The sequence below is a fragment of the Gemmatimonadota bacterium genome, assembly GCA_030747075.1.
Taxonomy (GTDB): Bacteria; ARS69; ARS69; order ARS69; family ARS69; genus ARS69.
Map to the genome: position 1 here is coordinate 57,672 of JASLLL010000001.1, position 115,343 is coordinate 173,014.

100 protein-coding genes (2 of these 100 cut by a window edge) are annotated in these 115,343 nt (G+C 65.7%); 26 read left to right on the plus strand and 74 right to left on the minus strand.

The window, feature by feature from the left end; translation table 11 throughout:
- A protein-coding gene (locus tag QF819_00175; protein ID MDP6801579.1) for a FlgD immunoglobulin-like domain containing protein crosses the window boundary here: on the plus strand, nt 1-1,350 show its 3' end. The gene continues 2,532 nt to the left of window position 1, outside the view; 1,350 of the gene's 3,882 nt are visible here — the last part of the coding sequence; its start codon lies beyond the left edge, outside the window; it ends in the stop codon at nt 1,348-1,350.
- A 57-nt stretch (nt 1,351-1,407) separates the two neighbouring features.
- Here QF819_00175 and QF819_00180 read toward each other — a convergent pair whose 3' ends face one another.
- A complete protein-coding gene (locus tag QF819_00180; GenBank protein MDP6801580.1) occupies nt 1,408-2,337 on the minus strand; it encodes a T9SS type A sorting domain-containing protein in 930 nt (309 codons plus the stop codon).
- Between the two features lie 11 nt (nt 2,338-2,348).
- Nucleotides 2,349-4,352 carry an Ig-like domain-containing protein gene (locus QF819_00185; GenBank protein MDP6801581.1) on the minus strand — a complete coding sequence of 668 codons (2,004 nt, stop codon included), beginning with the start codon at nt 4,350-4,352 and terminating at the stop codon, nt 2,349-2,351.
- Nucleotides 4,353-4,604: 252 nt separating this feature from the next.
- On the opposite strand from QF819_00185, the gene QF819_00190 reads away from it, so the two are divergent.
- From QF819_00190 to QF819_00200, 3 genes are read left to right on the plus strand one after another with little or no spacing between them, the layout of a single operon-like run.
- Nucleotides 4,605-5,858: an extracellular solute-binding protein gene (locus QF819_00190; protein ID MDP6801582.1), complete on the plus strand. Its 1,254-nt coding sequence runs from the start codon at nt 4,605-4,607 to the stop codon at nt 5,856-5,858.
- A gap of 22 nt (nt 5,859-5,880) precedes the next feature.
- Nucleotides 5,881-6,774 (plus strand): sugar ABC transporter permease, encoded by an 894-nt coding sequence (locus tag QF819_00195; protein ID MDP6801583.1) that lies wholly within the window; start codon nt 5,881-5,883, stop codon nt 6,772-6,774.
- Entirely contained in the window at nt 6,771-7,610 is an 840-nt protein-coding gene (locus tag QF819_00200) for an ABC transporter permease subunit (protein ID MDP6801584.1), read from the plus strand. Before QF819_00195 ends, QF819_00200 begins: the two co-directional genes overlap by 4 nt.
- A gap of 64 nt (nt 7,611-7,674) precedes the next feature.
- Here QF819_00200 and QF819_00205 read toward each other — a convergent pair whose 3' ends face one another.
- The 25 genes from QF819_00205 to rpsU form a co-directional block, all read right to left on the minus strand.
- Complete coding sequence (locus tag QF819_00205) at nt 7,675-8,415, minus strand: hypothetical protein (protein ID MDP6801585.1); 741 nt, start codon at nt 8,413-8,415, stop codon at nt 7,675-7,677.
- Between the two features lie 256 nt (nt 8,416-8,671).
- Entirely contained in the window at nt 8,672-9,433 is a 762-nt protein-coding gene (locus QF819_00210) for a ceramidase domain-containing protein (GenBank protein ID MDP6801586.1), read from the minus strand.
- Nucleotides 9,434-9,435: 2 nt separating this feature from the next.
- Nucleotides 9,436-11,748, minus strand: coding sequence for a hypothetical protein (locus tag QF819_00215; GenBank protein MDP6801587.1), 2,313 nt, complete (start codon nt 11,746-11,748; stop codon nt 9,436-9,438).
- A gap of 18 nt (nt 11,749-11,766) precedes the next feature.
- Nucleotides 11,767-12,177, minus strand: coding sequence for a glycogen-binding domain-containing protein (locus QF819_00220; GenBank protein ID MDP6801588.1), 411 nt, complete (start codon nt 12,175-12,177; stop codon nt 11,767-11,769).
- Nucleotide 12,178: 1 nt separating this feature from the next.
- Nucleotides 12,179-14,383 (minus strand): glycogen-binding domain-containing protein, encoded by a 2,205-nt coding sequence (locus QF819_00225; GenBank protein MDP6801589.1) that lies wholly within the window; start codon nt 14,381-14,383, stop codon nt 12,179-12,181.
- The gene (locus tag QF819_00230) at nt 14,383-15,945 is read right to left on the minus strand and encodes a hypothetical protein (protein MDP6801590.1); all 1,563 of its coding nucleotides are present in this window, start codon (nt 15,943-15,945) and stop codon (nt 14,383-14,385) included. The genes QF819_00225 and QF819_00230 overlap by 1 nt, the downstream gene beginning before the upstream one ends.
- Nucleotides 15,942-16,841, minus strand: a complete 900-nt coding sequence (locus tag QF819_00235; protein MDP6801591.1) for a hypothetical protein — start codon at nt 16,839-16,841, stop codon at nt 15,942-15,944. Before QF819_00235 ends, QF819_00230 begins: the two co-directional genes overlap by 4 nt.
- A complete protein-coding gene (locus QF819_00240; GenBank protein MDP6801592.1) occupies nt 16,838-18,040 on the minus strand; it encodes a hypothetical protein in 1,203 nt (400 codons plus the stop codon). Before QF819_00240 ends, QF819_00235 begins: the two co-directional genes overlap by 4 nt.
- Nucleotides 18,040-18,405 carry an FHA domain-containing protein gene (locus QF819_00245; GenBank protein ID MDP6801593.1) on the minus strand — a complete coding sequence of 122 codons (366 nt, stop codon included), beginning with the start codon at nt 18,403-18,405 and terminating at the stop codon, nt 18,040-18,042. Before QF819_00245 ends, QF819_00240 begins: the two co-directional genes overlap by 1 nt.
- The gene (gene mtnP, locus QF819_00250) at nt 18,402-19,262 is read right to left on the minus strand and encodes an S-methyl-5'-thioadenosine phosphorylase (GenBank protein MDP6801594.1); all 861 of its coding nucleotides are present in this window, start codon (nt 19,260-19,262) and stop codon (nt 18,402-18,404) included. The genes QF819_00245 and mtnP overlap by 4 nt, the downstream gene beginning before the upstream one ends.
- A 71-nt stretch (nt 19,263-19,333) precedes the next feature.
- On the minus strand, nt 19,334-19,774 hold the full coding sequence (locus QF819_00255) for a DUF2914 domain-containing protein (GenBank protein MDP6801595.1): 441 nt from the start codon (nt 19,772-19,774) through the stop codon (nt 19,334-19,336).
- A 44-nt stretch (nt 19,775-19,818) separates the two neighbouring features.
- Nucleotides 19,819-20,586, minus strand: a complete 768-nt coding sequence (locus tag QF819_00260; GenBank protein ID MDP6801596.1) for a tetratricopeptide repeat protein — start codon at nt 20,584-20,586, stop codon at nt 19,819-19,821.
- Nucleotides 20,583-22,340, minus strand: coding sequence for a BatD family protein (locus QF819_00265; protein ID MDP6801597.1), 1,758 nt, complete (start codon nt 22,338-22,340; stop codon nt 20,583-20,585). Before QF819_00265 ends, QF819_00260 begins: the two co-directional genes overlap by 4 nt.
- A gap of 28 nt (nt 22,341-22,368) precedes the next feature.
- On the minus strand, nt 22,369-23,163 hold the full coding sequence (locus QF819_00270; GenBank protein MDP6801598.1) for a tetratricopeptide repeat protein: 795 nt from the start codon (nt 23,161-23,163) through the stop codon (nt 22,369-22,371).
- A complete protein-coding gene (locus tag QF819_00275) occupies nt 23,156-24,190 on the minus strand; it encodes a VWA domain-containing protein (protein ID MDP6801599.1) in 1,035 nt (344 codons plus the stop codon). Before QF819_00275 ends, QF819_00270 begins: the two co-directional genes overlap by 8 nt.
- Nucleotides 24,187-25,194 (minus strand): VWA domain-containing protein, encoded by a 1,008-nt coding sequence (locus QF819_00280; protein ID MDP6801600.1) that lies wholly within the window; start codon nt 25,192-25,194, stop codon nt 24,187-24,189. The genes QF819_00275 and QF819_00280 overlap by 4 nt, the downstream gene beginning before the upstream one ends.
- Nucleotides 25,191-26,138 carry a hypothetical protein gene (locus QF819_00285; protein ID MDP6801601.1) on the minus strand — a complete coding sequence of 316 codons (948 nt, stop codon included), beginning with the start codon at nt 26,136-26,138 and terminating at the stop codon, nt 25,191-25,193. Before QF819_00285 ends, QF819_00280 begins: the two co-directional genes overlap by 4 nt.
- Nucleotides 26,135-27,016 carry a DUF58 domain-containing protein gene (locus QF819_00290; GenBank protein ID MDP6801602.1) on the minus strand — a complete coding sequence of 294 codons (882 nt, stop codon included), beginning with the start codon at nt 27,014-27,016 and terminating at the stop codon, nt 26,135-26,137. Before QF819_00290 ends, QF819_00285 begins: the two co-directional genes overlap by 4 nt.
- An 18-nt stretch (nt 27,017-27,034) precedes the next feature.
- Nucleotides 27,035-28,027, minus strand: coding sequence for an AAA family ATPase (locus tag QF819_00295; GenBank protein ID MDP6801603.1), 993 nt, complete (start codon nt 28,025-28,027; stop codon nt 27,035-27,037).
- A gap of 57 nt (nt 28,028-28,084) precedes the next feature.
- Nucleotides 28,085-29,785 carry a S41 family peptidase gene (locus QF819_00300; GenBank protein ID MDP6801604.1) on the minus strand — a complete coding sequence of 567 codons (1,701 nt, stop codon included), beginning with the start codon at nt 29,783-29,785 and terminating at the stop codon, nt 28,085-28,087.
- Nucleotides 29,786-29,935: 150 nt separating this feature from the next.
- Nucleotides 29,936-30,577 (minus strand): HEAT repeat domain-containing protein, encoded by a 642-nt coding sequence (locus tag QF819_00305; protein ID MDP6801605.1) that lies wholly within the window; start codon nt 30,575-30,577, stop codon nt 29,936-29,938.
- A gap of 52 nt (nt 30,578-30,629) precedes the next feature.
- Nucleotides 30,630-31,400 carry a HEAT repeat domain-containing protein gene (locus QF819_00310; GenBank protein MDP6801606.1) on the minus strand — a complete coding sequence of 257 codons (771 nt, stop codon included), beginning with the start codon at nt 31,398-31,400 and terminating at the stop codon, nt 30,630-30,632.
- A 310-nt stretch (nt 31,401-31,710) separates the two neighbouring features.
- On the minus strand, nt 31,711-31,908 hold the full coding sequence (gene rpmI, locus QF819_00315) for a 50S ribosomal protein L35 (protein MDP6801607.1): 198 nt from the start codon (nt 31,906-31,908) through the stop codon (nt 31,711-31,713).
- Nucleotides 31,909-31,929: 21 nt separating this feature from the next.
- Entirely contained in the window at nt 31,930-32,127 is a 198-nt protein-coding gene (locus QF819_00320) for a hypothetical protein (protein ID MDP6801608.1), read from the minus strand.
- A gap of 107 nt (nt 32,128-32,234) precedes the next feature.
- Nucleotides 32,235-32,429, minus strand: a complete 195-nt coding sequence (gene rpsU / locus QF819_00325; protein MDP6801609.1) for a 30S ribosomal protein S21 — start codon at nt 32,427-32,429, stop codon at nt 32,235-32,237.
- 397 nt (nt 32,430-32,826) lie between these two features.
- Between rpsU and QF819_00330 the strand changes: the two genes are divergently transcribed.
- Entirely contained in the window at nt 32,827-34,350 is a 1,524-nt protein-coding gene (locus QF819_00330) for a sigma-54 dependent transcriptional regulator (GenBank protein ID MDP6801610.1), read from the plus strand.
- Here QF819_00330 and ppdK read toward each other — a convergent pair.
- The gene (gene ppdK / locus QF819_00335) at nt 34,331-37,117 is read right to left on the minus strand and encodes a pyruvate, phosphate dikinase (GenBank protein MDP6801611.1); all 2,787 of its coding nucleotides are present in this window, start codon (nt 37,115-37,117) and stop codon (nt 34,331-34,333) included. The genes QF819_00330 and ppdK overlap by 20 nt on opposite strands.
- Nucleotides 37,118-37,310: 193 nt before the next feature.
- Here ppdK and QF819_00340 point away from each other — a divergent pair, with 193 nt between their 5' ends.
- Nucleotides 37,311-39,074 carry a tetratricopeptide repeat protein gene (locus QF819_00340; GenBank protein MDP6801612.1) on the plus strand — a complete coding sequence of 588 codons (1,764 nt, stop codon included), beginning with the start codon at nt 37,311-37,313 and terminating at the stop codon, nt 39,072-39,074.
- A gap of 43 nt (nt 39,075-39,117) precedes the next feature.
- Complete coding sequence (locus tag QF819_00345; GenBank protein MDP6801613.1) at nt 39,118-42,084, plus strand: tetratricopeptide repeat protein; 2,967 nt, start codon at nt 39,118-39,120, stop codon at nt 42,082-42,084.
- Here the strand turns inward: QF819_00345 and QF819_00350 are convergent.
- From QF819_00350 to QF819_00415, 14 genes are all read right to left on the minus strand, one after another.
- Nucleotides 42,081-43,202, minus strand: a complete 1,122-nt coding sequence (locus QF819_00350) for an isocitrate/isopropylmalate dehydrogenase family protein (protein MDP6801614.1) — start codon at nt 43,200-43,202, stop codon at nt 42,081-42,083. The genes QF819_00345 and QF819_00350 overlap by 4 nt on opposite strands.
- Nucleotides 43,203-43,314: 112 nt before the next feature.
- Nucleotides 43,315-44,739: a hypothetical protein gene (locus tag QF819_00355; protein ID MDP6801615.1), complete on the minus strand. Its 1,425-nt coding sequence runs from the start codon at nt 44,737-44,739 to the stop codon at nt 43,315-43,317.
- Nucleotides 44,736-46,784 (minus strand): hypothetical protein, encoded by a 2,049-nt coding sequence (locus QF819_00360; protein MDP6801616.1) that lies wholly within the window; start codon nt 46,782-46,784, stop codon nt 44,736-44,738. Before QF819_00360 ends, QF819_00355 begins: the two co-directional genes overlap by 4 nt.
- Nucleotides 46,781-48,277, minus strand: a complete 1,497-nt coding sequence (locus QF819_00365; protein ID MDP6801617.1) for a hypothetical protein — start codon at nt 48,275-48,277, stop codon at nt 46,781-46,783. The genes QF819_00360 and QF819_00365 overlap by 4 nt, the downstream gene beginning before the upstream one ends.
- 91 nt (nt 48,278-48,368) lie before the next feature.
- On the minus strand, nt 48,369-50,216 hold the full coding sequence (locus tag QF819_00370; protein ID MDP6801618.1) for a hypothetical protein: 1,848 nt from the start codon (nt 50,214-50,216) through the stop codon (nt 48,369-48,371).
- A gap of 205 nt (nt 50,217-50,421) precedes the next feature.
- Nucleotides 50,422-52,857 carry a tetratricopeptide repeat protein gene (locus QF819_00375; protein ID MDP6801619.1) on the minus strand — a complete coding sequence of 812 codons (2,436 nt, stop codon included), beginning with the start codon at nt 52,855-52,857 and terminating at the stop codon, nt 50,422-50,424.
- A gap of 12 nt (nt 52,858-52,869) precedes the next feature.
- Nucleotides 52,870-56,802, minus strand: coding sequence for an alkaline phosphatase family protein (locus tag QF819_00380; GenBank protein ID MDP6801620.1), 3,933 nt, complete (start codon nt 56,800-56,802; stop codon nt 52,870-52,872).
- Nucleotides 56,799-58,358: a glycosyltransferase family 39 protein gene (locus QF819_00385; protein MDP6801621.1), complete on the minus strand. Its 1,560-nt coding sequence runs from the start codon at nt 58,356-58,358 to the stop codon at nt 56,799-56,801. The genes QF819_00380 and QF819_00385 overlap by 4 nt, the downstream gene beginning before the upstream one ends.
- Nucleotides 58,355-59,083 carry a glycosyltransferase family 2 protein gene (locus tag QF819_00390; GenBank protein ID MDP6801622.1) on the minus strand — a complete coding sequence of 243 codons (729 nt, stop codon included), beginning with the start codon at nt 59,081-59,083 and terminating at the stop codon, nt 58,355-58,357. Before QF819_00390 ends, QF819_00385 begins: the two co-directional genes overlap by 4 nt.
- Nucleotides 59,076-60,746, minus strand: a complete 1,671-nt coding sequence (locus tag QF819_00395; GenBank protein ID MDP6801623.1) for an alkaline phosphatase family protein — start codon at nt 60,744-60,746, stop codon at nt 59,076-59,078. The genes QF819_00390 and QF819_00395 overlap by 8 nt, the downstream gene beginning before the upstream one ends.
- 2 nt (nt 60,747-60,748) lie before the next feature.
- On the minus strand, nt 60,749-62,251 hold the full coding sequence (locus tag QF819_00400) for a DUF3604 domain-containing protein (GenBank protein MDP6801624.1): 1,503 nt from the start codon (nt 62,249-62,251) through the stop codon (nt 60,749-60,751).
- A gap of 35 nt (nt 62,252-62,286) precedes the next feature.
- A complete protein-coding gene (locus QF819_00405) occupies nt 62,287-63,618 on the minus strand; it encodes an alkaline phosphatase family protein (protein ID MDP6801625.1) in 1,332 nt (443 codons plus the stop codon).
- Nucleotides 63,615-65,714 carry a glycine--tRNA ligase subunit beta gene (glyS, locus tag QF819_00410; protein ID MDP6801626.1) on the minus strand — a complete coding sequence of 700 codons (2,100 nt, stop codon included), beginning with the start codon at nt 65,712-65,714 and terminating at the stop codon, nt 63,615-63,617. Before glyS ends, QF819_00405 begins: the two co-directional genes overlap by 4 nt.
- Nucleotides 65,711-66,589 carry a glycine--tRNA ligase subunit alpha gene (locus tag QF819_00415; GenBank protein ID MDP6801627.1) on the minus strand — a complete coding sequence of 293 codons (879 nt, stop codon included), beginning with the start codon at nt 66,587-66,589 and terminating at the stop codon, nt 65,711-65,713. The genes glyS and QF819_00415 overlap by 4 nt, the downstream gene beginning before the upstream one ends.
- 192 nt (nt 66,590-66,781) lie before the next feature.
- Here QF819_00415 and QF819_00420 point away from each other — a divergent pair, with 192 nt between their 5' ends.
- The 4 genes from QF819_00420 to QF819_00435 all read left to right on the plus strand — a co-directional run bounded on the left by QF819_00420 (nt 66,782) and on the right by QF819_00435 (nt 70,044).
- The gene (locus QF819_00420; GenBank protein MDP6801628.1) at nt 66,782-67,102 is read left to right on the plus strand and encodes a hypothetical protein; all 321 of its coding nucleotides are present in this window, start codon (nt 66,782-66,784) and stop codon (nt 67,100-67,102) included.
- 81 nt (nt 67,103-67,183) lie between these two features.
- Nucleotides 67,184-68,284, plus strand: a complete 1,101-nt coding sequence (locus tag QF819_00425) for a hypothetical protein (protein MDP6801629.1) — start codon at nt 67,184-67,186, stop codon at nt 68,282-68,284.
- 9 nt (nt 68,285-68,293) lie between these two features.
- Nucleotides 68,294-69,229, plus strand: a complete 936-nt coding sequence (locus QF819_00430; protein MDP6801630.1) for a metal ABC transporter substrate-binding protein — start codon at nt 68,294-68,296, stop codon at nt 69,227-69,229.
- Entirely contained in the window at nt 69,226-70,044 is an 819-nt protein-coding gene (locus QF819_00435) for a metal ABC transporter permease (GenBank protein MDP6801631.1), read from the plus strand. Before QF819_00430 ends, QF819_00435 begins: the two co-directional genes overlap by 4 nt.
- 95 nt (nt 70,045-70,139) lie before the next feature.
- On the opposite strand, the gene QF819_00440 is transcribed toward QF819_00435, so the two are convergent.
- From QF819_00440 to QF819_00465, 6 genes are all read right to left on the minus strand, one after another.
- Nucleotides 70,140-71,174, minus strand: a complete 1,035-nt coding sequence (locus QF819_00440; GenBank protein ID MDP6801632.1) for an FAD:protein FMN transferase — start codon at nt 71,172-71,174, stop codon at nt 70,140-70,142.
- Nucleotide 71,175: 1 nt separating this feature from the next.
- Nucleotides 71,176-72,348, minus strand: a complete 1,173-nt coding sequence (locus QF819_00445; protein ID MDP6801633.1) for a DUF3570 domain-containing protein — start codon at nt 72,346-72,348, stop codon at nt 71,176-71,178.
- On the minus strand, nt 72,339-72,566 hold the full coding sequence (locus QF819_00450) for a DUF4266 domain-containing protein (protein ID MDP6801634.1): 228 nt from the start codon (nt 72,564-72,566) through the stop codon (nt 72,339-72,341). Before QF819_00450 ends, QF819_00445 begins: the two co-directional genes overlap by 10 nt.
- A complete protein-coding gene (locus QF819_00455) occupies nt 72,559-73,101 on the minus strand; it encodes a TlpA disulfide reductase family protein (protein MDP6801635.1) in 543 nt (180 codons plus the stop codon). Before QF819_00455 ends, QF819_00450 begins: the two co-directional genes overlap by 8 nt.
- A complete protein-coding gene (locus QF819_00460; protein MDP6801636.1) occupies nt 73,098-73,769 on the minus strand; it encodes a hypothetical protein in 672 nt (223 codons plus the stop codon). The genes QF819_00455 and QF819_00460 overlap by 4 nt, the downstream gene beginning before the upstream one ends.
- 73 nt (nt 73,770-73,842) lie before the next feature.
- Nucleotides 73,843-74,532 (minus strand): CHAT domain-containing protein, encoded by a 690-nt coding sequence (locus QF819_00465; GenBank protein MDP6801637.1) that lies wholly within the window; start codon nt 74,530-74,532, stop codon nt 73,843-73,845.
- Between the two features lie 446 nt (nt 74,533-74,978).
- Between QF819_00465 and QF819_00470 the strand changes: the two genes are divergently transcribed.
- The 3 genes from QF819_00470 (at nt 74,979) to QF819_00480 (ending at nt 77,602) form a co-directional block, all read left to right on the plus strand.
- Nucleotides 74,979-75,425, plus strand: coding sequence for a hypothetical protein (locus QF819_00470; protein MDP6801638.1), 447 nt, complete (start codon nt 74,979-74,981; stop codon nt 75,423-75,425).
- A 403-nt stretch (nt 75,426-75,828) separates the two neighbouring features.
- A complete protein-coding gene (locus QF819_00475; GenBank protein MDP6801639.1) occupies nt 75,829-76,647 on the plus strand; it encodes a hypothetical protein in 819 nt (272 codons plus the stop codon).
- Nucleotides 76,637-77,602: a nucleotidyl transferase AbiEii/AbiGii toxin family protein gene (locus QF819_00480; GenBank protein MDP6801640.1), complete on the plus strand. Its 966-nt coding sequence runs from the start codon at nt 76,637-76,639 to the stop codon at nt 77,600-77,602. Before QF819_00475 ends, QF819_00480 begins: the two co-directional genes overlap by 11 nt.
- Before the next feature lie 284 nt (nt 77,603-77,886).
- On the opposite strand, the gene malQ is transcribed toward QF819_00480, so the two are convergent.
- Nucleotides 77,887-79,422 carry a 4-alpha-glucanotransferase gene (gene malQ, locus QF819_00485; protein MDP6801641.1) on the minus strand — a complete coding sequence of 512 codons (1,536 nt, stop codon included), beginning with the start codon at nt 79,420-79,422 and terminating at the stop codon, nt 77,887-77,889.
- 188 nt (nt 79,423-79,610) lie between these two features.
- Between malQ and QF819_00490 the strand changes: the two genes are divergently transcribed.
- Nucleotides 79,611-80,081, plus strand: a complete 471-nt coding sequence (locus QF819_00490; protein MDP6801642.1) for a PTS sugar transporter subunit IIA — start codon at nt 79,611-79,613, stop codon at nt 80,079-80,081.
- Entirely contained in the window at nt 80,074-80,412 is a 339-nt protein-coding gene (locus QF819_00495) for a hypothetical protein (GenBank protein ID MDP6801643.1), read from the plus strand. Before QF819_00490 ends, QF819_00495 begins: the two co-directional genes overlap by 8 nt.
- 25 nt (nt 80,413-80,437) lie before the next feature.
- Here the strand turns inward: QF819_00495 and QF819_00500 are convergent, their stop codons facing one another.
- On the minus strand, nt 80,438-80,938 hold the full coding sequence (locus QF819_00500) for an isoprenylcysteine carboxylmethyltransferase family protein (protein ID MDP6801644.1): 501 nt from the start codon (nt 80,936-80,938) through the stop codon (nt 80,438-80,440).
- On the opposite strand from QF819_00500, the gene QF819_00505 reads away from it, so the two are divergent.
- The gene (locus QF819_00505; protein ID MDP6801645.1) at nt 80,937-82,328 is read left to right on the plus strand and encodes a UTP--glucose-1-phosphate uridylyltransferase; all 1,392 of its coding nucleotides are present in this window, start codon (nt 80,937-80,939) and stop codon (nt 82,326-82,328) included. The two genes, QF819_00500 and QF819_00505, sit on opposite strands and share 2 nt — an antisense overlap.
- Nucleotides 82,329-82,399: 71 nt before the next feature.
- Nucleotides 82,400-83,521 (plus strand): DUF3810 domain-containing protein, encoded by a 1,122-nt coding sequence (locus tag QF819_00510; GenBank protein MDP6801646.1) that lies wholly within the window; start codon nt 82,400-82,402, stop codon nt 83,519-83,521.
- Here QF819_00510 and QF819_00515 read toward each other — a convergent pair.
- A complete protein-coding gene (locus tag QF819_00515) occupies nt 83,485-84,060 on the minus strand; it encodes a sulfotransferase family protein (GenBank protein ID MDP6801647.1) in 576 nt (191 codons plus the stop codon). The genes QF819_00510 and QF819_00515 overlap by 37 nt on opposite strands.
- A 301-nt stretch (nt 84,061-84,361) precedes the next feature.
- Between QF819_00515 and QF819_00520 the strand changes: the two genes are divergently transcribed.
- The 4 genes from QF819_00520 to QF819_00535 are packed head-to-tail and all read left to right on the plus strand — an operon-like array spanning nt 84,362 to nt 89,636.
- Nucleotides 84,362-86,527: an alkaline phosphatase family protein gene (locus tag QF819_00520; protein MDP6801648.1), complete on the plus strand. Its 2,166-nt coding sequence runs from the start codon at nt 84,362-84,364 to the stop codon at nt 86,525-86,527.
- The gene (locus QF819_00525) at nt 86,524-88,527 is read left to right on the plus strand and encodes an alkaline phosphatase family protein (GenBank protein ID MDP6801649.1); all 2,004 of its coding nucleotides are present in this window, start codon (nt 86,524-86,526) and stop codon (nt 88,525-88,527) included. Before QF819_00520 ends, QF819_00525 begins: the two co-directional genes overlap by 4 nt.
- 49 nt (nt 88,528-88,576) lie before the next feature.
- Complete coding sequence (locus tag QF819_00530; GenBank protein ID MDP6801650.1) at nt 88,577-88,771, plus strand: ribbon-helix-helix domain-containing protein; 195 nt, start codon at nt 88,577-88,579, stop codon at nt 88,769-88,771.
- A 25-nt stretch (nt 88,772-88,796) separates the two neighbouring features.
- Nucleotides 88,797-89,636, plus strand: coding sequence for a hypothetical protein (locus QF819_00535; protein ID MDP6801651.1), 840 nt, complete (start codon nt 88,797-88,799; stop codon nt 89,634-89,636).
- 101 nt (nt 89,637-89,737) lie between these two features.
- On the opposite strand, the gene QF819_00540 is transcribed toward QF819_00535, so the two are convergent.
- The 12 genes from QF819_00540 to QF819_00595 all read right to left on the minus strand — a co-directional run bounded on the left by QF819_00540 (nt 89,738) and on the right by QF819_00595 (nt 100,855).
- Nucleotides 89,738-90,082, minus strand: coding sequence for a T9SS type A sorting domain-containing protein (locus QF819_00540; protein ID MDP6801652.1), 345 nt, complete (start codon nt 90,080-90,082; stop codon nt 89,738-89,740).
- A gap of 139 nt (nt 90,083-90,221) precedes the next feature.
- Nucleotides 90,222-91,037, minus strand: a complete 816-nt coding sequence (gene recO, locus QF819_00545) for a DNA repair protein RecO (GenBank protein MDP6801653.1) — start codon at nt 91,035-91,037, stop codon at nt 90,222-90,224.
- A gap of 39 nt (nt 91,038-91,076) precedes the next feature.
- Nucleotides 91,077-92,417 carry a magnesium transporter gene (gene mgtE / locus QF819_00550; GenBank protein ID MDP6801654.1) on the minus strand — a complete coding sequence of 447 codons (1,341 nt, stop codon included), beginning with the start codon at nt 92,415-92,417 and terminating at the stop codon, nt 91,077-91,079.
- A 33-nt stretch (nt 92,418-92,450) separates the two neighbouring features.
- The gene (locus QF819_00555; protein ID MDP6801655.1) at nt 92,451-93,074 is read right to left on the minus strand and encodes a DUF502 domain-containing protein; all 624 of its coding nucleotides are present in this window, start codon (nt 93,072-93,074) and stop codon (nt 92,451-92,453) included.
- Nucleotides 93,075-93,101: 27 nt separating this feature from the next.
- Nucleotides 93,102-94,349, minus strand: coding sequence for a hemolysin family protein (locus QF819_00560; GenBank protein MDP6801656.1), 1,248 nt, complete (start codon nt 94,347-94,349; stop codon nt 93,102-93,104).
- Nucleotides 94,343-94,819, minus strand: coding sequence for an rRNA maturation RNase YbeY (ybeY, locus tag QF819_00565; protein MDP6801657.1), 477 nt, complete (start codon nt 94,817-94,819; stop codon nt 94,343-94,345). The genes QF819_00560 and ybeY overlap by 7 nt, the downstream gene beginning before the upstream one ends.
- 8 nt (nt 94,820-94,827) lie before the next feature.
- Nucleotides 94,828-95,877 carry a PhoH family protein gene (locus QF819_00570; GenBank protein MDP6801658.1) on the minus strand — a complete coding sequence of 350 codons (1,050 nt, stop codon included), beginning with the start codon at nt 95,875-95,877 and terminating at the stop codon, nt 94,828-94,830.
- A 377-nt stretch (nt 95,878-96,254) separates the two neighbouring features.
- A complete protein-coding gene (locus QF819_00575) occupies nt 96,255-96,947 on the minus strand; it encodes a LysM peptidoglycan-binding domain-containing protein (GenBank protein MDP6801659.1) in 693 nt (230 codons plus the stop codon).
- A 28-nt stretch (nt 96,948-96,975) separates the two neighbouring features.
- On the minus strand, nt 96,976-97,254 hold the full coding sequence (locus QF819_00580) for a hypothetical protein (GenBank protein ID MDP6801660.1): 279 nt from the start codon (nt 97,252-97,254) through the stop codon (nt 96,976-96,978).
- A gap of 121 nt (nt 97,255-97,375) precedes the next feature.
- Complete coding sequence (aspS, locus tag QF819_00585; protein ID MDP6801661.1) at nt 97,376-99,181, minus strand: aspartate--tRNA ligase; 1,806 nt, start codon at nt 99,179-99,181, stop codon at nt 97,376-97,378.
- Nucleotides 99,178-100,449 (minus strand): histidine--tRNA ligase, encoded by a 1,272-nt coding sequence (gene hisS / locus QF819_00590; protein MDP6801662.1) that lies wholly within the window; start codon nt 100,447-100,449, stop codon nt 99,178-99,180. The genes aspS and hisS overlap by 4 nt, the downstream gene beginning before the upstream one ends.
- On the minus strand, nt 100,415-100,855 hold the full coding sequence (locus QF819_00595; GenBank protein MDP6801663.1) for a VanZ family protein: 441 nt from the start codon (nt 100,853-100,855) through the stop codon (nt 100,415-100,417). The genes hisS and QF819_00595 overlap by 35 nt, the downstream gene beginning before the upstream one ends.
- Nucleotides 100,856-101,000: 145 nt before the next feature.
- Here QF819_00595 and QF819_00600 point away from each other — a divergent pair, with 145 nt between their 5' ends.
- The gene (locus QF819_00600; protein MDP6801664.1) at nt 101,001-101,654 is read left to right on the plus strand and encodes a TetR/AcrR family transcriptional regulator; all 654 of its coding nucleotides are present in this window, start codon (nt 101,001-101,003) and stop codon (nt 101,652-101,654) included.
- Here the strand turns inward: QF819_00600 and QF819_00605 are convergent, their stop codons facing one another.
- The 4 genes from QF819_00605 to QF819_00620 form a co-directional block, all read right to left on the minus strand.
- The gene (locus tag QF819_00605) at nt 101,655-102,407 is read right to left on the minus strand and encodes a sulfite exporter TauE/SafE family protein (protein ID MDP6801665.1); all 753 of its coding nucleotides are present in this window, start codon (nt 102,405-102,407) and stop codon (nt 101,655-101,657) included. It abuts the gene before it with no gap.
- Between the two features lie 48 nt (nt 102,408-102,455).
- Nucleotides 102,456-103,208, minus strand: a complete 753-nt coding sequence (locus QF819_00610; GenBank protein ID MDP6801666.1) for a tetratricopeptide repeat protein — start codon at nt 103,206-103,208, stop codon at nt 102,456-102,458.
- Between the two features lie 301 nt (nt 103,209-103,509).
- A complete protein-coding gene (locus QF819_00615) occupies nt 103,510-103,695 on the minus strand; it encodes a helix-turn-helix domain-containing protein (protein MDP6801667.1) in 186 nt (61 codons plus the stop codon).
- Nucleotides 103,696-103,950: 255 nt separating this feature from the next.
- Nucleotides 103,951-104,850 (minus strand): NAD(P)H-binding protein, encoded by a 900-nt coding sequence (locus QF819_00620; protein MDP6801668.1) that lies wholly within the window; start codon nt 104,848-104,850, stop codon nt 103,951-103,953.
- 154 nt (nt 104,851-105,004) lie between these two features.
- Here QF819_00620 and QF819_00625 point away from each other — a divergent pair, with 154 nt between their 5' ends.
- On the plus strand, nt 105,005-105,538 hold the full coding sequence (locus QF819_00625; protein MDP6801669.1) for a DUF523 domain-containing protein: 534 nt from the start codon (nt 105,005-105,007) through the stop codon (nt 105,536-105,538).
- Here QF819_00625 and QF819_00630 read toward each other — a convergent pair.
- The 7 genes from QF819_00630 to QF819_00660 all read right to left on the minus strand — a co-directional run bounded on the left by QF819_00630 (nt 105,528) and on the right by QF819_00660 (nt 114,035).
- Nucleotides 105,528-108,035 (minus strand): T9SS type A sorting domain-containing protein, encoded by a 2,508-nt coding sequence (locus QF819_00630; GenBank protein ID MDP6801670.1) that lies wholly within the window; start codon nt 108,033-108,035, stop codon nt 105,528-105,530. The genes QF819_00625 and QF819_00630 overlap by 11 nt on opposite strands.
- Before the next feature lie 197 nt (nt 108,036-108,232).
- Complete coding sequence (locus QF819_00635) at nt 108,233-109,237, minus strand: hypothetical protein (protein MDP6801671.1); 1,005 nt, start codon at nt 109,235-109,237, stop codon at nt 108,233-108,235.
- 27 nt (nt 109,238-109,264) lie between these two features.
- Nucleotides 109,265-109,429, minus strand: a complete 165-nt coding sequence (locus tag QF819_00640; protein ID MDP6801672.1) for a hypothetical protein — start codon at nt 109,427-109,429, stop codon at nt 109,265-109,267.
- Between the two features lie 118 nt (nt 109,430-109,547).
- Nucleotides 109,548-109,784, minus strand: coding sequence for a hypothetical protein (locus QF819_00645; GenBank protein ID MDP6801673.1), 237 nt, complete (start codon nt 109,782-109,784; stop codon nt 109,548-109,550).
- A gap of 12 nt (nt 109,785-109,796) precedes the next feature.
- Complete coding sequence (locus QF819_00650; protein MDP6801674.1) at nt 109,797-111,140, minus strand: replication-associated recombination protein A; 1,344 nt, start codon at nt 111,138-111,140, stop codon at nt 109,797-109,799.
- 108 nt (nt 111,141-111,248) lie between these two features.
- Nucleotides 111,249-111,479 (minus strand): helix-turn-helix domain-containing protein, encoded by a 231-nt coding sequence (locus tag QF819_00655; GenBank protein ID MDP6801675.1) that lies wholly within the window; start codon nt 111,477-111,479, stop codon nt 111,249-111,251.
- Between the two features lie 903 nt (nt 111,480-112,382).
- Complete coding sequence (locus QF819_00660; GenBank protein ID MDP6801676.1) at nt 112,383-114,035, minus strand: FlgD immunoglobulin-like domain containing protein; 1,653 nt, start codon at nt 114,033-114,035, stop codon at nt 112,383-112,385.
- 126 nt (nt 114,036-114,161) lie between these two features.
- Here QF819_00660 and QF819_00665 point away from each other — a divergent pair, with 126 nt between their 5' ends.
- Both QF819_00665 and QF819_00670 read left to right on the plus strand, forming a co-directional pair.
- Nucleotides 114,162-114,884 carry a gamma-glutamyl-gamma-aminobutyrate hydrolase family protein gene (locus tag QF819_00665; protein ID MDP6801677.1) on the plus strand — a complete coding sequence of 241 codons (723 nt, stop codon included), beginning with the start codon at nt 114,162-114,164 and terminating at the stop codon, nt 114,882-114,884.
- Nucleotides 114,885-115,113: 229 nt separating this feature from the next.
- Nucleotides 115,114-115,343, plus strand: the 5' end (the start) of a protein-coding gene (locus QF819_00670; GenBank protein ID MDP6801678.1) for a Re/Si-specific NAD(P)(+) transhydrogenase subunit alpha. It continues 952 nt past the right edge of the window; the window shows 230 of its 1,182 coding nt (coding positions 1-230); it begins with the start codon at nt 115,114-115,116; the stop codon falls past the right edge of the window.

Consider the following 115,343-nt stretch of genomic DNA (forward strand, 5'->3'; position numbering starts at 1 on the left):
TTCCCGCCCGCCGCCATCTCTGCGTCCTACTACCCGAACCCGGACAAGTTGACGATCTCATTTGATGAGACAGTCGCCCATGCCACGGTCTCTGTGACCGGATTCGGCATCGACGCAGACAACGACGGCGTCGCGGAGGTGGCACTCTCACCCGGGTGCGTCGTCCTGAATACTGCGGACTCCGACCGGATCGACATCACGCTTGACACCACCACCGCCGCCGCGCTGGAAGCACTGGGCGGTTCCGCGGAACTCCTGATGGCCGCCGCCACGGTCTTTGACGGTTCCGGAATCGGAAACGACCCGCTCGACCATACGGGCGATGTCCCCGTCGCGATCCAACCCCCCACCCTCATCACCATCGACGGGGAGTTCGATGCGGCGGAGTGGACGCCCTCCACCTTGGTCGTCGACGACTTCTGGGATTCCGGCTGGACAACGCCCGCCCCCGGAGACACGAACGACATCAACGCACTCCATGTCACCTGGGATTCGGCCTTCGTGTATCTCGGCGTGCTCGGGAAGGTGTCCGGCAACTCGTGGCTTCTGTACCTGGACGCGGACCCCGGTGGACCCAACGGTTCCGCCGACCTGTCCGCCATCAACACCTGGGAACGCGGCACCGTTTTCACGGGCGGCTTCCGGGCCGACTTCCAGTACGGATGCTATCAGCATCAGAGTGCGTACGACGGCGACAACTTCTGGCGAATCGACACCGACACCACGACCACGGATCTGTCGTCCTCCGTCATGACCGCGTTCGACTCCATGCACTCCCACGGCGATCAGGGAGGAAGCGAGCTCGCGATCCCGTGGGATGTGCTCTACGGAATGGGAGTCGGTGCCGTACCGCCCGGGGCCGGACTTGCAATGGTCGCGTCCATCTGCTGGGACCCGGATCCCTCCGGCGAGCTTGGCGGCGACTCCGCCCCCGACAACGCCACGGCGACGCTTCCGACGATCGACCGGTGGATCTCGTTCACCGTGGATGCCGATGGAGACGGCGTCCCCGATGCGACACCGCCCGCCGTCGGCGTTGCCGCACTTCCGACCGCGGTCACACAACCGATCATCTCTTCCGTGGTCCCCAACCCGTTCTCGCCCACAACGCGTGTCACCTTCGCGCTGCCCGGAGACACCCGTCCCGGGGAGGTGGCCCGCCTGGAGGTCTTCGATGTCGGCGGTCGGTCCGTCCGCGTATTGCACAACGGCCCGGCGAATGCGGGTGCCCATACAGTAGTGTGGGACGGCACGGACGCTTCCGGGTCCCACCTGGCCGCGGGAGTCTTCTTCGCAAAACTCTCCGCACCCGGCGGACACTCCACGAAGAAGTTGGTGCTTCTCAGGTAACGGAAGGGGCCGGCCGGGTCTCCCCTGCCGGCCCTCAACACTCAGACTGCTTCGGCGTTATCGAAGCATGACCACGCGGCGTGCGACGATGCCCTGCGCATCACGCACACGCACGAAGTACACACCGGACAGGACGCGCTCTCCGGTGAGGCCGATGCCATTCCATTGGATCGTATGCGAATCGTCCGCCGACGAACCCGTTCCCAGAAGCGCCACGCGCCGTCCGCGAACATCCACGACATCGATCGCCTCGACATCCGTGCGGTTCATGCCGAAGCGAATCGACACATCTCCGCCCGCCGGGTTGGGCCAGACCGACAGCGAACGGGTGGCTGCCCCGTCGGTCGGCATGGTGGAAGACACATTCGGCGTTCCATGTCCCAAGACATCCATTGTGAGCGTAATCTCAGTTCCGGTGGGACTGTCCGCGGCCGGAATCGTTTCGCTGGAGTGAAGCGTGAAGTCGAAGGTGTTCGTATTCAAGCTGGACGCGCTGGTGCCGGCCGAATCCGTACACACCGGCCCCACGCCCACGCAGGTGAGCATGGTATCCGTGTACGCGACGGACGCTCCGAAGAGTGGGTCGTACACATAGTCCACAATGATCGGCAGGTACTGGTTCAGTTCCACAAATCCGTCGTTGGGCACCGCGTCTTCAACCAGCCCATTGGCCGGGTCACCGAGAAGGCTCACAATCGTGACATTCTTGAGCGAGGCCAGTCCCATGTTGATATCGTCCACGGCGGAGTTCAGCGCGCGAATCGTGTCCACTGCACCGGCCACCAGCGACGGGTCGACGCTGAACTCGAAGGTCCCCTGCATGTTCGCCTCGAAGCTTGATCCAAGAGCCGTGATCGTCACCGTGCTCTGGCTGTAGTCGATCACATAGTCGTAGTTCATGGACGCGTCTGCGGCGGGCGCCACAAGGACGCAGATCGACGCCGTCAGGAGTCCAAAGAGGCGGGATGTGTTTCGTCTTGGGGTCATCGTGGGTCTCCTCAGGGGATGAGGACGATCTTCCGCGTTTCGCAGAAGCCGTCCATCTCAATCCGGTAGAAGTAGAGTCCGGCGGGAAGCCTGCGTCCGAACCCGTCCGTACCGTTCCAGATCACCCGGGACGCGCCCCGGGGCCTCTGTCCATCCACGAGCACGCTCACGCGACGCCCGCGTACATCAAACACGGACAGACGAACATCGCCTTCCCGTGCCACACCATAATCGATCTGCACCGATCCACGCGAGGGATTCGGACATCCCTTCGACAGGAAGTTACCCCGCGCTGATGCGGGAATGTCGGCGCCTGTCACGCCCGTACAGTCTCCAAAGTAGTGAACGGGCAGGATGATCGGGTTCTCGGTTGAGAATATGGAGTCATCGAGAAACACATTTCTGTTCGGTCCCGGATCGCATTCGTAGACGCCACCCAGCAGATACTTGAACTCGACACTCTTCAATGTCCCGGCGGGAAATGTGAGTCGCCGCGAGAACACCCCGTCCCCGGCGACACTGTCGGGAAGGACACCGTCATCCGCAAAGAGCGTCGTGGACGGCACAGTCCATGTCAGCGGCAGAGCGCTTCCGTTGATCGCCAGCGTGTCTGCCGCCCCGAACGGCGGATCTCCATTGGGCGACTGGACGAAGAACAGCACATCGATGTCGACTCCGGTAAAGTCCACCGGGGCTTCGTCGTTCCACCAGATGTCCAGTGTGTCGGTCCCCGTGGCCGGATCGATCGTGTAGAAGTGGTTTCCGATCGACTCCCAGGTAGCGCAGTTGTGCGTGAACTTGTATTCCAAATCCACCGGAGTCACGCAGTCCATCGAAAAGTCCACATCCGCTGTATAGACACTGTCCCCGTCCGCATCCAGAAGAAGGTGGTCGCAGGTGGGACTCCACGACAGAGGCGCCACTCCCCCTTCGATCGCGAAGGTGTCCGGCGGGCTCGAGAACGACACCAGGTACTGGCTCATATGGCCGCGCACATGCAGCCGGAATCTCATGAACGACGCGACATTACCAGAGCCATCTTCCACAACCGTGTTGTTCGCCAGATCCTTCACGCCCGAAACGGTCACGCTCTCGCAACTCCCGAAGCCAAACGCCGCGTCCAGTGCCAGCGTGACCCCGGTGGAGTCTCCGGTGAGCGCCGCACCGGATACCGTGACGCCACCACTCAGTGCGTAGTTCGCCGCATCTTCCGCCGTCACGGCATCCAGCGCTTCGCTGAAGGAGACCACGAGCGAAGTCGGCGCGCCGTCCGGAACACGGGCGGAAAGTACCGTCGGCGGGATCGTATCCGAGCCGGTCTGCAGCGGAACATGAGTCGAACACATCACGAAGGAAGTGTCCGCCCAGTTGACGGCGTTCCAGTCATCCGGCGGGTCATTTGCCGTATCCTGCGCGGGATCGGTCATGCCGCCACCGGTAGACGCCACCTCCACCCAGATCTCCGCGGGATCCCCCAGCCTTGATCGGGAGATCTTCCATTCGATCCCCGAAGGCGACCCGGCGGACAGCGCCGCACCGTCCACCGCGCCGACCCCACTCCACGCCGCGCCGGTCCACTCCCAGAATTGCGTGTCGCTTGCGCCGTAAGGCGGGTTGTCCAGCCATGTGCGGGCCGAATACTCGACAAGGTGCGCATCGTCCACCACAACGCTACGGCCCCACGGGTCTGATGTGGCACCCGTGGAGTCGTTCGTGGTGTCGATCAGGAGAAGGTACTTGCCCCAGTTCGCGGACGCGATGTCCTCGTGCACGGTGAAGAGAAAGTACCAATACGCGTTGTCGTTGCACACGAAGAGGTCGCCCAGATCCATCGGGGCATTCCCCTGCGGTGCGTCCACGGGGTCGGTCGCCTCGGGCCCACCATAGACCGCGTCCACCATACCATCGACGGCCGGGGTGCCGAAACCGGCAGCCCGGACATCCAGAGTCAGGGCGGTCGAGACAAACAAGACGGAAATCCAGAGGGCCAACCGCGCATGGCGGTACGCATTCATGGGTCTCGACTCCTTGGAATCATCGGGTCGAAGAGTGGGTCCCCAGGGAGTGGCTGGAGATCCGCGAAGATGTCGACACTCATCGTACCAGAAGAGCGCTGTGCTTCACAAACCGGAGCCCACTCGTGGATCCTCGAAAAGCGGACGACATTGACCGTGCGGGGCGATCCGCCCATAATCCGCGTCTCAGACGGTTTTTCGTCAGTTCGTTGCGCACGCCTTTGTCCATTTTATGTGAACTGTGGAGTCTTCTTGCGAATTCTTCCCGACCCTCTTGTTTTGTGTGTCTTGTTCGCACTCTCGCTGCTTTCCGTCACCTCCTGCGGTCGCGGAGATCGTCCCGATGACTCCGCGACGCTCACGCTCTGGGAGATGATGGACCCTCCGGAGCGAGAACTCCTCGCCACGCAGATCACCACCTTCGAGGCGGAACACCCGGGCATTGCGGTGGAAGTCACGCACTTCGGCGTGGAGGATGTCCGAAGCCAGTTCCTGACTGCGGTCATCGGCGGGGGCGGTCCAGACATCGTGTACGGCCCTTCCGACCAGGTGGGCCCCTTTTCCGCCGCACGCTCCATCCTGCCCATGGACGACCTGTTCGGCGAGGACTTCCTGGCGCGGTTCGCCCCGATGGCACTCGACACGCTCGCCGGTCATGTCTGGGACATCCCCGACCAGTTCGGCAACCACCTCACGCTTGTATGCAATACGGATCTCGTCCCGACACCGCCGAAGAACACGGACGAGCTCATCCGCATGGCGAAGCAACACACGACAGACTTCGACGGAGACGGCACGCTGGACCGATACGGTCTGGTCTTTGAGTCGAAGGAGCCGTTCTGGCTGGTGCCGTGGCTCGCCGGATTCGGCGGGTGGGTCATGGACGACAACGCTCACCCCACGCTGGACTCCCCCGCCATGGCCGACGCGCTGGCATTCCTTCGCGATCTGCGTCACACGCATCAGGTGTTGCCGGCCGACTGCGACTACGAACTCGCCGACATGCTCTTCAAGGAAGGCCGGGCCGCCATGATCATCAACGGACCCTGGGCATGGTCCGGCTATCGTGACGCGGGGGTGAGCATCCGGCTTGCGTTGCTTCCTCGCGTCTCCGAAACCGGATTGCTTCCCGCACCGATGATTTCGCATCGCGGGTATTCCATTGCACGATCCTGTCCGGAAGCCAGGCGTGGCGCGGCACTGGACCTCATTCGCTTCCTCGTTTCCGACAAGGCACAGCGCGACCGCACGCAGCGGCTGGGAATCCTCCCGAGCCTCGCATCCGCGCTTCAGGATCCGACGCTGCGCGACGACCCCATTCTGTCCGCATCGCTGGAGCAGGCGCTTGCCGGAAGACGCATGCCCGTCGTCCCCGGGATGCGCGCCGTCTGGGACGCCATGCGCCCCGGCTTCCAGAATGTCATGAATCGCGAGTTGGAACCCGCAGAGGCCGCGCAGGCCATGCAGGAGGACGCGCTGAAGAAGATCGCGGAGATGGATCGGTGACCGCTGCCCCTTGGGTTACTCCGTGAGACTGCCCAACTCTCTTCGTCGCCACGGCCTTCCGTTTCTCTTCCTCGCGCCGTCCTTCGCTGTGATGTTCGCTGTTGTGGTCTATCCGTTCCTGTACAACTTTGCGCTCTCCACCACGAACATGAACCTGTACCACCTCTTCGATCCTGAGTTTATCGGCCTCGAACATTACCGGTCCATCCTCGCCGAGTCGGACATGTACCGCGTCTTCGCAAAGACCCTGGCGTGGACCGTGGTGAACCTCTTCTTCCATGTGACCATCGGTGTCGGTCTCGCGCTTCTTCTGAACCGGGAGATGCGCGGACGGGGGATCTTCCGCGCGCTCCTCATCCTTCCATGGGCAATGCCGCAGTTCATCACGGCACTGACATGGCGCGGAATGTTCAACTACGACTATGGCCTCGTGAACCTCCTCCTGACGCGGGTGCTGCATCTCTCCGCCGTTCCGTGGTTCGCATCGGAGCAGTCCGCCTTCCTGGCCGCGGTCGCCACAAATGTCTGGCTCGGCTTTCCCTTCATGATGGTCGTCGCGCTGGGCGGGCTTCAGTCGATTTCGAAGGATGTCTACGAAGCCGCTCACATCGACGGGGCGGGGCGATTCGCTCGACTCCGCCGAATCACACTTCCACTCCTGCGGCCCGTTTTGATTCCGGCGGTGCTTCTTGGCACGATCTGGACCTTCAACAACCTCAATGTCATCTGGCTCGTGACCAACCACGGCGAACCCGCCGACAAGACACACATTCTCGTGTCCCATGTTTACAAGGCCGCGTTCACCTACTATCGCTACGGCTATGCGGCGGCCTTCAGCGTGGTGATCTTCTTCATACTGCTCGGCATCGTGCTCATCTACGCGAAGCAGACGAAGGCCACGGAGAGCGCATCGTGAGATCCCGCACGGGAACGGTCTTTCGGAGGGTTGTCCTGTACACGCTCATGACGATGATTACGATCGTCACGATCTATCCTGTGGTGCAGGTGGTGGGCACCTCGCTCCGGCCCGGAGATCGACTCTACTCCACCTCACTCCGGCCTTTCCCGGAAGACGCCACATTCGACGCGTACCGTGCCATCCTCTTCGAGAAACCGTTTCCGCTCTGGTTCCGGAATTCCTTTGTCGTCGCATTCTTCGTGACCGTGCTGGGGGTGTCGCTGGCCTCCAGCGCGGGCTACGCATTCAGCCGGTTCCGGTTTCCCGGGCGAGGCATCGGCATGTCGGCCTTCCTGGTGACGCAGATGTTCCCGGCCACCATGCTCCTCCTGCCGCTCTACATGCTGATGCGTCGAATCGGCCTCACCGATTCGCTCCCGGGGCTCGCGGTCGCGTACACCGCCACGGCGCTCCCCTTCTGCGTCTGGACCATGAAGGGCTACTTCGACTCGATCCCGATCGACCTGGAGGAGGCCGCGTTCGTGGACGGGGCTTCCCGCGTCGGCGCGTTTCTGCGCGTGCTTCTTCCGCTAGCCGCCCCCGCGCTCGCAATCACCGCACTCTTCTCATTCATGGCCGCCTGGAGCGAGTTCATGGTCGCACGCGTCATCCTCTCCTCGAAGGAGTGGTACACGCTGCCACTGGGACTTGAGGGCCTGGCCGGGACTTTTCAGACGGAGTGGGCGAACTACTCGGCCGGTGCTGTGCTGGTTTCGATTCCGGCCGTCGCGGTGTTCCTGGCACTGAACCGGTTTCTTGTGGGGGGACTCACGCTCGGCGGGGTCAAAGACTGAGTGGCGAGCTACCGGGCGGAGACCGTCGCGAACGCGGCCCCCACCCGACAGCAAGTTCCGTAATCTACTTGTAGGTTCCCTTCACGCTGCCCCAGGAGGCATCGTCAACGGAGACCGGAGGATCCACTGTGACGCGGCTCCGCCCTGTCGCCTGATTGAACTCGAAGAGCACAGGCGTTCCGGCTGTCGTGACCTCGAAGGTCAGGTTGCCTCCCGCGGACGCGCCGCCGTCCCCCCCAATGTTCTGCACATCCCAGCTTCCGACCGCACGCCACTTGCTCTCATGCGTCCCGGTCGCCGCAATCGGTACCGTCACGGACCAGATGTCTCCGTTCAGCACACCGGCCAGCCCGGATCCCCAAGCGCCGATCTCGGGCGGACCACCCACGACCTCGAACGCAGTTCCCGCGGGGGCGAAGTGGGAGTTCCACACGATGTTCTGATCCGGAATCCATCCGTCGCCATGGGAATTGGTGTCCAGCGAGAAGTGGATGATGTCTGCCGCCCCGGAGACATGGACCCACTGGTTGCTTCCCGGGAAGGACGACGACCAGTCGCCCAGCGCGATCTTGAAATCATAGCGGCCGGGATTCTGGTCGGGAGATGTGTCGCACCCGTAGACGCCGTCCCCCGCGGCGCCGTCCCCGTGAAGGCCGTCGTCGAAGAGTTCGTTGCCGCCATCCGCACCCCAGCACCCGGGCGCGCAATAATAATCTCCACGCGCATACCATGGACCTGCCGAGGCGGACGCGACGAACACGGAGGCGAGGGCGCAGACGGTCAACACGGTCAGGGTCTTTTTCATGATGCGGAACTCCGAGGCTTGGCGAGTCAAAGAACGCGCAACGACGAGGCCGGATTGACGCTCCTGTCTCGTCACGGTCGATACTGCATACCAGCATCGGCAATGGCGCGGTCCAGTTCAACCACAATAGGTGTGCGTCTACGAGAGTGCCTGTACACGCTCGCGAGATCCGCATGAATCCGCAAGGATCGGCAAAGCGCTGACCTCGCTCTCCCGGCAGCCACAAAGAGCGACAGGAGTCCGGTGCCGCCGCGGTTCAGTCGCGCACTCTACCCGGGTCGGGGGTGCCTTGCTTTCGCAACATGGACAGGACGCTGTAGCAGGCGGCCGCCGCCAGCAGGTGCTTCGCCGTGTGCCCGCTGATGAAGTTCTGCGAGATGCGGAACACCTCTTCGTCGTACACCTCCATCGCCTTTGCGGATGCATAGAACCCCAGCGCCAGGAGAAGAAGCCACTGGTGCGGCGCATCTTTCCGGAAGAGCAGCATGACGGCCGGAATCGTCATGAGCGGTGCCAGTTGCACCCAGCAATAGGGACGAAGGTCGTCGGTCATGTGCCAGTACCCCACCGACGCCACGCCCAGCACGACGGCGGGAACCAGAAGGGCCGCCGCCCGCCAGCCTGCATACTCCGTCAAGAGTGCGACAAACAACCCCATGAACGCGACAGTCATCGGCAGGCGGTCCCAGACCAGTGTTTCGCTCGTGGGGTTCCAGTGGTAAAAGGCTGAACCGACGCTGACCGTCGCCACTCCCGCAAAGAGAACGATCCATGCCGGGCGCGAAGCCCTCGGGTTCATCCGACGACAGAAGCGAGACCCCAAAAGCCCGACAAGGAGAAACGGCAGATTTGAGACGACATCGCAGAAGTTCGGAATGCCGCACCACGACCGCGCGTCGGCAAAAGCATGATAGCCGGGATCCTGCGGGATGGGATCCACGCTCAGCACGCCCGCCAGTGTCCCGAAGCACAGGAGCACCAGCACGCCGTGCCGCCATGTGAATGCCGCCACCGACACGCTTACGGCAGTTTCGTAATCGTGTAGGTCATCGTTCGCTCATCCAGAAGGAACTCATAGCTGCCGGTCCCCGAGGTGGTGAAGTCCACCTGTCCGATGGCCGGCGGGTCCGCTTCCAGACAGACACTCCCGACAAGCCCGACCCCGCACCCGTCATCCTGCGGGACGCAACCGCCGTAGTCATTTCCCCATGCATCGGCTGTCCGGAACTTCATGTAGTGGCACCCGGCGGAGACAGAGAGCGTGTCCGCCCAGACGCATGGGGAGGTCATCGTCATGGAGGGAGTTCCCTCGCTCCACCCGTTGAAGTCGCCCATGACCTGAATGGCTGTGAACGCGGAAACGCACCCTTCGCTCAACGCCACGCTCCCGGCATCCACCGTCTCGCCCGCACCCACCACCACGCCCTCCACGGTGGCCTCCAGGAATCCCGTGGCGGCGATGCGCACATCGTAGATTCCCTCATCCAGGCCATCGATGGAGAAGACCCCGTTCTGAGCTCCCGTCTCTCCGGACGCCAGCGTAAAGGAGGTGGCCGCGGCGGCGACCTCCACCGTGGCCGGCGGGTAAGGCGGAGTCGGAATCCCTTCAAATGTGACCGCTCCGATGATGCCCGATGCGAACGCTTCCACCAGCACGCTGCGGAATGCGAGCGAATCCTCGTCCAGCGTGACTTCGTAAAGTCCGGGGCTGTATGCGCCATACATCGGGAGGTTCCCTCCTGCCGAATCCAGACACACCGGGCCCGTGGTTTCGGTGTTCGTGAAGTGGTAGTTGCTCCCCGAACAGAACCCGTAATCCGGCGTCTCGCCCCAGTCTCCGTCCGTCGAAAACTTGAACTCCGGCCACGAAACCGGGAGGTCCGAAATGTGCGCAGGGAAGACCGCCACAGTATCCACCCAGCCACAGTTGTCCGTCTGGATCATGCCGTCGTCGGAGAGCCAGAGCGATTCGTCCCAGTTGTTGAATGTCCCGAGGATGTGGATCGTCTCCGCGACACTCCGACACCCGGGACTCAATGTGACGGTTCCGATGTCCATCAGCTCCGGCGCAGTGACGGACACCGCGAAGGTAGTGTCCAGATAGCCCGTGGCACGGAACGACAGATCCAGCGTCTCCGTCGGGAGTCCTGCCACAAGGAACGAGTCGTTTGTCGTGTCCGAAACGGCGTTCGACCAGCGCACCGGGTCTGCACCCTGCCCCCACGCTTCAATCGAAACGGGAGGCGCATCCGGAGGACCGTCCCCAAATGCCATCGTCCCGGAAACCGACGCCCCCGCCTGGAGCACCAGCGTTCCAAGATCCGTTTCCTCTCCGTCTACAAACTCCACCGTGAGAAGCGTGTCAATGTACGCCACGGCATGGACGCGCAGGTCAAAACTGCCGCTGTTGAGTCCGGTGAAGTCAAAGCCGGATTCCGCGCTTCCGGCCGCCAGCGTAACCACCGCCACCTCCGCCCCGGCGGCCGAGAGCGTCAACACCACCTCCGGGCGTGGGTCAGGGGCATCCGCAAACTCCACGCTGCCGGTGATCCCCCCGCTCAGCACAACCGGTACGATGCCCAGATCCGTCCCTGCGTCTCCCGAGACGCTCACATCCCGAACGACCCGCACCGGAAGCCCCGACGATTCCTCCACGACGATCGCAAGCGCATACTTCCCGTCTTCCAGACCTTCGAACGAGAACTCTCCGGTGGTTTCATCCACAGCCGCCAGGTGCGCGTTCGCCTCGCCAACCGCCGCGGGAACCGCCCAACTCACTGGCGTCGTGTTCTCATTGAGCAAGACAAAGTACCGACCGCTCTCGGAAATCTCCACGCCGAGATTGTCCCCGTTCGTGTCGTCCGCCTCTCCGGAGCGAAGCACGGCATCAAGCGCACAACCGTCGCACGCCGCGTACGAGTTCTCCCAACTGCCGTCGGTGGTAAACTTCCACTCCACAAGACCATTGCCATCCGCGTCGTCCTGGGGAGCCAACTCCACATCCCATAACCAGAAGCAACTCGCGGCACGAGTCATTCCCGGTCCGGTCCCCCAGAGTTCCGTGTCCCAGGCGTTCATCTCTCCGAGCACCATCATGGAACTGTAGGCCGACGCACAGCCTGCTGAATACGAGGGGATCGTGAAGAGGAAAGTCTCCGGATAGGGCGCGGTGAATCCTTCGCCGTAGTCCAGGACACCGGAGATGATCCCCTGCGCAAGGCCCCCGGTGGGCTCGAGTATCATGTCGTCCGGGTTCCCGTCGCAGGAGAGAGTCGCCGCAATCGTCAGGCTCGCGCCCAGGCAGAGCGCCCCTCGTGTTCCGAATCTCCGCACCTGCGCCATATCTCTCTCCTAGTCCACGATCACCAGGGAGTTGAACCCCCCGAATCCGTCGTCCACTTTCTGCGGGTTGTTCGGATCTTCCTTCCAGTTCGTCTCATCAATCCGGAACTTGTACTGATAGCGACCGGGAGACAGGTCCACGACGACCTCCCAGACTCCGTCCCCATCCGGATCCTGCATCATCCCGATGTCCCAGGTGGCCGTCTCTCCCTGTCCGCTCAGCCAGTTGTTCTCCGGCCAGCTCCCGGCAAGTTGCACGACTCTCGCGGACGGCGCCTCAAAGTGAAACAGCACTCCGCTTGCCACCGGAGCCGGGGGCGGCAGGCGTCGCTTGATAAACGAGAGCGAACCGCACCCCGCTCCCGCAATCAGTGTTGCGAGGAGAAGGGCCGTGACCCCGCACTTGCCGCGAGCATCCATCCTAGAACTCCACCACCGCTTCAAGCTGAATGACCCGGGCGCGTTCCAGTGCGCTCTCCGCCGCCGGGATCACTTCCCCGAGCGACAGATACGCGTCCCGCGCTGTGGATCCGGTCGCACCGCGCTCGAAGAGATACCGGTCGCGACCGATGGAATCGTACTCGTTTGTCACCGGATCGATCACCTGTGGATCCACCCCGAACGAAAGCGCCAGTTCCGCTCGCGGCGACACCTGGTACGCGACTTCCCAGAAGCCGGAGCCCCACGAGCCGTCCAGTCCCAGGTCCGGCGCCAGATATCGAACGAACCGCGCGTCCGTCAGGAACCTCCATCGATCCGCGAACGGCCACTCCAGCCTGAGCAGAGTCTCCACGAACTTTGGTTCGCGGTTCAGGCCGTGACTGGCGATCGTTCCTTCGTACTCAAACCGCACGCGGTGCGACGGCACCACATCAAACGCGAGTTTCGGCCGATAGAATACGGCGTCGTTTCCGCCCAGAAGCACGAGGCGCGACGGCGTGACTTCATGCTCCCCGTGCTCCAGCCAGAAGTTCCTCTCCGAAAACCAGAACTGGTGGGTCCAGGGACTCCGCGCGCTGTAGGAGAAGTCGTGGTACTCGAACTCGAGCGAAGCGGCGGTTCGCCACCCGGCCTTTGCGGACTCCCTGTCCAGATCCAGCCGCCACACACGAGACCGATTCGTCACGGTCCCCGGAACGCCCGTGGTCAGATGAGTGAACGAGTGGTCCTCGCCGCGCACCGAAGCCTCCCACCCGAAACCGGCCGCCGAAGACGGATTGCCCAGTCCGAGGAACCACCGACGGCTTCGGTCAATATCGTGAACCACTTCCTCCGCCGGGTCTTCGTTGACGGAGACGGTCGTGATGACTGCCAGGGAGTCTTCGTCTTCCACCCGTGTCGTCAGCGTGATGGCCGACTCCTCGCCCATGCCCAGTGATCGCACCCGCGCCACACCCCATTGCGCTTCGGCCCTCACTGACAATGCGCCCCATGCCCGCTCCCGGAAGAGGTCCAGCCCGCCCGCGCGCCAGTCCTCCAGCGCGGTACCCCATGTCCGGAGGCGCGCGTTCCATACGGGAGGTCCGAAGCCCACGGGATCCCGCTCCACGCGGTCCACCAGCGACAGTGCACCTGGGTTGTATCCGCGATCCATCCGCCCGGAGAGGCCCACCACCATGCCTCTCCACCGGGTGTCGGCACGCAACGCCAGGACATCTTCATCGCCGCTGGTGATCGCGGTGCCGTAAGACGCCACCTCCGGGGCCGGGAATCGCCACCCGCCTGCCGAAAGCACCGCGTAGTTCTCCGGGTTTTCGAAGAGATCTCCCGGTGCCGGGCCCGAGTATCCGCCATCTGAGAAGTTGTCCGCGTACAGGATTCGGACTCGCGCATCTCCCCGACGAAGCCCAAGGAGCGCACCCTGCATTCCATATCCGAAATCGTGGTCGTAGATCCCGACGCGCCCCACCATCGGGAGCGCACTCTCCCACGCCGCCACGCGGTCGTTGTCCCACGCGACTCCCGAGAGCCGTCCCGTATCGAAGGTCAGGCTTCCGCGATCGAAGTGCATCCGCGTCCGCCATGCCTCCACATTCTCCGCTTCATTGTGGATGTTGGTGAGGATCCGCGCCTCCATCACATCGTTCATGGCGATCGTGAAGAGAAGATCGGCGTCCATCCCCGGCCGACGCAGTTCGTACCGTCCGCCGTTGTCGGGATTGGAGCGGGACTCGTAGAGGGACGCAATCCGCCCGCCCAGCGCAACCTTCGGCGAAAGCATCGCGCGCGGAGCCGCGCCCCCCCCGCCGACAGCAGCCGCGCCGGTCCCGACTCGCCCGTCGGTCCCCACCTGCACGACCGAGTTCCCGTATTCGCCCGCAGTCCCGGGATGTTCGGGATCCGCGAACCACTCTCCATCCACCACGAACTTGTACTCGTGCGTGCCCGCCTCGAGGTGAACCACCACCGACCAGACTCCGCCTTCATCCGACATCGCGGTAGCGGTGGTGCTCCAGTCGTTGAACGAACCCGCAAGAAACACCCCACCCGCCCCGGGAGCTGCGTGCGTAAACCGGACCCCACCGGGAGTCCCCACCACACCCGCGCGGACGGAAGAAGATGCGCCCACAAGCACCAGGGCGCAGAGAAGCGCGGGAACGGACCCCTGCCGGATGATTCGCGCCATTAGAAGTACCCCTTCAGCGTGAACTTCACGATATCCTTGTTCTGCGCGCCCCCGGCGAGATCCCCATCATCCACCGGATTCGGATTGTCCCCGATCCACCAGGGTCCATACGACAAGAACACTTCCATCCCCGGACGCGGCCGGTACTGCAGTTCGGCGAAGAACGAATCGCGAAGTCTGGCGGGATCGTTCCCGAAGGTGAAACGGTTGTACAGCTTTACCGTGCCGGTCAGGTTCACGCTGGTCTCCAGAGATGCCAGGTCCTTTCGCCTCTCCGTTCCGTAGTCCTTGATCTTTCCCTGAATCCTCATCCACGCCAGGCGGCTCTCCACCTGCACTTCCGCAAACAGGTCATCGTTTCGCGTCGTTTCCGTCGCGACAGGGTCCGCATGGTCGTGCGTTCGCTTTCGTCGCCACGCCAGTTTGCTTGCGAACCCGTTCACATACTCCGTATACATCTCCGCGTAGAGTTCGGTCATGTTCTTGTTCTCAAAAACGCTGCGCTTCCATCTCCCGTGATTCACGGTCAGCGTGACCGCCCGCTCCGGCAGCAGGTACCACGAGTTCAGCCAGAGACCCTGTTCGTCGCTGAGGGAATCGCCTAGAGGATTCGTGTACGCTCGGCCCGCATACCAGTAGTAGGGCGCGAAGCTCCAGTATCCCAGGCGGGGCGTCCCCACCGTGACCGACCGGAGCTCCGCCTTGAGAACCGCGTCCGTCGGCGCCCACTCGTGTGGGCGGTACCAGGTACTTCCGTTCAGCCGGTTCCAGCGAAATTCCCCGCGCTCCAGCTCAGAACCCGCATCCCGATTCTGACTTCGCGCAAACTCCACAAGAAGGTCCGTCGTCCCCCAGGTGTAGCGCAGGTCCCCGGCAAAGACTTCGAAGTGCCCGGCCTCCCCCAATCGATCTTCCGCCTCGACCTTCCGGTTCCATGTCACTCCCGTCCGAAGCGCGCCCCCCAGGAACTCCCGACGCGCCCGGAACACATGCGCGTCATCCGTGCCGACCGGGTCGGCCGGGTCCTCGGGGTTCGTGGAGGGATTGGACTGGCTGGAAAAGTCCGAGTGAATGTACGCGAGGTTCCATCCGCCATACCCAAAGAGGTCCGCGCGGAAGCCCTGCGCGTTGCCGCCGTCGTTGGCCGCCCAGGGTCGCACCACTTCAATCAGATGATTCTCCACCCAGAAGCGATCCTGCCGGGAGAAGAGAATCAGGTCTACACCGCGTCCGTTCTTTTCCTTGCGAAACCGTACATGGGATTCACGGTATTGAAACTCCGGGCGGGGCGCGGAGTTTCCCCCGCGATTCCAGTCTTCCTCAAACTTGAGAAACGCCTCCACACCCGGTGCGGGTTCCGAATGAATGCGGAACTGCACGAGTCCCCAGGAGTCGTCGTTGTTGGAGTCGAAGTCCCACTCGTACAGACGGTCCTGTTTTCGGATGTCCAGTTGCAGTTGATACTCACCCTCGATTCGCGTCGCGCCCTGCCCGGGAGCGGCCACGGCCACTGAGAGGACGGCTCCCGCGAGCGCGGGTCGAAGTCGGCGCAGGCGACTCACTCCCGTGCCCTCCCGAACGGAATGACCACCGACGCCATGCTGGATATGCCGAGCGTGTTGTGTGTGGAGAACGCCAGATCCACAACCCAACGGTCGGACATGATGCCGACGCCGCCAAAGTACTTGAGGTCTCCCATCCCGACGCGCAGCGCAAACACGCGGTGAAAGACCACCTCCGCGCCAACGACCGGGGTCGGCCGCCCGTCCTCATCTCCGATCACGGCGGCCGCAACAGCAGATTCCGGATGCCAGCGCCAGGACACACCCGCCTCCCGTTCCACGCGAAGACCCGTGGCTCCCCCCCCCGGAACAAACTCAAACGACGGGCGGCCGATACTTCGCACGACCGCTCCCACACGCAGGCGGGGGTTCAAGATCGCCAGCACGCCGGCGTCAAAGGCTGCGCGGGTTTCGCTCCCGAGCCCGGATAGCTCACCGGACGCCGTCGCCGCGGGTGAGTGGTAGGCCACTCGCGCCAGTTTCACATTCGCGCCCACCCCAATGCGCACCTGCCGCCAGCGCAACACGGTCCCCGCACCGGCATAGAGCATGTCCTCCGAAACGGCATCCGGAACGCCGGTGTGCGACCATGCGGACCACATGGACATGCGTCCGACAGGAAGGGAAACCGCAGCAAAGTGCGTGGCCAGATCCATCGCCTGATGCGGGCGGTATTGCGCAAGGATCACCTGCCCCCGGTCGAGAAACGGGAGACCACCAGGATTCCAGTGAACCGCTGACGCGTCGTCCGCCAAAGCGACATGGGTCTTCCCGAGCGCCACTCCGCGTGCACCCACCTCCATGGTCTCGAAGTAGGCCGACGACGGAGACGCGCCGACCACCGCGCCCGCGAGCGCAATACCCGCCACCCATGCGATTCGCCGCAGACGCGTCATCGGACCACCGAGAACGCGCGCGTAAAGCGATGTGTCTCCGGTTCAATCACAACGCGCAGCACATAGATCCCGCCCGGCACGATCCCCCCGTCCCAGTCCCGCCCGTCCCAGCGATCCATCGCCAGGGAGACAGGGTCCGCCGCGGATCGTTCGTGGTTGCGATAGAGTTCCTTGACCCGCTTCCCGCGCCGGTCAAACACCTCCGCCGACAACACCACCGTCCGGAAGGACTCTCCCGACGGGACCTCCGGAGACAGCCGGACGCGAAACGCCAGTTCGCCCCCGTTTTCCGGGGAGATCACGCTTCTCGCAAAGGCGACATCCGCAATCTCCATTCGCACACCACGCACCGGAGGCTGCACGAGAAAACTCACGCGCTCCTTCACCGATTGCCCGAAGTCACAGAACCCGTCGCCGTCCAGGTCGAGGGGAATCTCCGCATAGTTGTCAATGGTCACCTGGTCCGAGGATTCCGCGCTGTGCCCGGAGAGATTGTCCGGCGCGGAGTCCGGCCCGCCCGTGCCGTCGCCGCCCGCGGTCACGATGGCCACGACGCGCAGCACACTTCGCTCTGCCGGAACGACCCAGAGCGATTCGCCGACAGCAGCCGAGAAGTCTCGAACCGCATCATCACCCAGCAGGAAGGGCCACGGCAGCGCGGCCTCCATGGCGCGGCCGGGTGTCCCCTGATCGAATGTCGCGACGGTCGCGAACGAGGTGGCATCTCGTTGCGTCACCTGATTCGTCCCGACACTCGTCCACGCCTGAGGCAGCGTGTTCCGGTCCCAGGTTGCCAGAAAGAGGTCCGGCTGGAGATTCCGGAAGACGAAGTTCCGGCGCCACGAGTTCAGGTTCGTCATCTCCGTCATCCCGCCCGGGGCATGGTCGATCAGGAGGATCACATTGTTGTCCCAGATGGTTGCGTCCACCGCGACATACAGAAACTCAGCATCCCAGCTGATGCGGATCTGGCGCACATCGTTCTGTGTCCCCCATTCGGAATCGCTGGTGCCTTCCTCCGGCGCCCCGGACACCGGGTTGGTTCCGAAGGCACTCTCGTCCGAGTCCCAGTCCGCCGTGAGCCCGTCTACCGCGATACGGGCCGAGAGGTCCGTCTCCGGAACCGCCTTCGCAACGCCGCAAAGATACAGCGGGGACACCGCCAGGAGAGAGACCGCAAGGCGGACACACCCGGGCATCACGCGGGCCCCGAGAAGAGAAGTACCACCTGATCGGCGAGTTCAATCCGGTCACCCGGAACGAGCATCGCTTCCGGAACAGAGTGTCCGTTCACTCGAATCCCGCGGCGCGAACAGTCGCGCAGCAGGATTCCTTTCTTGTCGCAGGTGAGGATGGCATGATGTCGCGCAATCTTCGGATGGCTGACCACGATGTCCTGGCTTTCTTCTGACCCGATGGTCGTGCGCCGCGCGGAGACAAGAAAATCCAACCCCTCTCCGTGCTCCTCCAGAAGCGTGAGCTTGCAGAGCGGTCGGCGGCGCACAAGAAACCAGAGCGCAATCCCGACCACCGAAGCCACGGGAAGGACGAGAAGCCACTTCATGTGGATTCGCCGAGGAAGAGCGCCAGTCGGGTTCGGGCGGCCTCGGGAATCCGGCTCGGATCGGTCAGGATTGCTGACGCGATGTTCCCCCGATGCGGGTTCGCAAAGTCCTCCGGGAAATCCGCGCAGAGATGTCGCACCGTCGTCTTCGCGTTCTCGACATTCTTCTGAAGTGTGCGAATGACCTGTTCCACCGTCACATCGTCGTGCCCTTCACGCCAGCAGTCGTAGTCCGTCGCCAGGGCGAGCGTCGCGAACGCCAGATCCGCTTCGCGGGCGAGTTTCGCCTCGGTGAGGTTCGTCATCCCGATCACATCCGCGCCCCAGCTTCGATAGAGCGCGCTCTCGGCACGCGTGGAAAAGGCCGGACCCTCCATGCAGACATAGGTCCCGCCGCGATGCACGGTCGTCCCTGTCTTCTCCGCGGCGTCCGCCAGAAGGGTCACCAGCGCGGGTGTTACCGGATCCGCAAACATGACATGCGCAACCACGCCGTCTTCAAAGAAGGTCGCGGCCCGGTTCTTCGTTCGGTCGATATGCTGGTCCACCAGAACGAAGTCCCCGGGGCGAATGTTCTCGCGCAGGCTCCCGCACGCGGAGATCGCCACCAGAAAGTCCACGCCCAGCTTTCGCATGCCCCAGATGTTTGCGCGGTAGTTGATCTCCGACGGGCTGACGAGGTGCCCGCGACCGTGCCGCGCCAGAAAGACCACCTCTCGGCCCTCGATCGTTCCGAGCATGAAGGCGTCGGAGGGCGTACCAAACGGTGTCTCCAGCGTCTCTTCCGTGAGGCCGGAAAGCCCGTCCATTTCGTAGAGTCCGCTTCCGCCCAGGATTCCAATCCGACCGCTGCTCATGCGACTGCCTTCCGTTCGTGAGAACCCGGCGACGCATGGGCGGCTCCGGAACTGCGTGCGGACATCGACCGTTACTCCAGCGTGAAGCCCGCGCGAGCAAGAATCTCTCCGCCCTCGGTCACCACCTCCACGCGGCACGGGCCAAGCCATTTTGCCAGAATGGTCTTTGTCGTCCAGCATCTCCAGTGCGCGGCGCCGATTTCAATGGGAACTTCCGTCACGAGTCGCTCCCCCACATACCAGCGGTGGAAGATTCGTGTGGGTGCCTCCGCCCGGTCCACTTCCGAAAAGGCGAAGAGCTTCCCGACATCTCGCGGAAAAGAGCGGGCGGCCTCCACGGGAACCCGATCCACCACATCCAGACAGATCACCAGTTTCAGCACGGCGATTCCGTCCGTGTCGAGAGAGTCCGCGGGCGCGGAAGACGGAGCGGCCGGTTTGGCAAGAGCCCCGGCCGGGATCAGAAGAAGGAGCGGCAGGGCAAACGCAAACCAGCGGGGCCCGATGTTCACGAGGCGCCTCCTGTTCTTTGGGGTTGGCCCTTCCTCGACCACCCCTACAGCCGGGACAGTTCCGCGGAGGGAATCCACCCCCTCAAATCGCCCGGCAGGGAGATTTCCGTCCACATCCCGCGCTCTCCCTCCACGACCACTTCCGCACCCTCGTGAAGGACGAAGGCTGTGGCGAATGTCTCGGCGGGACCGGCGCGAACCTCCGCCTCCCGGGCAAGCAGCACCGCCTCCCGGGAACCCGCGGCGCGTTGCGCCAGAAGTCCCGACGCCGCGGAGCATACCCCCCAGAGCACCAGGAAGGCCACGGTCCAGCGATGGCCTCCCCGCGCCCTTCGGCCGCCGAGTTGCCAGATGGTCCCCGCGATCCCGCCCAGTATCCACAGGAAGGCAGCCCACCGCGCGACCTCGGTGGGGGTCACGCGGTCGATCCACTGCTCCACGCGGCGATCCGTGTGGGGATCTCCCTCCGCCACCGCGTCAAGCGCCAGAGAGCGCGCGTATTCCAGATTCGCGGTCACATCTTCATCCCGGGGAGCCAGCGCAAGCGCCCGGCGGTAGTGGAAGATGGCCCGCCCCAGGTCGCCCTGCTTGAACCGGGCATTCCCGAGGTTGTAATGAACGCTGGAGTGCTCCGCCCCCGCACGAAGGCACTCCGCAAAAGCCGTCGCCGCGCCGTCCGCGTCCCCGCTCTCATAGAGCCGCATCCCCAGGTCGAAGGACGCATCCGCGCTGCCGGACTCCGCAAGCACCGGAGCCGCCGTGAGGAAGGCGCACGCCACAAAGGCCGCCGGGAAGAAGTGCCGCCCTCTCATCGCTTCTCCATCCTCTCCACCCACGCCTTGGCCCGGGTCAGCATCTCTCGTGCTGCTCCGGGGTCCGACCCGCGCCCTGAATAGCGCGCCGAGTCACACAACATCAGCATCTCGAAGAGGTCGGACGACGCCCGGGCCGCCTCATCGTCCCCTCCCCACGCCTGCCGAACCGTCGCCTCGTCCAGGCTCGTGGCCGCCAGATGGAGCCGATCCGCCGCATATCCGCGCAGAGCCGCCGATACCTCGCCGTAGAAGTCCTCCAGACGATTCTCGCTCAAAGTCCCGTCAGCGGCACGGAAACGACGGGAAGCCACGCGCCGGGCCCTTCGGTTTCGTGCGTACCGAACATCCGTTCGTATTTTATCCCGGTGGCGCCGGAGTCCCGCCGACCCGGCCACCGCAAGAGCGGGGAGTCCATAGGCCAGAAGCATTCCCGCAAGCGGCAGCGGAAGCCCCGCCTGTCCCCCGAACGACCCCGGATGGGGCTTCAGGTATCGAATATCCCGGTCCCTGAGAAGGACCCGTTCCTTGCCGCTGTGCACCACACCTCCCTCCGTCGGCACTCCCCCCGGAGCTTCCACGGTGAGGGGAAGCACGGCGGTCTCCAGACGGACATACCGCCCCGAGGCGGGCTCGAAGGTGTCGAGCGTCACCGGGGGAAACTCCGACACCCCCCCCACCGACGGCACCAGGATGAACTCCCAGACCTTCTCCCCCCGGATGACGCCGTCCTCCGCGTGCGAGCGTTCCGTGGAGCTGGACTCGTAGACCTTGAATCCCGGCATTTCGGGAAGGGCCGGCGCGGGGATCACCTTCACATTGCCCTCTCCCGCCAGGCGCACGCTGAGGGTCACCGGTTCCCCGGCGGCCACCGTGTCCCGGTCCAGCGTCGCCGCCAACTGGAACTGCCCCACTGCTCCGGAGAACTCCTCCGGCTTCCCTGCCGCAGGCAACGGCTGGACATGAACCGTGATGGAGTCCGTCGCAAGCTGTACACTCCGCCCGCCCCGCATGAATCCGAAGAGATCGCGGCGGCTTCGGTACCGGTCTTCCAGCGTCGCATTCAGCGTTGCCGGGGCAATCCCGTACTCCCCGTCACCTGTCGGGAAAAGCGCAACGCGCACTCGCTCCGCGATGTACCGCTGCCCCTCCAGCAGAACCTCGGTGGCCTGGGACGAATCCAGTTCCTCCGCCCAGAATCCCTCGAAGCCCGGCTGCGCGTAGTGTGGCGTTCCCAGAAGGCGCACGCGACGCAGGAATGTGAGCGTGTAGGTCACCTGCTGATTCACGAAGGGCGTCTCCGGCTCCGCGCGAGCCGTAACAATGAGATCCCGCCCGGACGACGACGGCGGGCGCTCGTCTCCCAGCTTTGGCGACGCGGACGCGGAGGAACCGGGACGCACCGCCTCCACCGTGATGGTGTTGCTCCGGAAGACCTCGTCTCCTCTTGCCGCAGTCGCGGGTCCCAGCACGATGCGCCCGGCCTTCGTCGGAACCATCAGGAAGCGCGTCGTGCGACTGGCGGTCATGCTCCCGTTGATGTAGGAGAAGTTGCGCGACTTGTACCGGCTGGCAATCTCCACTCCCGGAGAGGCCGGAAGTTCCGGGCCGGGGAGCTTCTTCACGCCTTCGCCGCGAACCTCCACGACGACCGTGAACTGCTGCCCGACCACGACACGCTCACGGTCAGCGGACAAGACGACCTCCAGGGCCGCCGCTCCCGTCGCCATGGCTGTGATCAGCAGAACCACCATCGCAGGGAAGCGAGGGGAGAGCCGCGGGCTACCAGTCCTGCGCGTCCGCACCGAGTTCCTCCCCTTCCTGAATGTTCAACTGCTCCAGCACCTTCAGTTCCTCCGTCTCGATCGCGTTCAGCAGGCGCTCGGCATCTTCCCGCGACAACTGCTCCTCGCGCGGACGGTCCTGCTGTGAGTGCTCCTCCTCGCCCTCTCCGGGTTCCTCCGGCGGCGGAGACTCCTCCGTCTCCTCTTCGCCGGGGTTCTCCGTCTCGGGTGGAGGTTCCCCCTCCTCGGAATCTCCGGAATCCTCGGAGTCGTCTTCGTTCTCCTCCGACTCCTGCTCCTGCGGGTCGTCCTGTTGCTGCTGCTCTTGTTGCTGCTGCTCCTCCAGTCGCCGGACGGCGATCTCCAGATTCCGCCGCGCGTCCGGGTTCCCGGGGTCGATGTCCAGGCTCTTGAGGTACGCTTCAATGGCGCCCTGCGCATCGTCCCCGCCAAGCAGCACATTGCCCAGATTGTAGAGCGCCCCGGAACGAACGGCTTCGTCCTCCGCCGCGGCGGCCGCAAGGAATGCGTCGCGGGACTGTTCGTCGTCCCCCGTCTTTGCGAGAAGAACGCCGCGATTGAAATCCGGAACGGGACTCCCGGGATCGATGCGTGCCGCTTCCGCATAGTGCGAGAGAGCGAGCGCCGCCGAGGCACTGTCCGCCGCGCCCGCTTCCGCGGCGGCCCGGTTCCCCTTCGCCACCTGTTCGTGCAGCGACCCGAACGGCGACCATCCGGCCGAGAGAAGCGCCACGACCGGCAGCAGCAAGCTCGACGAAAACCCCCTACGCAAAGCGTCCCTCCCAGTCATGGCTGCGGCGAACGCGCTCCGGAAGCACGAGGTCCACCAGAAGCAGGAGCAGCGCAATGGCCAGTGGTACCTGGAACCGCGGCTCGAACTGCGTGAACTTCCGCGACGCCACTTCGCGCTCCTCGATCCCGGCGATCTCTTCGTGGATGCGGTCCAGTTCCAGTTCTCCCCTCGTCGCGTGATGATAACTGCCGCCGGTGATTGACGCGATGCGCTCCAGCACTTCCTCGTCCAGCGCGGTCATCACGATCTCTCCCGATCGGTCCTTCTTGTATGCCACTCCGGAAGGATCGTCGTCCGGCATCGGGATGGGTTCTCCGGCACCGGACCCGATGCCGATCGTGAAGATCCTGATTCCGCGACGAGCCGCCTCCTCCGCGGCTTGCACCCCTCCACCGGACGGGTCGTCCCCGTCGGTGACGAGCACGAGCGCCCGGTGCTTGTCGTCCTGAACTTCGGAACCGAACGCCGAGAGCGCCGAGCGAATGGCTGCTCCGAGATTGGTGCCGGGGCGCGAGACGGAGCGAATGTCGAGTACCTCCAGAAACATGCGCGCCGCGCCGTAGTCCAGCGTCAACGGGCACTGGAGGTGCGCACCCCCGGCGAAGGCCACCAACCCGACGCGATCCCCGTCCAGCCGATCGAGGAATGCGGACACTTCGCGCCGTGCCTTCCCGAGACGCGAAGGGGCGACATCGCGGGCCATCATCGACAGCGATGTGTCGAGCGCAATCAAGAGGTCGATCCCCCGACGCTTCACCGTCACCTCGCGGCTCCCGACACGAGGACCGGCCAACGCAAACGCAATCAGGACAAGCGCCGTTCCCTGAAGCACCGCCTTCCAGCGGCGGCGTGACGGGCTCAAGCCCTGCGCGAGGCGCGCCGCGAGATCATCGGAGAGGAGTTGCCGCCGGGCGCGATCCGCCGAACGGAACGCCGCGCGAAAGAAAAGCGGAATCAGCGGCGCCAACCACAGCGCGTGCAGGACTTCCGGGCGAGAGAACTTCATGGCAGCACCCGAAGCCGCGTATGCGCCAGCAGCATCTCCAGGAGCAGGAGGAGCAGCGCGGGAAGCGCGGCCCACCGAAATCGTTCGTGCGCTCGTTCGAATCGCTTCACCTGGAACTTCGTTCGCTCCAGATCCAGAATCCGCGCATAGATTCCAGCCAGCGCGTCGGGGTCGGTTGCGCGGAAGTACTCGCCGCCGGTCACGGATGCGATTCCCCGGAGCGTCTCCTCATCGAGCTTCGTCATCGCGATGGACCCGTCCGCGTTCCGTGCGAGGATCTTCCCGTAGACCGGGTGCACGATCGGAATGGGAGCGCCACCCTCCTTGCCGACGCCGATGGTGTAGACGCGAACTCCGAACGCTTCCGCCACCTTTGCGGCGGTGGACGGGTCGATCTTCCCGGCGTTGTTCTCCCCGTCTGTCAGCAGGATGACCACCTTGCTGTGCGCCGCTGAATCCCGGAGACGGCTGACGCTGTTCGCCAGTGCGGTGCCGATGGCCGTCCCGTCTTCGATGGAGCCGATCGACACGCCCTCCAGCAGATTTCGCAGGACACCATAGTCCAGCGTCAATGGGCACTGCGTGTATGCCTGCCCCGCAAAGACAACAAGCCCCACGCGATCGTTGGAGATCATGTCGAGAAACTCGCCGACGACATTCTTCGCCACGCGGAGACGGTTCTTCGGCTTGAAGTCCTCCGCCTGCATGGAACCGGAGACATCGAGTGCCAGCATGATGTCGATGCCTTCGGTCAGAATCTCCTCTTCCCGCTCCACAATCTGCGGACGCGCCACCGCCACGGCCAGCAGGACGAGCGCCAGAATCCGCAGCACAGGAAGGGCGCGACGGGCACGCACCCGGAGGGAGGGACCCGCAACCGCCAGAGGCGCGGTAAACGAATAGCGCACGGCCGCCCGCAAGCGGAGATTCCGGCGAAGCACAAACAGGCCCGCCGCCAGGATCGGAAGAAGCGCCCACAGCGCCATGGGGTCCCGGAAGGTCACGCCGACACCTCCCGGGCGACCGGCGTGGTATCCAGAACGACGCGCCGTGTCTCCGCGTGGACCTCCCGTGCCTCGGACTCCGGCGGGCACGCCTTCGCGAACTTCACGAGATCGGCATGGCGCAACATGGAGAGCACGCGTCCGCGAATCGCGTCCGGAATCGGCGCGCGGCGAAGGTGGGGCAGCAGGTCGGCAGTGGTCGTCTCCAGCGCGGGCACGCCATACCGCTCTTCCAGATAAAGTCGGAGCGCGGCCGTCACCTCCACATACTGCCGCTGGATGCGCCCGGCCGAAACATGGTCCGCCCCGGCAATCCGGTCCAGCTCCTCCAGCGCCGTCTCCCAGGCGGGGCGCAGGGGAACGCGCACGCGGGGAGGGCGCGGTTCTGCCACCTCGCGCGCGCGCCGCCGCCGAATGATGCGCCACGCCACAGCCGCCGCCGCAAGAAGCAGGACGATCAGCACCACGGGAACGCGCCAGTCTCTGGGAACGCTGAGCGCGGGAAGAAGCGGCGAGGGCGCCGGGGCGGCCGCGCTGTCGGACGGCGTGGACAGGTTGGAAGCAACCGTGACGCGCACCTCCTTCGTCCGCACCTCCGTGACGCTTCCATCCGGTCCGCGTGCCACCAGCGGGAGGGACGGGAAGCCCACCTCCCCCGGACTCATCGGCACGAACTCCATCCGAACGGCACTCTCCGCGTGTCCGTCGCTCGCGGGGACCGCCCTTGCCGAGCGAAGCCGGAACGGGGCCGCCTCGGTCGCCTCGGTCGGAGGCACAATCGCCCACTCGGGGAACTCCGGTAGATCGGCCGTCACCAGCAGGCGGCCACCGACCGCCACATGCGTGGTGTCAATCCGGGTCCGCGCAATCTCCGGCACGCCTTCAGCCCACGCGGGGAGTGCCGCAAGAGCCAGAAGCGCAAGCGCCCGCAGCATCTTCCTCATCTCGACAGCTCCCGTTCCCGGCGACGGAAGAACGCCCGGAGCGGTTCCGCGTAGGGGCGATCGGTCGTGACTTCCACGGCATCCACACCGTACTTCCGAAAGAGCGCCGTCCGGTCGTCGTGGTCGCGGCGGCGACGACGGCGAACCGCTTCTCTCACGCGAGCCTCCGAAAGGTCCACAACACGCTCGTCGCCCGTCTCCGCGTCGCGAACATGCACCAGACCCACAGGCGGGATATCATTCTCCGCCGGGTCGGTGATGGTGATTGCAATCAGGTCGTGCCGCCGGTTCGCAACTCGAAGCGGCCGTGAATAATCAGGAGAGGCAAAGTCGGACAGCAGGAAGACGACCGCCTTTCGCGGGATCACACGGGACAGATACTCCAGTGCCCCACCGACATCGGTCCCGCGACCCTCCGGCTGGAAGAAGAGCATCTCGCGAATGACGCGCAGCACATGCTTCTTCCCCTTCTTGGGCGGAATGAACAGTTCGATCCGATCCGTGAAGATGATCGCGCCGACCTTGTCGTTGTTTCGTATTGCGGAAAACGCGAGCACCGCCGCCATCTCCGCCGCAACCTCGCCCTTCATGCGTGCCACGCTTCCGAAGTCCAGCGAGCGCGATGCATCCACCAGAAACATCACCGTCTGTTCCCGTTCCTCCACGAACTTCTTCACATGCGGCTGCCCGGTGCGCGCCGTCACATTCCAGTCGATGGATCGGATGTCGTCGCCGTGCAGGTATTCGCGCACTTCCGCGAACTCCATGCCGCGCCCTTTGAAGACGCTGCCATACTCTCCCGCGAACACATCGTTCACAAGCGAGCGGCTTCGGATTTCGATGGCCTCGACGGCCTGGAGAATCTCTCGTGGAATCATGACGAACTCCGGCCGCTGCTACGGAACCTCGATGGTGTCGAAGATCCTGTTCACAACATCCTCGGAGGTCGTCTCCTCCGCCTCCGCCTCGTAGGTCAGGATGACGCGATGGCGAAGCACATCTCTTCCGATCGCGCGGACATCGTCGGGAGTGACATAGCCGCGTCGCGCCAGAAATGCGTGCGCCTTTGCCGCGAGAACCAGATAGATCGTGGCGCGCGGAGAGGCTCCGTACTCGATGAGATCCGCCAGTTCGGACAGCCCATGCTCTGCCGGTTCGCGAGTTGCGTGGACAAGGTCCACGACATAGTTCTCCACCTTCTCGTCCATGTAGATGTCGCGGACCACGCCGCGAGCGCGGATCAGTTCCGCCTTCCCGACTGCCTTCCCCGGCATCTCCACGGGCCGACCCGTCTGTCGCCGGAGAATCTCCCGTTCTTCTGACTTTCCCGGGTAACCCACAATCACCTTCAGCATGAAGCGATCCACCTGCGCCTCCGGCAGCGGGTAGGTCCCCTCCTGCTCGATGGGGTTCTGTGTGGCCAGCACAAGGAACGGTTCGTCCAGCGGGTAGGTGGTCTCCCCGATCGTGACCTGCCGTTCCTGCATGGCCTCCAGAAGCGCGGACTGTACTTTCGCGGGGGCGCGGTTGATCTCGTCGGCCAGAATCACATTCGCGAAGATCGGTCCCTTCTTCGGGAGGAATGTCCCCTGCTTCTGGTCGTAGATCAGCGTACCGACCAGATCCGCCGGAAGGAGGTCCGGCGTAAACTGAATCCGATGAAAGTCCGCCTCGACGAGCGAAGCCAGCGTACTCACCGTAAGGGTCTTTGCGAGTCCCGGGACCCCTTCCAGAAGAACATGGCCATCCGCGAGAAGCGCCACAAGAAGTCTCTCCACCATGGTGGTCTGCCCGACAATCACCCGCCCCATCTCATGCTGAACCCTCTCGACGAACGCGCTCTCGGCGTGGATGCGTTCGTTGAGTGCCTCAATGTCCGCGACTGCCACGATCCCGAACTCCTTTCACTGAATCCAGTTGTCTGCCATGCCACTCGATGCGGGAACTCAGCCCTCGTCCGTGGCGATCTCTCTCTGCTGTGTTTCCACTCCGGCGAGCGCACGCGCAAAAGCCTCTGTGTCGAGAATCAGATCCACCGCCGCCTGCGCCTGCGTGTCGTTACGGAGGATCGCGCTGTACATGCCCGCTGTTCCGTGCACCTTGGAGAGAATCTCCCGCTCAAGAGCAAAGGCCACATACTCGGCGTTTCGATCGAAGTCGCGACCCTTCTCCAGTTCAAACCGGGCGCCCAGCCCTTCCAGCGCGGAGAGCGTTTCGGCGTCGTATTCCTCTTTTTCCAGAAGGTCACGCAGGCGCGTCAGTTCCATCTCGGCGGCCGTTTCGTACTCAAGGTCCTGCGTCTCCAAAAACGCACGGAACTCCTTCACCAGACTCTCACCCACGCGGAAGTCTGTGGGGATCTCCTTCTCTCTCGCAATGAAGTCCACCGCAAAATGGAAGATGTGATTCTGTTGCTCCAGTTCAAATCCGAACCGGGTGCGATAGTCCCCTTCCATCTCGATGTCCGGAACAATACCGCCGTCATCCCCCGCGTCTTCGTCCGCGTCCTCGTCTTCCTCTGCGTCCTCCGACGGTTCCTCCGGGACGGCCTCCGCGTCCAGCGGGTCCTTCCCGTTGATCAGTCCGGTGGTGTCGCGCTGAAGACAACGCCCCGATGGCGTGTACCACCGCGCCGTGGTGAGCTTCAGGTTGGCTTCCGGACTCATCGGGAGAAGTGTCTGCACCAGTCCCTTGCCGTATGTCGGCTCCCCGAGAATGACCGCCCGGTCGCTGTCCTGAAGCGCACCCGCGACAATCTCCGACGCACTCGCCGTCGACCCGTTCACCAGAATCACCACGGGAATCCCGTCCGGGAATACCGTGTTCGAAGAGGAGCGGAACTCGCGACGATCCCGTTCCGACCTCCCCTGCGTGTAAGCGATCAACTCCCCCTTGGGCAGGAACATCTCCGAGACGGAAACCGCCTGCGTCAGAAGGCCACCATGATTCCAGCGAAGGTCGAAGACGATGCCCCGCGCGCCCTGATCCAACAGGTCGCGGAGCGCGGCCTCCACTTCTTCTCCGGTGTCTTCGCTGAATCGTGACAGACGCAGATAGCCAATGTCGTCACGGACAATCCGCGCGTCGGGGACGGAGTTCAGTTCGATCACATCCCGCACGATCGTCACTTCGAACGGCGCGGGTTCACCCTTGCGCCGGATGGTGATGGTGACTTCCGTGCCCTTGGGTCCGCGAAGAATGGACGCCGCCTCCGCGGTGGTGATCCCGTGCGTGCTCTCCTCTTCGATCGCGACGATCTGATCTCCGGCTCGAATGCCCAGCTTGAATGCGGGCGTTCCTTCGATGGGGGAAACCACCGTCAGCCAATCGTCGCGGATGTCGATCGAGATCCCGATCCCGCCATACTTGCCCTGCGTCTCCAGCATCAGGCGGTCGAACTGCTTCTTCTCCATAAAGTTCGTGTGCTGGTCCAGCGAGCCCAGCATCCCCTCGATGGAGGCGCGAATCAGATCTCCGGAGTCCACTTCGTCGACATACTGGTCGAATACGGCCACAAGAACTTTGTTGTAGACCTTGATGTCGTTGAAGATGTTGCGGGCGGCCTGGGTGCGCGTGGTCACCGCCACCACTGCCGCAACAACGAGAAGCGGCACAATCACACGGAATACATGACGGCGGCGGATCATCAGGCTCGACTCCCTCCCCGGACTCGCGAATGCGGCCGGATGCGGACCATGAGTAACGGACCGGGCACGCCCGCGCGAAACCCGTTCCGGGAGATTTACCAACCCCGCTCGACCGGAAAAGTGCCCTCGGTCGGGCGGGGAATCCGAGGTTTATTCGCGGTCCCGGGCAGCCATTTTCTCGGCGTGGTCGATGTCCTCCAGGGCACCCTTCGCGAAGAAACTCACCAGTTCGGAAGAACTCCCGGCCGCCTTTTCAAGGTGGGGCCGTGCCACCGGATCCCCAAACCACCCCAGCGCAAACGCCGCATCCATGCTGACGAGTTCCTCGTCCGACCCCAGCGTCTCGATGAGGTGGGGGATGGCCTTGCGGCCTTCCTCCGCGAGAATCGGGGTGTCCTGCGTTCGGGCCACGGCACGACACGCCATGGCTCGTGTGGACGCTTCCGGATCCTCCTGCAAGAGGCGAATGACCGGATCAATCCACCGCGGGTCGTCGATGTAGCTCACGGTGTGCATGGCATACTCGCGAACGGGAGTACGGCTGTCGCCCATCAGATCCACCAGTGCGGGAACGCTCTCGTTGCCGATGATCCTCAACTCGAAGAACATCCGATTCCGCATGGGGTCGTTGCCTTCCAGGATGGCCGTCACCATCGTCTCGATGGCCGTGGCGATCGCGGCCGCGGTATCCTCTGTCTCGTCCTGCGCGGGAGCGGGGGCCGTTGTCCCGCTCAGCGCGAACAGACACGCCCCAAGGACGAGAGTGGTCGCAAAACGGGGAATCCTCATCATCTCCATCCCTCCGGGTACCCGGGTTTGACGCCCCCTTGAAGCGGGGGCTGCATCAGTTTCCTGCGGCGCTTGCCGCTCTCCGAACATCCTCTACCGTCTGCCGCACATACCATGACGGATCCTTGGCCCCGGCACGAAACGCCTGTTCCACGGCTTCGTGTCCCAACCAGCGCGAGAGAGACTGAAACGCGGCATCCCGCACCACCCACTCCGAATCCGCCGCGGCACGCAGGAGAAGTTCCCGCGAGCGACGGGATCGGGACTCGGCCAGCCCCTCGGCCGTCAGACTCCGAATGGCCGGAGAGGGGTCGCCCAGACTCTTCAGCACGAGATCGTAACCCGATTCCTCTCCAATGAGAAACAGCGAGATCCCCGCGTGGGCTCTTTCAAAAGCGTCGCCCGTCAGCGCAACTCCTCGAAGAGCGGACTGTGCCTCACTCTCCCCCATGCGCCCCAGCGCACGAATGAGCAGGATTCGATGGTATCGATCCGCGAAGGTGTCCGGCTCCGTGCCCGCCAGCGACGCTTCCAGTTGGCGCAGAAGGGGGGCCGTCGCGCGGGAATCACCGATTCTCCCGAGCGCACGAATGGCCCCGGCGCGAACATCGCGAGCGGGGTCCTCCAGAAGGGGCAGCAGGGAATCCACGGCGGCCGAACCGAGCGGGATCAGTTCCTCGACCGCCGCATCCGCCGTGAGGACATCTTCCGACCGAAGGTGCCGGAGCCCGTCGTCAAGCGGACTCCCGACCGCAGGCCGGACGCTCCCGCCGCACACCGTGAGAATCACGACCATGCAGACGGGTGAGAAACGCTGAGGCGGCATCACGAGAGGCCTCTCCGGGCGGTAAGTGGGCGGTTTCCGGACACGAGCCCGGACGGTAGCAACCCCCCGGGAAGGGGTCAAGAAGCCCGCCGGTCGGAAGTGGCCGCAGCAGAGTGTGGCGGGAAGCGCGGACGAGGCCGCGTTTCGTGGCAGGCTCGTCGCGAGGGTTTGCCCGGTGGTGGATGGCAAGAAGTCGGGGCGGGATCGACCGGAGGCGGGGCAAAAGCCCCGTCGAGGATCGATACCGCCCCGAATGCGCAGCCAGGCGCCGCCGGGAGAAGCCGCAGCAGAGCCTGCCACGAAACGCGGCCTACAAGTAGGGCAGGATCACATTCATCCGCTTCTCGTCGCCTTCGTCCAGGACGCCGAGGCGGCGAAGCTGTCGAATCCGCTTGGGAGATTTCTTCGTCAGGATATGGTTCTTGAAGCCCTTTTTGTGGCGGAGCTTCCCGGTGCCGGTGCGCTTGAAACGCTTCGCGGCACTTCGGTTGGTCTTCATCTTCGGCATTTCCGCCTCCGGTTGCGCCCTCTACAGCTTGCTGTGCTGGAGGACTTTCTCGCAGCACTCGGCTGCGGCCTGTCCATTGTTGAACTTCATCCCGCAAACGCGACAACGGTGATCTCCGCCGACGCGCCCTTCCTCCACAGCCTTCCGGAGGAGGAGTTCATAAGTACTGTTGGTGCGGTCCTTCTCCAGTATCGAAGTGTCCTTCTCGCGAATCATCATCACTCCCTTCACGGAGTCCCACCCCACGGACCATACCGCCTTCTCTGGAGCGCTGTTCGGCGCGATGCATGTCGGTGCTCTGGAAAAGGCGCGCTCTCAAGTCTCTCTTATCTCTTCTTGCGGGCGGCCTGCCTGCGCCGCTTCTCCGCCTTGAGTGCCTTCTTTCTCTTTCGTTCGGAGGGCTTCAGGAATCGGCTGCTCTTCTTGATGTCCTGAATGACCCCTTCTTTTTCACACTTCTTCTTGAAGCGCTTGAGAGCCCGTTCGATCGACTCATTGTCCTTCACCTTGATCAGCGGCATAGAAACTGAACCTTCCGGTAAACGGTACACCGAAGTCCGGGGGCCAGCCTGAACCAGCGCCCACACTACGACGACTCGCCTTGGTTTTTCCTGACTTGCACACAATCGGTCGCGAGAGTATGCACTTGGCCTTTCTGGTTGTCAAGTTCCCCCCATTCCCATCTTCGGATGCGACGGAACCTCGTGTCGCATTGCACCTGCGTCGGAACCGGCGGCCGCTGGTTTGGTCGCTCGGCGACTGCCGGGCGGTTCCCCGGGGGACGCGCGAACGGGGAGCGGGCAGATTGCAGATTGCCCCCCCGGCAAACCTCAGACCACGGTGCAGGTCTGCCATCTTGACAGGCACAGGCGGTATTCCTAACATGGGCGGGTTCTCAGCCTGATTCCGGAGGTCGATATGGCAGGCAGCACCCTTCTCCTGGCCGGGCCGTTCCCGGATTGGACCGACTTCGCTCGGGAGGCCATCGCTGAGGGCTGGAATGTGACACGGGTGGAGTCGGGCGCAGAGGCTCTCCGACAACTCCGCGACGCCCCTCCGGACATCGCCCTTTTCCCGGTGGAACTCCCGGACGGACCCGCGCGGAACCTCATCACACTGGGAAAACGCGAGGGATTGCAAACCGACTTCGTGCTTCTGGCGCCCGAGAACGGTTCAGGCCGGGCGGAACTCCTCGCTGAGGGAGCGGAAGATGTCCTCGACGCGACCACCCCCCATGAGCGGCTCCTGGCCCGACTCGACAGCCTTCGCCAGCGACGACGCCTCATCAACGACCTGGAACTGACGGTTCGGGATCCCGCCATGCTGGAGATCTTCGAGCGCGTGCTTCGAGCCGCACCGCTGAAGGTCACGGTGCTCATCACGGGGGAGAGCGGCACCGGGAAGGAAGTGCTCGCTCAGGCCATCCACCGGGCCAGTGATCGTGCGGACGGGCCGTTCGTCGCCGTGAATGTCGGCGCACTCCCCGCGAATCTCCTGGAGTCGGAACTCTTCGGTCATGAGAAGGGGGCCTTCACGAGCGCGGACGGGCGGCGGATCGGTCGATTCGAGTTGGCCGATGGAGGGACGCTCTTTCTCGACGAGATCGGAGAGATGGCCACCGAGGCGCAGGTGAACCTCCTGCGCGTGTTGGAGGAGGAACGGTTTCTGCGCGTGGGCGGATCGAAGCCGGTCACCGTGGACACCCGGATCGTCGCGGCCACCAACCGCGATCTGGAGGAAGAGGTCCGCGCCGGGCGGTTCCGCAGGGATCTCTACTACCGGCTCAATGTCGTCCACTTCCATGTGCCGCCTCTCCGGGAAAGGCGAGGAGAGATTCCCGCGCTCTTGCGGAACTTCGCGGACCGGACCGCCGCGCGACACGGGCTGGACTTCCCGGGGTTCACGCCCGAAGCGCTCGACGCGCTGGAGACCTACGAGTGGCCCGGAAATGTCCGCGAACTCCGGAATCTGGTGGATGGAATGATCGCGCTCCGCCCGGAGAAGCCCGTGGAAGCCGCCGACCTCCCACCCCATGTTCTCCACGAAGCCGCGAGGCAGCGCCATCTGCCGGCGCTCCCGTCGGATCGTACTCGGGAGGAGCGCGAGTTCATCATTCAGTCACTGCTGGCTCTACGGGCGGAAGTGGCCGGAATCCGGGAGCTGATTCTGGCCGGGGCGACGGGGCGCACTCCGGTGCCTCCGGGATTCACCCCGCCGTACGGGCCCGCGGGCGGTCCCGTCTATCCGACCGGACCGGTTCGCGTAGAGGAGGACCGGGCTGACGAAGCCGGGTCTCTTGCCGACATGGAGCGCCACGCCGTGGAGCGGGCCTTGCGGGAGTCCGCGGGGAACCGGCGGAGGGCCGCTCGCGCGCTGGGCATCAGCGAACGAACCCTCTACCGGCGCATCCGGGACTTCGGCCTTACCGAGTCCGGCGACTGACCCTCTTTCGCCGCGCGGGCTTCTTCTTCTTTCGGGCGGGCGCGGCACTCCGGTTGCGAAGCTCCGCCTGCGCGGCGGCCAGCCGTGCCACCGGAACACGGAACGGCGAGCAACTCACATAGTCGAGACCCAGCCGGTGGCAGAAGTCGATCGTGGCCGGGTCTCCCCCGTGTTCGCCACAGATCCCCACCTTCATGCCCGCACGAACCGCCCGGCCCTTCTCCACGGCGATCTCCAGGAGCTGGCCCACGCCGTCCACATCCAGCGTCGCGAACGGGTCCGCCGGGAGGATGCCCTGATCCACATAGTCGGGCAGGAACCGCCCGGAATCATCCCGGGAGAGACCGAATGCGGTCTGCGTGAGATCGTTCGTCCCGAAGCTGAAGAACTCCGCGTGTCCGGCGATCTGATCTGCCGTCAGCGCGGCGCGGGGAACCTCGATCATCGTGCCGACCAGATACGGAACCCGCATCTTCCGGCGGGCAAACACCTCTTCCGCCACCTTCCGAACGACCCCCTCCTGCAGCCGCAACTCCTCACTGTGCCCCACAAGCGGGATCATGATCTCCGGCCGGACGCGCATCCCCTTCTTCTTCACATCGCAGGCCGCCTCCAGAATGGCCCGGGCCTGCATCTCCGTAATCTCCGGATACGCAATCCCCAGCCGACATCCGCGATGCCCCAGCATCGGGTTGAGTTCCTTCAGCATCTCCACGCGCCCGGCCAGCACGGCGGGCTTCACGCCCAGCTTCCGCGCCAGTTCCGCGATCTCCCGCTTTCCGTGCGGAAGGAACTCGTGGAGCGGCGGATCCAGCGTGCGAATGGTGACAGGTTGCCCGCCCATCGCCCGGAAGATGCCGCGGAAGTCCTTCCTCTGGAGCGGCAGAAGTTTGGCCAGCGCCTTCCGGCGAGTGGCGGCATCCGGCGCGAGAATCATCTCCCGGACGGCGGTGATCTTGGGTTCGCCGAAGAACATATGCTCCGTCCGGCACAGCCCGATCCCCTCGGCGCCGAACTCGACGGCGATCTTCGCCTGCCCCGGTTGATCCGCGTTTGTTCGGATTCCCAGACGGCGCAGATCGTCCGACCACTTCATGACGCGACTGAAGATGGTGTGGTCCGACGACCCCGACCGGGGAGCCTTCCGCCCTTTTTCCACCGCACGCACCACATCGGACGGGTGCGTGTCCAGATGCCCCAGCATGACCTCACCGGTGGTGCCGTCGATGGAGATCCAGTCTCCCTCGCGGAGGACACGACCCTCTGCGCGGAGGGTGCGCTTGCGATAGTCGATGTCCAGATCGCCGCAACCGGCGACACAGACCTTTCCCATCTGGCGCGCCACCAGCGCCGCGTGCGAAGTCATCCCGCCGCGCGCGGTCAGGATACCGACCGCGGCGTTCATTCCGCGGATGTCCTCCGGGGAGGTCTCGATCCGCGTGAGAATGACCGCCTCCCCGCGAGCTGCCCACTCCTCGGCATCCTCCGCATTGAACACCACGCGTCCGGACGCCGCGCCCGGCCCCGCCGGCAGCCCCTTCGCCAGAAAGCTCCCGTCCGTCAGTGCCGTTCGCTTGGCAGCCGGGTCGAACCCGGGAGCCAGGAACTGCTCGATGTGGTCCGGATCGATCCGTGTGATCGCTTCGTCCCGAGTGATGAGCCTCTCCGCCACCATCGCCACGGCAATCCTCACGGCCGCCGTACCCGTTCGCTTTCCGGACCGCGTCTGGAGCATCCAGAGATGGCCGTTCTGGACGGTGAACTCCACATCCTGCATGTCCCGATAGTGCTTCTCCAGCGTCTTCTGAATCCGGAGGAGCTGGCGGTACACCCGGGGCATGATCTCCCGCAAGTCCTCGATGGGGTGCGGCGTGCGGATACCCGCCACGACATCCTCGCCCTGCGCATTCACGAGAAACTCGCCGTAGAACCGCTTCTCTCCGGTTGCCGGATCCCGCGTGAAGGCAACGCCGGTGGCGCAGTCCTCTCCCATGTTCCCGAAGACCATGGCCTGCACATTGACGGCGGTTCCCCAGTCGGCGGGGATGTGGTTCAACGCGCGGTACGCATCGGCGCGGTCGTTCATCCAACTGCCGAACACCGCTCCGATGGCGCCCCAGAGCTGCTCGTCAGGATCCTCCGGGAACGGATGGCCGGTGCGCTTCCGGATGGCACGCTTGAACTGCGCGACGAGATCTTTCAGATCCTCCGCCGACAGTTCGGTGTCCTGTGCCACGCCGCGCAGCCGCTTCTTCTTCTCCAGAAGCTCCTCGAAGGGGTCTGCATCGTCCGGCGACTCCGGGCGGAGCCCGAGAACCACATCTCCGTACATCTGCACGAAGCGGCGGTAGCTGTCGTAGGCGAACCGCGGGTTGCCGGTTCGGGCGATGAGTCCCTGCACCGTTTCATCGTTCAGTCCGAGGTTCAAAACCGTGTCCATCATTCCCGGCATGGAGACGCGCGCGCCCGAACGCACGGAGAGCAGGAGCGGGCGGTCCGCGCTTCCAAAGGTGGCACCCATGGCCTTCTCGACACGGGCCAGCGCCCGCGACACTTCCCGCCGAAGGGTGGAGGGGTACCGCTTCCGATTCTTGTAGTAGGCCGAGCAAACTTCTGTGGAGATCGTAAACCCTGCGGGAACGGGAAGGCCGAGATGCGTCATCTCCGCCAGATTCGCGCCCTTGCCGCCCAGAAGATTCTTGTCGGCGGCGCGACCTTCGGCCTTTCCGTCCCCGAAGTAGTACACATCTTTCCTGCGTGCTGGCATGGGACTCATTCCTTCCGCGCCACCCTCCGAGTACAGGCGGCGGTTTGTCGCTGATGAAAACCCGTTGGACCCGGAAAACTCCCAAGCTACCCCAATCCCCCGGGGCGGGCAATCGATTCGACCGGGAGCGGCTCCCGGCCGCCGCGTGCATCCCACCGGCGACACCCGGCGGCAGAGTCGGTAGTCTCCGGCCATGATGCGTCGTCTGATTCTCCCGCTGGGGATCCTGCTCTTCGCGCTGACGATTCGCGCGGGCCACCTCGCGGACTATCGCCACTCTCCGGCGTTCGTGGCTCCGCTGATCGACGCGCAGGTCTACGACCGGCTCGCGAGGCGGGTGGCGCAGGCAGGCCCGGGGGTGCTGGAGACGCCGTTCTATCAGCCCCCGCTCTATCCGCTTCTCCTGGGCGCGGTCTATGCCTCGGCCGAAGGCCACCCGATGGCGCCGAGGATCTTCCAGTCGCTACTGGGGGTGGGCACGGTCGGGCTGCTGCTTCTTCTGACTCCGCTGGCCGGAGGGCGCCGGCGGGCGGCGTACTGGGCAGCGTTCCTGTTGGCGGGCTATGGCCCCGCGCTCTACTTCGAGGGCGAACTCCTTCCGGTAACCCTGGTGCTGACGACTTCCACGGCCGCCATCCTCCTTTTCCTGGCGGCGGACGGCCCTTCGGCAAGGCGCTGGCACCTTCCCCTGGCCGGGCTTCTGCTGGGCCTGTCGATCGCCACGCGCCCCACCGGCATCCTGCTGGCGGGAGCGGCAGCGGCGTGGTGGGTCGCGCCCCGGGGTGCGCGACTGGCGCGAACCCGCGCGCTTCTTCCGGCGGCCGCCCTCCTTCTGGCGATGGTTCTCCCGTTCACGGCGGCCAACCGGTATCGCGGCGGGGAGACGGTGCTCATCTCCACAAACGGCGGCATCAATCTCTATCTGGGGAATGGAACCGGCGCCGACTCGCTGTCCGCCATCCAGCCGGGGGCGGCGTGGGAGCGGCTGCAGCGAATGCCGCTGGCGGACGGCGTGCGTACGCCCGGTGCGGAGTCCCGCTGGTGGATGCGGCGCGCATGGTCGGAGGCGGGGGCGGATCCTGCCGCGTGGGCCGCGAACCTCTGCCGGAAGGCGGCCCGCCTGCTCGATGCGCGGGAGCCTCCACGCAATACGGACATGGAGGCGTGGCGACGCGACTCACGCGTGCTCTCACTGCCGCTGGCCTCCTTCGCACTGGTGGCACCGCTGGCGATGGCAGGCCTCCTTCGCGGAGGACTGCGCGGGCGCTCGCGCGCTCTCCTGCTGCTGGCGCTCGGGGCTGTCGCCGCGCAGAACCTCCTCTTCTTCCCGGCGGCGCGATACCGGCTGGAGGCGGTGCCGTTGCTGTGCGTGTTCGCCGGTGCGGGAATCGATGGAATCCTCACGCGCCGGTGGACGCGGCGCGATCTTCCGCGGTGTGGCCTTGCCGTGGCCGCGGTCGCTGCCGTGGTATGGGCGGACCTCACCGGCGGTCGCGAGATGAACCTCACGCGAACGGCCATCAACCGGGGGGTTGCACTGCGCGAAGCAGGCCGAGCGCGCGAGGCGGAAGCAGCATTCCGCAACGCACTTCGCGCCGACCCCCACGACCCCGACGCGCACCGATGGCTGGCGGAAACGCTCCTGGCCCGCGAAGACGCGACCGGGGCACTGCGCCACTTCGACGCCGCGCTGATCGCCGCTCCGGACTATGTCCGGGTTCTCCTCGGGCGGGCGCAGGCGGCGGAGCTGGCCGGCGTATCCGGGGCGGAGGACGCATACCGCCGTGCGCTGGCCGTGGATCCGTACTCGACGGATGTTCGCCTCAACTATGGCGTGTGGCTGGCCCGGGCCGGACGAAGGGACGAGGCGCAAGAGATGTTCCGGTCGGGCCTGGAGCTGGAACCCGGGGACACCCGATTCTCCACGAACCTCCGACGCCTGCGGTCCGGGCTGTGATATTATCTCCGCTCATTTGTCCCCGTTGAAGGAGTGGTGAACCATGCTTGCCGCGTTTCTTCTCGCATTCGCCACGGGCGTCGCATTCCCGGCCTGGCAGGAAATGGCCGCCCGCGCCTGCGGCACATTCCCGCAGGTATCCTGGGGGCTTCTTGCGCTCGGCGGCGCCAGTCTTGCGGCCGGAATCCTGAGCGCAAGCCCGGCGCGGGGAAGGTTCGCACCGCCGCTGCTGCTCCTGATTCCCGCTGCGGCGGCTGCGGGAATCGGCCTGCTGACGGCGGCAACCGGATCGCTTCTCACACTCTTCGGCCTTCCCATGAACGCGGCGCCGGCTGCCAGAGCGGTGGGAAGCATCCTTGCCGCGCTCCCCTTTCTGGGACTCCCCGCATTCCTGCTCGGAATGGCGAGTGGGCAAGCGGTCGCTGCCCGGTTGAGTGCGATCGTCCCTGCCGCGGCGGCCGGGGTTCTCGCGGCGATGGCCGCGGAGTGGGCCTTTGCTCCCGGACTGGCCCAGCGCGGAATCCATGCCGCCGTGCTTCTGGTGGCGGCCGCGGCAGCGCTCCGGTGGGCACCCACCACAGATGCGGAAGGCCGCGCGCAGGCCGAAGACCGGGGCGACGGGCTGGCTCTCGCATCCGCCGCGTGCGTGCTCGCTGCGGGTGCGGTGGCACTGCACCTGCTTGCAGCCGGGAACCTCCGCCTCCTTCTGGCGGATTCCCTCGGCGGAGTACCGCTCATTCCCACGATGACCGCCCTCGGGTGGATGCTCGGCGGCGCTCTCGGCATCCTCTTCGCGCGGTGGCTCGGACGCGCCGGAATCCCGTGGGCCGGAGTCGCGCTGACTCTGGCGGCGGTCGCCACGCTCCGCGCAACCGGCAGTCTCCCGAAGGACATCTACCTGCTCCAGACCGTGATGGTCGACCACCCCGGTCCGGACGCCCTCCTCCACTGGGCCACGCCGAGAGTCGCGCGGCTGGTCCTTCCGCAGGCGGTCCTTTCGGGGATGGCGTTTTCTCTCCTTCCGGGAAGCATCCCGAGACCGACCCGGACCCGGGCGGTCGGACTGCTGACGCTTGCGGGAACTCTGGGCGCACTGATTGCCCTGGCCGCCGTCGGGATGACGCTTCCGCGCGCGGGCCTCGACACGGTTCTCCGGGGAGCCGCGTTCACAATCGCCCTCCTCGGCATACTGCTGACCCTTCTGTCCGCCTCCCCCCGAAGGCGCACTCTCCGCATCGGCGTCGGAGTGGTGGGTCTGCTCGCAGTCCTCTTCGCACATCAGGCCACGCCCGTGCCCAGGACCACGGAACTACTGGTGGAACGGTCCATGCTCGTGACTCGCTCCTCCGGCACCGCGGCCCAGACGAGCTGGCTCACCCTTCATCACGACGAACTCTCCGGGTCAGTCTCCGTCGCCCGGCGCGGAGGCGTGCGGCGCATTCTGACCAACGGGCGCTTCGAAATGGCGACCGCATCCGCCCGCAAGAGCCATGCGATGCTCGCGCATGTCCCGCTGCTCCTCCACGCCAAGCCGGAGCGCGCGCTTCTGCTGGGGGCGGGCAACGGGATTGCCCTGGCCGCCATCATGACGCATCCGCTGGAAGAGGTGGCGTGCGTGGATGTCTCCCGCGCCCGCTTCCATGCGCTCGCCCAGCTCGGCGGAGAGACCGAGGCCGCACTGCGCGACCCACGCCTTTCCGTCATCCCCGGGGACCCCGCCGCAGTGCTCCGGCGCGCGGACCCGTTCGATGTCATTCTCTCGACCATGGCGGGACGGTGGTCTGCGCTCGCCGCGCGCACCTCGTCGGTGGAGTTCTACTCACTCGCCCGTGACCGGCTTCGTCCGGACGGGCTCTTCTGCCAGTGGATTCCCGCACTCAGCCTGAGCCGGGACGGGCTGGAAGCGGTGCTCGCGACCGCCGCCGCCGTGTTCCCGCGCGTGGAGATCTGGGAGGCTTCGGAGGGAGATCTCCTTCTTCTGGCAAGCCGGACGCAATCTGCGGCACGAGATCTGCGCCCCCTTCTCGCGGGTTACGGGGAACCCGCGGTCGCCGCGAGCTGCCGTCGGTCCTGGATTGGCGATCCCGTGACGCTTCTCTCGCACTTCCTCGTGTCCGACGCGACCGTACGGCGCATCTCCCAGACGGCACCGGGACGACACACGCTGGACTCCCGGACTCTCACTCGCGAAGAAACCGCACGGCGCCTCCACGGTCGGCTCGTGAATCCCGTGGCCGGGCTCGCAGCCATCAGGGACGATGCCCTGGCCACCTACGCGGGAAACCCCGGCGACGGATTCCCGGAGGCTCTGCGCATCGCAGTCCGGGCACGCGATCTGGAACATGAGGGGCGCGCCATCGAACGGGACGGGGAAGCGCTCGATGCCGTTGAGAAGTACGAGGCTGCGCAGGAAATGAACCCGAATGACCCGTCGCTTCGGCGCTCGCTCGCATCCGTTCACAATGACATCGGCATGGCCTACGCCGGGCGGAATGCCTTCACGGCCGCCCACCACAACTTCCGCACGGCCATGGAAACGGACACCACTTTCGCGCTGGCCTTTGCGAACATGGGGCACCTGCTGATTCAGAACAACAACATGGAGTATGCGCTCTCGGTCACGCACGAAGCCACGAAGCTGGATCCGGAGAACGAGATCTACTGGGCACAGATGGGCCGCATCATGAAGCGCAACACTCGCTATGAAGAGGCGATTCCCTTCTTCGAAAAGGCATTGCAAAGGAACCCGGACTATGTCATCGCCATTCAGGAGTATGTGGACTGCACCCTGGCCGTGCAGGACATTCCCGATCTTCTGTGGGGAATCCGGACGCTCAAGAGGGCATTGGAGGTCGATCCGGGGAATCGGGAGATCCGGACGCGCATCACGCGATACGAAGACGCCCACAAGCGGCACTTCCGTTCCGACGAATCCGCTGTGCCGTCCGCCTCGCCCGACTCCGCGCGAGGTTCCGCCGCGCCGGACTCCGGTGCCCGGCGCGCGGGCTAGCCAGCCAACCGCGCGACCGCGTCTCCTGCTTCTGTCGTGGTGGCGGATCCGCCCATATCGTAGGTGCGGACCTTTCCTTCGGCGATGACCCCGGCCACGGCACGCTTCACTCGCTCCGCCTTGTCGGTTTCGCCCAGCCAGTCCAGCATCATCTGGGCGGAGAGGAACATGGCCATCGGGTTCACTTTGTTCTGCCCGGCGTACTTGGGAGCGGAACCGTGCGTCGGTTCGAAGACGGCGCACGACTCTCCGATGTTCCCACTCGCCGCGAAACCCAACCCGCCCACCAACTGCGCGCAAAGGTCCGAGATGATGTCGCCGAAGAGGTTGGAGCAGACGATGACTCCATAGGTCTCCGGGTTCTTCACCAGCCACATGGCCATGGCGTCGATGTTCGTCTCCCAGAGTTCCACGCCGGGAAACTCCTTCGCCACCTCGCGGGCTTCCCGCACCATGAGCCCGGAGGTTTCCCGCAGCACATTGGGCTTCTCGACAACGGTGACGGACGGATAGCCCTTCTCCTTCGCGAAGGCGAATGCATCGCGGATGATCCGGCGTGCTCCCTCGCGAGTGATGATCCGGCACGCGATCGCCATGTCCCCGGAGGCCACGGAGTCGAACTTCTTCATCGCCGGGCTTTCGGCGGCAAGCGCTTCCCGGACACCGTCCGGAACGGGGTGGAACTCGACGCCCGCGTAGAGGCCCTCGGTGTTTTCCCGAAAGACGACCAGGTCGATGCCCTCGCGGTAGTTCAGCGGGTTCCCGGGGAACGCGAAGCACGGGCGGCGGTTGGTTCGCAGGCCGAACTCCTGGCGCAGTCGCACGATCGGGCTGCGGTAGACAAGCCCCTTGCCGCGAAGCTCCGGGTTCAACGCTTCTTCGGCCTCTTCCTTCGGTAGCGAGGTAATGGCGCCGAACAGTGCGGCATCCGTACGCCGCAGGAGGTCCAGGGTTCGATCCGGAAGCGGGTCCCCTTCCGATTTCCAGAACTCCCAGCCGATGTCTCCATGCTCGTACTCGGCATCAAAGCCCACGGCGTCCAGCACGGTCCGCGCCGCATCCATTACCTCGACCCCGATCCCGTCTCCGGGAAGCCATGCAATCCGGTGCTTCGCCATGACCCTTCTCCCTTGGTCAGCGGGAAGTCCCCTGCCGACGCTGCAGATTTCCGTCGTTCCAGGAAGATGAGGGGGGACCTGGCGCCCCCCCTCATCTTCCGCTTGCCAACCGTCAGCGGGCGATCACCATCTTGCCGGTCTGCCCGAAGTCCGCTCCGTCCTCCAGGATTCCCTCAATCCGATAGAGGTAGACTCCCGGCGCGATCGCTTCTCCCCGATCTGTCTCCAGATTCCACGCCACCGTCGTGGGCGAAGTACTGCGCGGGTTTCCTGGACCGTGGGAGAAGGTGGCGACGAGTTCCGCCGACACACTGAACACCTGGATATCACAGGTCGGAGGAAGGTTTGTGAAGACCACCTTTGCTTCCCCCTCTTCCCAGGGGGCCGACCCCATGTAGGGGTTGGGCACCACGAAGGCCTCCATGCTCTGGACCCGTGAATCCCGCCCGGGGTAGAGAACTTCCGTGGCCGGGCTGATGCCCTCGTAGACCTCGTTCTGCTCATTCCCGAGAAACCCGAGGTCGAACACCGTCACACGGTACTTGTACGGGAAGTCCCGATGGATGTTCCGGTCCTCCAGATGGAACGACCGGATTGCCGGGTCGTAGTCCAACGACAGCATGGAGGAGGAGTCCACATCCGCAAAGGTGTACCGGCTGGCGCAGGGTATGATCTCCCCGAGGAGCGTGAAGGAATCCAGGTCCGGAAGATCTGAGCGCCAGATGTGGTAGCCCGCGAGCGCTTCCACATCGAAGTCCACCTTCCCGGTGGGCGGGAACAGGTAGTTTGCGGACCAGATGGCCGTCTCTCCCGAAGAGACCGGACCCTCCTGGAGAGAAATCTCCATCCCGTCCATGATGGCGTAAGCGTCTCCGGCTGCCGTGATCGACAGTTCCAGCGTCTCTTCCGGAATAGTCGCCTCTTCCGGCAGTGGGCCGGTGACGAGAACCTGAAGCGTGTCCGCCAGCGAGGCCACCGTGTTGAGCGCCACGATCTGGTAGTCCGCGTAAGGATAGCTGGTGGTGCAGAGGCCTCGAACGGTGACCAACCCCCCCCCCAGTCCGGTGGTTGGTTGATGCACATTGGATGAAAAGCGAACGCTCAGCCCCGTGCCATACTCGGAATTCAACGCATAGCCGGTCTCTGCATAGCGGGTGCTCAGTGTTTCGGCAGTTACGGGGAATCCGGTACCCGCCGTCTGATCGAAATACTCCACAAACACCTCGGTGACCAGGCCGATGCCACTGTCTTGCGGCTTTCGGGTAATGCGAACGCGAGAATCACAATCTCCTGCGTAGTCACCGTCAACGGTCACGGTAGAGCTGGAGTCGGGGTCCCAGCTCCCATAGTAGAAGTTGCCGTAGTCTCTTCCTGCGACTTGAGGCGCTTCCTCCCAGGTCAACACCACGGAGTTGGGGCGAGAGGAGGAGGCGCTTTCTATCGAGGGCAGAGCCAGGTTCTGCGCCGCGAGGTCAACCGGTGCGGACAGCGCAAACACAAGGGCCGCGACGGAAGAGGTGTGGCGAGCATTCATCATGGGTGGGTCTCTCCAAAGTCGTCAAGAACCGCCACCAGGAAATCCCTGAACGCTCCGCGGTCCACGAAGTAGGGATGAAGCGCGAGAAACACAGCATTGCCGTTGAGTCCCGGACCCTTGAGCCAGCGGAGACCTACGGCGTCCTGCGTGTCATCCTTCGCGTAGATCGGCTCCAGCACACCGTCGGAAACATCCATTCGGAGAATCAATCCCTGGTCGAAGTAACTGAACGCCCGGACATTCGGACCATGCGTCCAGCTCAGTGGGTCGAAGTGGAGATCCGGGTAGGGGTTGACACCCTCGGTGATGAGCGACCGGGCCACCCGCATCCCGGACTCCTCGTCAATGTGTGCGGATGTTTGTGAGGACTGAACCATCTCTATGCCCAGGCGCGTGTATGCGAAGTGCGGAACATAGGTGGTATCCGTGACCGTCGTGATGAACTGGACCGGATATTCCTGCGGCGCTGTCTCAAACCCCGTCTCCAGCTTCTCGAAGAAGATCATGGCCTGCGTCGGGGTGTGACCGCAAATGAAGAGGTTCCCCCCGCTGCCCAGATAGGAACTCAGAACATTCGGAAGATCCAGGAAGTACCGACTGAGTACGGTCTGGTCATCACCGCTGAAGATGTCCCCTCCGTGGAACCAGAAGGTACTGGACGCATTGTTCATCAGACTCACCGAGGGAGGCTCTGATCCTTCCGTCTCCCAGACGCGGTAGTTGACTCCGGTGAACATGGACTCGATCCAGGCACGCTCCATGTCGGGGTAGAACCAGGGCCATGCGGCGTCTGCCTCGCCGGTCTGTAGCGGGACCGTGTCGAGAACAATCAGTACAAACCGTTCGGCGGAAGGAACAAACCGTGGCCCGTCAAAGACTTCAAAGCGGGCCTCGAGCGTCGTGGTGGCCCCGCCCCGATCCACCGCGCGGACCCAGAAGCTGTGAACTCCCTCGTCCGGGTACCAGAAGACCTCGGGTTCCCCGGGAGCCGTCTCCGGAAACGATGTCCTCGTGATGGAATACGGCTCCCAGTCGAGGGAGTCCTCCACAGAGTAGGTGTATCCGGCAACCGGCAGCGTGTTGGGCCTCTGGGTCCCAAGCCAGCGGAACCGAACGCCCTCCGCCCCGAAAATCTCCCGCGAAGTCGTCTGGTTCCCGGAACGCCAGCTTCCTGCGGAGTTGGAAGTCAGCGAGAGGTTGGGGCCGGAAACAAACTCGGAGATGTTAAATATCCGCCCGTTGGCCGGCGAGGTCAGGACCTTCTCCACGGCACCGGCATTGTCCACGGCGCGGACAGCGAATAGATACTGGCCCACCGGAACATCCGTGAAGGTCACGGTGTCGACTTCTGTCTCCTGCCAGACGAGGTTCTCTGTGTATCCCCCTGCCGGGTCCGGGAAGAAGGTGAGCGTGTCGACCCAGGCGAGAACTTGCCCCATGCTCGGGTTCTCCACGCCTCCATCCATGGCGTAGTAGCTGAAGAGGAGAAGTGCGTATCGGTAGTACTCCACAACTCCGTCGTCATCATTACCTTCCCACTGGAAGTCCAGTCTCTGCGGCCAGGAGGCGTTCTGACCCGGCCCATAGGATATCTCGGTGTAGGGAGCGACCGTCTTGGAGTTGAAGCTCCGCACTGCCGGGTAGGGATCTACTGTTCCCTCGTTGTCCACGGCCCTCACATAGAAGGTGTGATACTCCTCATAGACGGAGTCCTGGGGAGATCCCGTGCCCGGAAGCGGTTCCACACAGCAGACTTCCGCTGCGGACAGTGTGAAGAGACTGTCGTTTGTGTAGATGGGGCCTTCCCAGTTGTCAGGAGACTCCCAGGAAATCTCGTAGTGATCGACAAAGCCGTCCTGGTCCCATCCGAACCAGAAGAGTTCCACTGCGAAACCTGTGTCCAGCGCTTCGGGCGGACCGGCGGAGACTTGCGTGTTCGGTGCCTGGTTGGGAAGCAGCGATCCACCCTCTCCATCGCATCCGGCACCCACTGCCCCGATGAGAAGCAGCATCGTGAGCGACCGCAGTGAGTCAGGAAGTCTCATCGCCGTTCTCCTTCCCGGATCTGCCCGGACACGGGAGAAGATTCCCGAATGAGTCCCGAGACCACCTGGAACTCAAGAGAATCCGGTTCCGAGGGTCGGCGCTCCAGACTTGGATCCAGTGTCTGGATGATCAGCAGGGCCGTGCCGAGATTCCCCGAGGTAAAGACATGTTCGATGAAAAGACTGTCCGGATCCATCAGAACCGCCTGCGAAAACGACGGGTCGAAGGAGAACCTCCAGCGATAGGTCAGGCTGTCGGGATCGCTGTCCAGATCGTCCCCCTCAAACAGGAACCACGCAGGCTGGCCGATCTCAATGCTCGATGTGGGAACCATGACCGCGTTTGTGTCTGCCGGATCCGTGTGCGTCGCCGCCGTGATGGTCACGCTTGGGCGGTAGTTGACATGCAGGGGGATCACATCGAGTGGCGTTTCCATCTGCCCGTAGATATCACGCCCGCTCACCGTGAAAGATCGGGGATCGGCGGAGGTCGACGGAATGGACGGAACCAGGGAGTCGCAGGTCTCTACGGTTGGGAGGCCTGTCCCCTGGAAGTTCCACACATAATCCACGACGGGCCCGTCCACATCGGTGGAAGACCAGCAGAAACTCATCGTCCCGCCCATGGGGATGGTGTCCTGAATCCCGCCAAACCCATCTTCATAGTAGGTCTCCAGCGTATCGTTCAGCCAGGGGCGTGCCAGTCTGTAAACAATGGACGAGCGATCGATGGTGGTCACTGGATCGAAGTTTGAGTGGACCAGGAAACGCGCCGGCGTATCTGAGACAGCACCCGCATCATCCACTGCATTGACCACCACGGTGTGCGTACCCGGTGTCAAATCTTCCCGGGCGAGTGTGGTGTCGAATCGGTCGTGCTCATGAACATCTTCGGCATTGACCTGGGATGTCCAGCTGACGACTTCCCCATCGGCATCGGTGCCCGTCCAGGAAATCTCCATGTCACTGAAGACCTCCATGGTGTCGCCATCGTTGAACACCCGCGGAACCCCGTTCACCTTGAAGGACTCCGGAAGGAAGATCACCTCCGGGGTGTCCGTCGTGAATGCGAGAAAGCGAACGGTATCCGGAGTGGCATCCTGCTTGTTGCCGTTATCCACAGACCGGATGAAGAAGGTGTGCGCACGGCTTCCGACATCGTCCACCTGAAACAGGAAGACGCTGTCGGTCAGGGCGGTCCAGTGCCACATCTCCGCCTCGGATGTGTCGTCCATGGCGAAGCGGAAACCATCTACGGTTCCGTCCGGATCCTCTCCACGCCAGTAGAGGTGGGCGCGGTAGTAATAACTGTCCGGGTTGTCCGGATCCGCCGACTCATCCGGCCCCTGTACAATGAAGGTCTCCGGCGGGAGGTTCCGGTCGATCAAGGCGATGTCCTCTCGCTCGCACCCGCCTACGACAATCCCTGCCAGGACGACGGCCAGCGCGGCAAGGCGCCACCAACCAGAATATTGTGCCCGCTGCAACTTCATGTTTTCTCACACCTTACGCCGCCCGATCCGGGCAGATTCCCAACTTGCCAAGGCACCCCGGGGTGCCCACAAGACCGCCGAAGGAAAAACCCTACGGCGTGAATGTCAGTTCCCACACATTCCACACGCCAACGCCCCAGGGCTCTGCTTCCAGATACAGTTCATCGAACTGATTGGAAGGACAGTCCGTCATGGAGACGAGAAGCGTCCATGACGCGGTGTCCGCGCTCCTGATCCAACTGGGGTGGAATACCTGGCGTGAACAGCTGAAGTTGTCCGAACTGCCGGGCGTCGGAACGAGAACCGGATCACCGACCGGCACCATGTTCGAAAGTTCCTGCACGAACAGCTTCCATGTGTCGGTGTCATTACTGACATATGCCAGATACTGCGTGCCATCGGGCATCGTCTCCGAGAGCGTCGGCCACTGAATCGGGCTCGGGCTTCCCAGGACGGGAGAAAGAAATGCCTTCGCTCCGGATGTGTCCAGTTCCCAGATCGTCGAGACATCCGACGATGCCCTGTAGAAGTCCGCCAGAAGTCCGGGGTGATCCTCGATCCTCGAAGCGTCGCTGCCAACCCGGGCCACGCGTACGGAACCCACGCCCGGCGAACCGCGCTTCACAAAGGTGCGACCGGATCCTGACATGTCAAAGTCAATACTGGTCGTCTCTCCCGGGGACAACTGGAGTGTCACGGTGTCAGCCACCGCACCCCGATCCGCGATCACGGTAAAGTCCTCCAGATAGGCCTCGACCACCTCTCCGAAGGCGTCCACCTGGAAGGGAAGGATGCACTCATAGACGAGGTATTCGCCCGGGTTGTTTACGATCCCCACAAGGGGAAAGTCCTCACTCGTCACCCGGCCGTCATCGCGAGTCCAGAAGACATTGGTGGCTCCCTCATTGGATGTGATCTGCAGCACGGAACGCACCAGGCGGAAGACAAGGTCCACGACCATGTCGTCATTGGGATTCACGACGATCTCTTGAGTGAGCACGGTGTCACAGTAGGTCACCTGCGTGCTGTCCAGGAACCGGGAGTCCCTGCGGGCACCCAGGAGAAGAGTTCCGCCCGTTCCCACAGGGACGGACTGAAGAAGCCCGGGCGTCATGAGCGTGTCCGGACCCATGAGGATGGGGTAGGTGGGCTCCAGAAGGTCCAGGTCGCGAAAATAGACATAACTGGCGCTCTCCAGTGTGTCCGGGGGGACGACGGAGTCATCCACCTCCCAGGACCGCACGGAGATGTCGGCCACGCCCACCCGGTTCTGAGACTGAAAGAGCCTGGTGCCATCCGAGGAGACCGAGGGATGCCGATCCACATAGGACTCCGAGGTGGCAAAAGAGGGGGGCGGAAATGTCCACTGCGTGAGAACCCCGGGAGCTCCGATGTCCACGCTGAATACCTTCTGGTCCCGCACCAGGAGAAGCGTGGTCTCGTCAGCCCATGCGGGATCCCGCACATCGGTGGCGACCATCGTGAAGCCGGACAGCACCGGAGCTTCGGTGGACGAAACCGCGATGTCTACCGTCCACACTTCATAGTGTCCCGCGAGGCTCATGTGCGTGAATGCAATCCGGGTTCCGGAGGGCGACCACCGGGGGCGAAGGTTCAACCCCGGGCCCATGTCGTTGTCGGTCAACTGAAACCGCATTCCATCCGAGCGCCTGAGCAGCCAGAGGTCTTCGTCGGTTTCCCGGTTCTCGTCCGGCGCCCCGGGGTCTTTTCGTATGGTGCTGTATGCGATGAAGTCCGAGTTGGCCGGATGCGCGTTCGCGTACCTCCCGAGGTCTGTCGTGAGCTTCACCCAGTTGTCGCAGTCGCGACAGGTGACCGGCACATCGTCACCCGTTTCCGAGCAACCGGTGGCCACGAAAGCCAGAGCGAAGACCGCAACAAACCAGACGCGCGTATGCCGAGTAATGGAGCGATTCACGAGTTTCACGCCTCCGCAAACGGGCATGGGGGGACGCACCCGACCGCCGGGATGGGTCCCCGAAAAGCGGAGCCGACTATACGCAGCGCGCTGGAAAGGTGTCAAGCGGCGGAACGACTGCGCCCAAACCCGCAACTGCGGATTCTTCAAGTGATTGCGACCTGTTCCCCACGGGTTCCCCGACCCGCCCGGACGGGGAGGCGGGCTACTCTGTCGAAGGAGGAGGGGCCCGCGCCTCGCGCCGGGCGTCCAGCACATCCGGATCTCCGCCCTTTTCCAGATAGAGGTCGAACAACGGGGCGGCCCCTTCGGGATCTTCGAGGAGAAACTCCCGCACAAGCCCCTGTGTCAGGTAGGGTTCGGGATTGCTCGGATCGGCCCGAGAAGCCCTCTGAAGGCTCGCGTGCGCCTCCTCACCCTTGCCCAGCATGGCCTGCGTGCGCCCCAGATACAGGAACACCCCCGGGAGGCGCGGTTCCGCCTCCGCCGCGCGCAGAAAGGCGTCCTCCGCACCCACCGCCTCTCCGGCCTCCAGCAGCAGCAGTCCCAGCCCGCGCGAGGCCTCCGGGCAGGCGTCTCCCCTCTCGAACAGCCTGCGATAAAGGTCGATGGCTGCCGCGACATTCCCCTTCAGCCGTGTCAGCTCCGCCAGGCGGTAATCCTCGTCGCTCTCGAAGCACCCGCCCGCTCCGGCTTCACGAAGTCGCCCCAAATCCTCGATAAACAGCATGTAGCGTCCCATCTGGGCGCGTGCGGAGTCGTTGTGAGGTGCCTGCCAGCGGTCGTTGTACTCGCGGACCGCCAAGAACTCCCTGCGGGCTCCTTCCACATCTCCCAGCCAGAGAAGCTCCGCCCCCAGCGCGGAATGCCCGAGCAGGTAGCGAGGTTCCACGGCCACCGCCTGTCGAAGGGCTTCGGCCGCCTCTTCATGCCGCCCCAGTTCGGAGAGGATCACGCCCCGGTTGAACGGCGGGCGGTAGTAGTCGGGGTTGATCTCTTCCGCGCGGCGAATGTGCTCGAGCCCCTCCTCCAGTTGCCCCAGCCGCACCAGGTCCACTCCGAGATTCAGATGGCACTTGTCGTACTCGGGCTTCAGTTCGAGCGCGGATCGGTAGTGCTCCACGGCGGCCTCGTGGTCTCCTTCTCCGTCAGAGACGATGCCGTGCCGGTAGAGAATCTGCGCAATCCCCTTGCTTTCGTCCACGCCGTACACATTCGCGCTCATGAAGAGGCCGATCGCGACGGCACCCGCCACCGCACCCGCCCCCTTTGCCCAGGCCCGCGCCCGAGTCAGAGCGGCCAGTTCCACCAGCGCAACCCCCGCGAAGAGAACGAGCGCGGGCACAATGGGAAGCCGGTAGCGCGCCAGCACGAAGAAGACGATCACGCTTGCGGAGTAGAACCCCACGAAGAGGTAGGGCAGCATCCATCGGCGACGACGACGCCAGGACAGCACCATCCCCAGTACGGCCAGCGGCCCGAGCACCAGGAAGGTGAACGCCGGCCCTCCAATGGCCCGGCTGAAGTGTCGGAAGTAGCCGAAGTGCTCGATCTGCGGGATCTCGTAGGTGGCCCAGAAGTGATACGCCTTCATGACCATGAGCGACATCCAACGCGCCGGGTCCCCCCCGATTGTGCGCAGCGTCTCCTTCAGGTAGAAGTCGTTGACCTCGGTAAACGAGAGCCTCCGGCCCGTGACCTTCTCCGCCTCGGTCCGGCACTCCACATCCTTGTGCAGGTCCGCGACGATCTGCCTCGTGACGGCGTGCTCCCCGACACCTTCCGTGACGAACAGCACAGGAGTCTCGTGGCCACCGCGTGCCATCGGGCCGTTGCCGATGTACAGGTTGAGTCCGCCGTTTGTCGTCAGGAGGGTGGGATCGTCGGTCCGTGCGTTGTGGATCGTTGCGGGGGAGATGGCAAGAAGCGTTCCCGCCGTCAGTACGAGTGCGCCGGGCAGGCCGCGCCGGAGATTCGCGAGTGCGGGCGAAAACTCCCGGCCCCACGCACATGCCAGCCAGAGGAACGCCGCGGGAGCAAAGAGCAGAATGTTCCCGCGACCCAGCGCATACACGCCCATGACGAACCCGGCGGCAAAGGCGTGCGACAGCGACGACCGGCGGGCTGCATCGTGCAGCAGCAGCAGAAGGGAAGCTGCGAGGAAGACGGTGAGGGTCGGATAGAGAATCGAGGTGGAGTAGTAGATCAGCGGGCCGTAGAGCGCGACCATCGCGGAGCACGCCATCGCGAGATTCCGCCCGCCGAAACGGCGACCCAGACCGTGCGCCACCACCACGGTCGCGACGGAAAGCCCAATCTGCAGAAAGCGCACCATCCATAACCCTGGCCCGAAGAAGTAGTGCACCAGCGCGAGAAGGTGCGGATAGAGCGGCCCCATGAAGTACGGATCGCTTCGCTGAATCCCTCCCGCCAGAATGGCGCCCGCCCAGTCTTCGTAGTACTTCGAGTCCAGCCCCAGAAAGTCGAACCAGGAGTGCGCACGCATCGAGTGCCAGTGAATCAGCCGAAGCGCGGACGCCACCAGTACCGCGCCCCACAACCACGACCGTTCGAGGAGGCTCGTGGGCGAACGGTCCGCCGGGGAGGCTGTGGGCGGGTTTTGGGTCGCTTTACTGGTCACCGTCATGGCTCCTTATTGAACATAACCGAGCGATCGGAGTTGCTCCTCCACGGATCGGTCGTTTCCGGTCGTGCCGGATGGCCGCGACTCCCCGGGTCGGCGCAGGCCGTCCGTCGGGGTCCCGGAGAAAACCACCGGACGCGCGGCGATGCAACCCGAACGAAAGAGATGATCCGCCACACGGCCGGTGTATCGACCCGGAACCGCCTCTCCCAGCAGGTGGAGAACGGTTGGGGAGATGTCCGCCAGATTCAGCTCCGCGCGAGCACCCGGCGCGAACGGCGGCCCTGTCGCCGCAAAGTACCCGACCCGTCGATGATAGCCCGAGAACACCTTTGGCGGAATCGGCACGACCACCGGACCGGCCGGATCCCACGGGATGAGGAGGAACCCCTCGGCTTCGATGGCGCAAACATCCGGCCCGACGCCCTGCCCGAAGCCGGTACCCGGCGTCCCGGCAAGGTCGTGAACTTCGCGGAAGAGGAGATTGCCACGAGGCCCACGCACTTCCCGAAGATGGCGGACGAACAGAGCGCGCGCCTCCGCATCCTTGCGCATGAGGTAGAACTCGCCGCCGAAGAGACTCCTCGATCCGGGATTCAGCTCCGCAACTTCCGGCGGGATTCCGGCCAGCAGTGCGTCACGCGAGATCCCCCGGTACGCCGGGCCGAACCCGTGGTCGGCCAGTACCACCAGTGCGGTTTCTTTCGGAAGGCGGTGGCGCACTTCGCCGAGAACCTCGTCGCACCATGCGTAAATGTCGCGGACCGCGGTGCGGAGAGGCTCGGGGGCGCCGGGATCGTGGCGGGGGTGCGCGGAATCGTGGAACTTCCAGAGGTGATGCTGAATGCGATCCGGCACCGTGAACACGATGAACGACAGGTCCGGCGATGCATCGAACAGAAGGTCCAGCCCGATCTCCCGACGCGCCTCCGCCTTTGCCCGAAGGTCCGCCAGCCACGACAGCTCCTGTCCCGGGGGAGGGAGCCCGGGAAGTTCGTCGCGCGGATATCCGGCCCCCGCCAGAGAGTCCGCGAGGGAGGGTGGCCAGGTGAGCGGCGCCCCCTCAGGATAGGGAAAGCCCGCGACCATGAAGCCGCGCACCGAGTCCGGCGGGCAGGTCACCGGCACATTGACGACCCCCACCGTGCGGCCCGCAGACGCAAGATCCTGCCAGACGGTGGGCGCAAGGCGGTGGGTCGCGTCGATGTACGCGCCACGCGGGTCGCTCCGGTCATCGCCGACCACCCAGAACCCCCACACGCCATGCGCGGAAGGTTCGACGCCGGTCGTGGCCGTCGTCCATGCGGGCGGGGAAATCATGGGGAGCGTACTGCGCACCCCCCCGGCCGCGCCCTCTGCCCGGAGGCGCGCGAAGTTCGGCAGGAGCCCTTCGGCTTCCATCTCCTCCACAAGCCCGGCATCCAGCCCGTCGAATCCGAGAACGAATACCGGCGCGGGTTTCGCGGCCTCCTGCGCCGCGTTTCCGCCGCACGCGCCCAGAAGGAACGGGAGCACAACGCACGCCGCCACCGACGCAACCCGGCGGCGCGGGATGCAAAGGAGCGCCCCGGCGGCAAGCAGCCCCGCGATCGAGAGAATGCGCCCCGCCCGCACCGGGATGGGATTGTAAACCATGCGAACCTCATGCTCCCCCGGCGGGACGACCACCCCGCGCACCACCCCGTACACGGGAAGCACGGGGGCATCGTCACCGTCGATCTCCGCGCGCCACCCGGGACTGTAGGTGTCCGCAAGCACCAGGAGCCGTTCAGCCGGGGCTTCCGTGACAAGTCTCACCTCGTTCCAGGAGTCGCGCATCATGCGAACCGTCCCGGCTTCGTCGCTCTCGCTCCCTTCCTCGCCTACGGATCCCACGCCCACCCAGTACGCTTCGCATCCGGGAGCGAACGCCCCCTCGGCAAGCACCGACTCCATTTCCAGTTCGGACACGCCGTGAGCGCGAGCCACCAGCCGCGCACGGGGAAGCGCCTCTTCGTTGACGAAGACGCGAAATCCCCCGCCCTTGATCTCACGCCATCCGCGCGCCGAGAGAGTCTCGGTGCCGACCGCAGCGCGAACGGAAAGCGCATCGAGAACGGGATGCTCCATCGAAGACGCGCGCTCGGGCGCGAGAATCCTCCGGCCCGACCAGATCCCGCCGGTGAAGAGTTCCTCCCCCAGCGCGGTCTCCAACGCGTCGCCAACACGACGCTCCGCCAGCGCGTTGTAGCCCTGCAGGTCGCGCAACCGGAACGGCACATTCGTCGAGGGAGGCAGCACGCCAGAGAGCTTCCCCGCGCGCGCTGCCGGGTGCCGCCCGAATCGGAGGAAGCGTCCGCCGCCCATGCCCTCGTCCTCCAGCACGCTTCGAAGCGCGGTGATGGACGGCGTCTCGACGAAGACCTCCGAAGGCAGCCGGTCTCCCCGGTAAGGCGCGGCCAGCGGGTAGAGTTGCACAAGAGCCAGCACGAACGGTGCGGCCGCGACGAGCGGCCGTGCGCCAAGGAGAAACGCGACGCCCGTTCCGGCCGCGAAGAGTGCCGCGGTGGTCGTCCGCGCGAGAACGGTCGTGGCAAACTCCACGGGGAGCGGCTCCCCCGCGCCCAGAAGAAGCGGAAGGTCCGCGCCCGCCCGACGCACCAGCAGCCATCCACCCGCGGCCAGGAGTATCGTGCCGACGCCCGCGACGCGTCGCCAACGCCCATCCGCGCGAAGAAGATCCGCGGCGCCGTATGCGGCCAGCACGAACTGCGCGACGACCAACAGGTACCCGGCGCGATCCATCCGCGAGAACGAGAACCCGGGGAGGACGGCGTGCGCGAACCGGGCCGGCGGAGCGGCGAACGCAATCCCGGCAAACGCGACGAACACCGCCGCCCACGGCAGCGCGTCACGGCGCGTGCGGGGATTCGCCACAGCCCAGAGCGCCAGCAGGAATACCGGCGTCGCGGCGGAGATGGTGTTGAGCTGGTGCCGCAGGTAGAAACCATCGCCGCGCGGGAAGAGAAGGCTCCACTCGTCTCCGGTGACGGGCGAACCGAAGAAGTTCGGCACGAGGAAGCGGATGGCCTCCACCGGGTGCACGGAACCGGACGCAACCGTGGCAAAGGGCAGCGACGCGCGCGCGGACCGGGACGCCAGATCCACGGTCGGGAGAAGTTGCGCGGCGGAGAGCAGGAAGGCCAGCACCCCCGCCGCCGCAAACGCCCCGAGGGTGGGGGCGAGTCGCGGGCGCTTCGCGGAGTCCGTCGGAAATGCGTACAGGACGATCAGGACCAGCAGGGTCGCATAGATCGTGTGGAAGAAGGTCTGTGGCTGCCCCGCCAGAAAGAGAAACGCGCCGACCATGCCCAGCCATGCGCTCTCGCGAAGTCCGGGCCGCGCAAAGACCGAAAGCGCCGCCGCCAGAAACCACGGTGTCCAGGCCGCCGCCGCCAGAAAGGTCGGCTGGCCGAAGTGCTTGGCGAAGTACTCGTTCAGGCAGAAGGCCGCGGCAGCGCTCAACGCAACAAGCGGGGGGACGCGATGCCGGAGAAGCAGCAACATGCCCAGGCCGCCCCACGCCGCGTGCAGAAAGAGGAAGAGGCCGAGTTGCCGGGCGGGATCCATCGGGAAGAGCGCCCAGTTTGGGGGGTAGAGTACGCCTGCCTGCACATCGGCCAGAAACGGCGTGCCCCCGAAGGAGTACGGATTCCAGAGCGGCACTTCGCCGTCCTTCCACGCCGCATGGAGCACGGCGCGGCGCGGGTAGTACGAGAGGTTGCAGTCCGGGTTGTGCGAAGGGGACCCGACGCTCTCCTTCGGCCCTTCGACTCCCCACGGCAGCCAGCGGTCCATCCCGCTCGTCACGGCAACGCGGCCGCCGAAAAGTTCCGGGGCAAAGAACACCGCCGCGAGCACCACGACGACCATGCCGGAGAGCACCAGACGACGGCGGGTCATCGCGGACCCCCGTCGGTTCGGCGAAGTGCGGTTCGCAGCACTGCGGTCCACTCGCGCTCCGCGACGCCGTCTTCGCTCAGGAGCCTGACGGCGCGGGCGTCGTTCCCGGCGGCCGCCTCCGCGCCGGCGAGCATCCACGCCGCGTGGTGCGCTCCGGCAACCGGGAGGTGTCGCGCCGAACCGAACACGCGTGCGACACCGAGATGGCGCGGCCCCGGAAGCACATAGACCCCGGCGACCAGCGGCCACGCGCGCACCCACAGGAGAAGCACCACCGTCGCGACCACGACCGAGCGCCGGAGTATTCCGCGCTCCCGGATTCTCCGGGCGGCAGCGACCGCCGCCACCGCGAGAATGGGAACGAGCGGTTGATGCATTCGCGAGTGCCCGTACACGACCATGTGGACGACGAAGTAGACCGCGACCCACGACACCGCCAGCGAACGAAACCGTGACCGCCGCATGGCGGCCAGCCCCACGGGGCCACCGATGAGGAAAACCACCGACGCCGCCAGCGTGAGAAGCGAAAGCGCGACCGCCGCGCCCGGCGACACCGGCCCGTACCAGTCGCGAAGAAGGTGGCGCGGCAGGAAGAAATCAGGCGACCAGAACGCCGCCGCCTTCCCCGGCGCGCGAAGCAGGGCGGCGGCCGGGTCCCGCGCCACTTCCTCCATGGCCCGCGCGCGGTACCATCGGTCGCGGGCAATCCGGGCATCTTCGCCGCGCCCCGCGCCATCGGCGGCCATGCGCCGCTCCACATCTTCCCGCCAGCGCGGATCGGACAGCGGCACGCCCACGCCATTCCCGGGCGCAAGCCCCACCGACCAGAGCGCGGGCAGCCCTTCGCCCAGGTAGCGGTTGTGCCCGCTCCACAGGTTGAATCCGCCGTTTGCGTCGATGAGAACGGGTTCGCCCGCCCTCCCGCTGGCGTGCAGGCTCCACGGCGCCACGATCACCACGCCCGCGGCCAGGAGGGCACCCGCGCAGAGGAGGCGACGACCGCGCGGAGCGGACGCGGCAAGCCACACGGCACTCACCGCGAGAAGCGCAAGCCCCGTCGACCGGGTCAGCGCCGCCGCGCCCAGCAGCGCGCCCGCCCCGGCCGCGCGAAACGCCCCGCCGCGTCGCGACGCCGCCGGTAGCAACGCGAACGCCGCCAGCGCGAGGAATCCGTAGAGCGTCTCCGACCATAGAAGATGCGAGAAGGCAATGTGCGACGGATGAAGCGCGACGAGCGCGGAGGCCGCGAGTGCCCCGCGAGTGCCCAGCGGACGACGCGCGACGCGCCACACGAGCGCCACCGTTCCGACACTCAGGAGCGCCTGAAGAACGCGCACGCCCACGGCCTGCCCGCCGGAGAGCAGAAGCCCCGCCGCCGTGAACCACTGGTAGCCGGGTGCCCGCCAGAGCGCCGGGCCGCCTTCATCCGAAGCGATCCGGGCGCCGTAGGACAGGAACTCGGTCTCGTCGTAGCGGGGTGTGAGGTCCGCAAAGAAAACCGCGAGGGCCACGCGAAGGACCAGCGCCCCCGCGAGAATCCCGGCGAGTCCTCTCACCGATTGCCCCGAAGAACGATGCTCACCCACATGCTCGCAATCTCGCGAAGCGTGGAAAGCACATGGCTCGGGCGAACCGTGGACTCTCCCGCTTCGCGCGGGAAGTGCCGCACGCCGATTTCGGTCATGCGCATCTTCTGGCGCGAGGCCTTTGCGAGAATCTCCGTGTCGACGAAGAACTTGTCCGACTCGATGTGGATCGTGTCGAACACTTCGCGGCGGAAGAGCTTGAAGGCACAGTCCACATCGCGGACGCGGATGCGGAAGAGAATCCGCACAAGCAGGTTGTACCCCCACGACAGGATGAGCCGGGAGAGGGGGTCGAACCGGTAAATGCGAAAGCCGCAGACGATCTCGTAGTCGTCGATGGCGGCCAGGAAGTTCTTGATCTCGCGAATGTCGAACTGGTTGTCCGCGTCGGTGTAAAACACCAGCGGCATGGCGGCCCCGCCGAACCCGGTGGCCAGCGCCTTCGCATAACCCCGGTTGGTCTCGTGAACAAGCGTTCGCAGTTTCGGGACTTCCTCGCGAAGACCTTCGAGAATCTCTCCGGTGCGGTCGGCGCTTCCATCGTCCACAACGATGACTTCGTAATCCTCGAAGCGGAACTCCCGCAGCACGGAGTCTACCGAGCGCACCTGCCGCTCAATGCTCTCTTCTTCGTTGTACGCGGGAAGAACCACCGAGATCTTTCGCCCGACACCGGGCGGGGGTCTGTCAGCCAAGGTACCCGATCCCCCGAAGCCGGTTGCGGATCTCCTCCCGCTCCGACTCGCTCATGTGATGATCCTCGCCGGTGCCGCCCTCCCCCGCCGGGGGGGCGCCACGCACCGGACGCTCCTTCATTTCGGCTTCCGTGAACACACTTTCCAGCACACGCCCGTCAAAGTCCGACGGAATCCCCAGGCCCAGATGGTGGAGGATCGTCGGCGCGACATCCAGAAGCCGTCCGCCCCGGAGCACCGCTCCCCGGCGAACCCCGTCGCCCGCCGCGAAGAAGATCCCGTTCATCCGATGGTCTCCTGAGTTTCCGTACACCGGTTCGATGAATCGGTTCGAGGTAAAATCCACCGTACCCAACGCCTTGTTCCGCATGTCCACAGGAAGGAAGGTGATCTCCGGCGCACGGTGGACGAACGGGCCGTCGTAGAGGTCCCCGGCGCGGTGAATCTCCCCGATGAGCGGTTCGCCGGTATTCGGGTCCTGAAGCGCCCGCAGTTCGCGGATGACTTCTTCCGTCACGCGCTCCGCCTCTTCGCCCGGCTCCACCGACCCGCTCGGTTCGCGGCCCCGCAGGTTGAGGAAGATCTGCCCGTAGTTCCCCTTGGAGTAGGCCGTGCTCCGCGACCAGTCCACATCGTCCAGCGACAGGAACACGCGATTGATCCGGCGAAGGAGACGCACGCGCGTCCCCACGCCCGAGGCAAGGCGCATCCGCGCGAACCCGAGCTTCATGGAGATCCGGTAGCCAAGCGCGGGGGTGAGTCCCATCTCGAAGAGCGCGCGCCGGGCAAAGGTCAACAACCCCGGCTTCAGCCGCAGGAACCCCTTCTGCAACAGCCAGACATTGAACACGAAGAAGCGATGGATGGGGCCGAACCCGTGGTCGGAGAGCACCACGGTGGTCGCGTCCGGGGCGGCCGCCATCCACTCGCCGACGACGGCGTCCACGCGCCGGAAGTAGTCCACGCACCGGTCGCGGCAGATCAGCGCCTCCGCGGGGTCGTGCTCCGGGTGGCTCGGGTCGAGAATGTGCCAGAGTTCGTGGCCGAAGCGGTCCGTGCCCCAGACATGGAGCATCGCGAAGTCCCACTCCTTCTCCGTCAGAAGCCAGTGGTATGCGCGACGGTTCGCCTCCAGCACGCGGTCCAGTTCATCGAGCACCGGGGCGGCGTTCCCCTTTCGGTACACCTCGACATGATAGAGCTGGTAGGGACCGGTCGCTTCCTCGATCTCGGCGAGCAGTTCCGGCGGCCAGGTGAAGTCGCGGTTTCCCATCGGCGTGAGGAAATCACCCACGAGATTCCCGCGCACCGGAGACGGCGGGTAGGTGACCGGCACGCCGACGACCAGCACCTTCTTCCCCGCCTCGGAGAGAATCTCCCACAGCGTCTTCCCCGCGCGGGCAGCGGAGTTCACGGGGACTTCGTCAAAGCTCCCCGGCTCGCGGAGAAAGAACTCGAAGACGCCATGCCGCCCGGGGTTCTTGCCGGTCATGAAGGAACACCACGCGGGCGCGGTCACCGGCGGAATGATCGATTCCAGCGGACCGGACACGCCCTCGTCGCGGAGCCGCGCGAGATTCGGCATGGTGCCGTCGTCCAGCCACGGCCCGATCAGATCCAGTGTGGCGCCGTCGAGCGCGATGGCGAGAACGCGGCGGGACACGACTATTCCGGCTGGAGGTACACGGGGCTCGACCAGGCCATCCCCCCGTACTCGTCCATGCCGCGCAGGTAGCACCAGGTCGGCTCGGTGACCGGGAGCGTCTCGGCCGTGATCTCCACGACATCGATGTCCTCGCCTTCCGGCATGAGCGCGGCGATCGGCCCGTCCGGCCCGACGACCTCGATCCGCATCCAGCGCGTCATCGACCCGAGCGAACCGTAGATGGCCGCGACATGGCCACTCGGCACGCGAAGGTCCGAACCCATCTGGTGCCCGTCGACGGTGAACTCCAGCAGGTAACGACGGCCGGAGGTGGCGTAGCAGCGACGCTCACGAAGCGCGTCCAGCACGGCCTCGCGGGTCAGTTCCTTTGCGAGAACGGCGGTCAGCCCGACAGGCCAGATGCTGTCCCCGGTGCGAATGCCCATGGGGTTGCCGGGTTGCGTCGAGCGAATGTCCCCGGTGCCGATGAAGCCCACGCGCGCCCCGGAGGCGAGAAGGTCCTTCGCGTAGGGACCGGGCGCGTCTCCGGTGTCCGGCGGGCGCGGAAGCCCGGCCGATTCAAACATCCCGAGCGACGAAACCACTTCCACCAGCCCCTCCCGCGACGGGGCTACGGAGGCGGGATCCACGGCGGGACGCGTCGTGGTTCCGGGCGGGTGCGGCACCGCGAGGATGGCACCGTCAGGAAGCGCGGCGGCGAGTTTCTCCGGTGTGTCGAATCCGGCCGCGTTCGACCACAACCGCTCCGGCGGCCCCGGGAGAAGCACGAGGCGATCCCCATACTCCCCGGACGCCCAGCGGAAACCATGCAGCGGGATGAAGTCTCCCGGGCGGTGGAGATCGTCGAGGACGCTGCCTTCGATCTCCATCCACGCCTCTTCGTCGAGCGCCTTTTCGATGGACGCGTCATAGTCCGAATCCGTCAACGCCGCGAAGTCCAATAGCCCCACGCCGCGCGCGTACCAGAAATAGACGGCGGGCGCGTGGTTCCCCGCGCCGAGGTCGCTCACGCCGCTCAGGTCACCCCAGTAGATCCGGTAGTCGGGATCCGTCTGGACGACGAAGGCGTTCGCTTCCGCCGACACGGTGTCCTCCGGAACGAGGCCGCGCAGGTTCTGTACGCCCGGAAGCTCAAAGACGAGGCCTTCCATCAGGTAGAAACCGTCTTCGTCCGGCTCCCAGGAAGCGCGGTCCATCTTCTGGAACGGGTTCTCGGCGGAGGCTTCCACGCGAAACCCGCCTTCGAAGTCGTAGTCCGGCGCGCCAACCTGCGTCACGACGCGCATCTTGAGGTCGACTTCTTCGCCCGCCTTCACGATGGACGGGATCACGAGATGGACATAGGTACCCACTTCCGTCACGGGCACGGAGGGGCCTGCCGATTCGGTTCCGCCCTCCGACGGGACGGCGGCATCCTCGGTGCCTTTGCCGCATCCGGGGAGAAGGAGAGCCAGCGCGACGAGCCATGCCGTCGCGACGGTTGTTGTTCCACCGTGCATCATCCGGATTCCTCCCGGCCCGTGGGCCGCGTGTCCTGTCAGTCGAGATACCCCAGTGCGCGAAGCCGGGACACAATCTCCGCGTCCACCGGGGAGGCAACGGGCGCCCCTCCGCGCTCTCGATCCACTTCCGGCTCCCAGGAGGGAATCTCCTGAACGGGATGTCCAAAGAGGTGTTCCTCTTCGAAGAGATCCAGCGCGGGGCTTCCGTCCATGTCCGTCGCCACCGGCAGCCCGGAAGCATAGAGGAGGGTTGGCGTGAAGTCGACCACCGACGCCGGGGGCAGAAGGCCTTCGCGGAGCCCCGGCCCGTCACTGAGAAGAATGCCGCTGGAGCGATGCCACCCGGAACTGGTGGCTCGCGCGGGGTCGCGGTTTTCGCGAAACCCGTGGTCCGACAGAATAAAGAGCCGCGTGGGCTCCTCCTCGCGGGCGAGGACGCCGGTGAGGATATCGTCGACGGAGCGGTACGCGCTCTCGATGCTGAGTCCGTAGGCCGCCACTTCGGCGGGGTCCACCTTGCCGAGAGCGTAGGTGTCCGGCTCCATGTACTTCCAGAACCGGTGACCCACGACATCCACCGACCCGAAATAGAGAAACTCCACATCCGCGCGTTCCGCCGGCTGTGAACGGTCCGCAAGGTGGTGGTAGATGCGTTCGTAGGTGCGGTCGCTGGCCCACGACCAGCGCATGCCCTCCAGCGATCGGGCGGCGTCGGGCGATGGCGCACGGGGAAGGGGAACGCCGGTGAAGCGCGCGGCGAGTTCATGGTCGCCAATGGAATCGGGGCGCGTCTTCAGCGCGGACAGCTCCTCTTGAAGCCCGGGCGGCCAGACTTGATCGCGGATGCCTTCGACGAAGGTGCCCTTCAGCGGACGGCTGGCCTTGTCGCCGCTCCATCCCGCAAAAAAGGGCGTGTACGAAGAGATCATCACGCCATTCACCGGCTCCGCGGGCCAGGTGGCCAGCCAGCCGTACACGCCCACCGTGCGATCGCGTGCGGAGAGGATGTTCCAGGCAGCGGCGACGCGGCGCTGGTTGGAGGTGACAGGCTGAATGGAGCCGTCTTCGCCGCGCGTCACGAAGTGGTGGATGCCGTGGCGCTCGGGGAGGACGCCGGTGGCGGCGGTGGTCCAGATGGTGGGCGAGAGGCGCTCGGGAATGAGCGACACGAGCGTTCGCCGGGAACCCGTGCGGAGGATGCGCTTCATGGCGGGGAGCTTCCCCTGCCGCACGAGCGGGAGCGCGCGGTCCCAGTCCGCGCCGTCGATCCCGAAGACGATGACGCGCGGGGCGGGGTTGTCGCCTCCACCGGAACATCCGGCCGCGAAGAGGAGCGCGGCGGCGAGCGGAAGCGACAAGCGCCTCACGCGGCGCCACGCTCCGGAGGGGAGATCCTCGACAGATCCGCAAGCCCGGCGAAGCGGTCCGCGATGCGCCCGAGAAGCCGGAGGCGGTTCCGGCGGACGGCATCGTCGTCGGTGAGGACCATGACGGAGTCGAAGAAGTGGTCGATGGGTCCGCGAAGGCTGGCCAGCCCGGCGAGCGCTTCCGCGTAGCGGCACTCCTCTTCGGCGCGGCCGACTTCCGCGTCCACCGCGGCGAACGCGTCGAAGAGGGCGGTCTCGGCGTCTTCGGTGAGAAGATCGCGCTCCGGGGCGCCTTCGGCCGACTCCTTCTTCAGAATGTTCCGCGCGCGCTTGAACCCGGCGGCAAGGGCCTCGAAGTCATCGCGGCTCGTCCTCCGCATGGCGGTGAGCGCTTCCGTGCGCGCGCGCGCATCCACGGGATTCCCGCCGGAGGACGCGACGACGGCGGCGGCCACATCGGCATCGAACCCTTCTTCCGCGAGATGCCCGGCCAGCCGGTCGCGCACGAAGGCGGAGGCTTCCGCGACGACGGTGTCCGGATCCGCAAGGAGGCCGCCGTAGAGATCCGCGGCGGCGCGGATGAGTGACCCGACGCGCTCGGCGAGATTGCGGTCGAGGAGGATGCGGATGACGCCGATCGCCCCGCGGCGGAGCCCGTGGGGATCCTTCGATCCGGTGGGCTTCAGCCCGGCGCCCCAGACTCCGACGAGCGTGTCGATCCGGTCCGCAAGCGCAATCGCCGCTCCGGCGGGGGACGCGGGAAGCCCGTCTCCGGCGTGGCGCGGGAAGTACTGCTCCTCGATGGCGGCGGCGACCTCGTCCGGTTCGCCGCACGCGCGCGCGTATTCCTTTCCGATGGTGCCTTGAAGCGCGGTGAACTCCTTGCCGTCACGGATCATCTCCGTGGTGAGGTCCGTCTTGGAGAGAAGCGCGGCGCGATCGGTGGTCTGTTCGGCGTCGGGGAAGTGCGCCGAGGCGATGGACACGGCAAGCTTGCGCACGCGGTCCGTCTTGTCACCGAGTGATCCGAACCCGCGCAGCCAGACGATGTCCGCAAGCCGGGGGACTTTCTCCTCCAGCGTGGTGCGGCGATCCTCCGTCCAGTAGAACCGTGCGTCGTCGAGGCGCGCGCGGAGAACGCGTTCGTTGCCGTCGCGCACCTGCGCGGGGTCGCCCGGCTCTCCGTTCAGCACGCAGAGGAACCGGGGCAGGAGCTTTCCGTCCGGCCCGGCGACCACGAAGTACCGCTGGTGCGAACGCATGGCGGTGCGAATCACGATCTCGGGAAGCCGGAGGAACTCGTCGTCGAAGGAGCCGGTGAGCGCGTGTGGCGTCTCCACAAGGCAGGCGACCTCCTCAACGAGCGCGGCATCCGGCACGAGGGTCCCGCCCGCGTCGCGAGCGGCGTCCGCGAGAAGCGCCGCGATCCGCTCTTCGCGAAGGGCTGCGTTCGGCACCACGCGCCCCTTCGCGAGGGAATCCGCGTAGTCTGCGGGGGAGCGCATCTCGAACGGACCGGGGCCGAGCAACCGGTGACCGAAGGTCGCGCGGCCGGTCTGGACACCTTCGATCGAAAAGGGCACGACCTCCCCGCCCAGAAGCGCCACCAGCCAGCGGATGGGCCGGGCGAAACGGAAGCGGTCCGGCCCCCAGCGCATCGTCTTCGGAAAGACGATCGCGGCCGTGGCCGCGGGGAGTGCTTCGGCCAGAAGGTCCGCGGTGCGCCGCCCGGGAGTGGTGACGGTCGCGCCGACATACGGCCCCTTCTCCGTCTCCACCTTGACGAGGTCGGCGACGGCCAGCCCGCGGCCCTTCGCGAACCCTTCCGCCGCTTTCGTCGGGGTGCCGTCCCCGGCAAAGGCGGCCTTCCACGGCGGACCGGTGACCTCTTCCACGCGATCCTCCTGCGACTCCGGGAGACCGGTGATGGAAAGCGCGAGGCGGCGCGGGGTGTAGTCGACGGAGAGGCTGCGGAAGGGGAGCGCCGCGCCGGTCAGGAACGCGCGCACCTCCGACTCCAGCCCGCGCGCGGCGGGAGCCAGGTAACCGGCGGGAATCTCTTCGGTACCGATCTCGTAGAGCAGGTCGGCGTTCATGACGCAGCCCCCCCGGAAGGCGCGGCCGCTTCGCCGGAAGCGCGGGCGATCGCCAGTTTTGCGACACGCACCGCCAGCGCACGCACCCGCCCGATGTAGGCGGCGCGTTCCGTCACGCTGATGGCGCCCCGCGCGTCGAGCACATTGAAGCAGTGCGACGACTTCAGCACGAAGTCGTACGCCGGATAGAGAAGCTCCGCGTCAAGCAGGCGCTTCGCCTCTCCCTCGAAATCCGAGAAGAGCCGGAAGTGGAGGTCCGTGTTCGCCTCTTCGAAGTTGTAGCGGGAGAAGTCCCGCTCTTTCGCGAGGTGGACATCACCCCAGGTGAGCGTGTCGTTCCAGCGGATGTCACGGATGTGATCGACGCCCTGCACATACATGGCAATCCGCTCCAGCCCGTAGGTCAACTCCACGCTGATCGGGTCCAGTTCGATGCCGCCGACCTGCTGGAAGTAGGTGAACTGGGTGATCTCCATTCCGTCGAGCCAGACCTCCCAGCCGAGACCGGCCGCGCCGAGCGTGGGCGACTCCCAGTCGTCCTCGACGAAGCGGACATCGTGCCGCGACAGCGTGAGACCGATGGCGCCGAGGCTTTCCAGATAAGTGTCGAGCACATCGTCGGGGGAAGGCTTCAGGATGACCTGGTACTGGTGGAACTCCTGCACGCGGTTGGGATTCTCGCCGTAGCGGCCGTCCTTCGGACGGCGGGACGGCTCCACAAATGCCACACGCCAGGGGTCCGGCCCGAGCGCGCGGAGGAATGTGTGCGGGTTGAAGGTGCCCGCGCCGACCTCGGTATTGACGGGTTGCGTGAGCACGCAGCCCTGCCCCTCCCAGAAGCGTTCGAGGCGAAGAATGATCTCCTGAAGTGTCATGGTCCGGCTCCTCCGAATGGCGAGGGAGTATAGCGGAATCCGGCGGTGTGGGAAGAGGCGCGTGGGGGGTGCCGGAACCGGCCAGGCGACCGCGCGCGGGAAGGCCCGCAACCGCAAGCCGGGTGCGCCGTGAGGCGGGCGTGAGGAATCGGCAGCCTTGTCGAAGCGACCGGGGCAGACTAGACTGGTGCCATGATCTGGCGATTCCGCTCTTCTTTCCGGTCACCCACGGCTCTCCGCGTCGCGGCGTTGCTGCTTCTCATTGCGGGTGTCGCCTGTGAAGCGGGACACCTCGAGCACCATGTCGGCGATGTCGGCCACCAACCCGGCTCAACCGACCCGGAGCATCACGCCTGCTGTGTCCTTCACGGCGTGGATGCCGTAGGGGACACCCCCCGGTTCACGGACGAACTGGTCGTGCTGGGCCGCGCGCGCGTCGCGTCGCCCGAGCGCCTCCCCGAGTTCGACGGACCGCGCCTCCCGGACTCCCGCGCGCCTCCGACCGCCTCCTGACGCGCAAGGAAACACGAGCATGACCGCCGTGGGCCAGACCGGTCCCTGCGGCGTCTATCTTGTTGTCTGGAGGAGACTGTTATGAAGACGACTCTGCTTGTCGCCGCCATCCTGTCCCTGACCGTCAGCGCCGCGCTCGGCGCGTCGTCCACGGCCACGGGCGTGTCCAACGACATGAACCCGGCCATCAGCTTCAATGCCCTGTTTCTGGGGCAATGGAACGACGGCTCATCCACCGCCGACGAAAACTTCGCCAGGCTCCAGGAGGCGGAGGTCCAGTTCACCTCGGCAGTCGATCCGTTCTGGGCCGCCGATGTGGTGGTGGCCTTCCATCCCGCCCACGATCACGAAGACGGTGAGGGGCATGGCCTGGAGACCGACCTGGAGGTCGCCGCGCTGACCAGCACCGCCATGCCCGCCGGCCTGGGCCTGACCCTCGGCCGCTTCTACCTGCCCGTCGGCCGCCACGCCATGCTGCACACTCACCAGTACCCCTTCGCCCGGGCGCCTCTGGCCCAGCGCCGGATCCTCGGGGACCACGGCCTGAGCGAGGTGGGTGCCGCGGTCGACGCCTCACTGCCCCTTCCCTGGTGGTCGGAGGTGATGGTGTACGGTGTGAACGGTGACGCGGAGATCTTCAACCCCCATGAGGACGCGCTTGTCGTCGGCGCCCATTGGTCGAACCTCTTCGATCTGGGCGACGACGCCACCTTCGAACTCGGCGGGTCGTACCTGAGCGGGCCGGGTGCTCCGCACGAAGACGAAACCGGCAATCTGGCGGTCGCCGGATTCGATGCCACATGGAAATGGACTTCTTCGGCGAAATCCCACGGCCCTGCCGCCGAGGTGTCCGTGGAGGCCTACCTGCCTGATGCCGAGCATGGCGAGGCGAACCCCGTGGGCTGGTTCGCTCTCGCCCGGTACCGCGTCCACCGCGACTGGTGGGTGGGCGCCGGCTGCGGGGAAGTGGACGGGGCGCTCGAACACGACCACGAGAAGGAGGACGGGGAACGGGCCGACTGGACCGAGTGGAAGGCCGCCGTCACCTATGCGCCCAGCCACTTCAGTTCCTTGCGTGGCGAGGTGTCGCGCACCGGGAAGACCGGCGGCGAAGCGGCGAATCTGCGAGCCTCGGTGCAGTGGAACTTCACGATCGGGTCGCACCCGGCGCACCTGTACTAGGAGGACGCCATGACGCGCATCATCCATGCCCTTCCGCTTCTGCTCCTCGCGGTCGCGCCGCTCTCTCCCGATGTCGCGGAAGCCGGCCTGAGAGTCGTGGCCACCACTTCGGACCTTGGTGATCTCGCCCGGCTCGTGGGCGGCGACGATGTCGAGGTTTCGGTGCTCTGTCCCGGCTCGACCGACCCCCATTACCTGTCGGCCAAACCCAGCCTGGCCCGCAAGCTTGGCAAGGCTGACCTGCTCGTCTACAACGGTCTCGAACTGGAGATCGGCTGGCTGCCCCGCCTCATCCGCAAGGCGCGCAACCCGAAGGTCCGTCCTGGAGCCGACGGCGAGTTGGACTGCTCCTCGGCCCTGACGGAGGTCCTGGGTGTGCCGCACGATCATGTCGACCGCGGCCACGGCGACATCCACGCCCTGGGCAACCCCCACTACACCCTCGACCCCCGCGCCATGGTGCGAGTGGCCCGGCATATGGCCGCACGCATGGGTGAACTCGACCCCGACCACGCCGCGGCCCATGCCGCTCGCGCCGACTCCTTCGCCCGGGTCATTCGCGGCAGGCTGGCCGGGTGGGAAGCGGACATCGCCCCGGCCCGGGCGGGGCATGTGCTTCTCTACCATCAGACTTGGGCCTACCTGGTCCACTGGCTCGGCCTCGATGTGTATGGAGAGATCGAGCACCGTCCGGGCATCACGCCGTCACCCCGGCATGTGCAGGAGATGATTGACCGGGGCCGGGAACTGGGTGATGTCATCGTGGTGGCGGCCACCTGGAGCCATATCGATGTGGCCCGCCGCGCCGCCCACCGCATGGGCGCGCCCCTGGCCGTTCTGCCGGCGTCCACGGGTGCGGTGGATGGCGTCGACAGCTACCTGCACCTCATCGACGCGATCGTAAAGGGGCTGGCGACAGCCGCGGCGGAAGGAGCCGGCTCATGAGCGGCTTTCTCGAAATGATGGCGGCCCCGGTCGTCCTGGCCCTGGTTCTGGTGGCCATGCACTCCCATCTGGGGTGGCATGTGGTGCGTCGGGGGGTGATCTTCGTGGATATCGCCCTGGCGCAGGTGGCAGCCTTCGGCGTGGCGGTCTCGCTGATCCTCGGCGGCGAGATCGGTTCCGACATGACCCACTTCATCGCGCTGGTCACCACCTTCCTGGGCGCCGGCCTGATCGCCTTGAGCCGCACCCGCGGCGACCGGGTGCCCCAGGAAGCGTACATCGGCATCATCTATGTCGTGGCCAGCGCCTCGATGATCCTGGTGCTCACTCAGGTACCCCACGGTGGCGAAGAGATCCGCCACCTGCTCGTGGGTGCCATCTTGTGGGTCACCTGGCCGGTCGTCGTGAAGACGGCGGTGCTGTACGCGGCCCTCGGCGGCCTGCTGTGGCTCTGGCGCGTTCCGCTCTGTCGCATCTCCACCGACTCGGAGGGGGCCCGCCGCAACCGTCTCCACGTCGGCTGGTGGGATCTGGTGTTCTACGCGATCCTCGGCACCGCCGTGACCTCGAGCGTACAGGTAGCCGGGGTGCTGCTGGTGTTTGCGTTGCTGGTGGTGCCTACGGTGATGGCGGCGAGGCTCTTCCCGGCCAACCGGGTCCAGTTCGTCTACGCGATGGGCGTGGGAGTACTGGCTGTGGTGGCCGGATCCGCAGTGAGCTATGTGGCCGACCTGCCAACGGGGGCGGCCATCGTATGCGTGTTCGGAGGGTTCCTCGTGATCCAACTGCTCGCGGAGAGAGTCGTGCGGCGCTGATCTCACTCCGGGCGACGGGTGATCAAGGCGCTGTGCGCTGGCACGGGGCGGTCGGTTCCTCTTGTCAAGATGCCGGGGAATGGCCGCGGGGGGACTCAGTCCAGAATCACCAGCCCGTGCTCCACAATCAGGAGCGAATCCGCCCGCACCCGCCCGGTCGCATCCACATGGAGTGATCGCGGAAAGGGAACCACCCCGCGGTCCTCCCCATCCTCGCCGCCATTCCCGTCCCCCCCGGCAATGAACAGCCAGGTCGCCCGCGCGTCCGCCTCCTCCGCCGTGGGTGCAATGGCGGTCGCGCTCCTCGACCCGCGCGCGGGCCAACCCGATCTCGGGTCAAGAATGTGATGGTGGCGCACTCCGTCCACTTCCACAAAGCGCTCGTAGTCGCCGCTGGTTGCCACGGCCGCGTCCTCCAGTTCGAAGTGTCCCAGAAGCTCCCCCGCCCGGCGCGGGTGCCGGATGCCGATCCACCACCGGCGGCCGGGTCGCTTGCGTCCCGACGCGAAGACATCGCCGCCCGCGTTCAGCAGGAAGTCGCGAAGCCCGCGTTCACGAAGCACCGCCGCCGCGCGATCCACCGCGTATCCCTTTGCGATCGCGCCCAGGTCCACGCGCGTCACCGCGGACGGCAACCGCACGGTCCCCGCTGCCGCGTCCATCACCACCGCGCCCGCACCCACGCCCGGCAGGAGGGCCGCCACTTCCGCCGCCTCCGGGACGCGCGCGTCATGGTCGCCGAAACCCCACAGCGCGGTGAGCGCACCCACGGACACATCGAAGAGCCCGCCGGAACGCGCGCGATACTCCCACGCGCGCGCGATCACGCCGAACGCCTCCGGCCCGACCGGTACCGCCTCCCCGCCCGCCGATTCATTCAGCGCGGCGATGTCGCTCCCGTCCCCTTCCGTATGAAGCAGCGCCTCCACGCGTTCCATCTCCAGGAACGCTTCCAGGAGTGCGGCGCGCGCGTGCGATTCGTCTTCCGCGAGAACGGTCGCTTCGACGAGCGTGCCCATGAGGATTCTGCTGACGGAGACTTCGACGCGCTCCGGCCCGGCCGCCACGGGCCGCGCCATCATCAGCGCGACGACCACCACGCCCACGGCCGCCCGCGTCAGCGCGCGCATGTCAGAACCGCACCCGGTACCCGATGCTGGTGACGATCGCATGGAGATCCGTGCGCCGCGTGAACCAGTCCGGCGTGTCCGTGCGGCGGTGGTACCATGCGACGCTCGCGTTCAGGTCCACACCCTCGCGCCCGATCACCGGCAGGTCGCCAAAGAGTCCGCCGCCCGCGCGTACCGTGAGTTCCACTTCGCGCGAATCCCCGGAATCCAGCTTGGAGTCCACCGTCATGAACTCCTCCGGCGCGTCATACGATTCGCGGAAGAAGTCCGCGCGCGTCTGCCGGTAGTACCGTCCGCCGATCCCGAGGGTCACAAGTCCGTCGCGGAAGTGCCTGCGAAGGAGCGCGCTTGCCGTGTTCGACTCCACGCTCCACGAGTCCCAGTAGAACCGGTAGCCCACCTGCAACGACATCCCGTCCGCGATCATCCGGTTCACGCGAGCGCCCACCGCCTTCCGTCGCCGCCGGTCCGGCGACGCGGGTTCGTACCGGCGCGCCGACGCGTGGTCGGGATAGACAATCGTCACAACCTGATAGGGATCGGACAGGAAGCCGCTCATGTCCGTGTACGACAACTCCGCCTGCGCGATCGTTCGCCTCCCCAGAATGCGGGAGACGCCCGCGCTCAGCGTCGTCACGGTCTTGTCCCTTCGCCAGTCACGCGTCTGGGGGAAACTCTCGTCGCGGCTCCGCACAAACCCCACGCTCAGTTCCGTGTTCTTGCGGTGGAACGGATGCGACGCGCGCGCCGCAATCGTGGCGGAGGTGTAGTCGTGCTCGGTGCTGAAGAGCACATTCAGCGACGCCGTCCCCTCTCCCACAAGCCCGGTCACGCCGAGCCCGGCTTCCTGGCGAAGTTCGTCGGGGGAGTCGTCCGCGCCGCCGCCTTCGTTCGTGGTCGCCGAAGTCACGCCGTCCACATCGAACCGGCTTCGCATGGAGGCGGCGGAGATCGCGTCCACCAGATAGCGCGCGGAGACGCTCACCGACTCCGACACCCGGCGCGACGCCGACACGGTCGGATAGACGATGCCCACGCGGTAGGTGTCGAAGTACCCGTTGAACGAAACCTGCACTTCGTCCCCGGGAAGTTCCTGCGCGTTCGCGGGGCCGAGGGCGGGCATCGCCGCCAGAGACGCCACCGCAACCCGCGCAAGGAGACCCGTCACCCGCACCCGCACCCTCCGCTCTGCGCGCCGGTCGCCCCCGCCGAGCCTTCCCGGTAGTCGCGGTGGTGTTCTCGCACGCCCTTGTCGATGGCGTTCTCGTCAAAGACCATGATGGGGTCGGACAGCGTCTCGCGCTCCCACGGTTGCACCGTCGCGCACCCGGAAAGGGCGACCGCGGCGGCCAGCACCAGCGCCACTCCCCTCCGGCGTCTCCGTTTACTCATCCGCCGCATCCGCCGCATCCTCCGCAGCATCCTCCGCAACATCCTCCGCGAGAAGAGCGGCGATCTCCCGCTCATACTCCGCCCGGTCCGACTTGCGAAAACCCGTGTGGCGGCTTCGCACGATCCCCGCGCGGTCGACGAGCACGGTCGTCGGCATTCCCTCCAGAGCGTAGAGCGGGGGGGTCGCGTGGTCCGGGTCATACGCGATGACAAACGGCGGCTCCCCCCCGACGCGCTTCAGAAACGCGTCGGCCTTCTTCCGGTCCGTGTCGAGGTTGACCGCGACGATCTCAAGCCCGTGGTCGTTGTGCTTTTCGTACAGCTCCACGAGCACCGGGAACTCAATCCGGCACGGCTTGCACCAGCTCGCCCAGAAGTCGACCAGCACAACGCGGCCACGCAGGTCGGAGAGGTGAACGACCGAGTGGTCGTCTTGGGAGATGACAAAGTCCGGCGCGGCCTCCCCGGGCGAGGCGGGCGAAGCCAGCGCGGGCGCGGCGGCCAGGAAGGCGATCACCACGGCGGCCCGGATCATGGCGCGAACCCCGGCGCGTCGCGTCCGCCCCCGCCGGAGGGCGCGATCGTGAAGGTGAGTCCGTCAGCGTGGCGCCCCCGGTCATCCCGCACGCGCACGAAGAAGCCCGGGCCGTGCCCCCAGTCCGCGCGGACCTCCGGAACCTCGAGAACGCCGTCGGAGGGCGCGTCGTTCAAGAGCGTTGCGATGAGCACGCTCGCGTCCCCGTCCACCCGTCGCAGGTCCACCGTGAAGCGGTCCGCGGGCGGCCCCACCCATTCGACGAGGCGCCCCACACCCTGCGGCCACTCCACCGCCTCGCCGAAGGGGTAGGTGATCTGGATCGTCTCGAAGTCCGGATCGTCCCACTCCACTCCGTGGCACTGATAGCACGACGGCGCGTAGGTCTCGATGAGTTCCTCGCTCTCGCGGGTCTTCGCGATCGCCCAGCCCCCGCGAAGGTTCGCGTGATGGCAGTGGTAAGCGAAGCAGGAGTTGCCATGCACAAAAGGCTCCTCCGCACCCGCCTTGTGGAACGCGCCGTTCTCCGATTCGTCGTGGTCGGGTGGGATGGGTGCGCCGGGTTCCGTGACCGAGGAGAGACACGCGGGCAGAAGACCCGCCAGAAAGACGCACGCCGTCGCGAACGCAACGGACCGGCGCGTTGGGATGGGTGATCTTCCGTGCAAGCGTCGTCCTCCGGGTCGAGTCGCGTGAATGTAGGGGAAACGATGGCGCGTGGGAAGCGTGGAGCCTGTGCGCTCAGCGGCCGTAAGCGGCAAAGGCCGCCCAGTAGAGCGGGTGATTCCAGTCTTCGCGAACCGCACGCCCCGCCGCCGCCAGTGCCGCGGGAACATCCCGCGACCCCCGCGAGGCGTATTCTTCGTAGAACGCCTCCATGATCCGGCGGGAGGCTTTGTCGTGCGCGCGCCACTGACTCGCCACCAGACTCCGCGCGCCCGCGCCGAGAAACCCCAGCGCAACGCCGGTCACATCATCGCCACGGCCGGTGAAGGTCAGCCCCGTGTCGCACGCGCTCAGGACGACCAGCTCCGCGCGCAATCGCTTCTCCTGAATGTCCGCAAGGAACAGCGCGCCGTCCCCGGTGGTGATCCGCGAGAAGGCGGGGTTGTCGTCGCGGAAGGACCCGTGCGCGCTCAGGTGAACCGTGCGAGCGTGCGGGATGCGGTCGAGCAGTTCGGCTGTCGTCGGGTCGAAGAGGACGCGCGTCTTTGCCGAAGGAAAGTGCGCGGCGGCGGTCTGTACTTCGCGGCGAACCTCCGGCGGGCCGCTCCGAACCGTGGCGGCGAAGAGGTGCTCCGCATCGCGCGGGATGCTCCGGCGACGGCGGCCGAGCACGCTTCCGCGCGGGCGGCGGACGCCCTCCGGTGTGTACTTCCTCCGCGCGACGAGCGATGCGGGCGACACCGCCACCGGGCGACTCGTTCGCATACGGTAACCCGAGGGGCACGCAAAAGGCCCCTCGAGGACCCGTTCCACCGGATTCAGACGGTCAGGTTCCCAATTCTCCAAAGAGAGTCGGGTTTCTCCCCCGAGCCTGACCGACAACGAATACACAACCCTGTGTGGAACGGAGTCCCCAAGAGGCCCCATCTGAGAGGAAGTAGCCTGCCCCCGGCTCCCTGATACAGAAATCCCGCTCCGGGCTTCATTTTTTCCGACCCCTGCGCAAGCCCACCGGGCGAGGGCCGACGCGCAAGCCCACCCCCTCCGATCCGCCCCTCCGTCTCGCATGGCGGCCAGGGGCGGGTGTGTGGATATTACTTGACAGTGTGACCCGCTACTGCTAAATATCCGCACTGGTCGCGTCTGTTTGTGTGCCCCACGCGAGAGACTTGGCTATTTGGCGCATTTTCCTGCGATCCGGAGGGTTCCCCATGATCTCCCTGCCCCTCTTCCGCGAAGACCCGATCTCAGACGCGGAGCATGAAGCCTGCCTTCGGACCTTTGGGCTCCGCTACTTCGACCGGGTGCTTCCCATTGTCTCCTCCAGTTCTCTTTGCCCCCGGGGCCGAATGACCCCCGGCGACGGGGCGCAGCTGTATGTCTTCCGCTCGCCGGGTTCGGCGAGGAAGAACCGCGGGGTGGTGTTCCATCTCCAGCGGACGCCGGACGACGGATGCGTGGAGGTCGCGTTCAGGCCGTGGAAGGATGGCACGCTACCGGTGACGCCGGAGGTGTGGCAGGAGCTGGGGCCGGACTCGCGGCGGCCCGGGAGGACGGGGTGGCGCGGGTTTCGCGTCGAGACGCGGGAGGATGTCAGCCGCGCCATCGGGATGGCGGAAACGGCGGCGGAGCGGTTTGACCAGCTGTGGGGGAAGTGAGGGGGCGGGTGACCGGTCGGGGACGATATCTCTTGATGAATGCCCCGACCCGCTGATACTGATGTTTGTCTGTTGAGTGAACCCGCGATGTTATTGTGGAATGTCTCCATCGCCCTCGGGCGATGGCCCCATTGAAGCAGACGGAGAGCCCGCCCGCCGCGCCGGAGTCGCCGGAATACGGCGAGCCGGACCCGCAGGGGGGCCTCTTCGATTGAGGGCTCCCTTGACGGTTGGTGCCGTTGCGGGGAGGAAAAACCCCATTTCGAGCGCGGATCGTAAAGTCGGGCTTGCGCAAGACCGCCGCAACTGGCCATCCATAGCCAGTTGCGGCGGTCCAGCGCATTGAGACACCCCCGGGAGCCCGCACTTGACACAGAGCGCTCAAAGACGTAGTTTTCTCCCCATGAACGGAGCGGAGCGTAAAGTGACCACGCAGGAGTTCTTCTCCCGGCACCCGGTCTTCTCGCTTGACCGGGCCGTGCGGGAGCTGGCCCCGGCGGGGGAACGGGACAGAACGCGGGAGCGCCTGCGCTACCACCTCGACCGGGGCACGCTGAAACTCCTGGCCCGTGGGCTCTATGCCGTCGTTCCGGCGGGGGTCACGCCCGATGGCTTTCAACCGGACGCATTTCAGGTCGCTGCTGTCGAGCGCCCCGATGCCCTGTTCTGCCACCACAGCGCCCTCGAACTTCTCGGGGCGGCTCATTCCACCTGGCGCGATTACACCGTCTTCACCGCACGGCGGCGCAAGGACCTCCAACTCGGGGACGCGCGCATCCGCTTCCTGCAAATCCCCGCCGCCATGAAGGGCGAGGAGGAGCAGCCCCTCGGGTCACGCCGGATCGAGCACCGGGGGAAGTTGCTGGCATGCACCGGACCGGAACGGACCCTGGTCGAAGGGTTTCGCCGCCCTTCTCTGGTGGGTGGCCATGAGGAGTTGCTGGCTTCGGCAGGCGGCTTCACCGCCTTGGACCTGGACCTGCTCGAAGAGGTGCTCCGGCGCTATGGCGCCGCCAAGCTCTGGGCCGCCACCGGCTGGTTTCTCGAGCGTTTCCGAAACCGCTTTCATGTCTCGGAGGCTGTACTGAGGCGGTGGGAGAAAGAGGTGCCAGCCTCCCCCCAGTATCTCGAACGAAGGCGGCGGGGCGGCCAGTTCTTCCGGCGTTGGAATCTGGTCGTAGCGCGCGAGCTGGAGCAGACCGGAGGACCCGATGAGCCCTAGCCTCGAGTATCTCGAGCGCTGCGCTGCCGATAGTGGATTCGCGGTGGCGACCCTGGAGAAGGTCGCGCGTCTGGGGGAGTTCGCCGGCGATGTGGGGCGGCATGCGTTTCTCAAGGAAGCTCTCGTCCTCAAGGGTGGCACGGCCCTCAACCTGGGCTACAGGACCCCGACTCGGCTCTCGGTCGATCTCGATTTCAACTACATCGGGGCTGCGGATCGCTCGGCAATGCTGGAGGACCGCCCCCGGGTGGAGCAAGCCGTAATCGAGCTTGCCCGACGATCCGGCTACCGCGTCCAGCAATCCGCCGATGCCTTTGCCGGACGCAAGATCTACCTCGACTACCGTTCCGCTTCCGGCCCGCAGGATCGTATCGAGGTGGACCTTAACTTTCTCTTCCGGACTCCCTTCGTCCCGACCGTTCGGCGTGAACTGTGGCAACCAGGAGAGCTGGACAGGCCTTCGCTTCCCTGCGTCGGGGACGATGAACTGCTCGCTGGCAAGCTGCTCGCCCTAGTGGAACGCTGCGCCGCCCGCGACGCCTGGGATGTGGCCAACCTGGCTCCCGATCTTGTGGAGTGTCTTGGGCAGCCGACTTTTCGTGCGCGTTTCGTGGCGATCGCCGGGACGCTGGACCACCCCCTTGGGACCTACGGTCGAGAGCGGCTCGAAACACAGTTGACCCAACAGGAGGTGGAGGAGCGGCTGCTGCCGATGCTGGCCCAAGGCCGGAGCGTGGAAGCTGGCGAACTCGTTACCGCCGCCTGGCAGCGGCTGGGCGCACTGCTCGCTCTTCGCCCGGAGGAAACGCTCTACATGAACGAACTGGCGGAGGGTCGCCTGGCCCTTGAGGGGCTGTTCGACGGCGACCAGGAGGAGATCGGTCGGTTCGCTCAACACCCGGCGCTACGCTGGAAAGTTCTCAACGTCCGTCGGCACCGCAAGGGAGCATCCTGAACCATGGCCCTCAATCCGATCGTCTATACCGAAAAGGTGGTGCGCAGCTTCCTGCGCTACCAGAGAGGTGGTCCCACTTTCTTGGACAGCCCGGCGGCCAAGCTAAGGTGGACTCCACCAGCAAGCTGGGGTTGGATGAAACACAACATGATACTTGTATCTCAGGAACCCGCTGGTCCATGTTCAGGTTGATCTGGTCCTATTTCGGGAGGCGTCGAACATAGCGTTGCACCATTCGACCCGTCGGCTTCGCGGTCGGCCCGATGGTGAACGCCACACCCCCCTCACCCCCGGTCCGCGCGGCGCGTCTCCTCCGCCAGTCGCGCGGCTTCCGCCTCCCCGAACGCGCCCTCGGCCATGCGCCATCCCCAGTTCCCCCCGGCGACCCCGGGCCGGTTCATCCGCGCGTCGCTCCCCAGCCCCAGCACATCCTGCATCGGCACAATCACCGTCTCCGCCACCGATTCCATCAGCACCCGGATGGCGTCCCAGTGAATCTCCCGCCCGTCCCCGCCGGTGCGCCGGAGCAACGCATCCCGCTCCGTCGCCGCCTCTTCCGGCGACCGTGCCGCCTCGTCCGGGGTGCCTGAGAACCACCCGGCGATCGTGTCGTTGTCGTGCGTCCCGGTGTACACCACGGAGTTCGCCTCATGGTTCTCCGGGGCGTGCTCGTTCTCCGCGGGGTCTCCTCCAAACCCGTACTGCAGAATCCGCATCCCCGGAAAGCCGAACCGCCGCCGCAACTCCACCACCTCTTCCGTGATGAAGCCCAGGTCCTCCGCCACCACCGGCACCTCCCCCAGCGCGTCCCGAAGTGCGTCAAAGAGCGCCGCGCCCGGCCCGGGCACCCAGCGCCCCCCCGCGGCCGTCTCCGCACCCGCCGGCACTTCCCAGTGCGCTTCGAACCCTCGAAAGTGGTCGATCCGCACCACATCGAACAGCCCCAGCGCACTCCGCATCCTCTCCACCCACCACGCGAACCCGCCCTTCGCCATCTCGTCCCAGCGGTAGAGGGGGTTCCCCCACAGCTGCCCCGTTTCGCTGAAGTAGTCGGGCGGAACACCGGCGACCCCCGTCGGGCGGCCCGCCGCATCCAGCAGGAAGCCGTCCCGATGCACCCAGACATCGGCGCTGTCGTGCGCGACGAAAATCGGCAGGTCCCCCATCACCCGGATCCCGACCCCGCGCGCGTGCGCCCGAACCGCGTCCCACTGCCGGAAGAAGAGGAACTGCGCGAACGCCACTCGCTCGACCGATTCCGCCAGCCGGTCTCCTGCCGCCGCCACCGCCGCCGCGTCCCGGTCGCGCAGTTCCACGGGCCACTCGGTCCACGCCGCCCCCCCGTGCGCCTCCTTCAGCGCCGCAAAGAGCGCGTAGTCGTCCAGCCACGCCGCCTCTCTTCCGCGAAACGCCTCCCATGCGCGTCGCATCTCCCCGCCGCCCGCGCCCTCCCGGAACCGCGCGTGCGCCCCGGCAAGCACCGCCGCCTTTCGCCCAATGACCGCGCCGTAGTCCACGCGCGCCGCCGCGCCACCATCCCCTCCCGCCCACTCCCGCGCCTCACCCTCCGGCAAGAGCCCCTCCGCCCGCATCCCCTCCTCTGACACCAGAAGCGGATTCCCCGCAAACGCGCTGAAGCACTGGTACGGGGAGTCGCCAAAGCCGGTCGGCCCGAGCGGGAGCACCTGCCACACCGTCTGCCCCGCCTTTGCGGCACGCGACAGAAACGCAAGCGCCGCCTCTCCCAGCGTCCCGATGCCACCCGCACCCGGGAGCGATGTCGGATGCAGCAGCACCCCGCTCTCTCTTCGACCGAACACGCTTCCCCTCCTGCACGCTCCAAAGCCCCGCCGGGTCTCGCACCCGCCCGCAACGGGAGCGCACGATAGATCCCTCCCCGCGCTTCCGCAAGTTGTGACAGTATGGTCGGCATCCGAACCGCGTGGTACTCTATCGTCGGATGTTCGCCTGTTGTCGCAAGACCGCCTTACCTGGAGCGCCCATGCGCTTGGCAACCGACCTCCTTCTTTCGTACTTCGATGAATCCCGCTTCGTCCCCGCGCTCCGTGCCCGCAGCAAGAAGGGCGTCATCAAGGAACTCGCGGGGGCGCTCTCCGTGGACCCGGACATTCGCCACCCGGACATTCTGCTGGAAGCGCTCACCTCCCGAGAGTCGCTCGGCTCGACCGGCATCGGAAAGGAAGTCGCCATCCCGCATTCGCGCACGCTCTCCGTGCCCAGACTGAAGGTGCTGCTGGCTCGCTCGAAGAAAGGCGTGGACTGGGAATCTCCGGATCAGAAAGCGGTACGCCTTTTCTTCCTGGTGGTCGCCCCGCCGCAGGAGAAGAACAATGTCTACCTGCCGCTTCTCGGTTCTCTCGTGAGCGCCATGCAGGACACGAAGAGTCGAGATGCCATCCTTGGCGCGAAGAACTTCGACGACGCAATGGCCGCACTCAGGGAGGCTTTCCGTGGCTGAAGGTGGCACTCACAAGCTGGCCGCGCTTCAGGACATCGACCTGATGATCCGGGAGCGCAAGAAAGAGGAGGAGCTGGGCTTCTCCACGGCGGGGATCGAGAACCTGGAGAAAGCCCGCGCGAAGCTCGTGAAGTCGGTCTCTCCCCGGGATCTCCGCAACTACGACCGCCTCTCCCGAAGATACGACCGGGCGGTCTCCCCGGTGATCGGAAACTCCTGTCTGGCCTGTTCCATGGCGGTCCCCACCTCCAAGCGCCGGGAAGGGGAAGACCGCCGGACGCAGACGCTCGTCACCTGCGAGAGCTGCGGACGGATTCTCTTCTTCGTGTAGGGGGGGGTCCGGCATCCGGCCGGATCTACCCGCGCGCGCCCAGAACGCCGCGAGCCTTCTTCCGGTAGGCGGCGTACTCGGAATACCGCTCCGCAAGAAGACGCTCTTCGTGCCGCGACTTCCACACCACCACCGCCACGCCGGCAATCCCCGCGCCGATCATCGGCCAGCTCGGGCGCAGGAGGACCAGCGAGACCGCCACCAGCGCGAGGCTCGTGTACATCGGATGTCGAAACCGGCCGTAGACCCCGCCGGTGACCAACCGGCCGTCGGGACGCGGGTCGGGACGCACCCGGAATGTCGGGCGAATCGTCACAAACCCCGCCGTCACCAGTGCCGCGGCCGCAACCAGCAGCAGGCAACCCAAGGCGTCCGCCGCCGGGTGGTTCGGCCAGAGCCGGTCCTTGGGCCCTGGAAAGAACGCGGCGATCATTCCCGCCATCGTCACCATCTGAAGTGTCACATAGCGCACGATTCCCCCTCCCGTGGTCCGATGGTAGCATGGCCGCCCGGAGAGGAGCGTCATGAACGGAAACGCCGACACTTTCGCCCCGTTCGAGGAGCGAATGCGCGACGAGGGACTTCCCGTCGTCGCGATCGATACCTTCCGCCACTACCACGCGCTCCTCCGGGCGGGAGACACCGGGTTGCTCTCCGCGGCGGACATCGACCCGGTGGACGCGCTCCCCGCCAGCACGGACCTCTCCGGCCATGCGGACGCGGGGGTGGCCGCGCTCGACCGGGCGGTGATTCTCAAGCTGAACGGCGGTCTCGGCACCGGCATGGGGATGACCCGGGCAAAGAGCCTGCTCCCGTTGAAGGGCGGGCTCACTTTCCTCGACATCATCGCCCGGCAGACGCTTCATCTGCGAGCGGAACACGACGCGCGCGTTCCGCTGGTTCTCATGAACAGCTTCCGCACGCGTGCGGATTCGCTGGATGCCCTCGCGGCGTACCCGGACCTGCCCGCGGGAGTCCCGGCCGACTTCCTCCAGCACAAGGTGCCCAAGGTTCTCGCGGACGACCTCTCCCCCGCGGTCCATCCGCCCGATCCCACGCTGGAGTGGTGCCCTCCCGGCCACGGCGACATCTACCCCGCGCTCGCCACCTCGGGAATGCTCGACGCGCTCCTGGCCGCCGGTTACCAGTACGCGTTCGTCTCCAACTCCGACAACCTCGGCGCCGTGTTGGATCTGGACATTCTCGGGTGGTTCGCCGACGAGAACATCCCGTTCCTCATGGAGGTCTGCGACCGAACCCCGGCGGACCGCAAGGGCGGACACCTTGCGCGGACGAAGGACGGACGACTGGTGCTGCGCGAGGTCGCTCAATGCCCCGAAGAAGAGATGGACGATTTCCAGAACATCGCCCGGCACCGCTTCTTCAACACGAACTCGCTCTGGGTGAACCTCCCCGCGCTGGCGGAGACACTCCGCGAGCGGCGCGGTGTCCTCCCGCTGCCGATGATCGTGAACGCCAAGACGCTCAACCCGGCGGACCCGGCCTCTCCCGCGGTCTTCCAGCTGGAGACCGCCATGGGCGCGGCCATCTCGGTCTTCGAGGGGGCGCGGGCGTTGCGCGTTCCGCACCATCGCTTCGCGCCGGTCAAGACGACGAACGACCTCTTCGGCATTCTCTCCGACGCATGGACGCTGACCGAAGACCACCGTGTCATCCCGGACCCCGCGCTGGGGGATGCCCCCCCGCTCATCACGCTGGACGCGAAGCACTACCGCTTCGTGGACCAGCTTCGAGAGCGAATCCCGCACGGCCCGCCGTCGCTTCGCGAGTGCCGGAAGCTGACGATCCGCGGCGATGTGCGCTTCGGGCGCCATGTGACGATCCGCGGAGAGGTGACGCTGGATGCGGGCGACACCGTCCGGGAGGTTCCCGACGGGGAGGTGATCTCCTCCTGACGCGCGCGACACGCTCCCCCTCTCCGCCGCTTCACGCACTCCCGCGCCTTCTCCGCGCGGCCTGCGGCGGCGTGGCATGGGCGGCCACGCTGCTCCTCGGGCGCGCTCCCGGCCTTGCCGAATCCGCCGCGGCCGCAGCCTCCGCCCTCTCCTCCGCACTCGCGCGGGTGAGCGGCCTCGTTCCCTTTGCGCTGTCGGAATGGGTGATCGCCGCGTTCCTGCTTCGCCAGTTCTGCGGGGCGGCGCGGGGGGGGTACGCCGTCGTGCGCGGGAGGCGCTCCGCACGAAACGCCGCCGGGTGCGGTGCGCTTCGGCTGGCGTCGGACATCGGGGTGGCCGTGACGCTCTTCTACCTTCTGTGGGGGGTCCACTACGCCCGCGCCCCCCTCCCGGAGCGGCTGGACTGGGTCGAACCGGGTGCCGCCACCGCCGGGGCGGACCTGCCGGAGTTGGGCGCGCTCGCGAAGAGGTTCCTGGAGGCGACGAATGCCGCCTATCTCCAGCTCCACGGCACGGAGGACGCCGGCGCCCCCACGCCACGCCCCCCGGACGGCGCAACGCTTCACGCCGCGCTGGAGTCGGGTTGGGCCGAAGCGGCCGACCGCCTCGGGCTTCCCGGACGGGAGGCGCGTCCCGCCGGGCGCGTCAAGCGGCTCCTCGCAAGCGGCATGCTCGACCGGTTGGGGATCACCGGCTTCTACTTCCCGTTCACCGCGGAAGCGAACGCCAACCGCGGCATTCCGGCCGTCACGCTCCCCGTAACGCTGGCGCACGAGACCGCGCACCGCCGGGGTTTCGCCTCCGAGGACGAAGCCAACTTCATCGGCTTTCTGGCCGCGTGGCACGCGCCCGATGCCCTCGCGCGGTATGCCGCCGCGCTCTTCGCGCACCGGCAGACGCTTTCCGCGCTGGCGGCGGTGGACCCGGACGGCGCGCATGTGCTGGCGGAGGGAAGAAGCCCCGGCGTCCAGCGCGATCTCGACGACCGCGCGGCCTACTGGAGGCAGTTTCGCGGGCGCGCGCGAACGGCCGGACGCCGCGTGAACGACGCCTACCTGCGCACGAACCGCGTGGAGGGTGGTGTCCGCAGCTACGGCCGGAGCGTGGCGCTCATCGTGGAGTGGTCACGACGGGAGCCGGACTCCGGCCCGCGCGCCTACGACGAGGGCGACTCTTCCACCCGGTTTCGATAGAGCTTGCGATCGGCGACCGTGGCCATCTTGTCCACATCGAGGTCCATTCCCAAGAAGTCGCGAATCCGTTCCGCCTGACCGCGCGGGTCGTCCAGCACCGACCGGTAGGGAAGGTCCAGCTTCTCCAGATAGTCCCGACGCGAGATGAAGAACTCCACCTGCTGGAGGTGCTTTTCATACAGCTCCGTCATGCGGGCGTCCTCGGTCTCGCTCGATTCCTCCCGATTCGTCAGCATCTTCGCCTGCGATGCCAGCACTTCGGGAATCGGGCGGCGCATGAAGAGGATCTTGTACCGGTTCTCGGGGGGGAGGTCTTTCAGGAGGAAGGAGATGATCTTGACGGCCTTGCCGCGCGCCTCCACGAGCCATCCCTTGTCGCCGCCTTTGTCCAGCTCCTTCACCTTCTCCAGTTCGTAGTAGCCCTTCGGGTTGTCATCGTCGGCGGTGCGGATGCCGTCCTGCATAATCTCCACCCCTCCGGCATCCAGCATCTTCATCGCCATCGAGGTGCCGGAGCGCGGAAGCCCCGAGATAATCACGATCGGGTCTCCAGGACCCTTGCCCAGTATCCTTGAAATCCACGACGCCATCCTGTCCTCCTCCGATAGGTGTTCTCTTCCGTCATCGATCTCTCGGGGGCGTTTCTTGAGCCGGGAGAGGGTACCGCACGCGGTGCCGCGAGTCCAAGAGAGACGCTCCTTTGGAATGGCGCGGCGGCCGGTCTTCGGGCTAGACTGCTCGCCGGACTGTGATGAGGCCGAATCGGGCGACCTTTCCCTTATCCGCAACGCCCGCACCGCCGAAACTCTGGAGAGCCACTTCCGCGGAGGGAACCGCCCCTTGATCTGCACGGGACACTCAAAGGAACGCCCGACCCGGACCGGGTTCGTCGCGGCGCTTGGCGTGCTTTGCGCGGTTCTGGCGGCCTCGTCCCCGGCGGAGGCGTACATCGGTCCCGGTGCGGGGATCGCGCTTGCGTCTTCGTTCCTGGTGTTCTTCACGACGATCGTGCTGGCGATTCTCGCCATCCTCGCGTGGCCCTTCCGGCTTCTGTGGCGGCTCCTCTTCCGAAAGAACCGCGCAAAGCCCCGCATCCGGCGGTTGGTGGTCGTCGGGTTCGACGGGCAGGATCCCCGCATCACCGACCGCCTGCTCGCGGAAGGGAAGCTCCCGAACTTCCGGAAACTCGCCGACGCGGGCTGCTACCACTCGCTCCGCAGCACCTTCCCGTCCGTGTCGCCGGTCGCGTGGTCCTCCTTCTCCACCGGGACGCACCCCGCGAAGCACAACATCTTCGACTTCCTCGACCGGGATCTCCGCACCTACCTCCCGCTCCTGTCGTCCACGCACATCGGCGGGATCGAGAAGTTCTTCCGCCTGGGCAAGTGGCGCATCCCCCGGCACAAGCCGGAGATCCGCCTTCTTCGCAAGTCGAAGCCCTTCTGGACGATCCTCGGGGAGCGCGGCATCTGGAGCACCATCCTCCGGGTTCCGATCACCTTCCCGCCGGACAGGTTCAACGGAGCGCAACTGTCCGCCATGTGCGTCCCCGATCTGCTCGGCACGCAGGGCACCTTCCTGCTGTTCACCACCCGCCCCGCACAGGAGAAGTTCAAGGAAGGCGGCGTCCGCATTCCGCTGGACGGCGCCCTCGGCGGCAACGCTTACACGACGGCGCTGGAAGGCCCCGAGAACCTCTTTCTCGACGGAAACCCCAAGCTCAGCATCCCCATGTCGATCCGCCTCGATCATGCGGCGGACCGCGCGACGCTGAACCTGAACGGAGAGACCGTGGAACTCGAGCGCGGCAAGCTCTCCGAGTGGATCACGCTCTCGTTCACGGCCGCCCCCACTGTGAAGGTGACCGGGTTGTGTCGCATGATGGTGACCGAGATGGATGAGCACTTCTCGCTCTATGTCACGCCCATCAGTCTGGACCCGGAAAAGCCCGCCATGCCGGTCTCGCATCCTTCGTATTACGCCACCTACCTGGCCAAGCGGATCGGGCCGTTCTCCACGCTCGGACTCGCCGAGGACACCTGGGCGCTGAACGAAGGAGTGACCGACGACGGCACCTTCCTCCAGCAGACGCTGGACATTGATGACGAACGCAAGGCGATGTTCTTCGCGGAACTCGACCGCCTCCGAAAGGGCGCGCTGGTCTGCGTCTTCGATGCCACGGACCGCATCCAGCACATGTTCTGGCGTTATACGGAGAAGGGGCATCCGGCGGCCCGCGGAAAGGAAGACGCGGAGCATGCGAACGCCATCGAGGAACTCTATCTTCGCAACGATGTCCTGGTCGGGGAGGTGCTCGACCGGGTGGGCAAGGATGATGTCCTCATGGTGCTCTCCGACCACGGCTTCACCTCCTTCCGGCGCGGCGTGAATCTCAACGCGTGGCTTCTCGAGCACGGATATCTGGCGCTGAAGGAAGGCGCCGACGGGTCCGCCGAGTGGTTGCGCGATGTGGACTGGTCGAAGACGCGCGCCTATGCGCTCGGGCTGACCGGGATGTTCCTGAACATCCGCGGGCGCGAATCCGAAGGCACCGTGGAGCCGGGCGAAGAGGCGGAGGCGCTGAAGGCGGAGATCGCGGAGAAACTGCATGGTCTGGCCGATGCGGAAGCCGGGGAGACCGGCATCAACGAAGCGTTCGACACGGCAAAGCTCTATCAGGGACCGTACCTGCAGAACGCGCCCGACCTGCTCATCGGTTACAACCACGGCTATCGCACTTCGTGGGACTGCGCGAGCGGGGTCGTGTCCGGCCCCGTCTTCGAAGACAATGTGAAGGCATGGAGCGGCGATCACTGCGTGGATCCGCGCCTCGTGCCCGGAGTGCTCTTCTGCAATCACGCCATCGATGATGACGACCCCGCGCTGTTGGACATCGCGCCGACCGCGCTGGAACTGTTTGGCGTTCGCGCACCGGACCACATGGACGGGAAGGCCCTGTTCGGCGCGGACCGTTTCGGCGGGAAGAAGAAGGGAGGCGGCGCATGACACGCACGCTGCGGGCAGGGATTGTGATGGCGCTGGTCAGCGTGGCGATGGCCGCCCCGGTGGCGGCCGTGCGCGGGCCGGCCGAACGCGTCATCGTGCTCGGCTTCGACGGAATGGACTACGACCTTCTCCAGCGTCTCATGGACGAAGGCAGCATGCCGAACTGTGCGCGCCTCGCGACCGAGGGTTCCTACGCGCCGCTCGGAACTTCCGTGCCGCCGCAAAGCCCGGTGGCCTGGTCGAACTTCATCACCGGCATGGACGCGGGCGGGCACGGCATCTTCGACTTCATCCACCGCGACCCGAAGACGATGGTCCCGTACCTCTCCACAAGCCGCACCACCTCCGGCGGGGAAGCGCGGAAGCTGTTCGGCAAGTGGCAACTCCCCGCGGGAGACACCATCGAACTGTTGCGGCATGGAACCGCGTTCTGGGAAGTGCTGGAGAGCGCGGGCGTCGAGTGTACCGTTCTCCGAATGCCCGCGAACTTCCCTCCGTCCGGCACCGCCACCCGCGAACTGAGCGGCATGGGCACCCCTGACATCATCGGAACCTACGGGACCTTCGCGTTCTTCACCTCCGACGACACCCCCTTCGTCGGGCAGCGAATCACCGGCGGCAAGGTCTACCCGGTGTCCACGGCCTCGGGGGTGGTACACGGCAAGCTGCACGGCCCGGACAACCCCTTCCTGGTGGAGCGCACGAAGGTCGCGGCCCCGTTCACTGCCGCCATCGACCCTGAGCGCGACGCCATACTGCTCACGGTTGGCGACGAAGAGCGCGTCATGGAAGCGGGCGAGTGGTCCGGCTGGATCCCGATCGAGTTCCACCTCGACTTCGGGAACCGCATTCTGGACTTCGCCCTGGGAGAGACGCTCCACGGCATTGCCCGGTTCTATCTGAAACAGGTGCGGCCCGTGTTCCAGTTGTATGTCTCGCCGGTGAACATGGACCCGGAGCATCCCGCCATGCCGATCTCGACGCCAGACGCTTATGCCGGAGAACTCGCACGCGCAACCGGCGACTTCTACACGCAGGGAATGCCGGAAGACACGAAAGCCCTCACGCAGGGAATCCTCACGCCGGAGGAGTTCCTGGCGCAGGCGAAGATCACCGGGGACGAGATCATCGACCAGTACGACTATGTGCTGGAGAACTTCGACGGCGGGTTCCTGTTCTACTACTTCGGGAATCAGGATCAGGTCGGGCACATGATGTGGCGCACGATGGACCCGGATCACCCGTCTTACGACGCGGCCCGCGATGAACCGCTGGCGGATGCCATTCCTTCCATCTGCCGGGATCTCGACCGGGTCGTGGGGACCACACTCGACCACATGGACCCGAACACGACCCTGATCGTCATGTCGGATCACGGTTTCTCCAGCTGGAAGCGCGCGTTCCACCTGAACACATGGCTTCGCGAACACGGGTTCCTCAAGCTGATCGACCCTTACCGCACCGACGACCCGGGTCTGTTCGCCAATGTGGACTGGACGCAGACGCGAGCGTACGGGCTTGGAATCAACGGGCTGTATGTGAATCAGCGCGGGCGCGAACGGTGGGGTATTGTCGAGGAGTCGGAAAAGGGCGCTCTTCTGGAGGAAATACGGATCGCGCTTCTGGACACCGTGGACCCGAAGAACGGGGAGTACGCCGTCACGAAGGTGTACCTCCCGGAGGTGGCCTACAAGGACCGCGGGCATCTGGAGATCGGGCCGGATATGCTGGTGGGGTACGCGAAGGGCGTGCGCGGTTCCAACGAGTCCGCGCTGGGTGAAGTGCCGCCGGAGGTCTTTGCCGACAACATGGAGGCCTGGAGCGGCGATCACTGCATGGACGACGAGTCGGTCCCCGGTATTCTCCTGACCAACCGGACGCTTCGGCGGTCCGCGACGAATCTGGGGAATCTCGCGGCGTCGATTCTGGCGGAGTTCGGCGTGGAGGACACCATGAAGGAGCGTCTGGAATCGGTGGGTTACGCTTCCGGGAAGGACTGAGTCGGGTCAGGTCAGCGGGGCGGTCACGCCCGGCGGAAGGAGTGTTGCGATGTTTGGGTCGAACCGTGTGAAGCTCGACAAGGACTTGATCGAGAAGGTGAAGAAGTACGCGGAGATTGCGGGATACTCCTCGGCGGAAGAGTTCATCACGCACGCCCTGGAGAAGGAGCTGGCTCAACTCGAAGGCGCGGACTCCGAAGAGGAGATCAAGAAGCGCCTGCAGGGTCTGGGCTACATCTCGTAGGCCCGCAAGGTAGAATGGAGAAGCGATGTCGGTCGTGAATGGCATTCTGAGGGCGCTCTTCGACGGCGTGCTCTTCCCCTTCCGGGGGATGGCGGCGGTAGTGGGGCTTGCGGTGGTCTCCGCGATCGCCGCGGTCGGCGTGCTGCTCGTTTATCGCCTGACCTCCAATCAGGCGGGCATTTCCGCCGTGAAAGCGCGCATTCAGGCGGGCGTCTACGAAGTGCGGCTCTCCGGCGACGACCTCGTCCTCACGCTGCGAGCCATGGGCGGCATTCTCGTCCGGAATCTCCGCTATCTGGGGCTGTCGCTCGTGCCGCTCGCATGGATGATCATCCCGTTTGTGCTGGTGCTCGCGCAGTTGAACTTCCATTACGCCCACGGCCCGCTGACTCCGGGAGAGCCCGTGGTCCTCAAGGTGGAGCTGGACCCGGAGTGGGCGGCGGACCTCGGCGGCGAGAGCCGGCCCCCGGTCACGCTGGACGCACCCGAAGGGCTTCGCGTGGAGACAGGCGGCGCGTGGGTCCCCTCCGAGGCGACGCTGGCGTGGAGGATCGTCCCGGAACGCACCGGAAACTGGGAAGTGACCGTGCGTGCGGGTGACAGCGCCTTCGGCAAGTCCGTCCACGCCACGCCCGGCGTGCACCGCCGCGCGCCGGAGCGGCTTGCGGCCTCGTTCCTCGACCAGTTGCTCTATCCGGCGGAGACCGCACTCCCGGCAGACGGCCCCGTCCGCGCCATTCGCCTTGCCTATCCCGCGACGGATGTCAGCCTGTTCGGATGGAAGACGCACTGGATGGTCGTGTTCCTCATCCTGTCGATCGTCTTCGCGCTGGCGTTCCGCAAACGCTTCGGGGTGGACTTCTAGGCCCCCCGGCTATCCGACAGCGGGCTGCCCCATTCCTCCTGACACACGGAAGGCCGGTCCCGCCTGGAACCGGCCTTCCGCGCTGGCGTGGACTCCGTCGTCTACCTTTCGACAATCACCTTCATGGTGCCAGCGTTGTCGAATGTCTCGAAACGAAGGTAGTAGACGCCCGCGGGAACTTCCCCGCCGTCCGCGGACGCTCCGTTCCAGGTGGTGGCATGCACGCCGTCCTGGTGGATATCGCGGACCAGTGTGCAGACGCGCCGTCCGTCCGCGTCGTAGAGGGCGAGTTCGGCCGGATGTTCCTCACTCACGCCGTTCCCGCGAACTCCGAAAGAAATCTGGAGGTTTCCTCCTGTGTACGGCACGGGCCACGCTGACAATGTGATTCCCTTGACGATTCCGTCGGGGTTGGACACGGGGGGAGCCTCCTCGAATGCAAACATCTCGCAGCAATGTCCCGATCACGCGGGGACTTCTCCACGCCCCCCCCGAGGGGAGAGCCGGAAGAACCCGGCGCGAAGGGTAGATTCTCTCACAGATAGTCGGAAGATTCAACTGGACGCTTGAGTGTGTCTTTCCCTGCTATTCCTCAAAACCCCTGGGGGGCGTCGTACCCCTCCAGAGGGGGTCCAGAAAGGCCCGCGCCCGGAAGGACGAGGGGCGGCCGTGGTGGTACGCCAGGACGCCGTCGAGGGCGGTGCGGGCTTCCAGTACGGCCGCCTCGGAGGGTCCCCGGGGAGCGGCCACCACGAACGACAGGTCCGCCAGAATGGAACCCCGGAGGAGACTCACGGCCTCCGCACCCAGTCGCCGGCCGCCTTCCGCGTCCCGGCACTGACGGCAGAGAACCCCCCCGCGACGCGCGGAGAGCGATACGCGGTCTCCCAGGCCGTCTCCCCCGCACTCGACGCAGACCATGAGTTCCGGGGCGATCCCCAGCGTCGCCATCACATGGGCCTGAAACGCAACCGGCAGCGCCGCGGCCCGCGCGCCCTCTCCCTCGGGAAACGGAGCCACCTCGGTGAGAATGCGAAGCGCCGACAGAAGAAGTTCGTAGATCTCGACCGATGCCGCGCCCGGAGGGGCTAGTCGGTCCACGAGTTCCACACAGCTCGCTGCGGCCGCATATCCCAGGACATCAGGAAGAAGCGAGTCGAAGCTCTCCAGCAGTTCGCAGGTGTCCAGATAGACCAGGTCTCTCCCCGGGCGGGGTCGATAGCCCACCTGCGACCGCGCGAAAAGACCCATCCCCGCCCCGAAGCGGCTCCCCGGCTTTCGGGCACCTTTGGCCATCACGGCGACCTTCCCGGCTTCGCGCGTGAAGAGCGTCACGACCCGGGAGGAGTCGCCCTGCTTCACATGGCGGATGACGATGGCGTCGGTCCGGATGCGTGTCACGGTCCGCGCCGCGGGTTCGCGAACATCGGGTCTCCAGGACTAGAGCATGAAAGACGCAAAGCTCAGGTAGATGAGAATCCCGAGGATGTCGTTGCTGGTGGTGACGAAGGGACCGGTGGCCAGCGCCGGGTCGATTTTCAGGCGATCCAGCACCAGCGGCACCAGCGCCCCCACGCTGGTTGACACGAAGATCACGACCAGCATGGACCCGCCGACCACCAACCCCAGCCGGAAGTCGCTCCAGCAGAGCCATGTTGCGGAGAAGATGCTCACGGAACAGACGGTCCCCGTGAGAACGGCCACGCCGGCTTCCCGCAGGAGACGCCGGGCCGCCTCGCCGGAGGACGGTTCCCCTCCCGCCAGCCCGCGCACCATCACCGCGCTCGACTGCATCGCCACATTCCCCGCCATGGCCATGATCACCGGGATGAAAAACGCCAGCACGATCACCGACTCCAGCTTCGCCTCAAAGCTGGACAGGACCAGCGCCGACAGCACGCCTCCGCCAAGCCCGGCCAGCAGCCACGGCAGGCGGAGCCCGGCCTTGCGAACCACCGACTCCTCGTGGAACTCCTCGCCGGTTCCCGCGAGACGCGAGTAGTCCTCCTCGGCCTCCTCGTGGATGACATCCACGATGTCGTCCACCATGATCCGCCCGAGAAGCGTCCCGTCCCGATCCACCACCGGCACCGAAGGAAGATCGTACTTCTTGAAAATCTGCGCGACTTCCTCCTGGTCCATGTCCGCCGGAACCGCGTGCGTCTCTTCGTCGATGAGTTGCTCCACGAGATCGGCCGGCTTCGCGAGAATCAACTGCCGCAGATGCAGCCGCCCCGCAAGTTGGCCCTGCGCATTCGTGACATAGACGAAGAAGAGGTCGTCCTCGATTTCATCCGAGGCCGCGCGGATCTTTTCGATGGTCCACGCGACCGTTCGATCCCGGCGGACCGACACCACCTCCAACTGCATGATGCCGCCCGCGGTGTCTTCCGCGTAGGTGAGCAGGCGCGCGATTTCCTCGCGATCCTCCTCCTCCAGCAGCCCCACAACCTCGTCCGCCTTGGCGTCTTCCAGTTCGGAGACCACATCCGCCGCGTCATCGGAGGCCATCTCTTCCACGACGCCCGCGATCTCCCGCGGTGTCAGCCGTTCCAGGATGTCCTCGCGCGCCTCCTCAGGCACTTCCACCAGAATGTCGGCGGACACTTCCTCCGGGAGCGCGTGAAGAATGCGGATGACTTCGTCTTCGTCCAGCCGTCGCGCGGCCTCCGCGACATCCGCGGCGGGGGTCTTCTCCACCAGCGCAACAAGACCCGCACGATCGCCGGTCGCGAGGAGGTCCGTCAGGTGCCGGGCGAGGGTGGCGGGATCAGTTTCCACGCGGCTCTCCCCTCCGCCACGCAGAGAGAAGTGTCAGGAGGACGGGCTCTCGACTTGCGGGGAAGCCCCGCCCCACGGCGGGGCCACCGCTCCGCCGGAGACCACGAGCTTCAATCCCTCTTCCACCGTCATGGAAAGGGCGACCGTGTCGCTCTCGGGAATGAACAGGAGAAAACCCGAGGTCGGGTTCGGGGTGGTGGGGACAAACACATGCACGAGCCGGCGGCCGGTTGCGCTGGCCAGTTCCCCGCGATGCTCCGAAGTCACAAACCCGAGCGCCCAACACTCCCTCCGTGGGTATTCGAAAGCGACGACCCGCTCGAAGAGGTTCGCCTTGTCGGCAAGAACCGCTTCCCCGATCTGCTTCGTTCCAAGATAGATCCTACTGAAGAGCGGCACCTTCGCAAGGAGTTGTTCGGCTCGCGAAATGAGCGTCCTGCCCACGATGTTCGACGCGAAGAGCCCGGTCAGCAGCACGAAGAGGATGACCGCCAACAGGCCCAGCCCGGGAATCTGGAAACCGACCCACCGGGTGATGTGTGGGCTGACCATGATGTCCAGGGTTACGAACAGCTTGTACAACACCCACAGCGTAACGCCCACCGGCGCCAGCGCCACCAGGCCGGACAGGAAGTACTTTCGCAATGTCGGGATCATCCCACCCCCCGTGACACCGGCTTGGGATCACGCACGCGCGCCATCCTGCCGCTCGATCCGCACACGCACGATGCGCTGCCGGTGCGTCCTGTCGATGACAAACCGCAACCCGTCGTGGTCCACCACTTCCCCCTGCGAGGGTACCTTCCCGACGAGTTCATAGAGGAAGCCGCCGAGTGTGTCACTGTTTTCCGTGGGAAGGCGGAGGTTCAGCTCCTCGTTCAGGTCGTCCAGATCAATCTTGGCGGCCACTCGGAACGAACCATCCGACAGCGGTTCGAAGAGTTCTTCCTCGGTGTCGTACTCGTCCTGAATCTCCCCGACGATCTCCTCCAGCACATCTTCCATCGTGACCATTCCGGAGGTGCCGCCGTACTCGTCGACCACGATCGCCAGGTGAGCGCGTCGTTCCTGAAACTCCCGGAGAAGTTCATCGATCCGCTTGGATTCCGGGACAAAGATCGCCGGTTGCATGGATTCCCGGGCCGCCGGGTCCGCGCCCGTGCTTTCTTCGCAGATGAGCTGCTTGACATGAACGACCCCCACGATCCGATCCACCGACTCTTCAAAGATCGGAATGCGCGAATGCCCGTGTTTCGAGACAAGTTCCAGAAGCTCCGAGCGCGGCGTGTCCGCCTCCGCCATGACCATGTCGATGCGAGGGACCATGACTTCCTTCGCGCTGGTGTCTCCAAACTCGAAGACGGAGTGCAGAAGTTCCCGCTTCTCCTCTTCCAGTCCGGCCGCGTCCTCCTGCTCCTCGGTCACCGCCTTGAGTTCCTCCATCTCGACCAGTTCCTCCGCCGCGTCGGCCGACAGTCTCCCCCCGATGCGATCCACCACCCGGGTGGCGGGCCGGAAGGCCCATTGGATGGCGGAGAAGGACCGGGCCAATCCCAGTGCCGCCGCTTCCGGCCGGGCAGAGGAAAGCGAGCGTGGGATCACCCGACCGACGATGCCCAGGAAGAGCCCGCCGGCCATCGTCGCGAAGAGGGCGGCAATGGGCGTCTCGGGGCGCCACGCCCCCACGGCCAGCGCCAGGCAGAAGACTCCCGCGCCCAGGAAGGTGCTCCCGGCCAGCGTGACCGTCAACACGATGCGCCGCGGGTGGCGCGTCAGATCCTGCACGCGTTCCGCGCGACCGTTCCCGCCATCGATCATGCGGCGCATCCGGGTCTCCGTCAGCGACAGGAGTGCCTGCTCCGCCGCGGAGACGACCCCCAGCAGTGCCGCAAAAACCACGAGCCCGAGCAGCCCGGCGAGCGCGGTCAGCATGATGCGCTCCGCGACAGATACCGCTTCAAGTACTTCTCCTGACGGCGAAGCATCTTCCTGCGCGACTCCGGCGTGTCATGTTCATACCCCAGGACATGGAGCAACCCGTGAACGGCGACCCGCGCAATCTCTTCATCCGTTGCGCAGTGGTTCTCCGCGGCCTGTCGCCTTGTAACGGCTTCGCAGACATGGATCTCGCCCAGAACGCCGTGATTGAACGGTTCATCCAGATACGAGAAGGAGAGGACATCCGTTTCGGAATCGACGCCACGGTATTCATGGTTCGTGCGCCGCATGACCGACGCGCTCACGAATGACACGGACACGGACCCGCCGGGCGCATTCTCGCCGGACAGCACGGCAAGCAGCGTTTCGCGGAATCGCCCGCGATCGACCCCGTAATCATGGCGAAGTCCGCGAACGGAGAGGGTGTGCTCCTCCCGAACGCGGCCGGGTGACGGAGGGTGCAGTGAATCGTCTATTTCGAGTCACCGCCTTCCGATGGTGGCGAGTCTTCCGGTGCGGACCGCTTCCCCCGGGCATTCGGATCCGTCCGTCCGTAGAACTCGTCGAACGCATGAATGATCTGCTGCACAAGATGATGCCGGACCACATCTTCCTCGCCGAACCGGGTGAAGCGAACCCCGCTCACCCCTCGAAGAATGTACCGGATCTTCAACAGCCCGGACTCCGAAGTGCGCACCAGATCAATCTGGGTGTCGTCTCCCGTGATGACCGCCTTTGAGTTCGTGCCGAGCCGCGTGAGGAACATCTTCATCTGCGGGAGCGTGGTGTTTTGCGCTTCGTCCAGAATCACGAAGGCGTTGTCCAGCGTGCGGCCCCGCATGTACGCCAGCGGCGCAATCTCGATGGTCTCGTTCTCCAGCAACTTGCTCACGCGTGCCGACGGGATCATCTCGTGCAGCGCGTCATAGAGCGGGCGAAGATACGGACCGACCTTCTCCGAAAAGTCCCCCGGAAGGTAGCCGAGGCTCTCGCCCGCCTCCACCGCCGGTCGAACCAGGAGGATGCGGTCCACCTCCCGTCGGTTCAGCGCCGAAAGCGCGGCCGCGACCGCCAGATAGGTCTTGCCGGTTCCCGCCGGACCCACCGCGAACACGAGGTCGTGCTCTTCCACCGCACGGAGATACTCCGCCTGGTGGACGGTCTTCGGCCGGATGTCCTTGCGAAGCCCGAGGAAGGGCCGGACGGAACCCGCCCCGTTGAGCGATTCCAGCGCACTGCCGTTTCGGTCCCGGACCATGCGAACCGCATAGCGCACATCCGGCGCACTCACGAGGCGCCCGTCGCGCACGATCGACATGAGGTGGTCGAAGACCTCTGCCAGCGCGTCCACCTCCGGCGGGGTGCCCTCCAGCAGGATATCCGGCCCGCGTGCCACAATGGTGACATCGAACAGGTCCCGAAGGGCGCGAAGGTTGGAATCGTTCAGACCGAAGAGGCTGACGGGAGACAGATCACCCAGATGGATGCGTCGACCTTCGTCGGTCCCGGGTTGCTCGCTCAATCATTCTCCCTGTGGTTCACGGTCACGCAGTGGCACCGACACCCTTCTATCATCGGAGAGGAAAGGCGCCATTTCCAGCAAGTTCGACCGGGGGAGGGAGAGGTTGCTCGCTTTTCCGCAAATCTGCAAGAAAACGGCGTCCTCACGGCGAGGCCGCCCGCGGACGGCCCGAATCAACCGAAGAAGGGGCCGCACCCGCGGCACTTACGCCGACGGACGCGGCCCCTCAACCGGCGCCTCTGGCACCGGCGCTCCCCCTACGGGGTGCTGAAACCAGTGTACCCGCCTCCGGGGTCCAAATCAAGAGGGGCGCGAACCACGCGCCCCCCGGTACTCATGGCCTTGTCGTCAGGACCGATGCGTCAGTCCCGCATGGCTTAGGGAATCGTGAGAACCATCCCAGGGTGAATCAGGTCCGGATCGGAGATCTGGCCTCGATTCGCCTCGTAGAGAAGTTCCCATGCCGCCGCCGACCCGAGAACCTCCCAGTAGGCCGCGATCCGCTGAAGGCTCTCGCCTTCGATCACAACATGCGTATCCGGACTACCGCGGGGAATCGAAAACACCTGTCCCGGGAAGATCCGGTTCGGGTCGTCGATGCCATCCCGGTTGCCCCGGTAAATCCGCTTCCAGCGGTCTTCGCTCCCGTAGATTCGCTGCATCCCGGAAATGCGAATGAGGAAGTCGCCCGGCACCACCGTGTACGAACGCGGAAGCGCCTTCCGTTCCGCGAGCGCCGCCGCCAGTTCGGCCACCTCGCTCTCGGCCGCTTCGTTGGATGCGGTCAGCGCCGCCAGCTGGCTCTTCAACGCGGCCACATCTTTGCCGACTCCCGGCATCGACGCGTTCGCCGCTTCGGCGTTGTCGTTCTGGATGTCGATCTCGCGACCAAGCGCCTCGCAGTATGCGGTCGCTTCGTCTCCCGAGAGATCCTTGTACTCCTCTTCCGTCAGGTAATCCGCCCCGGAGACATCCCAGGCGCGTGCGTCCGTTGCGGCAAAGCCTCCGCATACGAGAGCGCCCGCGACCAGCGCCGCCAGGAGTCCGAACTGCTTCGTGATTCGGTTCATCTCGATCCTGCTCCTTTCCGGCGTCCGGTCAGTCTTCCAGTTTCTTGAGTTCCGTCTCGATCATCGCTTTCTGTTCCGCCAGCGACCGTGCCTTCTTCTTTTCCGCGACGACACGACCCTCCAGGTCTGTGCGCTGCGCGTTCAGTTCATCCAGCCGGGATTGCGCGTTCGCGGCCTGGCTTGCGGCCGCGTCCACCGCCGAGATGTCCGTCTCGCACGGAGGGTTGCTCCCGCACCCGATGAGAACCGGCATGGTCCCGACGATCAGCGCCAGGAATAGTGCCGTGGAGAGAATTCTTGCGGTCATGCGTTCCGCCTCCTTTCGGTGATCCTGCCCGTCGTTCGGCCCCGGGGGCGCCTTGCACAAAGCGGCCGTGCCGGGAGCCTGAAACTCCGTGGGGGCAGACTCAAGGCAACCGCTCCCGTTGTCAAGCGGACCCGCTGTCCCCGGAGTCCGTCGAAGGAACCACGCGAATCCCGAGATCGCGAAGAAGATGTTCCTCCACCACAGAGGGAGATTCGTCCATGGGAGAGGTCGCCCGGTGGGTCTTCGGGAATGCGATCACATCCCGCAGCGACGAGCAACCCGTCATGAGCATGAGAATCCGGTCCAACCCGAGCGCAATCCCCCCATGCGGCGGGGCGCCGTAGTCGAAAGCACGCAGCAGGAATCCGAACCGCCGCTCCGCTTCTTCCGCGCCGACGCCGATGACGGAGAGCGCACGCTCCTGAAGATCACGCCGGTGGATCCGGATGCTGCCCGAACCCAACTCCACGCCGTCCAGCACCAGGTCGTACAGTTTTCCGGTGGCGCGTCCCGGATCCTGATCCAGCGTCTCCACACATTCATCGTGCGGCATGGTGAAGACATGGTGGCACGCGCTCCAGGGGCCGTCGCCTTCCCGCTCGAAAAGCGGGAACCGGTTGACCCACAAGAACGCGGGGGGTTTCCCTTTGGTCCACTCCCGCCGACGCCCCACCTCCCGGCGCACGAGATCCAGCGATGCGTGGACCACACCCTCCGGACCCGCGACGAACAGAAGAAGGTCTCCGCCGCGCGCCTCCGCACGCCCCAGCAGCGCGCCGGACACTCCATCGAAGAACTTCGAAATCCCGCCGGTGAGGTTTCCGCCATCGTCCACCTTCATCCAGGCGAGTCCTTTGGCGCCGCCGCCCGACGCCGTCTCCGCCAGTTCGTCGAGAATCCGTCGCGACCAGTCCGCGCCGCCCGGCACGCGGAAACCCTTCATGCGCTCCCCGCGCTCCGCCACAGTGCGGAACAGGTCCGATGTCGATTCCGCGGCCAGATCCGCCGCTTCGAAAAACGCCGGGCCGCAGCGCGTGTCGGGCTTGTCGGAGCCGTACATCTCCATCGACTCCGCGTGAGTCAGCCGGGGAAAGGGCGTCTCCACTTCCACATCCAGCGCCTCCTTCCACAGGTGCGCCATGAGCCCTTCGACGAGGCCGTAGATGTCCTCCTCGTCGACAAAGCTCATCTCCAGATCGATCTGCGTGTGCTCGGGTTGCCGGTCGGCCCGGAGGTCTTCGTCGCGAAGGCAGCGCGCAAGCTGGAAGTACCGGTCGAACCCGGAGCACATGAGGATCTGCTTGTAGAGTTGCGGCGACTGCGGAAGCGCGTAGAACTGTCCCTGCTGGATTCGGCTCGGCACCAGGTAGTCGCGGGCGCCTTCCGGTGTGCGCTTCACGAGCATCGGGGTTTCGATCTCCAGAAACTCCCGCGAATCCAGAAAGCGGCGCGCCTCTGTGGACACGCGATGCCGAAGCGCAAACACACGCTGCAACCGCAAGCGCCGAAGATCGAGATAGCGATGCTTCAGGCGGAGTTCGTCCCCGGCTTCCGCCGCGCCTTCCACCTGGAACGGCAGTTCCGGCGCCGGGTTGACGACCGTCATCTCCTTCACGGCGACTTCCACCTTGCCGGTGGGCATGTCCGCGTTCTCCGTGCCCGGCGCACGCGGTGTGACCACTCCCGCAGCGGACAGCACGAACTCGTTGCGCAACTTCCGGACAAGCTCCGCCATCCCCTCGTCCGCGTCTTCGCCTGCATGAACCACAAGCTGCACCACCCCGTACCGATCACGAAGGTCCACGAAGGTCATCCCGCCGTGATCGCGAACACGCTGCACCCATCCGGCAAGACGCACTTCCTCGCCCGTGTGTTCCTCTCGCAGTTCCCCGCAGGTGTGTGTGCGCAGTTGCGTGCGAAGGGTCATTGTCCGCCTCCCTCCGGCCCCAGACTGTCGGCCAGTTCCGACAGCGGAACCTCCCGCTGCTCTCCCGTTTCCAGTTCCTTCACCGCGACGGCATGGCGCGTCGCCTCTTCTCCGCCGATCAGCACGACAAAGCGCGAACCACGCCGGTCGGCCGCCTTCATCTGCCGACCAATCCCGGCGCCGGAAAACGACACCTCCGCGCGCACGCCTTTCCGTCGAAGATCGCGTGCAAGCAAATGCGTGTCCGACCGCGCCTCGTCCCCGATCGCCACGAGAAACGCCGTCGGGCCTTCAGGCGAAGGCTCCCCCTTCGCGGCGTCCAGCACCATCGCCAGCCGCTCCAGCCCCAGCGCCCACCCGACGGCGGAGACCGGCGGCCCGCCCAACGCCTCCACGAGCCCGTCGTAGCGCCCCCCTCCGCATACGGTGGATTGCGCGCCGAGGCCTTCCGCTTGAATCTCAAATGTCGTGCGCGAGTAGTAGTCCAGTCCGCGAACCAGCGTCGGAACCACGCGGTACGCGATCCCCAGCGCATCCAGTTGCTCCTTCACCGCCGCAAAGTGCTCCGCGGAATCCTCGCCCAGGAAATCGAGAATGGACGGGGCTCCCTCCAGTGCTTTTCGCGTCTCCCGGTTCTTCGAGTCCAGCACGCGCAGAGGGTTGGTCTCAATGCGCCCGACACTGTCTTCGTCCAGCCGGTCCGCCACCGAACGAAGGAACTCCACCAACGCCTCGCGGTACCGCACGCGATCCTCGCCGTCTCCCAGCGAGTTCACCTCCACCACGAGATCCGAAAGCCCCACTTCGCGCAGGAACTCACACGCGACAAGAACAGCTTCCGCATCCGCCATGGGGGAGGCCGTGTCGAGAATCTCCACCCCAAGCTGATGAAACTGACGCTGGCGGCCCTTCTGCGGGCGTTCGTATCGGAACATAGGCCCCGCGTACCAGAGCTTGTGCGGCATGGGCAGGCGACCGCGCATCCCGTGCTCCAGAAACGCCCGGGCGACACCCGCCGTGTTTTCGGGTCGCAGCGTCAACCGCTTTCCGGAGCGGCTCTCGAAGGTGTACATCTCCTTGCCGACGATATCCGTCGCGTCTCCCACTCCGCGCTCGAACAGTTCCGTGCTTTCGAAGACCGGCGTGCGAATCTCCTGAAAGCAGGCTGCTCCGAACACGCGGCGTGCCGCGGACTCCATTTCCTGCCACCGGGCAATCCCCGGCGAAAGAAGATCACGAGTCCCGCGCGGTGCCGCAAACGCTGCCAACGGACTTCTCCTCCCGACTGAAGTACCACCCTGCGGCCGCCCCGAGGGTGTCGGCCAGAAAATCGAACGGGTCCTGCTGCCTCCCCGGGACGAATCCCTGATAGAACTCGTCCAGCGCCCCCATGAGCGCACCGAAGAACAGCGTCCAGGCGAACGCCCGGCGCGGGGTCCACGCCTGACGATCGAAAGTCCCGCTCAGCAGCCAGCCGAACACAAAATACTCGCCGAAGTGCGCGAGTTTGTCGCGAATGGCGATGCCTTCGTGAGTCGTGCGAAGATCCTGAACGGACGACGCTCCCAGAATCACCGCCGCCCAGAGAAGGGGCGGAAGCCAGCCGGGAATGCGCCCTGGCCGTGATGCAGTCGACTCGGTAATGGCACGCCTCCGGGCCAGAGGGAGCCGCATCCCGGGGCCGGGGACGGATACCGGGCGCCTGGACGCGATGGGGCACACCGTGGCCGATCCCGGGCTATCGGGCAAGGGCGGAATCCGCTTCCCGGCTTTGCGGGCTGCGCCTAGGATACGAACGAGCGTTCGCCGGGAGGAAGCCATGGCCGTGGACATGACCCCAGCACCCGTTCGCCGGGGCAAGCGCTCCCGCGAGGAGAGCGGCCGGGGCGCACTGGTCGCGCACGCGGTCCAGTTGATGTCCGCGGAAGGAATCCACGGAATGTCGATCGGCGCGCTCGCCCGGCGCTCGGGTTACACCAAGGGCGGCGTGATGGCGCACTTCGAGACGAAAGAGGAACTCGTTGTCTCCGCGCTGGAAGAAGCCGTCACGATGGCGCGCGGCTTCTTTCGTGAAGAACTCCGCGACGCGGCCACCCCCGGGGACAGACTTGCGCGCACACTCGACGCGTACGGGAAGTACTGGATGTCGGGGCTCTTCGAGGGCGGCTGTCCGTTCGTGAATCTCGCGGTTCACGCGGTGGACGGGGAGAGCGCCGTCGGGCGCGCGCTTCACGGCGCAGCCCGGACATTCGTGGAGGACTTCGCGGGGGTTGTGCGGCTCGGGCAGGCCACCGGCGCGTTTCACGCAGGCGCGGATGCCCAGGCCGCCGGCGCGAGGATCATGGCGCTCTGCGTCGGGTGCGGATGGTTCTATCGGATGACCGGCGACGGGTCCATCTTCGCCCGGACACAACCCGCGCTGATGGGAGTCCTCGCGGAACTGCACGCGTCGGTGCCCGAGAAGGTCCGCTAGTCACCCGGCGATCAGCCTTGCGGCGGCCAGCACCGCCATCACCACGAGTGCCGCGCGAATCCACTTCGGCCCTCTCCGCACGGCCATCCGCGCACCCCACCACGCGCCGACCATGTTCCCCGCACCCAGCGGGATCCCCACGCTCCAGTCCACCTGCGCGTGGTCGGCAAAGACCCCGACAGAGGGAACGGTGTACAGCAAGACCACGACCACCTTGATGGCGTTCGCGGACACCAGATCGAACCCCCCTCCAAGGACGAGAAGCGCGAGGAGCGGAATGCCGACGCCCGCCTGAAGGAACCCGCCATAGAATCCGATCACGGCAGCCAGCGGCAGCATGACGCTCGGACGGAAGGAACGACCCGACGACTCCGCCCGCCCCCAGGACGCGGGGCGCACGAACAGCGTGCCCACCACCGCCAGCAACAGACCCGCGGCGATGAGGCGAAAGGGCTCCGGGTCGATCCGCGCGGCCACCCATGCGCCCAGCAGCGCCATCGGCAGCGCGGGGGCTACCAGAAGAAGCGCATCCCGCGGGAAGAAGAAGCCCCGCCGCGCGTACGACGGCACCGCCACCAGATTCTGCATCACGATGGCGACGCGGTTGGTTCCGTTCGCCACCTGTGGGGGAAGCCCCAAGAGCAGGAGCAGCGGAAGCGTGAAGAGCGAACCGCCCCCTCCCACCGTATTGAAGAACCCGGCCACAGCACCGGCGGCAAAGAGTGCGGGAATCCATGCGGGAGAATCCATCATCGGGTCATTGGAACGCGGACGGGCCGATCTGTCCACGCCGGGAAGCGACTACTCCGTACCACGCATCGTGGCGAGGTTCTCGCGGGCCTTTGTCGCCAGCGCCCCTTCGGGTTCGTCGCGGATCACGATACTCCACGCGCTCGTGGCCAGCGCGTCCAGACCCAGTTCGTAGTACACCACGCCCAGATTGAACCGGGCGCGCGTGTATGCGGGGTCCTCGCGCACGGCGTGAAGGAACTGCGCCGCCGCCGACTGAAGGTCGTTCCCCCGATAGTACACAAGCCCCAGATTGTAGTGTGCGTCCGGAGACCCCGGGTCGAGACGCAACGCCTCGGTGATCTCCGCTTCCGCTCGAAGGAGGTCGCCCTGCCGATAGTGAATCAGACCCAGGTTGTTTCGAACATCGGCGTCCTCGGGGTCGCACTCCAGGGCCCGCCGGTAGAACCGCTTGGCGTTGAGATCGTCCCCGAGTGTGTAGTAGAGAAGGCCGATCCCGAAGTACGCCTCCGTGAAGGTCGGCGAAATCTCGATGGCGCGCAGGTAGTGCTCCAGCGAAAGCTCGTAGTTGTCCTCCTCGAAGAGGTACATCCCGATGTCGTAGTGAACCTCCGCCGGATAGGCGGCGTGGCAGTGGTCGCGAAGGAAGCGGCGCTGGGCCATGTCGCTCCAGATCACCTCCTGCGCCGGAAGGTAACCGGCGGCAGCGGGAGCAGGCGCGGGAGGGATGGCGGCCTGAGGGGAGAGCGCTGCCAGGAAGGCAACGCGCGGCCAGCCAGTGCGGAACCACCACAATCTTCGCAACACACCCTCCCGGCAGCATCCCCGAGGGAGACGGGGCGACCGGAAGGACCGCAAGGAACGCGCCAGAACAGTCGTTTCTGCGGCTTCTTGCGAAGATTGGGCTGAGGTGGGCTATCCGCGGAACTACGGCCGGTTCAGCCCGGCCGGTTCCGGACCCGGAGGGAGGGCGGGGCGGGCTGGCGCCCCGAAATCGGGGACATTCCCGCTGGCGTGCGGGGCGGATCCCACGCAGAAAGCCCTACCCCGGGAGAACCTGGAGCAGGGCATTCCGTGGATGACGACGAACAGCGAAGGCCGGCGACTATTCCGTCGCGAACATCTCGTCGAGAACTTCCTTCTTGAAGCGCCACTGGCCCCCGACCTTGATCCCGGGAATCTTGCCACGCTTCACCAGTCGGTAAAGGGTCCACTTCTTGATGTGAAGGTAGTCAGCGGCTTCCGTAATATCCATGATGCCGTTGACGCTGCGTTCGATGTTGTTCTCCATGGTATCTCCCCGTCGTCATCGGTCAGGGCGGGCGTTGCACGATCAACACCTTGATCGTCCGTTTACCCCGCCCTCTTTAGGGTTTCCTCGGCGCGCTCGGCGCTCTCTTGTTCCCTGTGCCTGAAAACGGCGGATTCATCGGCTGGATTGAGTGGAGAATGGGCAGATGCGGGGATTTTTTCGGTGAAACACCGGATCCGCAGAGGAGCGGGCCGGATCGGGTCTTCCCCGAATCCGGCCCTGGACGCGTTCGTGTCAGGTCCGGGGGGACGCCACCCCGGCCTTCGATTGCACCCTCCGTTCCACAAACCGTGCGAAGTTCGTGGAAGTGACCACTTGCTGGGAGACCGGTACGCCTGTCGTGATGCGTCGGCTCTCCATTCCCGAGAAGTACTCCAGAAGCTGGTTGCAGACCTCCAGCCCGATGCCGCGAGCCGCCAACCTCCTGCGAGCCTCGTCCCCCTCGACCCTCACATGGCAGACCCGGCACCCCAACGCCTCGGTGAGGACCTCCGCGCACCGGTCGGGGGTGAGATCCTCCGGGCCATACAGTTCCTGCACGGACTGTCCCACCCAACTGCTGTCCAGTATCCGCGCCACCACCGACAGGACGACATCCCGGCCGGCAATCATCGGGATCTGCGCCCCGCCTGAAAGCGGCAGGTAGAGCGTCCCTTCGTCCCGGATGGAGTCGAGACTCCAGATAAGATCCTCCATGAGGAGGACGGGTCTTAAGTGCGTGATGTTCTTCGATGCCTGATTCAGGAGTATTTCGACATCGTGCAACCCGTTGGCGTGGCCTGCGCCACGACTCAGGTGGGCTCCAAAGGCGGACAGGTTGATGACGCGGGGGATCTCGTTGGCGCGGATCGCTTCGGCGGCGATTCGACCCAGTCTGTTCTGGTAGGCGCGCGGGTTCTTCTCTCCCGCCCCTGCGGGCGTGGCCCAGAAGAGAATGTCCGCAAGTCGCAGGGCTCTCTTCACAAAGGAAGCGTTCTCCGGGCTTCCTTTCCGCACGAGCAGTCCACGATCAATGAGATCCTGAACTCCCGCGGGGTTTTCTGAGAGGGCGACCACTTCGGCGCCGGTGTCGATCAGCATGGACACCAGCGAATGGCTGAGCTTTCCTTCAGGGGCAGCAACGATGATCTTCATGATCCATTCCCCTTGCGAGATACAATCACGGGTCCCGGGGGAACGCCTCTTGTAGGCATGGCGTACCCCAATCTATACTCACATCCCGCTGCGTATTCCATGCCGGTGAGTGTCGTTTCTCTCTCCGCCTGCCCCTTTGGAGCTGTCCGTTACGATGGGTACCCAAGCGCGCATCGTCGTCTCCGCCTGCCTGCTGGGTGAGCGCGTCCGCTACGACGGCGGGCACTGCCGTGCTGAGGCAATCCTCCGGAAAATGGGACCGTCCGTGGAGTGGGTTCCGCTCTGCCCGGAGGCCGATGCCGGGTTGGGAGTACCTCGTGAGACCATCGACCTCGTGCGGGCGGGGGGTGCGCTTCGCCTCCTCGGCACCGAGACGCGCACCGATCACACTCAGGCCATGCGCCGGTGGGCCACGAAACGCGCGAAGGCACTCCGTGAGGCGGGCGTGGACGGATGCGTTCTGAAGGCGCGGTCACCGAGTTGCGGAGTGGGCAGCGCGCGAGTTCTGGACGGACACGGAGCGGAACACGCGCGGGAAGACGGGATGTTCGCGCGGGCTGTCCGGGAGGCCATGCCGAGTCTCCCCGTGGCGGAGGAGTCGGACCTCGAGGAACCCACCGCCCTGCGGGAGTTCCTCGAAGCCGTCCTCCACCATGCCCGGGAGAGGGCCGGGTCGACTAGCGGGTGACGATCAACTTCCTGGAGATCCGCTCTTCCCCCGCCTTCAGCACCGCAAAGTAGACGCCGGACGGCACATCATCCGTGAGCCAGTCGGCCATTCGGATGAGTCCGTCGCCTGCGGGAATCTCCGCAACGCGACTGACCAGTCGGCCTGCGACATCGTGAATGTCGAGCGTCACGACCCCGGCATACTTCGCGGCAAACCGAAGCGTGGCCTGATCCGTCACCGGGTTCGGCCAGGGCGCGTCGAGCATGAGATTCCGCGGCCCCGCCTGCACGCCCGTCTCCACGCCTGTGCTCATGGAGGTGATGTCCACCTCCCACATTCCGCGCCCATAGGTGCCCGCCACGAGTTTGCCGCCCGAGCGGTGAATCTCCAGATCTGAGACGACGACATTCGGGAGGCCGGTCTCAAACGGGGACCAGCTTCCTCCGGCATCGAGCGATGCCCAGACGCCGACATCGGTTCCAATGAACCAGTGGTCCGTGTTCGACCAGTCCACCGCGATCGCGTTCACCGGCTGGGAGGGGAAGTTCGACGACTTGTCGGTCCAGGTGGATCCGCTGTCGGTGGTGAGCGCAATGTGGCTGGTTCCATCTCCGTAGCCGGAGAAGACGACGATGGCGGAGTTCGTATCGGTCGGGTGCGCCAGTATCTTCGTCACGCCCCCGGTCGAAAACCCGTACGGCGAAGCCTGCGTCCAGCTCCCTCCGTCATCGGTCGTTTGATACACTCCGGACCCCGCAGTCCAGACGACATTTCCATCTACCGGGCTGATCGAGATCCAGGTGGCGGTCTGCCCGCCGACATTGGTCCAGTTGGATCCGCCGTTCAAGGTGCGGAAGATCCCGTCGCTGGACGAGGTGTAGAGATGGTTGGGTGTTACCTGGTCTTCATCCACCGGGGCGACCCACGCGCCGGTGCCCGTGATGCCGCTGTTGATCTGTGACCATCCCGTACCGCCGTTGGAGGTCTTCCGGTGGTCTCCGTAATAGAGTTCCGCGTAGATCACATTGGCGGAAGTGGGCTTGACATTGCAGACCATCCCGTCGCCACCGAGGATGTAGGTCCAGTTGGATGTTCCGGTCCACTTGTCGGTGCCATTGTCCTGGCTGCCGCCCACGGCAATGGTCGGGCTCGATTGCGCCACGCAGATGTCGTAGAACTGGAAAGTCACGAGTCCGTTGTTCAGGTCCGTCCAGCTGGTGCCATCGTTCTGTGAGCGGTAGATCCCGCCGTCGTTCGCGACCCAGAGATTCGAGTTGCTCCCCGGCTCGTAGCGGACTGCATGGTAGTCCACATGAACCCAGTTCCCGATCTGGCTGTAGCCCGTCCCGCCGTTGGTGGACCGATAGAGACGCACGCCTCCGGCGATGATGCGGTCGGCGTTGTTCGGATCCGCCGCGAGGATCAGGTTGTACCAGCCCTGCCCGCCACCGATGTTGGGGTTGGCGCCAGAGCGTTGCGTCCAGGTGGAGCCGCCGTCCGTAGACCGATAGACGCCGGTCGTCCCGCCGTTGCTCGAGTTCTCGGAGTAGAGTGCGTAGATGTAGTCGGGGTTGGCGGCGGTCACCGCGATCTTCGACTTCCCGACCGTCCAGGACGAGGGCTGCCCCGTTCCGGCCTTTGCCCAGGTGAGTCCGTCGTCGGTGGAGATCTTGACATTGTTTCCCGACGCGGAGGACCCCTTGACCGTGTAGACGGTATTCGGGTCTCCCGGCTTCCACTTGACATCGTAGTAGTCGTCGCCGGTCTTCACATCGATCCAGGTGTTCCCATCATCCGTGGAGCGCCACAGGCCGTCCATCGCGCCCGCGAGAATGGTCCCCGTCGTGGCGTTTGCCTCCATGGCGTGGAAGCCGCTGTTGCTTCCCGATGGCTTGGTGTAGTCCGTCGTGTTCCAGGTGGCGCCCGCGTCGGTCGACTTGAGAATGCCGACGCCGTGGACATCGCCGTTCGCGCCCTCGCCCGTGCCGATCAGGACAATGTCCGGATTCCAAGGCAGCACGCAGACCGCGCCAATGGCGATCGACGGGATCTCGTCGGAAATGGGCGCCCAACTCGACCCGTAGTCCGTGCTCTTCCAGAGTCCGCCGCTGGCGGAGCCCGCATAAACGATGTTCACATCGCTCGGGTGGAAGTCGATATCGAGCATTCGCCCGGCGTAGTTGCCCGGCCCCAGCGAGAACCAGGTCGACCTTGAGGAGGCGGGCCGCGCCGCTTCCATCTCCCGCTTCGCTTCCCAGGCCTTCCAGCGCGCGTCCGGGGCCGGGCCTTCCCCGTTCACAAGTCGCTGCTCGCGGAACCACTTGATCCGGTTGTACGGCTTCCAGCCGCTGCCGCGCGTGTCCTGAAGTTCGGGATGGGCCTCGAAGTGTCGGGCCATGCCGTCGATCCATGCATCGGTCCGGTCGACTTCCGGCGCGGAAACGGCGGGGGCGGGCAGCGTCGCAAGAAGGGCGACCATCACCACCGTCGCCAGCGAGATTCGAAGTGTATTCATGGGTGGGATTCCTCTCGGTCCTGGATGTCTGATGGGAACGCACGGTCGGGGAGGAGACGCGTGAGCACAATCCTGCGTGGATACTACCACACTTGGCGACAAATCTCACGCCGGGCGGAAGCGGAGGGCGTAGCGAGGGGCTGAGTCAGGGTTCAGGCCGCTCAGGGGGCGAGCGCCACCCCCTGAGCGAAAATGGTCTAGTCCGTCTCACCCGCCAGTTCTGCAAAGCGGGTTTCCTGCCCCTTGTAATGCTCGTTCTCGGGATCCTCTTTCCGCGCAACACGCATGGTCGCAAGGGCTTCCACCGGGCGGCCCCGGGCGTTCTGGATCTCCGCAAGGGTGTCAAGAATATGTCCCCTCGCGCTGCCCTCCGACGACAACTCCACGCCACGGGTGGCCAGTTCCTCCGCCTCTTCCAGATTCACGCCGTTCTCAAAGCACCACCACGCGAAGCTGTTGAGTTCACGCGCGTCCTCCCGCCAGCCCTCCTCAAGGAGTACCCGCTTGTGCCGGAGCGCCGCTTCGGCATCTCCGTTGACACGCAGTTCGTAGTCCGGGCGAAGCGCAAGCACCTGCTGCGCCACGCTCTCATCTTCCGAGCCTTCCGCGCCCTCGACGGCCGCCTTGATGTAGGGCGTCGCAAAGTCTTCATCGCCCAGCACTCCTTCCGCCCAGCGAATGATTGACGACACGCGCAGAAGGTCCGTCGGGGTCGCCTTCTCGGAAGCCACCACCGCATCCGCCGCCGCGGCAATCTCCTCCTGCGTCCCCTCGCCATTCTCCATGAGGTGGTAGATGCGGCACCGGAGGATGTCGTCCTCGCGCTTCACATCCTCCCGCGATTCCATTTCGATCGCCTTCAGATAGAGCGCGATCGCCGCCTCATACTTCCCCTGCGATTCCTCAATGCGGGCCAGTGACACCGCCCCTGCCCCGGTGGGATTCTCACCGAATCGAACGCGCTTCTCGTCGATCGTGGCCAGGTCCGCTGTCGCGCTGGCAAGGCGTTCGGTGAACCCGTCCGCATCGCCGTATCCGGCCCACACATCGATGGCCGCCCCCTCGGCGTTCATCAGAACGAAGGTCGGGAAACCGCTGACCCCGTAACGGGCCGCGAGGTCCACGCCCTCGCCCTTCTCGGCATCCACCCGGAAGAGGATGACCGGTTCCAGCGCCTTCTGCATGTTCTCATCGCTATCCACCGCACGGGCGAATGTCTTGCAGGGGCCTCACCAGTCGGCGAAGAAGTCCACAAGCAGCGGGACATTGCGAGACGCGGACCAGGCTCGGGCCTCTTCGAAGGTGGTCGGTTCGGTCGGCGCCTTCGTCCGGGAGCAACCCGCAAGGGCGACCCCAATCCCGGCGACCAGGAGAACGCGGGTGGAGATATGCATTTCGGTTTCCTTTCGTGGGGGAATGGGAGACGAAGGCTAGCACCGGGTGGAGAACGCTGCAACCGGCGACGCGGGATGGGATGCCGACGCGCGTGCGGCAACCGCGCATCACGCCGGGCTATTGCGGGATGGGGTGCTCGTAGCCGCACTTCCGGCAGACGGGAGAGGGGCGCTTCAGCAAGAGCCACATTCCCATGAGGAAGAACACCAGAAAGAGCGGTGGAAAGGAGAAGGACACGAGGAATACGGTCAGCAGCAACAGCCACAGCCCGCAACCCGGTCCCCGAAGACGCGCGGGGCCTTCGTACTCGCAGTTCGGGCAGCGAACCGGGGATGCCCCGAAGAAGAGTGCCATGTCGCCGTCTCCCTATTCCGTGTCTTCGTCTTTGCCGCGAGCGCGCCCGCGCCCCAGCACTTCGCGTACACGACGAGCGATGTCCGCCTCTTCGCCGAGTTCCCCGGGGACATAGAACGATCTCCCGCGAAGCTCTTCGGGAAGATAGTCGTCCGGCAGGAAGTGTCCCGGGGCTGAATGCGGATACCGGTAGCCGCTCTTTTCTTTCCCGGTCATGCGCATCACGGGAGGCACCTCGAACGATTCACCCTGCTCCGTGATGGCGTGCATGGCGGCATCAATCGCGGAAATGGCGCTGTTGGACTTGGGGGCCGTCGCCACGAAGATGGCTGCCTGCGCGAGCGGAATCCGGGCCTCGGGCATTCCCAGGTATTCCACCGCGTCGAATGCGGCCACCGCCACGCGGAGCGCGCGCGAATCCGCCAGCCCGACATCCTCCGCCGCCGTCACCAGAATGCGCCGCGCCACGAAGCGCGGATCCTCCCCCGCCGCCAGCATCTTCGCCATCCAGTAGATGGCCGCGTCCGGGTCCGACCCGCGCAGGCTTTTCTGGAGCGCGGACGCATGGTCATAGTGGCGACCCGACGCGCGGTCGTAGAGCACGGTATTCTCGCGAGCCAGTGCCTCCACTTCCTCTTCGGTGATCTCCGACGCGTCCGCAACCGCCGCTGCGGCCGCCTCCAGCAGATTCAGCGCAATCCGGGCATCGCCGCCCGAACGGCGCACCAGCGCCTCCCGCGCACCTTCAGCAAGCGTGAGTTCCCGCCCGCCCAGTCCGCGCTCTCCATCCGCCAGGGCGCGATCCGCCAGTTCAAGAATGACCGCCCGCGGGAGCGGATCCAGCCGAACCACATGCCCCCGCGAACGCAGCGGTGCGTTCACCTCAAACGACGGGTTCTCGGTCGTCGCGCCCACCAGGACCAGATCCCCACTCTCCACGGCCGGGAGAATGGCGTCCTGCTGGGCCTTGTTGAAGCGATGGATCTCGTCGATGAAAAGCACCGTCCGGCGCCCGCTCCGCCGGAGCGTCTGCGCACGAGCCACCGCCTCGCGGAGGGCCGCGACCCCGGAGGAGACCGCTGAGATCTCGCGAAACTCGGCGTCCGCTTCGCGGGCGAGAACCCGGGCGAGCGTGGTCTTCCCGCAGCCGGGCGGTCCCCAGAGAATGAGCGACGGCAGCGTCCCCGCGCGGAGAGAGCGGCGAAGGGGCGTCTCCTTTCCGATGAGCGCATCCTGCCCGAGAACTTCGTCGAGCGAACGGGGGCGCATTCGATCGGCGAGCGGCGCATCGGAAGGCGGATCCGCGGGCGCTCCGGAGGGGGTGTCGAAGAGCGAAGGCGGGACGGAATCCTGCACGCGGGAACCTCCGGAGAGCGGGACGGAACGGGGCGCCGGCCCGTGTCTCCGATGGAACCACATCTCCCGTCCGCGCGCATCCGGGTTCCGGACAGGCTCCGGCGGGAACTACCGGTCCGTGCCGTGTTCCTCCGGCGCGTCGTCGTGAGTCGGTGTGAAGAAGAGGCTCTCGATGGCCTTGGGATCGAATGCCCACTTCCCGTTCCGCTTCACCGCCGGAACGCGACCATCCTTCACGAGTTTGTAGAGAGTGGCGCGGGTGATGTGAAGACTCGCCGCGGTTTCCCCCGCGTCCAGAAGGTCGATCTGCACGACAGTCCTCCCCGGTTTGGGAATCATGCTGGTGCCTTCCGTGCGAATCGGCGTTTCCATGGGACGGGTTGAGCATTTCCCGACCGGAACTGACCGATTGTGACACCCCCCGGAGGGTGATTCCCGTGCGAACGGTCCAGCCCGGGACGGCGGATCGCTCGATGGCAAGCTCCGTGGAAACCCGCTTGTGACGAACCGTGAAGCCGCAGGAGAGCGTTTCCGGGGACTCCTGAGCGCCCACCATGAGGGCGAGGCCGGACGAAACATCCCAGGACACCCCTCCGCGAAGGGAAGCGGGAAGGCCGGACCTTCCCACCAGTTCCGCCACGGCCCGAACCGGACCCGCCCTGGCGGCCGCGCCGACCGCCGTCCGGGCCCACCCCCACGAACCCGAGGCGTCCCCACCGCCCAGAACCGATTCCAGGAGCGCGCCCACCACCACCCGGGAACCCACCCGAAAGCGAAGTCCGGCGTCCAGCGCCCCCGCACGGCGCGCGGGAATCTCCCGGCCTCCCGTCTGCAGGAAACGCACGGCACCCCCCACCGATGCGCCGGACCCCGCTTCCCACCCAAGGGCCACGCGGAAGTCCTGCTCCGACCAGCCCGGCGCCTGAAAACGCCACGCCCCAGCGCCAAACGCAAACCGGCGGTGTCGTCCCCGGGCGGCGACCCGCGCCTCGGTGAGATCTTCCAGCCCGAACGGACGCGACGCGGACGCGGAGAGAATCCACCTGTCCAGGAAGAGCGGCGCCGGGTTCCCGAAGACCGGGTCGTCCAGCACGCTGCGAACTCCCCCGAGAGCCGCCCCCGCGGGTGAGACCGGCTCCCGCTCATAGGCCGCCGGCGACGGGCGGGCCGCGCCGAAGGCCGCCAGCACGACGCACGAAAGCGGCGCCACCCGGAACGGCCGCGCGAAGAATGCGCGCGCCTTCATCGGTCCAGCACCACGGCGGCACGCGCGGGCCGGACCCCCGCCGTCTCCGCAACCACCAGGTAGACTCCGCGCGGAAGCGCCCCACCCTGCCCATCCGTACCGTCCCAGACGGCCCGGAACGCTCCTTCCGCATCCGCCCAGCTTCGGAGATCGCGAAGAAGGAGGCCGCTGGAATCGTGGACCCGGATGGAACAGACGCGCCCGGGGGGCGGGGCTCGCCCCGGCAGGATGAACCGCAGCGCCACCGTCTCCCCGCGCATCGGGCGAAACGGCGAAGGCGACGCGACCAGCGCTCCCCCGGAAGGGAAAGTCTCCGCCGGGCGGTCTCCGGTGCGCGAGTTCGGGAAGCCGGGACTGGCGCCGCGCGGCGCGAGACTCGGCCCCCAGACGGATGGATCCTCGCCCGGAAGAGTCACCGACACGCGCTCCCATGAGATGCCCAAACCGATTCCTCCCGGCCACGAGGCCACCGCGACCTCTTCCCCGGCAAGAAGGAGCGCCACGCGATCCGCCACCGGTTCCCCCGTGTGGTTGAGCGGGGGCCATGGCGACGCCGTGCCCGTGGGAACGCCCGGCGGCAACGGCCAGCGCGACCGGAATGCGGCCGAGTCCGCGACAAGCACGGCGCGCCCGTGCGCGGGAAGGTGTCCCACCACCTCACCCGATCCCCCGGACCGATCCGTGAAGACAAAGTGCGAGAGGTCCGCCATCCAGCGGCTGCCCGAGACCAGTTCCACCCATTCCGACCCCCCGGCGTCGGGGCGCGGATAGACCTCCGTGATGTGAAGGGTCTGGCCATGGCCGGTCCACGCGCCCGCGGTGTCCGGGAACGCGGGTTCCGGCGCGGGAAGGTGCGCCCCGGCGGGCGGCGATGCGTAGGCTTCGAGTGTGTCGCGCCCGCCTGAAGCAAGCGCCCCGCTTGACGCCGCCCGGGCCAGCGTCTCCCCGGGATGCACCGCGCACGCCACGCGCACCGACGGCACCACCGCTCTCCGGCCGACATTCCGCACCACGAACACGAACCGGAACCCGACGCCGGGCGGAGTGCCGGGCGGCGGCAGTTGCGCAGACACGCCCGCCAGTGCGCTGTCGGGGGCGTTGAAAGCTCCCGGGCTCGGGGGGCGCGGGGTGAAGTCGGCCGCGTTGTTGCCGGTGTCGAAGGCGTCCGGCAATCGGGCCAGGGAGAGCCCCGGCACATCCGGGGCCGCCGTCCCCTCACTGAGCGTCGTGTCCAGCCCGGCGCCCCACCCGAGCAGGTCGGTTTCCCCGTTCGGCCCCCGAAGGCGACACGCGTCCGGGCCATTCTGCAGGTCCAGCTCGGCCACGGCGTCCGGCGCGGGCGCAACCCCGGCCTCTCCCACGACGAAAAGCCCGAGCGCCGCGCGATCCTCCGCCCCGCCGACCCACTCGACCTCCCACTCTCCCGGCCGCGCACCGTTGCCCGTCTCCAGCACCCACCCGGCCAGCGACGCATCCAACGCGGTGCCGGAGGCGGACGCGATTTCGACAAACTCCCGTCCTGTATCCGTTCCGTCGGGATCGTAGAGCACTTCGTTGAGAACGAACGCGGGACGCGCGGGAATCGGGCGCACCACCGCCACGGACGCACCCGTGGCGAGGACGATCACGCAGGCGGTAGCGGACTTCACGGCGGCCTCTCCTTCTGCGCCGCCGCACCCGTGGGAAGGGACGCAAGGTGCGCGGGGGCGCACGCTCCGTCAAGGGGGGCCACGCGCGCGTTGCGCGATTCCCGATCCCGGGCCATTCTCCGGGGCATGAGTCGCCGACCCCGCATAGGAATCACGCCCGACATCCGCATCGATGAGCGCAACGGTCGCCCGCTCGCCTTTCTCCACCGGGAGTACGGGGAGCGAATCTCGGACGCGGGCGGTCTTCCGCTGATGATCCCGCCGCTGGCGGACACGGCGCTCGTGCCGGATCTCGTGGCCGCGCTCGACGGAGTTCTGATCGTCGGCGGGGAGGACATCGACCCGCGCCGATACGGCGGTGAGCCGGATGCCGCGCACATCCCGCTGGCTCCGGGCCGCGAGGACTTCGACTTCGCGCTGGCGGATGCACTTCTCGCCGGAGACCTCCCGTGCCTGGGGATTTGCTACGGCTGCCAGTTGTTGACGGTGGCGTCGGGCGGGTCGCTCATCCAGGACATCCCCACACAGATCCCTGACGCGCTGGAGCATGGCGGAGCGTGGCCGGACCTTCCGGAGCACGAGGTCACCCTTGTTCCGGGAACGCGACTCTTCGGACTCCTCGGCGACGAAGAGGCAACAACGACCGTCAACAGCTCCCACCACCAGTCTCCCGATCGCCTCGGGGGCGGAATGGTGGTCGCCGCCATCGCCCCGGACGGAGTGATTGAGGCCGTCGAACTCCCCGGAAAGCGCTTTCTCGCGGGCGTTCAGTGGCATCCGGAACTCATGCCGGATAGACGCCTCCCGAGTCGCCTTTTTGAGGGGTTCGTGGAAGCCGCCGACGCCTGATCCCGCTCGTTCTTCCTGCGTCCGCAGCCCGCCGCAGCCGACCAAGGTCGAGGCCGGTCGGGACGGGAGATGGGGGCTGGACTTGGGGGGGGCGGACCGTTAGATTCCCCGGGCTTGAAATCCGTCGCGAGCGCGACCAACACGATCCCGGGGGGTTGTCGCCGCGGCTCATCAAAGTGTTTTCCCCGGGCAGGACACCGACCTTTCTGGCTTCGGATGGGGTTCCGCCATGATCGCAGGAGTACCCAGAGAATCATTCCCGGGCGAACGCCGTGTCGCCCTCACTCCCGCAGCACTGCCATTGCTTGCCAAGGCGGGTGTTTCGGTTCTCGTTGAGGCCGGAGCGGGGAGCGCCGCCGGTTATCTTGACGCGGACTTCGAAGAGAAGGGCGCGAAGATCGCCGCCTCGCGCGAGGAGGTCTTTTCCTCCGCCGAAGTCATTCTTCAGGTGAGGACGCT

Bases quoted from the DNA above. Each gene is read 5' to 3' on its own strand.
- QF819_00180 (MDP6801580.1), bottom strand. From the start codon at position 2,337: ATGACCCCAAGACGAAACACATCCCGCCTCTTTGGACTCCTGACGGCG.
- QF819_00185 (MDP6801581.1), bottom strand. From the start codon at position 4,352: ATGAATGCGTACCGCCATGCGCGGTTGGCCCTCTGGATTTCCGTCTTG.
- QF819_00205 (MDP6801585.1), bottom strand. From the start codon at position 8,415: ATGAAAAAGACCCTGACCGTGTTGACCGTCTGCGCCCTCGCCTCCGTG.
- QF819_00220 (MDP6801588.1), bottom strand. From the start codon at position 12,177: ATGGATGCTCGCGGCAAGTGCGGGGTCACGGCCCTTCTCCTCGCAACA.
- QF819_00225 (MDP6801589.1), bottom strand. From the start codon at position 14,383: ATGGCGCGAATCATCCGGCAGGGGTCCGTTCCCGCGCTTCTCTGCGCC.
- QF819_00235 (MDP6801591.1), bottom strand. From the start codon at position 16,841: ATGACGCGTCTGCGGCGAATCGCATGGGTGGCGGGTATTGCGCTCGCG.
- QF819_00240 (MDP6801592.1), bottom strand. From the start codon at position 18,040: ATGCCCGGGTGTGTCCGCCTTGCGGTCTCTCTCCTGGCGGTGTCCCCG.
- QF819_00245 (MDP6801593.1), bottom strand. From the start codon at position 18,405: ATGAAGTGGCTTCTCGTCCTTCCCGTGGCTTCGGTGGTCGGGATTGCG.
- mtnP (MDP6801594.1), bottom strand. From the start codon at position 19,262: ATGAGCAGCGGTCGGATTGGAATCCTGGGCGGAAGCGGACTCTACGAA.
- QF819_00260 (MDP6801596.1), bottom strand. From the start codon at position 20,586: ATGAGAGGGCGGCACTTCTTCCCGGCGGCCTTTGTGGCGTGCGCCTTC.
- QF819_00265 (MDP6801597.1), bottom strand. From the start codon at position 22,340: ATGGTGGTTCTGCTGATCACAGCCATGGCGACGGGAGCGGCGGCCCTG.
- QF819_00275 (MDP6801599.1), bottom strand. From the start codon at position 24,190: ATGAAGTTCTCTCGCCCGGAAGTCCTGCACGCGCTGTGGTTGGCGCCG.
- QF819_00285 (MDP6801601.1), bottom strand. From the start codon at position 26,138: ATGAGGAAGATGCTGCGGGCGCTTGCGCTTCTGGCTCTTGCGGCACTC.
- QF819_00290 (MDP6801602.1), bottom strand. From the start codon at position 27,016: ATGATTCCACGAGAGATTCTCCAGGCCGTCGAGGCCATCGAAATCCGA.
- QF819_00300 (MDP6801604.1), bottom strand. From the start codon at position 29,785: ATGATCCGCCGCCGTCATGTATTCCGTGTGATTGTGCCGCTTCTCGTT.
- QF819_00305 (MDP6801605.1), bottom strand. From the start codon at position 30,577: ATGATGAGGATTCCCCGTTTTGCGACCACTCTCGTCCTTGGGGCGTGT.
- QF819_00310 (MDP6801606.1), bottom strand. From the start codon at position 31,400: ATGCCGCCTCAGCGTTTCTCACCCGTCTGCATGGTCGTGATTCTCACG.
- rpmI (MDP6801607.1), bottom strand. From the start codon at position 31,908: ATGCCGAAGATGAAGACCAACCGAAGTGCCGCGAAGCGTTTCAAGCGC.
- QF819_00320 (MDP6801608.1), bottom strand. From the start codon at position 32,127: ATGATGATTCGCGAGAAGGACACTTCGATACTGGAGAAGGACCGCACC.
- rpsU (MDP6801609.1), bottom strand. From the start codon at position 32,429: ATGCCGCTGATCAAGGTGAAGGACAATGAGTCGATCGAACGGGCTCTC.
- QF819_00330 (MDP6801610.1), top strand. From the start codon at position 32,827: ATGGCAGGCAGCACCCTTCTCCTGGCCGGGCCGTTCCCGGATTGGACC.
- ppdK (MDP6801611.1), bottom strand. From the start codon at position 37,117: ATGCCAGCACGCAGGAAAGATGTGTACTACTTCGGGGACGGAAAGGCC.
- QF819_00340 (MDP6801612.1), top strand. From the start codon at position 37,311: ATGATGCGTCGTCTGATTCTCCCGCTGGGGATCCTGCTCTTCGCGCTG.
- QF819_00345 (MDP6801613.1), top strand. From the start codon at position 39,118: ATGCTTGCCGCGTTTCTTCTCGCATTCGCCACGGGCGTCGCATTCCCG.
- QF819_00350 (MDP6801614.1), bottom strand. From the start codon at position 43,202: ATGGCGAAGCACCGGATTGCATGGCTTCCCGGAGACGGGATCGGGGTC.
- QF819_00355 (MDP6801615.1), bottom strand. From the start codon at position 44,739: ATGATGAATGCTCGCCACACCTCTTCCGTCGCGGCCCTTGTGTTTGCG.
- QF819_00360 (MDP6801616.1), bottom strand. From the start codon at position 46,784: ATGAGACTTCCTGACTCACTGCGGTCGCTCACGATGCTGCTTCTCATC.
- QF819_00365 (MDP6801617.1), bottom strand. From the start codon at position 48,277: ATGAAGTTGCAGCGGGCACAATATTCTGGTTGGTGGCGCCTTGCCGCG.
- QF819_00380 (MDP6801620.1), bottom strand. From the start codon at position 56,802: ATGACCCGCCGTCGTCTGGTGCTCTCCGGCATGGTCGTCGTGGTGCTC.
- QF819_00400 (MDP6801624.1), bottom strand. From the start codon at position 62,251: ATGATGCACGGTGGAACAACAACCGTCGCGACGGCATGGCTCGTCGCG.
- glyS (MDP6801626.1), bottom strand. From the start codon at position 65,714: ATGAACGCCGACCTGCTCTACGAGATCGGTACCGAAGAGATTCCCGCC.
- QF819_00415 (MDP6801627.1), bottom strand. From the start codon at position 66,589: ATGACACTTCAGGAGATCATTCTTCGCCTCGAACGCTTCTGGGAGGGG.
- QF819_00420 (MDP6801628.1), top strand. From the start codon at position 66,782: ATGATCTGGCGATTCCGCTCTTCTTTCCGGTCACCCACGGCTCTCCGC.
- QF819_00425 (MDP6801629.1), top strand. From the start codon at position 67,184: ATGAAGACGACTCTGCTTGTCGCCGCCATCCTGTCCCTGACCGTCAGC.
- QF819_00430 (MDP6801630.1), top strand. From the start codon at position 68,294: ATGACGCGCATCATCCATGCCCTTCCGCTTCTGCTCCTCGCGGTCGCG.
- QF819_00435 (MDP6801631.1), top strand. From the start codon at position 69,226: ATGAGCGGCTTTCTCGAAATGATGGCGGCCCCGGTCGTCCTGGCCCTG.
- QF819_00440 (MDP6801632.1), bottom strand. From the start codon at position 71,174: ATGCGCGCGCTGACGCGGGCGGCCGTGGGCGTGGTGGTCGTCGCGCTG.
- QF819_00450 (MDP6801634.1), bottom strand. From the start codon at position 72,566: ATGAGTAAACGGAGACGCCGGAGGGGAGTGGCGCTGGTGCTGGCCGCC.
- QF819_00455 (MDP6801635.1), bottom strand. From the start codon at position 73,101: ATGATCCGGGCCGCCGTGGTGATCGCCTTCCTGGCCGCCGCGCCCGCG.
- QF819_00465 (MDP6801637.1), bottom strand. From the start codon at position 74,532: ATGCGAACGAGTCGCCCGGTGGCGGTGTCGCCCGCATCGCTCGTCGCG.
- QF819_00470 (MDP6801638.1), top strand. From the start codon at position 74,979: ATGATCTCCCTGCCCCTCTTCCGCGAAGACCCGATCTCAGACGCGGAG.
- QF819_00475 (MDP6801639.1), top strand. From the start codon at position 75,829: ATGAACGGAGCGGAGCGTAAAGTGACCACGCAGGAGTTCTTCTCCCGG.
- QF819_00480 (MDP6801640.1), top strand. From the start codon at position 76,637: ATGAGCCCTAGCCTCGAGTATCTCGAGCGCTGCGCTGCCGATAGTGGA.
- QF819_00505 (MDP6801645.1), top strand. From the start codon at position 80,937: ATGAACGGAAACGCCGACACTTTCGCCCCGTTCGAGGAGCGAATGCGC.
- QF819_00500 (MDP6801644.1), bottom strand. From the start codon at position 80,938: ATGACGCTCCTCTCCGGGCGGCCATGCTACCATCGGACCACGGGAGGG.
- QF819_00525 (MDP6801649.1), top strand. From the start codon at position 86,524: ATGACACGCACGCTGCGGGCAGGGATTGTGATGGCGCTGGTCAGCGTG.
- QF819_00530 (MDP6801650.1), top strand. From the start codon at position 88,577: ATGTTTGGGTCGAACCGTGTGAAGCTCGACAAGGACTTGATCGAGAAG.
- QF819_00535 (MDP6801651.1), top strand. From the start codon at position 88,797: ATGTCGGTCGTGAATGGCATTCTGAGGGCGCTCTTCGACGGCGTGCTC.
- QF819_00540 (MDP6801652.1), bottom strand. From the start codon at position 90,082: ATGTTTGCATTCGAGGAGGCTCCCCCCGTGTCCAACCCCGACGGAATC.
- QF819_00555 (MDP6801655.1), bottom strand. From the start codon at position 93,074: ATGATCCCGACATTGCGAAAGTACTTCCTGTCCGGCCTGGTGGCGCTG.
- QF819_00560 (MDP6801656.1), bottom strand. From the start codon at position 94,349: ATGCTGACCGCGCTCGCCGGGCTGCTCGGGCTCGTGGTTTTTGCGGCA.
- QF819_00575 (MDP6801659.1), bottom strand. From the start codon at position 96,947: ATGAACCGAATCACGAAGCAGTTCGGACTCCTGGCGGCGCTGGTCGCG.
- QF819_00580 (MDP6801660.1), bottom strand. From the start codon at position 97,254: ATGACCGCAAGAATTCTCTCCACGGCACTATTCCTGGCGCTGATCGTC.
- aspS (MDP6801661.1), bottom strand. From the start codon at position 99,181: ATGACCCTTCGCACGCAACTGCGCACACACACCTGCGGGGAACTGCGA.
- QF819_00595 (MDP6801663.1), bottom strand. From the start codon at position 100,855: ATGCGGCTCCCTCTGGCCCGGAGGCGTGCCATTACCGAGTCGACTGCA.
- QF819_00600 (MDP6801664.1), top strand. From the start codon at position 101,001: ATGGCCGTGGACATGACCCCAGCACCCGTTCGCCGGGGCAAGCGCTCC.
- QF819_00605 (MDP6801665.1), bottom strand. From the start codon at position 102,407: ATGATGGATTCTCCCGCATGGATTCCCGCACTCTTTGCCGCCGGTGCT.
- QF819_00615 (MDP6801667.1), bottom strand. From the start codon at position 103,695: ATGGAGAACAACATCGAACGCAGCGTCAACGGCATCATGGATATTACG.
- QF819_00620 (MDP6801668.1), bottom strand. From the start codon at position 104,850: ATGAAGATCATCGTTGCTGCCCCTGAAGGAAAGCTCAGCCATTCGCTG.
- QF819_00625 (MDP6801669.1), top strand. From the start codon at position 105,005: ATGGGTACCCAAGCGCGCATCGTCGTCTCCGCCTGCCTGCTGGGTGAG.
- QF819_00630 (MDP6801670.1), bottom strand. From the start codon at position 108,035: ATGAATACACTTCGAATCTCGCTGGCGACGGTGGTGATGGTCGCCCTT.
- QF819_00640 (MDP6801672.1), bottom strand. From the start codon at position 109,429: ATGCATATCTCCACCCGCGTTCTCCTGGTCGCCGGGATTGGGGTCGCC.
- QF819_00645 (MDP6801673.1), bottom strand. From the start codon at position 109,784: ATGGCACTCTTCTTCGGGGCATCCCCGGTTCGCTGCCCGAACTGCGAG.
- QF819_00655 (MDP6801675.1), bottom strand. From the start codon at position 111,479: ATGATTCCCAAACCGGGGAGGACTGTCGTGCAGATCGACCTTCTGGAC.
- QF819_00665 (MDP6801677.1), top strand. From the start codon at position 114,162: ATGAGTCGCCGACCCCGCATAGGAATCACGCCCGACATCCGCATCGAT.